Annotated in this window: 97 protein-coding genes, 1 tRNA gene, 4 pseudogenes and 1 riboswitch (1 of these 103 running past the window's edge); of the genes and pseudogenes, 57 read left to right on the forward strand and 45 right to left on the reverse strand. The window is 39.5% G+C overall.

Annotated elements, in window-relative coordinates; translation table 11 throughout:
- The first annotated feature begins 277 nt into the window (after nt 1-277).
- The 4 genes from AC1M9B_RS08020 (at nt 278) to AC1M9B_RS08035 (ending at nt 4,353) form a co-directional block, all read left to right on the forward strand.
- Entirely contained in the window at nt 278-1,528 is a 1,251-nt protein-coding gene (locus AC1M9B_RS08020; protein WP_481608922.1) for an esterase-like activity of phytase family protein, read from the forward strand.
- A 372-nt stretch (nt 1,529-1,900) separates the two neighbouring features.
- Entirely contained in the window at nt 1,901-3,250 is a 1,350-nt protein-coding gene (locus AC1M9B_RS08025; protein WP_092767403.1) for an aromatic acid/H+ symport family MFS transporter, read from the forward strand.
- Nucleotides 3,251-3,347: 97 nt separating this feature from the next.
- On the forward strand, nt 3,348-4,004 hold the full coding sequence (locus tag AC1M9B_RS08030; protein WP_481608923.1) for a hypothetical protein: 657 nt from the start codon (nt 3,348-3,350) through the stop codon (nt 4,002-4,004).
- A 37-nt stretch (nt 4,005-4,041) separates the two neighbouring features.
- Complete coding sequence (locus AC1M9B_RS08035; RefSeq protein WP_481608924.1) at nt 4,042-4,353, forward strand: ankyrin repeat domain-containing protein; 312 nt, start codon at nt 4,042-4,044, stop codon at nt 4,351-4,353.
- Between the two features lie 40 nt (nt 4,354-4,393).
- Here AC1M9B_RS08035 and AC1M9B_RS08040 read toward each other — a convergent pair whose 3' ends face one another.
- A complete protein-coding gene (locus AC1M9B_RS08040) occupies nt 4,394-4,936 on the reverse strand; it encodes a type 1 glutamine amidotransferase domain-containing protein (protein WP_481597428.1) in 543 nt (180 codons plus the stop codon).
- Between the two features lie 489 nt (nt 4,937-5,425).
- Nucleotides 5,426-6,451, reverse strand: a complete 1,026-nt coding sequence (locus AC1M9B_RS08045) for an alpha/beta hydrolase (RefSeq protein WP_481608925.1) — start codon at nt 6,449-6,451, stop codon at nt 5,426-5,428.
- Nucleotides 6,452-6,777: 326 nt separating this feature from the next.
- Here AC1M9B_RS08045 and AC1M9B_RS08050 point away from each other — a divergent pair, with 326 nt between their 5' ends.
- Nucleotides 6,778-9,174 (forward strand): YgiQ family radical SAM protein, encoded by a 2,397-nt coding sequence (locus AC1M9B_RS08050; protein WP_035268131.1) that lies wholly within the window; start codon nt 6,778-6,780, stop codon nt 9,172-9,174.
- Between the two features lie 427 nt (nt 9,175-9,601).
- The gene (locus AC1M9B_RS08055) at nt 9,602-10,147 is read left to right on the forward strand and encodes a DUF2726 domain-containing protein (RefSeq protein WP_092767397.1); all 546 of its coding nucleotides are present in this window, start codon (nt 9,602-9,604) and stop codon (nt 10,145-10,147) included.
- A gap of 43 nt (nt 10,148-10,190) precedes the next feature.
- Here the strand turns inward: AC1M9B_RS08055 and AC1M9B_RS08060 are convergent, their stop codons facing one another.
- From AC1M9B_RS08060 to mdtD, 5 genes are all read right to left on the reverse strand, one after another.
- A complete protein-coding gene (locus tag AC1M9B_RS08060) occupies nt 10,191-10,544 on the reverse strand; it encodes a RidA family protein (protein ID WP_481591509.1) in 354 nt (117 codons plus the stop codon).
- Between the two features lie 364 nt (nt 10,545-10,908).
- Complete coding sequence (dinB, locus tag AC1M9B_RS08065; RefSeq protein WP_035268128.1) at nt 10,909-11,970, reverse strand: DNA polymerase IV; 1,062 nt, start codon at nt 11,968-11,970, stop codon at nt 10,909-10,911.
- 42 nt (nt 11,971-12,012) lie between these two features.
- Nucleotides 12,013-13,023, reverse strand: coding sequence for an MBL fold metallo-hydrolase (locus tag AC1M9B_RS08070; protein WP_481608926.1), 1,011 nt, complete (start codon nt 13,021-13,023; stop codon nt 12,013-12,015).
- A gap of 99 nt (nt 13,024-13,122) precedes the next feature.
- Nucleotides 13,123-13,887, reverse strand: coding sequence for a glycoside hydrolase family 25 protein (locus tag AC1M9B_RS08075; protein ID WP_481608927.1), 765 nt, complete (start codon nt 13,885-13,887; stop codon nt 13,123-13,125).
- A gap of 88 nt (nt 13,888-13,975) precedes the next feature.
- On the reverse strand, nt 13,976-15,367 hold the full coding sequence (gene mdtD / locus AC1M9B_RS08080) for a multidrug transporter subunit MdtD (protein WP_481607888.1): 1,392 nt from the start codon (nt 15,365-15,367) through the stop codon (nt 13,976-13,978).
- Nucleotides 15,368-15,531: 164 nt separating this feature from the next.
- Between mdtD and AC1M9B_RS08085 the strand changes: the two genes are divergently transcribed.
- Nucleotides 15,532-17,373, forward strand: coding sequence for a choice-of-anchor I family protein (locus AC1M9B_RS08085; RefSeq protein ID WP_481608928.1), 1,842 nt, complete (start codon nt 15,532-15,534; stop codon nt 17,371-17,373).
- Nucleotides 17,374-17,462: 89 nt separating this feature from the next.
- Here the strand turns inward: AC1M9B_RS08085 and AC1M9B_RS08090 are convergent, their stop codons facing one another.
- Entirely contained in the window at nt 17,463-18,089 is a 627-nt protein-coding gene (locus tag AC1M9B_RS08090; RefSeq protein ID WP_481591504.1) for an LOG family protein, read from the reverse strand.
- Between the two features lie 349 nt (nt 18,090-18,438).
- Between AC1M9B_RS08090 and AC1M9B_RS08095 the strand changes: the two genes are divergently transcribed.
- The 4 genes from AC1M9B_RS08095 (at nt 18,439) to niaP (ending at nt 22,717) form a co-directional block, all read left to right on the forward strand.
- Nucleotides 18,439-20,025, forward strand: coding sequence for a TerC family protein (locus AC1M9B_RS08095; RefSeq protein WP_481608929.1), 1,587 nt, complete (start codon nt 18,439-18,441; stop codon nt 20,023-20,025).
- A 55-nt stretch (nt 20,026-20,080) separates the two neighbouring features.
- Nucleotides 20,081-20,548: a YchJ family protein gene (locus AC1M9B_RS08100; protein WP_481589185.1), complete on the forward strand. Its 468-nt coding sequence runs from the start codon at nt 20,081-20,083 to the stop codon at nt 20,546-20,548.
- A 61-nt stretch (nt 20,549-20,609) separates the two neighbouring features.
- Nucleotides 20,610-21,254, forward strand: coding sequence for a trimeric intracellular cation channel family protein (locus AC1M9B_RS08105; RefSeq protein ID WP_035268119.1), 645 nt, complete (start codon nt 20,610-20,612; stop codon nt 21,252-21,254).
- Nucleotides 21,255-21,397: 143 nt separating this feature from the next.
- Nucleotides 21,398-22,717 carry a niacin transporter NiaP gene (niaP, locus tag AC1M9B_RS08110; RefSeq protein WP_481608930.1) on the forward strand — a complete coding sequence of 440 codons (1,320 nt, stop codon included), beginning with the start codon at nt 21,398-21,400 and terminating at the stop codon, nt 22,715-22,717.
- Nucleotides 22,718-22,751: 34 nt separating this feature from the next.
- Here niaP and AC1M9B_RS08115 read toward each other — a convergent pair whose 3' ends face one another.
- Nucleotides 22,752-24,482, reverse strand: coding sequence for a hypothetical protein (locus AC1M9B_RS08115; RefSeq protein ID WP_481608931.1), 1,731 nt, complete (start codon nt 24,480-24,482; stop codon nt 22,752-22,754).
- A 244-nt stretch (nt 24,483-24,726) separates the two neighbouring features.
- On the opposite strand from AC1M9B_RS08115, the gene parC reads away from it, so the two are divergent.
- Complete coding sequence (parC, locus tag AC1M9B_RS08120) at nt 24,727-26,943, forward strand: DNA topoisomerase IV subunit A (protein ID WP_180028852.1); 2,217 nt, start codon at nt 24,727-24,729, stop codon at nt 26,941-26,943.
- A gap of 150 nt (nt 26,944-27,093) precedes the next feature.
- Nucleotides 27,094-28,767 (forward strand): long-chain-fatty-acid--CoA ligase, encoded by a 1,674-nt coding sequence (locus tag AC1M9B_RS08125; protein WP_481591500.1) that lies wholly within the window; start codon nt 27,094-27,096, stop codon nt 28,765-28,767.
- 39 nt (nt 28,768-28,806) lie between these two features.
- Here AC1M9B_RS08125 and AC1M9B_RS08130 read toward each other — a convergent pair whose 3' ends face one another.
- Complete coding sequence (locus AC1M9B_RS08130) at nt 28,807-29,190, reverse strand: hypothetical protein (RefSeq protein ID WP_035268065.1); 384 nt, start codon at nt 29,188-29,190, stop codon at nt 28,807-28,809.
- A gap of 100 nt (nt 29,191-29,290) precedes the next feature.
- On the opposite strand from AC1M9B_RS08130, the gene AC1M9B_RS08135 reads away from it, so the two are divergent.
- Both AC1M9B_RS08135 and ppa read left to right on the forward strand, forming a co-directional pair.
- Nucleotides 29,291-29,689 carry an MAPEG family protein gene (locus tag AC1M9B_RS08135; RefSeq protein WP_035268067.1) on the forward strand — a complete coding sequence of 133 codons (399 nt, stop codon included), beginning with the start codon at nt 29,291-29,293 and terminating at the stop codon, nt 29,687-29,689.
- 121 nt (nt 29,690-29,810) lie between these two features.
- On the forward strand, nt 29,811-30,347 hold the full coding sequence (gene ppa, locus AC1M9B_RS08140; RefSeq protein WP_005233448.1) for an inorganic diphosphatase: 537 nt from the start codon (nt 29,811-29,813) through the stop codon (nt 30,345-30,347).
- A 101-nt stretch (nt 30,348-30,448) separates the two neighbouring features.
- Here the strand turns inward: ppa and AC1M9B_RS08145 are convergent, their stop codons facing one another.
- The gene (locus tag AC1M9B_RS08145) at nt 30,449-31,762 is read right to left on the reverse strand and encodes an OprD family outer membrane porin (protein WP_481591499.1); all 1,314 of its coding nucleotides are present in this window, start codon (nt 31,760-31,762) and stop codon (nt 30,449-30,451) included.
- 689 nt (nt 31,763-32,451) lie between these two features.
- Here AC1M9B_RS08145 and AC1M9B_RS08150 point away from each other — a divergent pair.
- Nucleotides 32,452-33,192, forward strand: coding sequence for a TorF family putative porin (locus tag AC1M9B_RS08150; RefSeq protein WP_180028850.1), 741 nt, complete (start codon nt 32,452-32,454; stop codon nt 33,190-33,192).
- Nucleotides 33,193-33,235: 43 nt separating this feature from the next.
- On the opposite strand, the gene AC1M9B_RS08155 is transcribed toward AC1M9B_RS08150, so the two are convergent.
- Nucleotides 33,236-34,720: a YifB family Mg chelatase-like AAA ATPase gene (locus tag AC1M9B_RS08155; RefSeq protein ID WP_092767363.1), complete on the reverse strand. Its 1,485-nt coding sequence runs from the start codon at nt 34,718-34,720 to the stop codon at nt 33,236-33,238.
- A gap of 89 nt (nt 34,721-34,809) precedes the next feature.
- Entirely contained in the window at nt 34,810-35,037 is a 228-nt protein-coding gene (locus tag AC1M9B_RS08160; protein ID WP_092767430.1) for an accessory factor UbiK family protein, read from the reverse strand.
- A gap of 272 nt (nt 35,038-35,309) precedes the next feature.
- On the opposite strand from AC1M9B_RS08160, the gene glnK reads away from it, so the two are divergent.
- The 7 genes from glnK to AC1M9B_RS08195 all read left to right on the forward strand — a co-directional run bounded on the left by glnK (nt 35,310) and on the right by AC1M9B_RS08195 (nt 41,470).
- Nucleotides 35,310-35,648 carry a P-II family nitrogen regulator gene (gene glnK, locus AC1M9B_RS08165; RefSeq protein WP_004650081.1) on the forward strand — a complete coding sequence of 113 codons (339 nt, stop codon included), beginning with the start codon at nt 35,310-35,312 and terminating at the stop codon, nt 35,646-35,648.
- A gap of 58 nt (nt 35,649-35,706) precedes the next feature.
- A complete protein-coding gene (locus AC1M9B_RS08170; protein WP_481591498.1) occupies nt 35,707-37,101 on the forward strand; it encodes an ammonium transporter in 1,395 nt (464 codons plus the stop codon).
- Nucleotides 37,102-37,239: 138 nt separating this feature from the next.
- Nucleotides 37,240-37,704, forward strand: coding sequence for a transcriptional regulator NrdR (gene nrdR, locus AC1M9B_RS08175; protein ID WP_092767359.1), 465 nt, complete (start codon nt 37,240-37,242; stop codon nt 37,702-37,704).
- Between the two features lie 31 nt (nt 37,705-37,735).
- Nucleotides 37,736-38,833 (forward strand): bifunctional diaminohydroxyphosphoribosylaminopyrimidine deaminase/5-amino-6-(5-phosphoribosylamino)uracil reductase RibD, encoded by a 1,098-nt coding sequence (ribD, locus tag AC1M9B_RS08180; RefSeq protein ID WP_481591497.1) that lies wholly within the window; start codon nt 37,736-37,738, stop codon nt 38,831-38,833.
- The gene (locus AC1M9B_RS08185; RefSeq protein ID WP_180028158.1) at nt 38,830-40,122 is read left to right on the forward strand and encodes a DNA adenine methylase; all 1,293 of its coding nucleotides are present in this window, start codon (nt 38,830-38,832) and stop codon (nt 40,120-40,122) included. Before ribD ends, AC1M9B_RS08185 begins: the two co-directional genes overlap by 4 nt.
- Before the next feature lie 28 nt (nt 40,123-40,150).
- Complete coding sequence (locus tag AC1M9B_RS08190) at nt 40,151-40,810, forward strand: riboflavin synthase (protein ID WP_092767353.1); 660 nt, start codon at nt 40,151-40,153, stop codon at nt 40,808-40,810.
- Nucleotides 40,811-40,921: 111 nt separating this feature from the next.
- On the forward strand, nt 40,922-41,470 hold the full coding sequence (locus AC1M9B_RS08195) for a VTT domain-containing protein (protein WP_180028159.1): 549 nt from the start codon (nt 40,922-40,924) through the stop codon (nt 41,468-41,470).
- A 44-nt stretch (nt 41,471-41,514) separates the two neighbouring features.
- Here the strand turns inward: AC1M9B_RS08195 and AC1M9B_RS08200 are convergent, their stop codons facing one another.
- The 4 genes from AC1M9B_RS08200 to AC1M9B_RS08215 form a co-directional block, all read right to left on the reverse strand.
- Nucleotides 41,515-41,733, reverse strand: coding sequence for a hypothetical protein (locus AC1M9B_RS08200; protein ID WP_481591496.1), 219 nt, complete (start codon nt 41,731-41,733; stop codon nt 41,515-41,517).
- 109 nt (nt 41,734-41,842) lie between these two features.
- Nucleotides 41,843-42,451 (reverse strand): cell division protein BlhA, encoded by a 609-nt coding sequence (blhA, locus tag AC1M9B_RS08205; RefSeq protein WP_481591495.1) that lies wholly within the window; start codon nt 42,449-42,451, stop codon nt 41,843-41,845.
- A 30-nt stretch (nt 42,452-42,481) separates the two neighbouring features.
- Nucleotides 42,482-42,889: a DNA polymerase III subunit chi gene (locus AC1M9B_RS08210; RefSeq protein ID WP_481586716.1), complete on the reverse strand. Its 408-nt coding sequence runs from the start codon at nt 42,887-42,889 to the stop codon at nt 42,482-42,484.
- The gene (locus tag AC1M9B_RS08215) at nt 42,889-44,328 is read right to left on the reverse strand and encodes a leucyl aminopeptidase (RefSeq protein ID WP_481591494.1); all 1,440 of its coding nucleotides are present in this window, start codon (nt 44,326-44,328) and stop codon (nt 42,889-42,891) included. Before AC1M9B_RS08215 ends, AC1M9B_RS08210 begins: the two co-directional genes overlap by 1 nt.
- A 143-nt stretch (nt 44,329-44,471) precedes the next feature.
- Here AC1M9B_RS08215 and lptF point away from each other — a divergent pair, with 143 nt between their 5' ends.
- From lptF to AC1M9B_RS08235, 4 genes are all read left to right on the forward strand, one after another.
- Nucleotides 44,472-45,572 (forward strand): LPS export ABC transporter permease LptF, encoded by a 1,101-nt coding sequence (gene lptF, locus AC1M9B_RS08220; RefSeq protein WP_481591493.1) that lies wholly within the window; start codon nt 44,472-44,474, stop codon nt 45,570-45,572.
- Nucleotides 45,572-46,642 carry an LPS export ABC transporter permease LptG gene (gene lptG / locus AC1M9B_RS08225; protein WP_481591492.1) on the forward strand — a complete coding sequence of 357 codons (1,071 nt, stop codon included), beginning with the start codon at nt 45,572-45,574 and terminating at the stop codon, nt 46,640-46,642. Before lptF ends, lptG begins: the two co-directional genes overlap by 1 nt.
- Nucleotides 46,643-46,765: 123 nt before the next feature.
- Nucleotides 46,766-48,310, forward strand: coding sequence for a 2,3-bisphosphoglycerate-independent phosphoglycerate mutase (gpmI, locus tag AC1M9B_RS08230; protein WP_481586719.1), 1,545 nt, complete (start codon nt 46,766-46,768; stop codon nt 48,308-48,310).
- A gap of 20 nt (nt 48,311-48,330) precedes the next feature.
- Nucleotides 48,331-49,506 (forward strand): S41 family peptidase, encoded by a 1,176-nt coding sequence (locus AC1M9B_RS08235; RefSeq protein ID WP_228143113.1) that lies wholly within the window; start codon nt 48,331-48,333, stop codon nt 49,504-49,506.
- A gap of 28 nt (nt 49,507-49,534) precedes the next feature.
- Here the strand turns inward: AC1M9B_RS08235 and AC1M9B_RS08240 are convergent.
- The 4 genes and pseudogenes from AC1M9B_RS08240 to gacA all read right to left on the reverse strand — a co-directional run.
- Nucleotides 49,535-49,714 (reverse strand): annotated as a pseudogene (locus AC1M9B_RS08240) (helix-turn-helix domain-containing protein); the annotation flags it as partial.
- 107 nt (nt 49,715-49,821) lie between these two features.
- Nucleotides 49,822-50,950 (reverse strand): annotated as a pseudogene (locus tag AC1M9B_RS08245) (sigma-54-dependent transcriptional regulator); the annotation flags it as partial.
- 17 nt (nt 50,951-50,967) lie between these two features.
- Entirely contained in the window at nt 50,968-52,539 is a 1,572-nt protein-coding gene (locus AC1M9B_RS08250) for a sensor histidine kinase (protein ID WP_481591491.1), read from the reverse strand.
- An 18-nt stretch (nt 52,540-52,557) separates the two neighbouring features.
- Complete coding sequence (gacA, locus tag AC1M9B_RS08255) at nt 52,558-53,193, reverse strand: response regulator transcription factor GacA (RefSeq protein WP_092767334.1); 636 nt, start codon at nt 53,191-53,193, stop codon at nt 52,558-52,560.
- 217 nt (nt 53,194-53,410) lie between these two features.
- Here gacA and AC1M9B_RS08260 point away from each other — a divergent pair, with 217 nt between their 5' ends.
- Nucleotides 53,411-54,472: a serine hydrolase gene (locus tag AC1M9B_RS08260; protein WP_143047408.1), complete on the forward strand. Its 1,062-nt coding sequence runs from the start codon at nt 53,411-53,413 to the stop codon at nt 54,470-54,472.
- Nucleotides 54,473-54,520: 48 nt separating this feature from the next.
- On the opposite strand, the gene thrC is transcribed toward AC1M9B_RS08260, so the two are convergent.
- The 4 genes from thrC to xerD form a co-directional block, all read right to left on the reverse strand.
- Nucleotides 54,521-55,660 carry a threonine synthase gene (gene thrC / locus AC1M9B_RS08265; protein WP_481608932.1) on the reverse strand — a complete coding sequence of 380 codons (1,140 nt, stop codon included), beginning with the start codon at nt 55,658-55,660 and terminating at the stop codon, nt 54,521-54,523.
- 60 nt (nt 55,661-55,720) lie between these two features.
- The gene (locus AC1M9B_RS08270) at nt 55,721-57,025 is read right to left on the reverse strand and encodes a homoserine dehydrogenase (RefSeq protein ID WP_035263907.1); all 1,305 of its coding nucleotides are present in this window, start codon (nt 57,023-57,025) and stop codon (nt 55,721-55,723) included.
- 124 nt (nt 57,026-57,149) lie between these two features.
- Nucleotides 57,150-57,965 (reverse strand): DsbC family protein, encoded by an 816-nt coding sequence (locus AC1M9B_RS08275; RefSeq protein ID WP_481591490.1) that lies wholly within the window; start codon nt 57,963-57,965, stop codon nt 57,150-57,152.
- Between the two features lie 109 nt (nt 57,966-58,074).
- A complete protein-coding gene (xerD, locus tag AC1M9B_RS08280) occupies nt 58,075-58,992 on the reverse strand; it encodes a site-specific tyrosine recombinase XerD (protein WP_481591489.1) in 918 nt (305 codons plus the stop codon).
- A gap of 170 nt (nt 58,993-59,162) precedes the next feature.
- Between xerD and AC1M9B_RS08285 the strand changes: the two genes are divergently transcribed.
- From AC1M9B_RS08285 to ftsW, 5 genes are all read left to right on the forward strand, one after another.
- A complete protein-coding gene (locus AC1M9B_RS08285) occupies nt 59,163-59,414 on the forward strand; it encodes a FeoA family protein (protein WP_481591514.1) in 252 nt (83 codons plus the stop codon).
- Complete coding sequence (feoB, locus tag AC1M9B_RS08290) at nt 59,411-61,267, forward strand: ferrous iron transporter B (RefSeq protein ID WP_481591488.1); 1,857 nt, start codon at nt 59,411-59,413, stop codon at nt 61,265-61,267. Before AC1M9B_RS08285 ends, feoB begins: the two co-directional genes overlap by 4 nt.
- A 24-nt stretch (nt 61,268-61,291) precedes the next feature.
- Entirely contained in the window at nt 61,292-61,540 is a 249-nt protein-coding gene (locus AC1M9B_RS08295) for a DUF6587 family protein (protein WP_035263913.1), read from the forward strand.
- Nucleotides 61,541-61,690: 150 nt separating this feature from the next.
- The gene (gene murD, locus AC1M9B_RS08300) at nt 61,691-63,046 is read left to right on the forward strand and encodes a UDP-N-acetylmuramoyl-L-alanine--D-glutamate ligase (protein WP_481591487.1); all 1,356 of its coding nucleotides are present in this window, start codon (nt 61,691-61,693) and stop codon (nt 63,044-63,046) included.
- 10 nt (nt 63,047-63,056) lie between these two features.
- A complete protein-coding gene (gene ftsW / locus AC1M9B_RS08305; protein WP_035263915.1) occupies nt 63,057-64,253 on the forward strand; it encodes a putative lipid II flippase FtsW in 1,197 nt (398 codons plus the stop codon).
- 16 nt (nt 64,254-64,269) lie between these two features.
- On the opposite strand, the gene AC1M9B_RS08310 is transcribed toward ftsW, so the two are convergent.
- The 7 genes from AC1M9B_RS08310 to AC1M9B_RS08340 all read right to left on the reverse strand — a co-directional run bounded on the left by AC1M9B_RS08310 (nt 64,270) and on the right by AC1M9B_RS08340 (nt 70,960).
- Nucleotides 64,270-64,524, reverse strand: a complete 255-nt coding sequence (locus tag AC1M9B_RS08310) for a zinc-ribbon domain-containing protein (protein ID WP_481608933.1) — start codon at nt 64,522-64,524, stop codon at nt 64,270-64,272.
- Between the two features lie 79 nt (nt 64,525-64,603).
- Nucleotides 64,604-65,467: a tRNA glutamyl-Q(34) synthetase GluQRS gene (gluQRS, locus tag AC1M9B_RS08315; RefSeq protein ID WP_481594777.1), complete on the reverse strand. Its 864-nt coding sequence runs from the start codon at nt 65,465-65,467 to the stop codon at nt 64,604-64,606.
- Between the two features lie 59 nt (nt 65,468-65,526).
- Nucleotides 65,527-66,048, reverse strand: a complete 522-nt coding sequence (dksA, locus tag AC1M9B_RS08320; protein WP_035263919.1) for an RNA polymerase-binding protein DksA — start codon at nt 66,046-66,048, stop codon at nt 65,527-65,529.
- 206 nt (nt 66,049-66,254) lie between these two features.
- Nucleotides 66,255-67,061 carry a 3',5'-cyclic-AMP phosphodiesterase gene (cpdA, locus tag AC1M9B_RS08325; protein WP_481590437.1) on the reverse strand — a complete coding sequence of 269 codons (807 nt, stop codon included), beginning with the start codon at nt 67,059-67,061 and terminating at the stop codon, nt 66,255-66,257.
- A 3-nt stretch (nt 67,062-67,064) separates the two neighbouring features.
- Nucleotides 67,065-67,691: an NUDIX domain-containing protein gene (locus AC1M9B_RS08330; RefSeq protein ID WP_481608934.1), complete on the reverse strand. Its 627-nt coding sequence runs from the start codon at nt 67,689-67,691 to the stop codon at nt 67,065-67,067.
- A gap of 73 nt (nt 67,692-67,764) precedes the next feature.
- The gene (gene thiC / locus AC1M9B_RS08335; protein WP_481591483.1) at nt 67,765-69,660 is read right to left on the reverse strand and encodes a phosphomethylpyrimidine synthase ThiC; all 1,896 of its coding nucleotides are present in this window, start codon (nt 69,658-69,660) and stop codon (nt 67,765-67,767) included.
- A gap of 87 nt (nt 69,661-69,747) precedes the next feature.
- Nucleotides 69,748-69,867: riboswitch (TPP riboswitch) on the reverse strand.
- 40 nt (nt 69,868-69,907) lie between these two features.
- Complete coding sequence (locus AC1M9B_RS08340) at nt 69,908-70,960, reverse strand: hypothetical protein (protein WP_481608935.1); 1,053 nt, start codon at nt 70,958-70,960, stop codon at nt 69,908-69,910.
- Nucleotides 70,961-71,239: 279 nt separating this feature from the next.
- Between AC1M9B_RS08340 and abuO the strand changes: the two genes are divergently transcribed.
- Nucleotides 71,240-72,580, forward strand: coding sequence for a multidrug efflux outer membrane protein AbuO (abuO, locus tag AC1M9B_RS08345; protein WP_481590435.1), 1,341 nt, complete (start codon nt 71,240-71,242; stop codon nt 72,578-72,580).
- 96 nt (nt 72,581-72,676) lie between these two features.
- The gene (phoU, locus tag AC1M9B_RS08350) at nt 72,677-73,402 is read left to right on the forward strand and encodes a phosphate signaling complex protein PhoU (protein WP_035263928.1); all 726 of its coding nucleotides are present in this window, start codon (nt 72,677-72,679) and stop codon (nt 73,400-73,402) included.
- Between the two features lie 398 nt (nt 73,403-73,800).
- Here phoU and AC1M9B_RS08355 read toward each other — a convergent pair whose 3' ends face one another.
- The 3 genes from AC1M9B_RS08355 to ompR form a co-directional block, all read right to left on the reverse strand.
- Nucleotides 73,801-75,318, reverse strand: a complete 1,518-nt coding sequence (locus AC1M9B_RS08355; protein WP_092767310.1) for an acetyl-CoA hydrolase/transferase family protein — start codon at nt 75,316-75,318, stop codon at nt 73,801-73,803.
- A gap of 208 nt (nt 75,319-75,526) precedes the next feature.
- Entirely contained in the window at nt 75,527-76,987 is a 1,461-nt protein-coding gene (locus AC1M9B_RS08360; protein ID WP_092767308.1) for an ATP-binding protein, read from the reverse strand.
- Nucleotides 76,988-77,094: 107 nt separating this feature from the next.
- Nucleotides 77,095-77,859, reverse strand: coding sequence for an osmolarity response regulator transcription factor OmpR (ompR, locus tag AC1M9B_RS08365; RefSeq protein ID WP_035263934.1), 765 nt, complete (start codon nt 77,857-77,859; stop codon nt 77,095-77,097).
- 482 nt (nt 77,860-78,341) lie between these two features.
- Between ompR and AC1M9B_RS08370 the strand changes: the two genes are divergently transcribed.
- A complete protein-coding gene (locus AC1M9B_RS08370) occupies nt 78,342-80,708 on the forward strand; it encodes a Tex family protein (RefSeq protein ID WP_481597459.1) in 2,367 nt (788 codons plus the stop codon).
- 195 nt (nt 80,709-80,903) lie between these two features.
- Entirely contained in the window at nt 80,904-83,099 is a 2,196-nt protein-coding gene (locus AC1M9B_RS08375; RefSeq protein WP_481608936.1) for a bifunctional SulP family inorganic anion transporter/carbonic anhydrase, read from the forward strand.
- A gap of 58 nt (nt 83,100-83,157) precedes the next feature.
- On the opposite strand, the gene AC1M9B_RS08380 is transcribed toward AC1M9B_RS08375, so the two are convergent.
- From AC1M9B_RS08380 to AC1M9B_RS08395, 4 genes are all read right to left on the reverse strand, one after another.
- On the reverse strand, nt 83,158-83,475 hold the full coding sequence (locus AC1M9B_RS08380) for a hypothetical protein (protein WP_481608937.1): 318 nt from the start codon (nt 83,473-83,475) through the stop codon (nt 83,158-83,160).
- Nucleotides 83,476-83,687: 212 nt separating this feature from the next.
- Nucleotides 83,688-83,888 (reverse strand): hypothetical protein, encoded by a 201-nt coding sequence (locus AC1M9B_RS08385; RefSeq protein ID WP_481608938.1) that lies wholly within the window; start codon nt 83,886-83,888, stop codon nt 83,688-83,690.
- Between the two features lie 116 nt (nt 83,889-84,004).
- On the reverse strand, nt 84,005-84,892 hold the full coding sequence (locus AC1M9B_RS08390) for an SDR family NAD(P)-dependent oxidoreductase (protein ID WP_179998874.1): 888 nt from the start codon (nt 84,890-84,892) through the stop codon (nt 84,005-84,007).
- Nucleotides 84,893-85,133: 241 nt separating this feature from the next.
- Nucleotides 85,134-86,411 (reverse strand): O-acetylhomoserine aminocarboxypropyltransferase/cysteine synthase family protein, encoded by a 1,278-nt coding sequence (locus AC1M9B_RS08395; RefSeq protein WP_481591475.1) that lies wholly within the window; start codon nt 86,409-86,411, stop codon nt 85,134-85,136.
- 298 nt (nt 86,412-86,709) lie between these two features.
- On the opposite strand from AC1M9B_RS08395, the gene ettA reads away from it, so the two are divergent.
- A complete protein-coding gene (ettA, locus tag AC1M9B_RS08400; protein WP_035263944.1) occupies nt 86,710-88,371 on the forward strand; it encodes an energy-dependent translational throttle protein EttA in 1,662 nt (553 codons plus the stop codon).
- Nucleotides 88,372-88,423: 52 nt separating this feature from the next.
- Here the strand turns inward: ettA and AC1M9B_RS08405 are convergent, their stop codons facing one another.
- From AC1M9B_RS08405 to AC1M9B_RS08425, 5 genes are all read right to left on the reverse strand, one after another.
- Nucleotides 88,424-88,729 carry a hypothetical protein gene (locus AC1M9B_RS08405; RefSeq protein WP_481608939.1) on the reverse strand — a complete coding sequence of 102 codons (306 nt, stop codon included), beginning with the start codon at nt 88,727-88,729 and terminating at the stop codon, nt 88,424-88,426.
- A 158-nt stretch (nt 88,730-88,887) separates the two neighbouring features.
- The gene (locus AC1M9B_RS08410) at nt 88,888-89,229 is read right to left on the reverse strand and encodes a zinc-ribbon domain-containing protein (protein WP_481597463.1); all 342 of its coding nucleotides are present in this window, start codon (nt 89,227-89,229) and stop codon (nt 88,888-88,890) included.
- Between the two features lie 105 nt (nt 89,230-89,334).
- Nucleotides 89,335-89,410 (reverse strand) — tRNA-Glu (locus tag AC1M9B_RS08415).
- 114 nt (nt 89,411-89,524) lie between these two features.
- On the reverse strand, nt 89,525-91,033 hold the full coding sequence (gltX, locus tag AC1M9B_RS08420; protein WP_481589160.1) for a glutamate--tRNA ligase: 1,509 nt from the start codon (nt 91,031-91,033) through the stop codon (nt 89,525-89,527).
- Between the two features lie 127 nt (nt 91,034-91,160).
- Entirely contained in the window at nt 91,161-91,475 is a 315-nt protein-coding gene (locus AC1M9B_RS08425) for a hypothetical protein (RefSeq protein WP_092767291.1), read from the reverse strand.
- Between the two features lie 405 nt (nt 91,476-91,880).
- Between AC1M9B_RS08425 and AC1M9B_RS08430 the strand changes: the two genes are divergently transcribed.
- The 9 genes from AC1M9B_RS08430 (at nt 91,881) to AC1M9B_RS08470 (ending at nt 102,316) form a co-directional block, all read left to right on the forward strand.
- Nucleotides 91,881-92,855 (forward strand): sulfate ABC transporter substrate-binding protein, encoded by a 975-nt coding sequence (locus tag AC1M9B_RS08430; RefSeq protein ID WP_481608954.1) that lies wholly within the window; start codon nt 91,881-91,883, stop codon nt 92,853-92,855.
- Nucleotides 92,856-93,094: 239 nt separating this feature from the next.
- A complete protein-coding gene (locus tag AC1M9B_RS08435) occupies nt 93,095-94,111 on the forward strand; it encodes a sulfate ABC transporter substrate-binding protein (protein WP_481589159.1) in 1,017 nt (338 codons plus the stop codon).
- A 184-nt stretch (nt 94,112-94,295) separates the two neighbouring features.
- Nucleotides 94,296-95,219, forward strand: coding sequence for a 16S rRNA (cytosine(1402)-N(4))-methyltransferase RsmH (gene rsmH / locus AC1M9B_RS08440; protein WP_092767287.1), 924 nt, complete (start codon nt 94,296-94,298; stop codon nt 95,217-95,219).
- Nucleotides 95,219-95,563, forward strand: a complete 345-nt coding sequence (gene ftsL, locus AC1M9B_RS08445; RefSeq protein ID WP_481608940.1) for a cell division protein FtsL — start codon at nt 95,219-95,221, stop codon at nt 95,561-95,563. Before rsmH ends, ftsL begins: the two co-directional genes overlap by 1 nt.
- Nucleotides 95,564-95,572: 9 nt before the next feature.
- Nucleotides 95,573-97,402, forward strand: a complete 1,830-nt coding sequence (ftsI, locus tag AC1M9B_RS08450) for a penicillin-binding protein PBP3 (protein WP_035263956.1) — start codon at nt 95,573-95,575, stop codon at nt 97,400-97,402.
- A 7-nt stretch (nt 97,403-97,409) separates the two neighbouring features.
- On the forward strand, nt 97,410-98,906 hold the full coding sequence (locus AC1M9B_RS08455) for a UDP-N-acetylmuramoyl-L-alanyl-D-glutamate--2,6-diaminopimelate ligase (protein ID WP_481608941.1): 1,497 nt from the start codon (nt 97,410-97,412) through the stop codon (nt 98,904-98,906).
- Nucleotides 98,907-98,915: 9 nt separating this feature from the next.
- Complete coding sequence (locus AC1M9B_RS08460) at nt 98,916-100,319, forward strand: UDP-N-acetylmuramoyl-tripeptide--D-alanyl-D-alanine ligase (RefSeq protein ID WP_481608942.1); 1,404 nt, start codon at nt 98,916-98,918, stop codon at nt 100,317-100,319.
- A complete protein-coding gene (mraY, locus tag AC1M9B_RS08465; RefSeq protein WP_092767279.1) occupies nt 100,320-101,438 on the forward strand; it encodes a phospho-N-acetylmuramoyl-pentapeptide-transferase in 1,119 nt (372 codons plus the stop codon).
- A gap of 71 nt (nt 101,439-101,509) precedes the next feature.
- On the forward strand, nt 101,510-102,316 hold the full coding sequence (locus AC1M9B_RS08470; RefSeq protein WP_481608943.1) for a putative RNA methyltransferase: 807 nt from the start codon (nt 101,510-101,512) through the stop codon (nt 102,314-102,316).
- Nucleotides 102,317-102,348: 32 nt separating this feature from the next.
- Here the strand turns inward: AC1M9B_RS08470 and ponA are convergent, their stop codons facing one another.
- Entirely contained in the window at nt 102,349-104,874 is a 2,526-nt protein-coding gene (gene ponA, locus AC1M9B_RS08475) for a penicillin-binding protein PBP1a (RefSeq protein WP_481608944.1), read from the reverse strand.
- A 168-nt stretch (nt 104,875-105,042) separates the two neighbouring features.
- On the opposite strand from ponA, the gene AC1M9B_RS08480 reads away from it, so the two are divergent.
- The 10 genes and pseudogenes from AC1M9B_RS08480 to gltB form a co-directional block, all read left to right on the forward strand.
- Nucleotides 105,043-106,101: a pilus assembly protein PilM gene (locus AC1M9B_RS08480; protein ID WP_035263966.1), complete on the forward strand. Its 1,059-nt coding sequence runs from the start codon at nt 105,043-105,045 to the stop codon at nt 106,099-106,101.
- A complete protein-coding gene (locus AC1M9B_RS08485) occupies nt 106,101-106,727 on the forward strand; it encodes a PilN domain-containing protein (protein ID WP_035263969.1) in 627 nt (208 codons plus the stop codon). The genes AC1M9B_RS08480 and AC1M9B_RS08485 overlap by 1 nt, the downstream gene beginning before the upstream one ends.
- Entirely contained in the window at nt 106,724-107,452 is a 729-nt protein-coding gene (locus AC1M9B_RS08490) for a type IV pilus inner membrane component PilO (RefSeq protein ID WP_481608945.1), read from the forward strand. Before AC1M9B_RS08485 ends, AC1M9B_RS08490 begins: the two co-directional genes overlap by 4 nt.
- A complete protein-coding gene (locus AC1M9B_RS08495) occupies nt 107,452-107,979 on the forward strand; it encodes a pilus assembly protein PilP (RefSeq protein ID WP_481589152.1) in 528 nt (175 codons plus the stop codon). The genes AC1M9B_RS08490 and AC1M9B_RS08495 overlap by 1 nt, the downstream gene beginning before the upstream one ends.
- A 196-nt stretch (nt 107,980-108,175) precedes the next feature.
- A pseudogene (locus tag AC1M9B_RS08500) lies at nt 108,176-108,349 on the forward strand (hypothetical protein); the annotation flags it as partial.
- Nucleotides 108,332-110,488 (forward strand): annotated as a pseudogene (locus tag AC1M9B_RS08505) (type IV pilus secretin PilQ); the annotation flags it as partial. The pseudogenes AC1M9B_RS08500 and AC1M9B_RS08505, both read left to right, overlap by 18 nt.
- A 36-nt stretch (nt 110,489-110,524) precedes the next feature.
- Nucleotides 110,525-111,067 (forward strand): shikimate kinase AroK, encoded by a 543-nt coding sequence (gene aroK, locus AC1M9B_RS08510; protein WP_035263975.1) that lies wholly within the window; start codon nt 110,525-110,527, stop codon nt 111,065-111,067.
- Nucleotides 111,068-111,092: 25 nt separating this feature from the next.
- Nucleotides 111,093-112,172: a 3-dehydroquinate synthase gene (aroB, locus tag AC1M9B_RS08515; protein ID WP_481596118.1), complete on the forward strand. Its 1,080-nt coding sequence runs from the start codon at nt 111,093-111,095 to the stop codon at nt 112,170-112,172.
- Between the two features lie 14 nt (nt 112,173-112,186).
- Nucleotides 112,187-113,032, forward strand: a complete 846-nt coding sequence (locus tag AC1M9B_RS08520) for a hypothetical protein (protein ID WP_481608946.1) — start codon at nt 112,187-112,189, stop codon at nt 113,030-113,032.
- A gap of 413 nt (nt 113,033-113,445) precedes the next feature.
- A protein-coding gene (gene gltB / locus AC1M9B_RS08525; RefSeq protein ID WP_481608955.1) for a glutamate synthase large subunit crosses the window boundary here: on the forward strand, nt 113,446-115,343 show its 5' end (the start). Its footprint extends 2,578 nt past the window's final position; 1,898 of the gene's 4,476 nt are visible here — the first part of the coding sequence; it begins with the start codon at nt 113,446-113,448; the stop codon falls past the right edge of the window.

The raw sequence follows: 115,343 nt of genomic DNA on the forward strand, positions 1-115,343 counted from the left end.
GATGGTAGTGTGGGGTTACCCATGTGAGAGTAAGTCATCGCCAGCTCATTATTCTAAACACCCCCTTCAATACAAGGGGGTGTTTTTTTATATATATAAATTGAAAAAAAGATATAAAAATAAAGGGAAATGGATCATATAACTTACTGATAAAGATTTTTATATAGTGAGGAACTAATAATATAAGCCTTCATCAAATCTTCATTGATCTGTCAGAGGAATGACACCATCATGCCGTTTAATCATGAGTCCTTAATTAAGTGATACATATGGATTTATGAACAAGACACTTTTAAGCACAGTGCTATTGTCATTTTTAGCCCTTAGCGGTTGTAATGATTCTGATGATAAGATCACCTCAGATCAACAAAATCAGATAAAGGAACCCACACTTGCTTCATTTGCAAAGCTTGATGTGGCTACCTATGCCGATGGACCAGATTCAGGACTTTATGTGAAAGGTGCAAACGGTATTTATCCGCCATTTAAAGGTCAGCCAGTTCAAGGATTTTCTGGGGCATTAAAAAATGCTGATGAAACGTATCTTGTAATGTCTGATAATGGATTTGGGGCACAAGATAACTCAGCAGACTATCTATTGCGCCTTTATAATATTTCAGTAGATTTTAGAACTGCTAAGACCAACTCAAATAACGTTAAAGTACTGTCTCATATACAGCTTCGTGATCCGAATAAGTTAGTACCGTTCAAAATTGTCAATGAGAGTACGCCAGAACGCCTTTTAACAGGTGCTGATTTTGATCCGGAATCTATACAGCGTGATAAAAATGGTGATATTTGGATCGGAGATGAATTCGGTCCATTTTTACTGCATTTTAGTGCTGATGGTGTCTTAAAGAGTGCTCCGATTGCATTGCCTCATCCTGAAAAAGAAGGAGAAGAGCTTCGATCTCCACAAAATCAACTTCATCAAAGTGCGGCTGAAATAGAAAATGCGCTCGTGCAAAGAAGTGGTGGATTTGAAGGCATGGCTATTTCTCCAGATGGTCAATATTTATATCCAATGCTGGAAAAACCATTAAGCAAGAATGCGCAAAGACATTTATTAATTTCAAAATTTGATATTTCTAAAAAAGCATATACAAATGACCATTACTATTTTGAGCTCGACCCTAAAGCAACAGCAATTGGTGATTTCCAGTTATTTACTCAAAATGAAGGTATTGTAATTGAGCGTGATGATACTGAAAATAATATTGGTGGTTTTAAGAAATTAGTTCGAATACAACTGAATGAACCGAAGCAGTTGGTTAATAAGATGGACTTGGTCAATTTAATGGATATTGCGAATCCAAATTTATTGTATGGTACGCCACGTGAGGGCGATATTATGACGGGTGAGCGTTTCGGTTTTCCATTCTTTACCATTGAAGATATTGTGATTGAAGGACCTGATTTAATCACAGTGTTGAATGACAATAATTTTCCAGGTTCAAGTGGACGTAATGCAAAACTTGCAGATGATAATGAAATTATTCAGATTAAATTAGACAAAAAGTTATATTAATTGTTCAAGGCCTCATAGATTTTGATCTATGAGGTTTTTTATTAAATTAAGTGAAAAATATAATAATGAAATAAGTACTTTAATAAATTCGTATTTGAGCGAGATATCATCATTACTCACCAATAAAATGATGGAAACACTGATTTTCATAAGTCAAACTAACTTTGGTCTAATGTGATATTTAGATAAAAAGCCTAATTTTGATTGGATTTTAGACTAACGTTCAATTTTTATTAACACAGAATTATGTGAAATTTACCTCACAGACTTTAAGCACACGATTTTGATGCGTCGCTCACAACAATTAAATTCAAAGTTGGTTGGATCGTGCTTAAAGATTATTGAAATACGATCTCTCACAGGAGGTGAGGAATGTCACAGCAAGCAATGAACGTCAATAAAATTATTGACCATGCTAAATTCACACCATTTCACTTCAATGTTGTCGCTTGGTGTTTACTCATTATCCTGTTTGATGGTTATGACTTAGCAATTAATGGCGTAGTTTTACCATTATTGATGGATGAATGGGGTTTAAGTGCTGTTCAAGCAGGCATGCTCGCAAGTACTGCACTTGCAGGGATGATGTTTGGCGCAATGATTTTTGGTTCTTTAGCAGATAAGATTGGCCGTAAAAAAGTCATTATGATCTGTATTATTTTATTCAGTGGATTAACCTTTGCGGGTGGTTTTGCATCCAATCCAACTGAGTTCGGTATTTTGCGTTTCTTGGCAGGTTTAGGGATTGGTGGTGTTATGCCAAACCTTGTGGCTTTGACCTCAGAATATGCACCTCAAAAAATGCGTAGCACCTTGGTAACCACTATGTTTAGTGGTTATGCGGTAGGTGGTGTGATGGCTGCATTATTAGGTTCATGGTTTACACCAAGTTTTGGTTGGGAAATCATGTTCTTTATCGCAGGTATTCCATTACTTTTACTTCCAATTATTTGGAAATTCTTACCTGAATCTTTAACTTTCATCGTAAAAGAAAATCGTCAGGAAGAAGCTCGTCAAATCGTGGCGAAGATTGAACCTAAAGTAAAAGTTGAGAAAGATACAACTTTCGAGCTGGATCAAGTAGATGAGCCTGAATCGGCAACTGTTGTCAGCTTGTTCCGTCGTGGTCGCGCTGTAAATACATTGTTGTTCTGGGTTGCATTCTTTACATGCTTATTAACCATGTACGCTCTCAGCAGCTGGTTACCGAAATTGATGATGGCTGCGGGCTACTCAATGGATAATAGCTTAATGTTCATGATGGTCATGAATGTTGGTGCGGTAGTGGGGATCGTTGGCGGTGGTATCTTGGCAGACCGTTACCATTTAAAACCAGTATTGATGTTCTTAGGTTTAATGGGTGCGATTGTGATGAGCTTAATGGGCTTCCAGTCGAATATGCTGTTACTTTACATCTTGGTGTTCTTGGCAGGTGCTGCATCGATTGGTTCACAGATGTTGTTATATAGCTACGTAGCTCAGTACTATCCATTGGCAGTTCGTTCAACAGGGATTGGCTGGTCATCTGCGATTGGTCGTATGGGAGCAATTGTAGGTCCAATCTTGATTGGTGGCTTACTAGGGATGAACTTACCAGCGCATTTTAACTTTATGGCAGTAGGATTACCTGTATTGATTACCGCAATTGCAGTGGCTCTGATTATGAATGAAAGTGAATCTGAAAAGATTGGTTCAAGTCAGCCAAGTATTGCAAAAGCTTAAATAATTGAATGATTTAAAAGCCTCCGTAAGGGGGCTTTTTCATTGAATAAATAGTAAACATATTGTATTAATAGTGTAGTTTAATACGAGTTGGTTGATGATGAATCAAACTAAATATGATGATAAAAATTATAGAGTTCTGTTAGATAAACGTTGGTCTCTGGAAGATTTCAATAAATTTTCAAGATTGTATCTACAAAATTATTCTTTTATATATTGTCTTGAAAAAAATCACGATAACTATCGAGCTTCTACACTAATTTCTGAATTGAACGATTATAAGCTCCGAGATGGTCTAACATACGTAAATGTTTACAATTTGTTTTATCGGCATATTCCAAAACATTCACATCCTAAAGTAAGGGCAATTTCATATGCTTCTCCAGGTTATATAGAATTAATTTTAAATTATGAGGTTGCAATTCAAGTAGCTGTAGGTATTGGTATTTTCTTGAAAGGATTAGTTACAACAGCTGAGACCTATAATAAATTACATGACATTTATTTAGATTTAGCTCGAAAGAGAAAGGAAAAAGAAAATCATCTTTTAAAATTGGATGGTGAAAAAGTTAAAATAGTAATGGAACTTAATGAAAAATTAGCAGAAGGTCTTGGTTATACAAGTCTACAAGATATGTATGATAAAGTAGGTAATGAAGAAGAGGTAGCTAAACTATTGATGGCACATTATCGAAGAATGAAGGGATTAGCAACTTTTGTAGAAAAAGGCAAATTAATCTTTCCTGAAAAGTAGATATAATTCTAAATCATCATCAGACAATTTTAATATTATGAAACTTAACTCATTCTCCCCAATCCCTGACGATGATAGCGAACTTCATCTTCCTGAACTCATCTATTGGGCTTCATTAGGCGAAATCACAGAAGTTGAAACAGTTTTAAACAAAGGAGCTGATGTAAACCAAATTGATGATGAAGGTTATAGCGCACTTCAAGCAGCCGCAGAGAATGGGTACTTTGATGTAGTACAACTGCTAGTCGCAAAAGGTGCAAATGTTGCTTACAAAGGTCAATTTACGGCCTTAGAACTTGCTGAAATGGCAGGCGAGCAAGAAATCGTAGATTACTTAAAAAGTCTGTAAAACATGCAAAATAAAACCCCAAAAAAGGGGTTTTAATCGTTTAAGACTGCGTCAATTCTTTATAAATGGCTTCATTAAATGCAGGAATATCATCAGGACAACGTGAAGTAATGAGCGGCCAACCGCCAGTATTACAACGATGCACCTCTTCATCGACCCATTTACCGCCTGCATTTTCTAAATCAATTTTTACTGACTTATAAGACGTCAGATTTTTATCTTTGATACGTTGCGCATCAATTAATGTCCAAGGCGCATGACAAATAGCTGCGATTGGTTTTTGATGGTCAGCAAAAATTTGAATCAATTTTTGAACCTGTGGATGAATTCGCAAGTTATCCGCATTCACCGTTCCCCCAGGAATAATCAGGATGTCATAGTCATTTGCGATGACTTCATCGAAGCTTAAATCAGGTTGAACTTGATCAGAAGGCTCTTGATCCCCAACCACAGTCTGAACAGATTTCTTTTCTTCAGCAGCATGATAGGTTTCAATCCCTTTTGATTTTAAAAATGCTAAGGGTTTGATTAATTCATCTTTTTCAACACCAAAATTTGCAGTAATAAATAAAGCTTTTGCCATGTTCACATCCTCAATCTTTAAAATTTTGTATGCAAGCCGTTTGCACTAGGCTATTCCGTATTGTAGGAACAGCATAAGTTGCTTGCACTTTGGAAATTACAGTCAGAGTTGTTGCGTGACACACTTTAAAACTAACAAATGGAATGCATGAAAGTGTTGTGAAAGCGAAAAAGCATGATGAATAATTGTTTTACAAGCGTGACAACGTGTAGTGTGCTTAAAAAATTCTACGTCTAAGAAAAAGAAAAGCCCATCTTCCTGATGGGCTTTTCTTCGTATCGGCTGCTTTTAGGTATAACTCCTGTCGTACCTCACGTCCTGATGCTCAAACTTATTATTGTTGTTTTTTGTTTGGGAAACTTCCTGTTTCCTGATGGTTTAAGAATAGTGCAGTGTCGTTGATATGCATAGCCGACAATGGAAGAGATGATTGTAGGAAAATGCTTACAAAACAATCTAAGTGATTCATTTATCGTTCAATAGATCAATTTAGCGTTGTAAATTTTCACGAATGAATTGATCACTGTATTTTACCAGCTGATCTAATGCAGGTTGCTCAACAGGGTAGTGCCCGCCATTTTGTAAACTCATCACACGATAAGGTACTTTCAACTGTTTCAAAACAGGTTGGCTCAATTTTAAAGGAGTCCATTGATCCTGTTCAGGTTGAGTCAGTAACACAGGTGCTTGATTAAACTGAGTCAAAGGATATGGTTTTTGGTAATGCATATAGCTGTTTAAAAATTCCACGCTCATGCTATTACCTGCAGATGTTTTGTCTGCCAACATGATGCGTAAGGCTTCAGGGTCATTGGTGAGTTTTGACATCTTTGAAACCAAGGACATAGGTAAGGTGATTTGCTTCAAAGGAGTATGCGCTACTGCTTTCATACTTGGCAAAAGAATAGGGCTTAGAGCACTAAAACGCATAGTTCCTTTTTGAACGTCTTTAAATTCTTGATCGAGAAACGTCATTCCGATGATGCCATCGACATGTTGATTCTGCATGGCCACATGTAGCGTGAGCATTCCACCTGCTGAGAGTCCATAAAGGAAAATAGGACGATCATCTTTTTGCGCTTGTTCGTTCACAAAATCATTGACCAATTTCACCCAATGATCATAACGAATTTCTTTTTTTGAAGGATATTGTGTCAGACCATAACCGGGTAAATCCAATGCGAAGGTTTCATACCCTTTTTGGGCAAGTGGACGCCCAAGAATTAAACTCATCTGACGACCATTTGTACCTACGCCATGTAATAAAATGACTTTGGCTGGCGCTTTAGTATTGGGATAAGCATCGACATGTACACGGTAATTATTCCAACTCCAGTAGTACTCATGTGGTTTGTTTTGGTCGTTGATACGAAATTTCGAAGGGAGCCTTTGTTGTAATTGTTGCCAAGCTGCTTGTTGCTGGTAAGACTGTGGAATTTTAGATTGAGTCCAAGCCAAATTAGAAAGTAATAAAGCCATCATAGTGGCAACGGTTGTGAGTATTATTTTGAGCACGATTAAACGCCTTTCATTTTTTTCAAACACTATAAAAATGAAAAGCAACTTTGTTTATTACCCAAATCATCAGTCGTAAAGGAATTGAGTCAATTGCTAAGCTCAAGTTGCTGAAATTAAATGCATATTATTTTTTGTTTAGATTTGGTTGTATGTTAAATGTACAGAAACAGGTCTTAGGTCATCAGTGATGAATAGAAAATTTAAGCAGTTGTATTTGATTGTTTTTTAATCAAGCAAGTTGAGTTGAATTCATGGTAAAATGATCGGCTTTCATCTTTGATCTAATTTTTGATCTTCCATCTGCCAGCCGAGAATTGCTAGCCATGTCTACTGCTTATACCGCTCAGACTGCGCCAAAAGCGTTGTTTGATTACGACAAATATTGGGCGTCTTGTTTTGAACCCGCGCCTTTTTTGCCGATGTCACGCGAGGAAATGGACCAACTCGGTTGGGATAGTTGTGACTTTATTTTTGTTTGTGGTGATGCTTATATCGATCATCCATCATTTGTAACCGGTATCATTGGCCGTGTGCTTGAAGCGCAAGGTTTCCGTGTTGGTATTATTGCCCAACCAGACTGGACGAATGTTGAAGCATTCCGTGTACTTGGTAAACCAAATATTGCTTGGGGCGTATCGGCAGGTAACATGGACTCTATGATCAACCGTTATACGGCTGACCGTAAGATCCGTTCAGATGATGCTTATTCTCCAGATAACCAACCGAATAAACGTCCTGACCGTGCAGCAACAGTCTATTGTCAACGTTGTCGTGAAGCGTTCCCTGATGTTCCTGTTCTGCTAGGCGGTATCGAAGGTTCATTACGTCGTATCGCGCATTATGACTATTGGTCTGACAAAGTTCGTCGTTCTATTTTAATGGATTCAAAAGCCGATCTATTGATGTATGGTAATGGTGAACGCTCAATCATTGAAGTGATGCACCGTCTAGCCAAAGGCGAAAAAATTACAGACATTACTGATGTTCGTGGTACTGCATTTATTATTAATAAGCATAACCGTGCAGCGAAAGCTAAATTTGTTGAGATCGCATCAAATGATGTCGATACCATAGGCCGTGTTGATCCAATCATCAATCCATATGTGATGACCGAAGATATTGATGGCTGTGAAATTGAGAAAGACAAAGGCAACAGCTTAACGCAGTATCAGAATTTCCAAAAAGAAGTGGTCAGCAATCCGATTGTTCGTGAAGGCGACAATTTGGATGCAGATACGCAAATCGTGCAGTTACAGCCATCATCTAAGGCGATTAAACATAAATTGCCACCACGTGAATTGGCTGTGATTCGTCTGCCTTCTTTTGAAGAAGTTGCCAATGATCCAGTGCTTTATGCCCATGCAAACCGTATTTTGCATCTAGAAACCAATCCAGGGAATGCGCGCGCACTCGTGCAGAAGCATGGTGAGCGTGATGTCTGGATTAATCCACCGCCAATCCCACTAACCACAGAAGAAATGGATTATGTGTTCGACTTGCCTTATGCACGTCTACCACATCCATCTTATGGCGATGCGCGTTTCCCAGCGTTTGACATGATCAAGTTCTCTGTGAACATCATGCGTGGTTGTTTTGGTGGTTGTACCTTCTGTTCGATTACGGAGCATGAAGGTCGAATTATTCAAAACCGTTCTGAAGAGTCGATCTTACGTGAAGTTGAAAAGATTCGTGATACGGCGCCGGGCTTTACAGGTATTATTTCGGACTTAGGTGGTCCGACAGCCAATATGTATCGTTTGGCATGTAAAGATCCAGAAATTGAAAAGAACTGTCGTAAGCCATCGTGCGTGTTCCCAGGTGTTTGTCAAAACTTGCATACTGATCACGCACCTCTTACGCAGTTATATCGTAAAGCTCGTGCTTTACCAGGTATTAAAAAGATTTTGATCGGTTCGGGTCTACGTTATGACCTTGCAGTATTGAACCCTGAATATGTCAAAGAATTAGTCACGCATCATGTCGGTGGCTACTTAAAGATTGCACCTGAACATACCGAAAAAGGCCCTCTCAATAAAATGATGAAGCCGGGTATTGGGACGTATGACCGCTTTAAGCAAATGTTTGATCGTTTTAGTAAAGAAGCAGGTAAGGAACAATATCTTATTCCTTACTTTATTGCGGCGCATCCGGGTACAACCGATTACGACATGATGAACCTTGCAATTTGGTTGAAAAAGAATGGTTTCCGTGCTGACCAAGTACAAACCTTCTATCCATCACCAATGGCAACTGCGACCACCATGTACTACACCGGTAAAAATCCGCTTGCGAAAGTGGCACGTTATACTGAAGATGTCGACATTGTAAAAGGTGAAAAACGCCGCCGTTTACATAAAGCTTTCTTACGTTACCATGATCCAAATAACTGGCCTTTACTGCGTGAAGCTTTGAAAGAAATGGGTCGTCAGGACTTAATTGGTAATTCTAAGCAACATTTGATTCCGACGTATCAGCCTCAGGGCACGGATGGTCAATATCAATCTGCACGTAAGAAAAATTCAACTGTTGCAGGTGATTCACAAAAACGTACGGGTCAAACCGCTAATCGTGGTCAATCACAAGGACAAAATAATCGTCCGAAGAAAGGCCAAATCTTGACACAGCACACTGGTTTGCCACCACGTGAGACTGGAGATCGCAAAAAACCTTTTGGCGAGGGGAAACCTAAGGGTAAATCCAAACCCAAGTCTCGTGCATAAATGATAATTTCTTTCAAAAGGACGCTGCGGCGTCCTTTTTTGAACATTTTCTATACAATATTTTCGATGATGCTCATTTATCGGAATATTGGGCTTGATTTGGGTAAGTCTCTTTTTTATTTTAAAATAATCATTTAAATTAGTAGTTTAGTGAGGTTTTGAGTTTTTCATTTCAGGTGATATTGTGTTATCTTCAAATGAAATTTTCATCATTGTCCAACAATTATGCAATAGTGTGATGTGGTTCATGTTTTAAACTATAGCCAATAAGTGCAGAACATGTTTAATATAAGCTTGGTCTGAAGCGCTTTTCACTTGGACTATGCGATGTATAACATCAGCATAATGAAACAATAATAAAAGTTGTGTTTTTTGAAGTAGTTTAAAAAAGAAATTAACGATAAGAATTCAAATAAGGATACTAGTCATGGATATCATGATCATCGCGAGTGTGATCATACTCGCTGTGGTGTTGTTCATTGCTTATAAAGGATTAAAGCATCAACAACCCTCTGATAGCATGCTCCGTCAAAGAGCAGTGTTTAGCCCCTATCAGCAAGTAACTTTCAATCGTCTTAAAGAAATCATGCCAAATGCGCATATTTTGGCACATGTCTCTTTTGACGCCTTACTGACCACAAAGTTACCGCGTACACGCCGTAAATATGAGTCAATGTTTGCCGATTTTGTGGTGATGAATAAGGATTGTAAAGTTCTTGCCATTGTCAGTTTAGAAGATAAATTTTCATTCAAACGTGGACATACTTTACAGTTTCAAAATGCATTACTTGAAACCGCGGGATACAAAGTGATCTCTTACCATGCTGTCCCAGAATATGTGCAGTTAAGACGTGATTTTTTGGATGAATACACTGAGGATATGCCAATTGAATGGGGAGATGAATCCGTGATTGAGCATAAATTAGAAAAGTATAGTGCTGGGCGATTGGCAGATATTCGCGCATTTAGCTAATCATCTTTGAAATAAAAAAGCATGCTCAGGCATGCTTTTTTTATCAAGGTTTCGCGGCAATTACCGTTAGCTCAACAAGAACATCGGGATGATACAGTTTAGCCTCTACGCATGTACGCGGTAGAGCTTGAATATCAGAAACCCATGCATCCCAAACTTCATTGAATGCTGCATAATCTTTGTCAATATCTTTTAGATAAATTGTCACAGACATGATATGGCTTTTATCTGTACCTGCTTCAGCCAATAAACGGTCAATAATGTCAAAGGTTTGTTGTGACTGTCCACGAATGTCGAGAGACGTATCTTCTGCTAACTGACCTGCCAGATGAACGAAGTGACCAAAAATAGCAACCTCAGAAAAACGTTTTTGAACGTGTAAACGTTGAACAGACATAAAGCTCATCCCTTATAGATATAAATATAGATTATGAAATGCCGTATAGGATTTAGAAAGTATAGGGTAAGTGGAACTATGAATTCGGTTTAATTGCTGTATCTCTGAAAGTTTATTTTTATGGGAGGAGATCAGAAATATTTGGAGGAAAAAGACATTGTACCCATTCAAATTAGAGTGCCCTGTAATATTCGGATGGATTGTCACGCCAATCACAGGACAAATGTGTTAGATATAGGTCTTCTAACAACATCTCAGCAGACACATGGGTAAATGTATTGCGCGATTAGATTACTCTAAAAAGGAAAAAAAGGCGAAAAAAATTGACTTAATTTTGTTCTTTTGCATGAAAACTAGACGAAATTTACAATCCGAATAAATTGAGTTGCGTATCTTGTTGTTTTTCTGAAAGTTGATACACCCCAACACCAATGAGTCTAAACTGATATTCATCAGGAATATTCATTTCCATTAACAATAATTTGAGTGCCAGTTGCAAATCCTCTATGTGATTGAAAGGTTGTTTAAAGCTTTTAGAGTGTTGTAAAACTTGAAAATTTTTAAGTTTGAGTTTGACGCTGATACCTCTAGCGATCATTTCCTTGTTTTGAAGATTTTGCCAAACACGAGAAAGCAGTGAAGTCCAAAATTGATCACATTGGTTTAAAAAAAGATCTTCATCAAACGTGGTTTCTTTAGAAATTTGCTGTCTTTGGCGTTCGCTTTGAACAGGTCGCTCATCGATCCCTTGAGCATAGAGAAATAATTGTTTGCCATATTTTCCGAAATGATGAGTGAGAAAGTTTTCTTCGACTTGCTGTAAATCCCCAAGTTTTTCGAGTTGCAAAGCTTTTAATTTTTCCTGTGTGACCTTTCCTACACCAGGGATTTTTTTGAGTGGAAGATCATAGATAAACTGTTGCACCTGATTGGGTTTGATCACACAAATGCCATTCGGTTTATTCCAATCAGATGCAATTTTGGCTAAAAACTTATTTGGTGCAACGCCTGCTGAGGCGGTCAATCCAGTAAGCTGAAATATTTCATCACGAATATGCATCGCAACTTCAGTAGCGCTTGGGATCTGCTGTAAATTTTCAGTGACATCCAGATATGCTTCATCCAGCGATAAGGGTTCGATGATGCTGGTATGTTTTTGAAATATCTCATGAATTTGGGCTGATACATGTTGGTATTTAGAAAAATTTGGCTCAATGACGATCACTTGTGGGCAAAGTTTTTTGGCTTGTGTCATCGACATGGCCGAACGTAAGCCATACTCACGAGCTGGGTATGATGCTGCTGCAACGACGGCCCGTGGGTGATGAGATGCAATGACCACAGGTAAGTGTTGTAATTCTGGACGCTCTCTAAGCTCCACAGAAGCGTAAAAAGCATCCATATCGATATGAATTATCTTTCGCAAAATGTTCAATCAATCATGAGATGCCTTAATTTTAACCCATAATTAAGGCATCGTTGAGCTGATTATTGGGTATGCGTAAGGCTCCGTCAGTAAAGTCACCTTTCGACCTTGATGCTGTGCATGATCAATCACGAGTTGTAGGCTTTTCGGAGAATGATCTGCTATTCGTGGTAGAAACTCTAAAGGCTGTGAAAGTGGTTTAAAGAAATTGTCCCAATGAATTGGAATGACTTCTTTCGGTTGTAACTGATCAATGGTTTCAGCGAGATACTGTTGTTGAAACTCGGGTGATTGTTTTGAAAGCTGAGCAATTCCTAAAAACAAGACATCTACATTTAACTTTTGAAATTGATTAGGAAGCGCACCTGTGCTGGCTTTAACTAAAATTTTGTGATTATTGTGCTCAATCAAGTAGTCAAAGCTACCGCCTTCTTTAAACTCATAAAAACGTGCTGGCTGAGGCAGTGGATGCAGAATCTCTTCACCTAAATCATTGTTCACTGCTGTAGGTGGCGTATGTTGTGAGGGAATAGGCGTAATACGAAATGCACCCAATTGTAGTGCTTGAAAAGGCACTGCCAGTTTCAATTGATGCTCAGGCACTTTGCCGCCTCGTGCTATATTTATTGTACTCAACGAACCAATGATGTGAGTTTTTGGGAGTGAACTTCCGAGCACTGAGATATCCAAAGCATGATCATAGTGACTGTGGGTCACCAATATGGCTTTGAGGCGTTTAAGCTCATGGTCCTGAATCATATTGTGAAGCAGTGCTTGATCACTGGAGAGGCGTTGTAAAGCAATGTTCATGAGAGATGGTCGACTAAAAAAACCATCAATTAGAATTTGTGAATTACCATCATCAAATAGCAATGTGGAAACGCCAAAAAAGCGAACATTTAATTTTTGTTCACTGACGGGTTGGTCTATTTTAGCCTTCCATTGATTAAATTCGGAGAGCTTTCCTGATGGTTGCCATAAATAAAAAAACGCAGCCATGAGCGTGACAGCCAAAAGACCAACCACTGTTAAAATCCCTTTTTTAAGCGACATCATGTCATCCTTATAAAGCGTAACTCGCTTGCTTGAGCCCAGTTGCACTCTATTTTTTTGTTAGATCTCTTTAGTTGTAACGTACTGACTCCTTAAGATTTATGGCTCAATTTGATTTAATTTTAGAAATTTTATCCAGTCGTTTTGATCGCCATTAAATACATTCAAATCCACTGGTGTAGAAATACCCTTAATTTTACCTTTATTAGTGTATTGCCAAAAGATCCAATCTGGATTGTCTTTTAATTCAGGTTGAAAGTTGTATTCACGTACCCAGAGTGGGGTATTCGTAAAAGCACCCGCAAGTACGATGTTATAGAAGGCTTTAGAAACATAAAAGATAGGTTGTTTGCCATAATGTTGATGCAGCAAATCATGCATAACATCGATTTCATATAACAGTTGTTCTTTGCTATAGGTATTGATGCAATTGCTGTCGTATTCCAAATCAATGACTGGAGGAAGGGCATCTTCTTTACGTGGCACAGAATCAATGAAATTTAATGCCTGAACTTTACCATCACGGCAAAGTCGATAGAAATGATACGCTCCGACTTTAAAACCATGCTCGCGTGCTTTGAGCCAATGATCCTGAAATTTTCGATCTTTAAAGTCGCCACCTTCTGTCGCTTTGAGGTAGACAAATTGATATTCCTTTTTGGGAATTTGTGACCAGCGAATTTCTTTTTGATGATGTGAGACATCAAATCCTTTGATTGGATATTCTTGAGCTGTTGCTGGTTGAAACGGCAAAAAGAAAAAGCTCAATAATCCGACCATGAGTGCGATCAGGGCTGCACCTAAAAGGGAAGTCCACAAGATAATCTTTTGCGAATAGATATGCTGCTTATTTTTTGAATTCATGAGCACTTAAAGTTTGGTGCAAAATATAATTAATATCATAACGCGAATAAACGTAAATGGTAGTGACAGTATCTAGAATCCATATCCATTAGTCATCATCCATTTCTTTCGGAATTTTCCAAAAAATAAAGATGGTAATAATGTTAATTGAGCCCATTAAAATTAAGGTCCATTGGAAGGCCTGTTGCATTTGTGCAGTACCAAGATAAGCGGTGAATACATTGACCAGTGTACCTGCAAGCGCTACACCAATACTCATAGATACCATCATAATCATCGAGAGAAAACTGTTACCACTACTAGCATCTTGTTGAGGCAAATCCTTTAAGGTTAGCGTATTCATAGAAACAAATTGCAGTGAGTTCAACATACCAAAAATGAAGAAATGCAATGTTCTTAACCATAAAGGTGTTTCGGCTGAGGTGAGGGCAAAACTTGCAATACATAAGCCAATAAGGCAGGTATTGACTAATAACACCCGACGATACCCAAATCGTTGAATAATTTGGCGAATGATCGGTTTGGATGCCAGTGAACCCAATACCGTTGGAATCATAAGTAAACCGGTAATAAATGGTTCAAAACCAAAAGCAACTTGTAGCATTAAGGGGATAAGAAAAGGCATCGCATTGCCGCCTAAGCGGGCAAAAAAGTTGCCTACAATACCAATCGCGAAAATTTGATTTTTGAATAGTTTCCCACGAAATAGAGCATTTTGGTGGGTATGGGCATGCACCATGTACCAAGCACTTGCAGATAAACCAAACACAATAAGAACAATACTCCACCATAGTGGAAGATAGGGGCTAGCAAAATTTTCAATCCCTAAACTTAAGCCAACCATCGCGATGACTAATAACAAGAAGCCAAAAAAATCAAATTTAGCAACATGGGTCTCGGTCACATTTGGCATGGCTTTAAATGTGAGAAAAACTCCAATGAGTCCAATAGGAATATTAATTAAGAAAATCCACTCCCAAGTCACGTACTCCACCAGCCATCCGCCAAGAGTAGGACCGATTAAGGGGCCAATCAGACCTGCAAGACTCATCAGAGACATGGCTGCAAGGAATTGCGTTCTAGGAATGATTTTCAACATTGCAAGACGCCCAACTGGAAGCAGTAAAGCACCTCCAATCCCTTGAATCACTCGGAAAAATAAAAGCTCATTTAAATTAGAAGAAAATGCACATCCGAGCGATGCCAAAGTGAAAATGATAATTGCAGAAAAATAAACATTTCGGACACCAAATCGGTCAGCCAGCCAACCACTGAGTGGAATACAAGCTGCGACTGACAATACATAAGCCACCACGACACTATGCATGTGTAGAGGATCTTCATTGAGGTGATGAGCGATTGCAGGAATCGCAGTATTGATGATAGTTGTGTCTAGACCTTGCATAAAAAAGCCGATCGAGACCAAAAACACCAATAATCTAAACTCAGGCTGTAAGGGTTGGTGTGCTGTGCTGCTCATCTTGTAGGATCATATTAGTAAGTTAATATTTTAAAACAGTTTCTCAGTATCACTTGTGGTTTATATACGAAGGATTTGCAACAAAATTGCAATCTGATGGTCACAGCATTGTCATCGCATGGTCATAGAGTTGTTGCCAACAACATCATAAGAAGATTAAAAAAATGAAGCTAAAGTCTAACGCACTTGTGATCGCAATGTGTGCATTGGGGCTAGGGGCATGTAATGATGACACTAACAATATCACATCAGTACCAAATATTACGCCTGAATCGATTGAACTCAACTATCTCAGTCGTACAGAAAGTCGTGGTTTTGCGGTCAGCGCAGCAGAGATACCTGCCTATGATGCACAAAGCCAAAGATTGTTTGTTGTAAACGCAAAAGAAGGCGTGGTTGATATTTTTGATTATCGCCAACCTCAGCAACCTAAATGGATTGGCTCTTTAGATGCTAAATCATATTTAACAGACTCAGAAGTAAATAGTGTTGCTGTAAAAAATGGAATTGTTGCCTTAGCTGTACAAGCCAAAGATAAAACAGATCCAGGAATCGTGGCACTTTTTAATGCCAATGATTCGAGCTTTATTGCCCAAGTTCCAGTGGGTTCTCTACCCGATATGCTGACCTTTAGTGCAGATGGTAAAACCTTATTGGTGGCGAATGAAGGAGAGCCATCTCATGATTATGCGATTGATCCCGAAGGTTCGATTTCAATCATTGATCTCTCAAATTTGAACAAACCAGTTGCAAAAACGGCTGACTTCAAAGCCTTTAACAGTCTAGCACAGCTATTACGTGATCAAGGTGTGCGAATTTATGGTCCAAATGCAACAGTAGCGCAAGATTTTGAACCTGAATACATCACACTCAGCGCAGATGGCAAAATTGCATGGATCGCATTACAGGAAAATAATGCCTTAGCTAAGGTGGATGTTTTAAATGCCAAAGTCATGGCTGTTTATCCGCTCGGTTTTAAAGATCATGGCTTACAAGGTCATGGTTTAGATGTCAGTGATGCCGATGGTGAAAATGGTCTTGCGAAGATCAATATTCAAACTTGGCAGCATGTTCGTGGCTTATATATGCCAGATGCGATCTCAAGTTACGAAGTCAATGGTAAAACGTATATTGTCACTGCCAATGAAGGGGATGCTCGTGCTTGGGGTGAAGATGATCCTGAATATTGGGGAGAGAGATTGAAGGATAATCCGAATGCTCAAGGTAATATTAAAAAGGGTTTTGTTGAAGAATGGCGTGCGAAGCATCTATTCCATAAAGATGGTTTCGACAGACGGCAAGGTGAAGATCTGCCACCACAATTAAGAGCACTGGCGAAAGGTGCTGAATTGAATCCTCTGCATTTTGCATATTGTGGAGCGATCGATGGCGATGCTAAAGGATGCCGTGAAGACAAGATGCTTGGTCGTTTGAATATCACTTGGACTGAAGGTTATCAAAAGAATACTGATGGCACACCTAAACTCAATGCTCGAGGCAATTTAGTTTACGATCATTTATATAGCTTCGGGGCACGATCTGTCAGTATTTGGACAGAAAATGATGCTCAAACAGGATTAGAGCTGGTTTGGGATTCGGGTGATGATTTTGAACAATATATTGCTCAGCACCATCCTGAGATCTTTAATGCAAACCATGAAGAAGCAGGGTTCGATAATCGTAGTGACAATAAGGGACCAGAGCCAGAAGGCGTGGTGATCGGTCAAATCGGCCAGAAAACTTATGCATTTATTGGTTTAGAACGAGTTGGAGGCGTGATGGTATATGACATCTCCAATCCTGCCCAACCCCAATTTGTGCAATATATTCATTCGCGAAAACTTGATGCAACCACTGCCGATATCGAGGAAGGTCAGGCAGGAGACTTAGGTCCTGAAGGATTAACCTTTGTTTCCGCAAAAGAATCTCCAACGGGTACGCCTTTACTGATTGTAGGGAATGAAGTCAGTGGTACTACAGCAACGTATCAAATCACGTTGAAATAGAGCCTGATCGTGTAGATGTATGATAAAAGAGCCATATGGCTCTTTTATTTTTTACCCGTCATGCGTAATGCTTTAAAGTCTTGTCGAATTTAGACCACGAATTGTTCAGGGCATTTCATGTTTGCGATGGCATTGATGATTTGATGTGAATGCTCGCATACGATGATTTTTGCCCGATGTTGAGCAGGTAGAAAACCTTCTTCTACTGCATGATCGAGTTGTGCAATCAAGGCATTATAGAATCCATTGACGTTATAAATAATCATTGGTTTTTGGTGTTGATTTAACTGTCCCCAAGTTGCGATTTCTAAGATTTCTTCAAATGTACCTAAACCTCCCGGGAGCGCAACAAAAGCACTAGCACGTTCAGCCATCATGGCTTTGCGTTCATGCATTGTTCTTACCACGTGAAGTTCTGTTAACTGATTATGGGCAACCTCGTAATCAAGCATAAATTCAGGAATAACACCAACAACTTCACCATTGTTTTCAATGACTGTATCTGCGACTTGTCCCATTAATCCGATACTTGCACCACCATATACAATGCCAAATCCTTGCCTTGCAATTTTTTCAGCCAAAGCAATGGCTTTTTGTTGGTAAATAGGATTATTGCCAAAACGAGAACCACAATAAAGTGCAATAAGGCATTGAGTTGCTTTTGATTTAACTGATGTATCGGTCTCTAAGGTGTTATTAAGAACGCTTGTATTCATATTTATTTACTCACCTTTTTTAAATGAACTTCATCATGCAGTTTAATCTAAGCAAGAAAGGTGACAACTGTATAGATAAATAAGAATTTTTTGAAATATTTTGTAGTTTCATTCCAAAATGATTGATAAAGCCAATCTTGATTCACCGAAAAAATAGTGAATTGCAATAAAATCTTTTCTATACTGAAAATCTGTTCGGCAACCAATACATCAATATGAGTAGTGATCGACATCGCTCAATAGAACAAAATATTATTTATTTTCTAAATTTAAATACTGCATTTATAACTTTGCCTCATCACTTTGGTTTAAATGAATCCCATCTTCCTGAAACGTGGGAGTGTAACTCATGATTTTTGAATGGATGTCTGATCCTTCCGCATGGGTGGGACTCTTAACTTTAATTATTTTAGAAATTGTTCTCGGGATTGATAATCTCGTCTTTATCGCGATTTTGGCGGAAAAACTGCCGCCTGAGCAACGCAATAAAGCCAGAATTTTAGGCTTAACGCTCGCGCTTGGCATGCGCCTAATCCTTTTGGCGTCAATCGCTTGGATTATCACGTTAACGAATCCATTATTCCATATCTTTGATCATCCGTTTTCAGCCCGAGATCTTATTTTGATTTTTGGCGGTATTTTCTTGTTAATGAAGGGAACTTTAGAACTACATGAACGTCTAGAAAGTAAAGTTCATGTTAAAGAAGAAAATCCTGTTCATGCTGCATTTTGGATGGTCATTGTACAGATCGTGGTATTGGATGCAGTGTTCTCACTCGACAGTGTGATTACAGCAGTCGGTATGGTCAAAGATCTTTCGGTCATGATGATCGCCGTAATTATTGCGATAGGAATCATGCTATGGGCCTCTAAAGCCCTCATGGACTTTGTGAATAAGCATCCAACTGTGGTGATTCTGTGTCTATGTTTCTTGATGATGATCGGTTTCTCATTGGTTGTCGAAGGCCTAGGCTTCCACATTCCGAAGGGTTATCTATACGCTGCAATTGGTTTCTCTGTCCTGATTGAGTTTTTAAATCAATTGATGCGCCGTAACCAAGAAAAAACGGTAACAACGACTGATTTACGTTTCAAAACAGCATCTGCCGTCATTCGTATGCTTGGTGGTAAGTCAAAAACGGCAGATGCTCAATCGACAAATACGGATGATGTTTTGGCTACCCAAGCGTTGGTAGAGGAAATGTTCTCGGATGAGAATGCTGTATACCAAAGCGTGATGTTGCAAGGAGTATTAGGTTTATCTGAGCGACCAGTCAAATCATTAATGACCCCACGTCCAGAACTCGAATGGATCGATTTAGATGACGATCCTGAAAGTATTAAACATCAAGTGCTTTCTATGAAACATTCACGTTTGATCGTTGCACATGGCGAGCTAGACAATATTGCTGGGGTGGTGCTCACGCATAACGTTTTGAATGACTATATTGAATCAGGCGATTTTAATTTCGAAAAACACATTCGAGAGCCTGTCATTGTCCATGAAAGCGCTCAAGTCTTAATGGTGATGGATCAATTGCGTCAGGCACCCTTACAAATGGCGATTGTGCTCAATGAATATGGTTCCATTGAGGGTATTGCAACACCGATTGATATTTTAGAAGCGATTGCGGGTGAATTCCCGAACGAAAATGAAATAGAAACTGCAGTTGAAAGCTTAGAGGATGGTTCACTCATGCTCGAGGGTTCAACTGATATTCGTCATATTTCATTATTGCTTGATCGTGATTTAGTTGATGAGTCAGAACAGTATTCTACGCTGTCTGGTTATATCTTATTCCATTTAGGACATTTACCTGAAAATGGAGAAACCTTTGAAGCAGAAGGGTATCTATTTGAGGTGGTTACAATGGATGGTCATAAAATCGAAAAAGTACATATTGTACCCATCGTAAAACAAGACCCATCAGAATGATTTAAACTCAGTTAAAATAGCATCTCATTAGGTGCTATTTTTTATTGGAATATTGATGTCCGAACTCAATTGTCCTTGCGGGCATGGAATTTATACACACTGTTGTGAACCTTTACATCGTGGTCAGCGTGTTGCAGAAAGTGCTGAACAGCTCATGCGTTCTCGCTATAGTGCATTCGCTAAACATGAAATCGACTATATTGTGAGTACCACAGCATCAGGTCAGCAAAGTCATTTAGACATTGCTGCCATTCGGGATTGGGCGATGAGCAATCAGTGGTTAAAATTAGAGGTTATTCAGCATTTACCTCGTCTGGATAAAACCCATGCTCAAGTTGAATTCAAAGCACATTACCAACATGTCGATCAGGTACATGTCCATCATGAAACCTCAAATTTCGTACTCATCAATAGACAGTGGTATTTTTTAGACCCAACGACAGATCAAACTGTGACGATGAAGCAGACTTGTATTTGTGGATCAGGAAAAAAATTTAAGCAATGTTGTGCGCGATTTCTCTAGAATTAATTTTTAATTAACTTAGAATATTGCGCATTAAAAACCCTCATTTGGAAGTAGGGCAATGTTACTCACCGTTATTTATATTATTGCGATTACTGCGGAAGCGATGACAGGCGCCTTGTCTGCAGGTCGACGAAGTATGGATTGGTTTGGTGTCATTATTATTGCCTGTGTGACTGCTTTGGGCGGAGGATCAGTTCGTGATGTTTTGCTAGGGCACTATCCTTTAACTTGGGTGAAACATCCTGAATATCTAGTACTTACATGTTGTGCAGCATTATTTACGATTTTTATCGCAAAATGGATGCGACATCTACGTTCGGTATTCTTACTTCTAGATGCCTTAGGTCTGATAGGTTTTACCATTATTGGTTGTCAAATTGCGATTCAAATGGAACAGGGTTTCGTGGTTTGTGCAGTGGCAGGTGTATTGACAGGCGTTTCAGGGGGTATTTTACGAGATATCTTATGTAACGATGTGCCTTTAGTCTTCCGTCGCGAACTTTATGCCAGTATTTCTTTTGTTGCGGTCATTTTCTATTGGGGCTGTATCGAAGTCGGTTTTTCACAAGATATCACCATTATTTCTACTCTTGTTTTTGGTTTCACATTGCGTTGTATCGCAATTTACTTTGGCCTTGAAATGCCAAAATTTATTTATAAAGATGATGATGAACAGTCGGCGTCATCTAAAGATGTAAATTAAACTTTTTACACTCATCTTTCAAAATGGCCGATAATGTGATCGGTCATTTTTATATGGTTCTTTAGAAAATAAAAATAAGCAGTGTTGAGAAAACAGCGATTGTCATTGGTTGTATTTAAATCACTCCTCACAGAGAGCATGCTATGGATTTAATCTCACGAATACAGCGTTTACCTATTGGTAAATTTCACTACACCTTGTTGTGGGTGATTGGATTAGGCTGGATGTTTGATGCAATGGATACTGGACTAATTTCCTTTATCTTGGCGAAGATGGCTGAAGACTGGCAAATGACGCCTGCTGAAAAAGGTTGGGTTGTATCCATCGGCTTTGTGGGAATGGCGATAGGTGCAGTATTCTCTGGTGGACTGGCGGATCGAATCGGACGTAAAGCAGTATTTGCTACAACATTGGTCATTTATAGCATCGCAACAGCCCTTTGTGCTTTCGCACCAAATTTAACATGGTTATTAATCTTTAGATTTATTGTGGGTTTAGGCTTAGGCGGACAGTTACCAGTTGCCGTAACTTTAGTGAGTGAATACATTCCAGCCCATGTTCGTGGTCGCTTTATTGTGTTACTTGAAAGCTTCTGGGGGCTAGGCTGGTTATGTGCTGCACTGGTTTCTTATTTCGTCATCCCTAAATTTGATTGGCATGTTGCATTTTTATTGGGTGGTTTGCCTGCACTTTATGTCTTCGTTATTCTAAAAAAAGTTCCGGAATCTATTCCTTACTTGATCAATCGAGGTCGTATTGATGAAGCGCACGCGATTGTGCAAAAAATCGAGCGACAGTGTGGTGTCGAAGTCATCGAAAAAATTGAAGTGAAACCAGTTTCAACACATTCAAATGTCAGTTTTGGTCAGTTATGGTCAACCGGTTTCGCAAAGCGCAGTTTAATGTTGTGGTTAATTTGGTTTGGGATTGTTTATTCGTATTACGGTATTTTCACGTGGTTACCAAGTCTTTTAGTCAAAGAGGGATATACCATTGTGCAGTCTTTTGAATATGTTCTCGGGATGATTTTAGCACAATTGCCAGGTTATATTGTCGCGGCATGGCTCGTCGAAAAGTTAGGGCGTAAAGCGACGCTTTCAGGCTTTATTGCAATGTGTGCAGTATCAGCATATTTCTTTGGGCAGGCTGATACCGTAGCGATGATCATGTTCTGGGGATGCTTGATGTCATTCTTTAATCTTGGTGCATGGGGCGTTTTATATACCTACACGCCTGAACAATATCCTGCAAATATTCGTGCTTTCGGATCAGGATGGGCAGCAGCAATTGGGCGTATTGGTGGGATTGTTGCACCTTTAGTGGTTACCCATATGATGGTGGCTTCAAATGGATTTAGCCAAGTATTTATGATGTTTACCGCTGTATTATTGGCAGTTGCAGCCGTGATCTTGGTGCTCGGTGAGGAAACCAAAGGTAAGACACTTGAGTCTATGGGGATGTAAATCTGTGAAAAAAGAGGAGCTAAGCTCCTCTTTTTTAGACCCATTTTTGACGTGCTTTAGTTAAGTCAAAATGTAATGTGTTCGACACTTGCTGAAGATTGAATTTTTCTTTATCTTCAGGGAGTTGAATTAAAATAGGCAAAGCTGATACCCCATTGTCGCCATTGACAAAAGCATAGTGACGCTCAGTCTGATTAATTGAAATCAAACTTTCAAACTCAAGGTACACCGTCGTTTCATCATGTTTTTTGGGCACTTTCACGAGATCTAAATATGCAATTCGTCGATTATTAATTCCAGCCAATTTAAGCGCTTCAAGATCCGATTTTAACTTTTCAGTTTTATCAAACATTTTTTGAAAGAATCCTTTGTTTGATTGGCTTTCGAGTTCTCTTTTTTTCTGATTGAAAGCAATTTGATTGACTTTATGTTGGTCTAGAGCATCGGCAATAATTGTTTTAACTTGCTCAATCGCTGCTTGAGATTTGCTATGACTTGCCGCATAAGACTCTGCGTCTAAACTCACAAAAATAGTATGTCGTCTTTTTTCCATCAATTTTAAATAGGATAAAATTTTATATTCGAAAATTTGAGCTTGAGTATTGAAGGCAATAATGGGTTCACTTGAAAAGTCTTTATAAAAACTCGCAATATCAGAGAACAGACGATGCATACTGATAAAACAATAATCAAACTCATCAGGGTGACGAATTGAATGACGCAGTGCATATTGAAAAGGTTGCAAGATCTCAAGAGTTAAAGCTTTTTCGAAATCTAAAAGGCGCTCGTTAATGACTTGTTCGACTGAAAATCCAGAGGCATCGAGCGGTTTTTTGAGTAACGGTAATAACAGATCAAAATTGACGTTATGAAATTTTTCCATCAGATCCAAAATAGGAGTCGTGATCTGTCGTTGAATCGTAATAATTCGACTGACTTGCCATTTAAATTGTTCTAAATAACTTGGATCATTTAAACATTTCTTATCCAACACCACGCCATTTAGGTAAACTCGATCTTCAAGACCTAGCTTTTCTTCCATTAAAAAGCGGCGGATAGAATATGGGTTCTGTCTAAAGTCATGAATGGTCGCGACCAGATATAAATACTGACTGCTTTCAATCACATCAAAATCACGAATTTTTTGTTCTTGAATAATAAAGTCTTGGAATAATGGATGGCTAATTTGCTTCAGTTGTCTCGGGAGGATGGTTTTGAACCAATAGCCTAAAATTTGATGTTTAATATGAACTTCAAGAATAAAAGTACGAATTTCTTCAGCTGTTAAATGTCGGCAATTATCAGGAACATTTAAGTCGAGTGTTTTGATGATATTTGCAGCATCATATAAAAAAGTTTTTCGTAGGAGTTGTTTATCTCTAAGAAAACTTTGATCTTCTTCTGTTTCAATACGATCAATTTGATTTTGTACAGTTTCTAAGTAATCGGCGATTTTAATTACGTCTTGATATGATTTCAGCGTTTCTAAAGTGGCTGCGATCTTTTCAGCCAAAGTGCGCATTTTCGGTGAGATTAAATGACTGCTTAAATCCTGAAGACCAACAATGCCCTTAAAAGAGAATGATTGTCGATGTTGATCCCAGTAAATATTCTTCGCAGTCAGGAATTGTTCCTGTATCAGACCTTGTATTGGTGCGGGAACACTATTAAAAATATTTTTTAAACGCGTTTGCCAATGAACATCTAGATTAGGGTCAATTTGAAATAATTTTGAGCGAAGATCATAAGGAATGTAATTATGCATGTTTGTTCCGTTCATACGATGAGCGTATGTAAAATCATTTGTTATAAAGTTGTGTTTTGATTATTGTATATTCAATAAAATTAATTGGATACAAGAAAAAAGTCCAATTTAAAATGAAATAAAACCAACTGGCCTTTTTTTTGTTATTTTATCTTTACAAAGTATCCAACCTTGCTTGTTCTTCGCAGTTTGGGAGACTAGCATACACCCTTAAACTATTCATTCATTAGGATTTCACGATTCAATGACAAGCCTTGCGCACCAAGCGACAGAGAATCGTTCTGTAGCAGAATTTACAGAACAAGCTTACCTAAACTATGCCATGTACGTGATTATGGATCGTGCATTGCCTCATATTAGTGACGGATTAAAACCTGTACAACGGCGTATCGTATATGCGATGAGCGAGCTTGGTCTAAAGCATAGTGGTAAGCCCAAAAAATCAGCACGTACAGTTGGTGATGTTTTAGGTAAATATCATCCGCATGGTGATTCTGCTTGTTATGAAGCAATGGTCTTAATGGCACAGCCATTTAGTTATCGTTATCCATTTATTGAAGGGCAGGGCAACTGGGGATCACCAGATGATCCAAAGTCGTTTGCTGCAATGCGATACACCGAGGCCAAACTATCACAATATAGTGAAGTCCTGCTCTCTGAATTAGGTCAAGGAACTGTCGACTGGCAAGATAACTTTGATGGTTCATTAAAAGAGCCTGTAAATTTACCAGCACGCGTACCGAATATTCTTTTAAATGGTACGACGGGAATTGCGGTGGGAATGGCAACAGATATTCCACCACACAATTTACGGGAAGTTGTTAAGGGTACAATTGCACTGATTCGTAACCCGAATTTGTCTGATGAAAAAGTTGCTGAATATATTCCTGGTCCAGATTTACCGACTCAAGCAGAAATTATTACACCTGCTGATGAATTACTGAAATTACAAAGCACTGGGCGCGGCAGTTATCGCATGCGTGCGGTATATTCGGTTGAAAAAAATGAAATTGTCATCAGTGAATTACCATATCAGGTTTCTGGCTCTAAAATTATCAGCCAAATTGCTGATCAAATGCAGGCAAAAAAATTACCGTTGGTAAGTGATGTACGAGATGAATCAGATCATCAATGTCCAACACGTTTGGTAATTGTCTTGCGTTCAAATCGTATCGATGCAGATGCGGTCATGAGCCATTTATTTGCCACGACCGATCTTGAGTCGAGCTACCGCGTCAATATGAACATGATTGGTGCTGATGGTCGTCCACAAGTAAAATCAATCCGTCGTATTTTATTGGAATGGATTGAAATTCGTAAAACGACTGTGACGAGACGTTTGCAATACCATTTGAATAAAATTGAAAAACGTCTACATATTCTGGCGGGACTTTTAATTGCGTATTTAGATATTGATACGGTAATTCGCATTATTCGTGAGGAAGATCATCCGAAAGAAGTCTTAATGTCACATTTCGGTATTGATGAAATTCAAGCCGAAGCCATTCTAGAGCTTAAATTACGTCATTTGGCGCGTCTCGAAGAAATGGAAATTCGCCGTGAACAAGAAGAGCTTGAAGCTCGAGCAGCCGTGATTCGAGAGCAATTGGCGAATCCTGAATCTTTAAAAAATCTGATCATTTCAGAATTAAAAGAAGATGCGAAAAAGTTTGGTGATGATCGCCGATCTCCAATTGTTCAGCGTGAAGAAGCGACCGCGATTAGTGAACAAGATTTGATGCCAGCTGATCCTGTCACTGTCATTTTATCGGAAGCGGGTTGGATTCGTTGTGCGAAAGGACATGAGATCGATCTAGATAAAGTCAATTTCCGTGCAGGAGATCAATATTTAAGTCATGCACAAGGTAAATCTAATCAAAAAGTGTATGTATTAGATCAATCTGGTCGAAGTTACGCATTACCAATTACAGGATTACCTTCAGCGCGCGGCTTAGGTGAACCATTAAGCTCGAAATTATCGCCAGCAAATGGAGTAAATTTCCAACAAATTCTGATTGCTGAAGATGAGGTGGAAATATTAGCGATCAGCTCCAAAGGATATGGTTTTAAAACACAAGCGAAACAATTGGACACCAATGCTAAAGCGGGTAAAGCGTTTTTAACGCTTGCAGATGATGCAAGCGCAATGCCATTGCAACAAATTGATGGTACACATATCGCTGTACTCAGCAGTTCTGGACGATTATTACTGACAGAGCTGACAGAGTTACCAATGCTCAATAAAGGAAAAGGTAATAAATTGATGCAGTTGGATGCAAAGGAACGCATTGTGTCTATGACAACACTTAACTTGGATGATGTGCTTCAGGTCGTTGCTGGACAACAACAATTGAAATTAAAAGGTGATGATCTGCTGAAATACATCGGTAAACGTGCTTCAAAAGGGCAGGTATTACCACGAGGTTATCAAAAAGCAAATAAACTCTTCATTCAAAGATAAAGCTAGCATCTAGTCGACAAAATACGTTATATATGAAATGTATTTATGGTTATGGATGCTTTATTGAGCAATAAATTAAATAAGATGCTCAATACATTATCGAAAAGAAGAGTTTAAAACCAAGTATTACTAATTGGAGAATATGGCATTATGGAAAAGATTTGGTTCGCTGAATACCAAAAAACTGGAATTCCACAAACAGTAGAGTTACCACCAGAAAATACCTCTCTTGTTGATATTTTTGAGAGAAACTTCCAGAAATTTGGTTCGCGTGATGCTTTTATCTTTATGGATAAAACATTAACGTTCAATGAACTTGATACGGCGAGCCGTCAATTTGCAGCCTATCTTCAAAGCCTTGGTTTAGCAAAAGGTTCTCGCGTAGCGGTCATGATGCCAAACGTACTGCAATATCCAGTAGTGGCACTTGGTGTATTCCGTGCGGGCTTAGTTCTTGTCAACGTGAACCCACTTTACACAGCTCGTGAACTTGAGCATCAACTGAATGACTCAGGCACTGAAGCGCTTGTGATTATTGAAAACTTCGCTTCTGTTTATCAATCAATTCTTGGTAAAACGCCAGTTAAGCATGTGATCGTGGCGACAGTAGGTGATATGTTAGGTACCTTAAAAGGTACACTCGTGAATTTTGTTTTACGTAAAGTGCGTAAGCAAATTCCAGCTTGGAGTATCCCAGGACATGTGAAATTCACGACTGCGATGTCTAAAGGCAGTACTGCACATTATAAGCGTCCAGCAACAACGTTGAGCGACACTGCTGTATTGCAATATACAGGTGGTACAACAGGCGTATCAAAAGGTGCGGAATTAACACATCGCAACCTTGTTGCAAACTTAATGCAAGCAGATGGTATTTTCCAATCTAAATTTGGTGCTCAAGATGGTGCGAGCGACGATCGCATTTTCTGTGCATTACCGCTATATCATATCTTTGCATTCATGGTTTGTGCACTTTATGGTATGTACAAGGGTCAAGCAAACGTACTGATTCCTAACCCTCGTGATCTCCCTGCAGTCATTAAAGAGCTACGCAAATATCAGCCTGGTTTCTTCCCAGCAGTGAATACTTTATTCAACGCACTCGTTCATAATGAAGAATTCAAACAACTTGACCATAGCAAATTAAAAATGGCGATGGGTGGTGGTATGGCTGTATTGCCTTCAACTGCTGCAGCTTGGAAAAAAATCACAGGTACAAATATTATTGAAGGCTATGGTCTTTCTGAAACTTCACCTATTGCAACGGCAAACCCACCGGCATCTGAAGAGTTTAGCGGTACGATTGGTATCCCATTACCTTTAACGGATGTCGCTGTCTTGGATGACGATGGCAATGAAGTTCCACAAGGTGAGCAAGGTGAAATTTCAATCCGTGGTCCTCAAGTCATGAAAGGCTATTGGAACCGTCCAGATGAAACAGCTAAGGTGATGACCGCAGATGGTTTCTTCCGTACTGGTGATATCGGTATCATGGATGCTCGTGGTTACTTCAAGATTGTTGATCGTAAGAAAGATATGATCTTGGTATCAGGCTTTAACGTATACCCATCTGAAATCGAGGAAGTGATTGCAACACATCCTAAAGTACTCGAGGTTGCAGCGATTGGTGTAGCTGATGAAAAATCAGGTGAAGTGCCTAAGCTGTTTGTTGTGAAGAAAGATCCATCATTAACAACAGAAGAAGTATTAGCTTTTGCGAAAGAAAACTTAACAGGATATAAGCGTCCTCGTTATGTTGAATTCATGGATGAATTGCCAAAATCGAATGTCGGTAAAATCCTTCGTAAAGATTTACGCAAATAATTCAAATTCAGAAAAGCGCCGTAAGGCGCTTTTTTTAATTTATTCTTTCATTAGCCAACGGTCGATATAAGGTCGCGCTGTTGCAATAATAAATGTGAATGTCAGCATTGTACCTAAATGACGTCCTACAGCAGAACTCGGTAACTGTCCTGAATAACTGAAGTAAATATCAACTAAGCTATATACTGAAATAATGCTCAGCCAGATCCATTTATTCGCTCGTTTAATCCCCACCGCGATAAAGGCGATGATGAGAACCAGCAATGTGCCGAGAGTCGATTGCCAATTCATATTGGCACAAATTACGCTGATCAAGAAAGCCATAATCGGAAGAACGATATAAAGCACACGATCGACACGTTTTTGATGTTGCTTTTGTAACTCGAGAACATCAAATAACTTTTTTTGGTCAGAATTGGTCATGCCATTACTCAGAATTTTAATAAACAAAATAATTTAACTAAAATTATCGCACAAACATCATGCTAAGATAAAACCAGCTTAAATCATTGGACTGAAATCCATGCACGGTATTGAAGGTGTTATTTACCTTATTTTAATTGCTTGTTTACTCCCTTATTTATTTACAGTCATTGCTAAAATTGCAGGTGGTTTTAAAGGGCAGGATAATCAAAATCCGCGTGAATTCATGTCTAAAACCACAGGCTTAGCGGCTCGAGCAAATGCAGCTCAGCAAAATAGCTTTGAAAGTTTGCCATTATTTATTGCGGCAGTTTTGATGGCTGAGTATATGGTTGTTCAACAACAATTGGTGATTCTATTAGGTTCGGCGTATATCGTCTTACGAATCATCTATGGGATTTGTTATTTATGTAATTGGGCGACCCTTAGATCAATTGTTTGGTTCTTATCAATGCTTTGTCCGATCTTATTGCTTTTATTAATTATTCGATTGCTCTAAGAAAAACAGACTAACACCATACCTAAAATACATCTTCAGCTTGTATAATCGAATGATGATTGCTGAATAAAGCGTTATAATCAACCCCATTTTAATGAACACTGACAGTAAAGAGTTTGCTATGAGCTACAGTAATATCCCTGCAGGTAAAGATGCACCAAACGATATCTATGTAATTATCGAGATCCCTGCAAATGCAGCACCAATTAAATATGAAATTGATAAAGATTCAGATGCACTTTTCGTAGATCGTTTCATGGGTACTGCAATGTTCTACCCAGCAAACTACGGTTATGTACCAAATACATTATCTCTTGATGGCGATCCATTAGACGTATTAGTTGTTACTCCACATCCTGTAGAACCAGGTTCGGTTATCCGTTGCCGTCCAGTGGGTAAATTAAATATGGAAGATGATGGTGGTGTTGATGCGAAACTTGTCGCTGTACCACACGATAAATTAACGCCAATCTATAAAGATGTTCAAGAATATACTGACCTTCCTCCTTTATTGATTAGTCAAATTGAACATTTCTTCCAACACTACAAAGACTTAGAGCCTGGTAAGTGGGTCAAGTTAAGTGGTTGGGAAGGTGCAGATGTTGCTAAACAAGAAGTGTTAAGCTCAATTGCTGCTTATGCAGAAGCAAACAAATAATTTGCCTGATGTATAAATAAAGCTACAAACTTTGATCTTGTAGCTTTTATAAAAAACCTGCACAAAGTGCAGGTTTTTTTATTGATCTTTTTAGTTGAAAATTAGAATAATTTCACGGGAATGTCTAACCAAATACGCCATTCGTTGGTGTCGCCGATATAAGCACTTTGATATTCATCACTTGCACGGTAGTAAGAGTGACGAACACGTAAGCTTGCATCTTTAGCAAAACCAGATTGGACTGTATATTTCACTTGATTAAAGAATTCACGTTCCTGTGCATCATTGGTTAGCAATACTGAGCGGTCAGTACCCCCTGCAGATACATCAATATCCCATCCATAAACAAATGCCGAAGTCCATGACAGACCTGGAACATTTAATGCGCCAAAATCATAGGTATATTGTAGCTGTAAAGATTTTTCATCATTACCAATAAAATCAGATAAATACGAGTTAGGCATATAAATCGTTTGATGGCCATCACCAACACCTTTGCCCAAACCATAGTCATAACCTGTATTACCTGTATTTTGTTGGTAAGCAAGCATTACATTGTGTGGACCAGTATTGTAAGTTGTTGAAATTGCCCAAATATTATTGCTTAAGTTGTTGAAATCATTTGAAGTATGAGAATAAGTATATGCTGTATTATTTGGTGCAGCATCCCATTCAGTACGATATGCACTGAAATCGTGAGTCAACTTACCTTTAGCCACGGCATAACTATAGTTGGCATTCACATAGTGACGTTCTAAACGATCTTTAATGTCTGTACCATAATAAGACGCATTGAGAGCATCACCAAAGTTATATTTAGCGCCCCAAACAACCGCGCGATCTAATTCATTTCCATCGGTATTGATTTGACTAGAACGTTGGTTTTCAGTAAATTTACCAGCAACCAAAGTCAAATTATCGATTTCATTACTTTGGATTAACAAGCCAGTGTAATATTCAGGTACCAAACGAGCTGTATTACTTGCAAGAACAGGTAAATCTAAAATCTGAGTCCCATAAGTAGCTGTGGTGTTCGACATACGAGCTTTGATGAAAGCACCACCTCTTGCCCAATGATCATAAGCATGACCATTATTATCGACTGGAATCATGTCATTACCGGTATGGGCATTATCACCTAATTTGAAAGACCCATCACCAATAACACCAACACCGAAACCAACGATACCTTTCGTGAAACCAGACTCAATTTTAACCATGGCTGTTTGAGCTGCTGAGCTGGTATCTTCGACACCGTTCTTTTTATCACGATGCAAGAAACCTGTACGGAATAATACTGATCCTTCAGCATCTTCTACGAATCCCTTTGATTCACTTTGCTCACTCGCAAATGCAGTAGAAATTAAAGCAGTTTGAATAAGAACTGCTAAGCTTAGTTTTTGGAATTTTTGCATTGGGAGAGAGCCTCATACAAAATGATTATGGTTAATGTTTAGTATTTGTATACGTAATGTATAACAAAATTGGCTCTATTATTCACAATTTCGCACCTAAAGTCATAAGCAAAAAGTATATAAATTGAACTAAGTTGTGAATTATTAAAGATTAAAAGTACTATAGAATTAAATTTAACTATTAATAACATATATTTATTTTTAACCTGATATTCTTTTTTTTATTTAATTTAGTCAATCTGGCACGTTTTTTTTTGTAACATCAGAAGTAAATAAGGATGAATAAAGGATTTTAAATAAGAATGATATTTATTCAGTTCATTTTCATTTAATTTTAATGTGGTTCAGACATCATTGGCTTTTCATGCCGCACTAAATTGATACTCCAATTTTAAATTTGTTTAAAAAATAGCCTTAAAATGATGCATCTTGTAAATGAATGTATAATCTAAAAAGATATACCTTTAACTCAAGTGGATCGTCAAAAAAAATTGCTTTGAATATTTTTGAAAATAAGAAATTTAAATAAATATAATAATAAAATCATTAATTTAAATTATTTTATCTCCTTGTTTAAATTCCTTTTTTATCTAAACACCTTTAACTTTGGCATAGCTATTGCTAATTCACATATGAGTTCAACAAATAAACCGAAAAAGCATCTCATCATGATGTGGGGGAACATAAATATGAAATTAGCAATTCAAGCATTGGGTCTAGCAGTTGTAGCATCTGCATCAACATTTAGTTTTGCTGAGGTACCAACTTCACCGCATTCTGTATCGGGTAATATCAGTGTTTTATCAAGTTATATATTGCGTGGTAATACGGCAGCTCCTGAAAATACTGAAGCTACATTACAAGGTGGATTAGACTATAGCCATAGTTCTGGATTGTACGCAGGGTGGTGGACATCTACGTTAGGTACAGATGCTTACGGTACTACCAATCCAATGGAAAATAATTTTTATGTGGGTTACAACGGTTCAATCAATGAAAACACTGGTTTTACTGTAGGTACAACTTATTACTATTATTATGACGTTGAAACGTCAGTTTATGATGGCTTTGAATTATTACTTGGTCTGAATTACAAAGATGTTGGAGTAACTGCTCAAACTTTGTTGGAAGATACAGGTTGGGGGAACGCTGGAGACACATATTTAAAAGCTACATATAGTTATCCTCTACCAAACGATTTTAGCTTGGACACAGCTTTGGGTTTATATGTTTATGAAAAAGACGGTAAGTATGTTGCAGAAACACCAGAGTCAGAAAGTTTTAATTTCCGTCACTTTGATATTGGTCTAAGTAAAGCTTTAGGGGAAACAGGTGTCACAGCAAGCATGAATTATATTATTGGTGGTGATGATCGTTATGGAAACAATTTAAAGAATAAAATGGTATTAGCATTGGGTTATAGCTTCTAAACTCAACTCAAATAAAAAAAGCGACTCAACTGAGTCGCTTTTTTTATTCCTGTTTACGATAAGAGAGTGCTTCGGTTAAGTGAGCTGTTTGTATATGTTCAGAACTCGCTAAGTCAGCAATTGTACGAGCGACACGTAAGATTCGGTGGTAAGAACGTGCTGATAAATTCAAACGTTGCTGAGCCATAGCGATAATCTTTTTTGCAGAATCATCTAGTTGAGCCACTTGATCAAGCTGTTGAGAACTTAGATTTTGATTTGTCACACCTTGTCGTTGAATTTGCAACTCATAGGCCTGAATCACACGTTTTCTGACGGTTTCAGAATTCTCCATCGGTGTAGTGCTTTGCATGTCTTGGGGAGGTAAAGGTGGCACATCAATATGTAAGTCAATCCGATCTAGTAGAGGGCCAGAAATTCGATTTTGATAGCGCTTAATTGATTCAGGTGAACATTGACAACGGCTATCTTGATTGAAGGCGTATCCACATGGACATGGATTCATTGCAGCGACAAATTGAAAATTAGCTGGAAAAGTAATTTGTCTTGATGCTCTTGAAATTACGATTTCTTTCGACTCAAGAGGCTGCCTCAATACTTCTAAGACTTTTCGGTCAAACTCAGGTAATTCATCGAGAAAAAGTACACCTAAATGGGCTAAGGTGATCTCACCTGGTCGAGGGTGTGATCCACCACCAACCAAGGCCACAGCGGATGCCGTATGATGTGGCGCTCTAAAGGGGCGATGACCAAATTGATAAGGTGTATTTGCAATGGAGTAAATACTTGCGACCTCTAAGTGTTCTTGATTGGTTAATGGGGGCAAGATGCCAGACAATCTTGAGGCAAGCAGTGTTTTACCAGTGCCTGGCGGGCCTTTAAATAAAATAGAATGTCCACCAGCTGCTGCAATTTCTAAGGCGCGTCTTGGACGTAATTGACCTTTGACATCAGCGAGATCAAATCGATTTATTTGAGGTTGGATCGTTTTATTCGCTAATATGGGTTGAATTGGACTCGATTGATCAAAGTGTTGGCAAACATCTTTTAATGATTTGGCTGTATACACCTCAAAATTGGGAAGAAGGGCTGCATCATCCAAATTACTCACAGGAATCATTAACTCATGACCTGCGGTTTGACATGCCATTGCGATAGTCAAAGTTCCAGTTACAGGCCTTAACAGACCATCGAGTGCCAATTCACCTATAAATTCAAAACGGTCAATATTTTGATCATGTAGTTGCCCAGAAGCGATTAAAATCCCCAAAGCAATAGGTAAATCAAGCCTTGAACTATCTTTGGGTAAATCAGCTGGGGCTAGATTGATCGTCAGCCGTTTGGTTGGAAATTGAAAACCGCTATTAATGATTGCAGAACGGACACGATCCTTACTTTCTCGAACAGCAGCTTCTGGAAGACCTACAATGGTGAGTGAAGGTAATCCTTGGCTGACATGAACCTCGACTTCAATCAGTGGTGCATGTAAACCAAGAAGACCTCGGGTATAAATTTTGGCAAATGACATAAAACTGAACCATTATTATATTATTTTTAGAATTGCTTTATTTTTAATCACTAACTTTGTGTTTAAGCACTGTATTGGTGCAATGTTGCTTATTTTTGATCGGAAATTAAGCTTTCTAATGATTTTAATTGCGTTTGAAGTTCTGTTAAACGCAAATTGGCATTGTTTAGTGCAGTTTTCTGACGCTCGATTTCTTCTTTAGAAACCAAATCCATTTTACTAATCGCTTCGTTTAACAACGCTCTCACATTTTTTTCTAAATCTTTTTTGGGTTGGTCAACCTGTTCTAAGATTGCCTGTAATAAAGTTTCAATCATAGTTCTTCCGGATAATAAGTCGTCAACATTGAAGTTTAACATTCGTTTTGGTTTGACCCTAGTGTTAACTACATTTCATAGGTTAAACCAATAACAACATAAAAAAAATCCATCAAAATTCCCAATATTTTTAGAACATAAGACCGTGTAGGCGTATAAAATAGGTTATAAATAAGTTCATGCTAGCTGATTAATATCCCCAACCATTATGAAGTTTGGCATGAAATTTGAACATAAAACCTTACTGGTGAAAAAAGCCGAAGGAAAACAACATGAAACTCGTAACAGCAATTGTAAAACCATTCAAATTAGATGACGTGCGTGAAGCACTCTCTGAAATTGGCGTTCAAGGGATCACCGTAACTGAAGTAAAAGGTTTTGGTCGTCAAAAAGGTCATACTGAACTTTATCGTGGTGCTGAATATGTGGTTGATTTTTTACCTAAAGTAAAAATTGAAATCGCAATCAGTGACGAAATGGTTGATTCAGTGATTGAATCAATTACACGTGTAGCTAGTACTGGCAAAATTGGTGACGGAAAAATTTTCGTGACGAATCTAGAACAAGTTATCCGTATCCGTACTGGTGAGACTGGTGCTGACGCAGTTTAATTTGGCATGAAGTTTGCTGAGTAGCGAATAACTCAAAAAACTAGGTTGGGGGATACGAATGAAAAAAATGCTAATGGCGCTGAGCTTGTCTGGCGCACTCTTAGGTGGTTCTGTCGCATGGGCTGAAGAAGCAGTGTCAGAACCGACCTCTCCTGAAGTAGCAGTTGTTGAAACTGAGGCTTCATCTACAGATTCTAATTTGGTTGAAACATTACCAGCAGCTCCAGAAGAAGCTCCTGCTGAAGAAGCGGCAGTTCTTGATACGGGTGACACTGCCTGGATTTTAGTTTCAACTGCACTCGTTTTACTCATGACCATTCCTGGTTTAGCGCTGTTCTACGGCGGTATGGTACGTAAAAAAAATGTCTTAAGTACCATGGCACACAGCTTTGTCGCTGCTGCGGTGGTCAGTATCGCTTGGGTAGTGGTTGGCTACACACTTGCTTTTGGTGAAGGTAATGCCTTTATTGGAAGTCTAGATAAATTTATGTTGTCTGGTATCACTACAGAAGCATTGAGTGGAACAATTCCAGAAATTTTATTTGTCATCTTCCAGATGACATTTGCAATCATTACCGTTGCCATTATCAGTGGTTCTATTGCTGAGCGTATGAAATTCAGTGCTTTTGTTGCGTTTATCGCAATTTGGGTGGTGGTTGTCTATGCTCCTATTACACATTGGGTATGGGGTGGTGGTTGGTTAGGTAACGATGGTGCACTTGATTTTGCAGGTGGTACTGTTGTTCATATTAACTCAGGTGTTGCTGGTTTAGTTGCGGCGTATATGCTTGGTAAGCGTATGGGGCTAGGCAAAGAATCAATGGCACCACATAACCTTACATTGACTGTCATTGGTGCGAGTTTAATTTGGGTCGGCTGGTTTGGCTTCAATGGTGGTTCTGCATTAGGTGCAAATGGTTCAGCAGGTTATGCATTGGTAGTAACTCAAGTTGCTGCTGCCGCTGCTGCCATTTCATGGTTAATCACTGAAAAAGTGGTTCGTGGCAAAGCTTCTGTGTTGGGTGCCGCATCAGGTGCGGTAGCTGGCCTGGTTGTGATTACGCCAGCTGCTGGATTCGTGACAGTAGGTGGTGCTTTAGCGATGGGCTTAATTGGTGGTGTCGTATGCTTCTGGGGTATTACAGCATTAAAACGTGCATTGAAAGCGGATGACTCATTAGATGCCTTTGGACTTCACGGTGTTGGTGGTATCGTTGGCGCAATTCTAACCGCATTCTTTGCAAGTGAGTTCATCATGGGCGATGCAGCACCTACAAACGTATTAAGCCAATTATGGGTACAAGTTGAAGGTGTTCTTGCAACAATCGCTTATTCAGCAATCCTGACATTCATCATCTTAAAAGTCATTGATTTAATCATCGGTATTCGTGTTGAATCAGACGATGAGCGTATGGGTCTGGATTTAAGTCAACATGGTGAGCGTGTTGAATAACGATTAAACTCAACAATCAATATATAGTGTGAAACAGCCCTTTGGGGCTGTTTTTTTTCTATATATTGATGAAAGCTCAACATGAGCAGAATTTTTTGATACACTTGGTGCAAATAGAATTTGTTCAATTAAACTGCTATGCATTGTCCATTTTGCAACGCCGCTGATAGTAAGGTGATTGATTCACGTTTAGCTGCTGAAGGCTGCCAAATTCGTCGTCGTCGTGAATGTATTAGTTGTAATGAGCGTTTTACTACTTTTGAAAGTTTTGAAGTGGTGATGCCTCGTGTCACCAAGTCCGATGGTAAAAACGAACCTTATGATGAAGCGAAACTTCGTCGTTCACTCATGCATGCTTTACAAAAACGTCCTGTGACACAAGAACAAATTGAAGCGGTGGTCAGTGATATTCAACTTCAAATTCGTCGACTAGGTGAACGTGATGTGCGTTCGCGTACTATAGGCGAAATTGTAATGAAGGCTTTATTTGCACTCGATCATGTCGCATACGTACGTTTTGCATCTGTATATCAAGATTTCCAAGATGTAGAAGCGTTCCGCCGTCAAATCGAACAAATGCAACACCGAGATCAAGAACATTAATCTCGCCCCAAATTCAACTTCAAGGTTATGAATGTCTGAGTTCTCGCAACAAAAGATCGATCAAGATCAAATGTGGATGCGTCGTGCAATAGCATTGGCGAAGAAAGGTCAATATTCGACAAAACCAAATCCTAATGTAGGTTGTGTCATTGTCAAAGACGGACAGATTATTGGTGAAGGCTTTCACCCCCAAGCTGGGCAACCACATGCCGAAGTGTTTGCACTTCGTCAAGCAGGGGAGCAAGCACAGGGTGCAACCGCGTATGTCACATTAGAACCTTGTGCGCATTATGGTCGTACTCCTCCTTGTGCTAAAGGTTTGGTCGAAGCGGGCATTGCAAAAGTGATAGTGGCTTGTTCAGACCCTAATCCATTGGTTGCTGGTAAAGGTGTGGCTATCCTACAACAAGCAGGTATAGACGTTGAAGTCGGGATCTGTGAGTTGGAAGCGCGTCCTTTGAACTTAGGCTTCTTTAAAGCTATGTCTAAGGGATTACCTTATGTACGTTTAAAGGTCGCGTCGAGTCTCGATGGTCGTACAGCAATGGCTTCAGGGGAGTCGAAGTGGATTACAGGTGAATTGGCACGTCAGGATGTTCAACATTGGCGTGCAATTTCTGGTGCAGTGATCACGGGTATTGAAACAGTGTTGGCTGATGATTGTCAGTTGAATGTTAGAGCTCTACCGAATATTCAATTAGAACGAGTTGTGCAGCCTAAACGTGTGATTTTAGATCGTCAAGGTCGCTTACCTTTAGATGCTAAAGTGTTAGAGAATCCTGATACTGTCATGGTCATGGGGCCATTTCGAGCAGAGCTTGCACAACTTGGCGTGATTCAATTCGAAGTTCAGCCCTTAGTTGAGTTGCTAAAAGTCTTAAAAGATTTTCAAATCTATGATGTGATGGTGGAAGCTGGTGCAACCCTATCTACTGCATTTTTGCAGGAAAATTTGGTAGACGAATTGATTAGTTATATTGCGCCTACACTATTAGGTCAATCAGCTCGTCCAATGTTTAATGCTGAATTTAAACAAATGACAGAACAACTCCGTTTTAAACTTCAAGATGTAACTCAGTTAGGTGATGACATCCGTTTAAAATTAATCCCTGATCAAGAGTCGCTATGAGTACAGAGTCAACGGTTTATCATAAACGTCGCCATGCAGCACGTACGACAGATGAGTATTTGTTTAATCAACTTGTGCCTTATTTAGGCAACAAGCGTCGTTTATTACATTTGATTCTTGAGGCATTAGAAAGCACTGGAACTTTGAATACGAGTTCAGGTCGAGCGCCTATCTTTGCGGACTTTTTTGCTGGGAGTGGTGTGGTTTCTCGTTTGGCTCGTCAAAATGGCTACCGAGTAATAGCTAATGATTGGGAGCCTTACAGCCACGCACTCAATCATGCCATATTATCATGTACTGAAGCTCCTGCTTTTAAAGAATTAGGCGGATATCAGAAAGCAATTGATTATCTTAATCGCTTGCCTGAGGTCAAAGGATGGGTAACACACAATCTTTGTCCTCGTAATGATGAGATCTATGATCCTTCACGAGACCGTTTATTTTTCAAACGTCGAAATGGCATGCGCATTGATGCAATTCGTCAACAAATTGCAACCTGGCAAGCTCAAGGTGCAATTGATGATGTGGAAATGAGCGCTTTACTTGCACCTTTATTGTATTCAGCAAGTTTTGTGAGTAATACGTCAGGCGTATTTAAGAGTTTCCATCACGGCTGGGGCGGTAAAACTCAGACGGCTTTAGAGCGAATTGAATCATTACTATGGCTGACCCCAAGTCGTTTTTGTGAAAATTCAAATCTGACAGGCCCAGCAGCTGAAATGTGGTGTGTGGATGCTCAACACTTAGCAAACCAAATGAGTGGTTTCGAAGTCGATGTGGCATATTTGGATCCACCCTATAATCAGCATGCGTATAGTAGCAACTATCATGTATTGAATGCTTTGACTTTATGGGATCAGGTAGATTTACCAAGTCCAGATACTAAGGGTTTCAAGAGTGGAATCGACCGTGCTTGGCGTAAAGAACGACCAAGCCCATACAATTCTTCTAAACATGCCAAAGAAGCGTATGAAAAGCTTTTGCAAACCATTAATGCACGCTATATTTTGACCAGCTATTCAACGGATGGAAATATTGAGGCTGGCGATTTACTTAAAGCGAATTTAGAGCGTGGACGAGTCACAATTTTGACTCAAGATGTTCCAAGATATCGTGTGAGTAAGCAGCGTCAGTCTGAGCGTGCGCGCGTTCTTGAGTTTATCGTCATTACCGACACGCACGCAAAATCAGGACCGCCAATTCGACAGTTACTTGGTCAGTTACACCACTATGCTGAATTGGGTGGAGTTGATACTACAGGCGTCGCTGAACAATTGGATTTATGGTAAAAATAGAACAAATTTAAGAGTACCCATTATGTTTACAGGCATTGTAGAAAGTTTAGGAAAAGTCGAAAGTTTACAAAATGTAGGTGGTGATATCCGCTTGCGTATACAGACTGATCTTGATATGTCTGATGTTCACTTGGGTGATTCTATTGCGACTAATGGCATCTGCTTAACTGTTATTGCATGGGGCAATCAATGGTACGAAGCAGATGTGTCACTTGAAAGTATTCATCGTACAACTTTATCGAGTTGGAAGGTTGGGCAAACCGTCAATGTAGAAAAAGCGATGTTACCAACAACTCGCTTTGGTGGTCATATTGTTAGTGGACATGTAGATGTAGTTGGTGAAATTACGGTGCAACGTCAAGATGCACGTTCACTCTATTTTGAGGTAACGGCCCCGCCTGAAATTGCAAAATATTTAGCGGAGAAAGGTTCCATTACAGTTGATGGAATTAGTCTTACAATCAATCATCTACGTGGCAATGTGTTGAGTTTAAATCTTATTCCTCATACTGCAGAGCGGACCAATATTAGTACGTGGAAAGTCGGGACTAAAGTAAACTTAGAAGTCGATGTACTTGCACGATATATTGAACGTTTATTGCTTGGGGATAAGGCTGCTGAACATAAACCTGAGTCTAAATTAAGCATGGAATTTTTAGCACAGAATGGCTTTTTACGTTAAAAAATGATTAAAATAGAAAACAGCCTAAATTTTTAGGCTGTTTTTTTGTTTAAATAAATTAGGTATACAATCTATCTAAAGGAGAAAGCAACATGCTCAGAGAACTTCAGAATGATTGATTTTTTACTGCATTTAGAGCAGCTTTTACCTAGTTTATTAGAGCAATATGGCGTATGGATTTACGCAATTTTATTTTTAGTGATATTTGCGGAAAATGGTTCCGTTTTCATGTTTTTTTTACCTGGGGACAGTTTGCTCATCGCCATCGGGGCTTTATGTTCGACCACTGAGTTGATTCATTTGCACTATATGGGATTGTTATTATTTATCGCCTCAGTCCTTGGTTATATTCTCAATTTCTATACAGGGCGATGGCTTGGTATTAAATATTTTAGCGACCACTCACGTTGGTTAAAACCTGAGTATATTGCCAAAACGAATGCTTATTTCGAAAAACATGGTGGTAAGACCATTTTAATTGCGCGCTTCATCCCTTTTGTACGTTCTTTTGCTCCATTCGCTGCTGGCTCTGGATATATGAGCTATAGCAGTTTCATGTTTTACAATATTATTGGTGCTTGGATTTGGATCGCACTTTTACTAGGTATGGGGTATGGCATGGGAAATATATTCTCAGCCGTTTTAGATTTTTTTGCTTAAATTGATACTTCAAACCTGATAAAAAAAGCCCTCAGTGGGCTCTTTTAAATTTTATTAATGGTGAGTGATGTGCGATCAAACCAATTCTCTACCAAATCTTCATCTTGAATTAAAAAGTCGCCTCTTTTCGACTCATGTTTTAAATACACTAAAACCGATTGAAAATCTGCTCGACTAATCAATAGTTCTTGAGCACTGATCGTGACATGTTCGCCAGATTTCAAATGAGTGATTCGTTCAGAGATGTTGTTTAAAAGATCCATGGTGATACTTTCCTCATGTCCGTCAAATCGCAGAGAGCATTTAAATTACATTCATGGTGTGACAAATATGTTTCATTTTGATGACACTAAGCATCCACCGTTCGAGCCTCTAAGAAGGTAGAGATGTATTTTTTAAAATAAGTTCGATCTCTTCTTTTGCTGCTGCTTGAAGTTTTGATTTAAAGATTTGTACGGCATCTTCAATCATGGTTTCAGCTTCAAGCTCGAGACGTAAACGAATCGTATCTAAATCTTGATGAATTGATAAATGCGCAGGAGAGTTTCCTGAAAAGTCCCGATGGGGTGTAGTCACTTTTTGGTATTTTTCAGTATATTCATCGATTTCTGCATCAATCACTTGTCGTAACTGTACGAGCGAATCGGTTTGTTGTTGAAATTTAAGATATTCATCTTGTAGAAGCTTTTGATTATAAGCCTCTTGCAGTGCACGTTTTTCTGCTAATGATTTTTCTAAAGCCAATTGCTTACGAATACGAGCTTCTTCAATTAATCGTGCTTTTTCATCCGCATAAGCCTGTTCAACCTTTAATTGAGCCACTTGCTGGGCACGATTATCATGGTCTAGCCATTGCTCTGGTTGAGTTTGAGGTTCGAGTAAATCACTGATGCGATTAAGGTCGTCGATAAAAGCTTGGCGAACCGCTTCTGGCGCTTTCAACCAACGTTTTTTAAAATCTTGACCGACATTAATGGCCACCGTGATTCTCCTTTTTCCAATGACAACGCGCTAAAGTTTATGTGTTTGAGGTGAGATACCTAATTTTCGATAGGTTTTATATTTCTCTCGTCCAATTTCTTTGGCAGCTTCGTTGTTTTCAATAATTTCGATAATGTGACTGAAACGTGAAGGATCTTCAAGTGCATGAATGTGAAAATTAAACACGATCCATTCCTGAGTTTCAGGGAGCTTAGACGAAATACAAATAGCTGCTGATTGATCATCAATGCCATGTGTCAAAAAACTCTGCGGATCGAAACTCCAAAGTAAATCATCGAGTTCATTTTGAATGCTCAATTCTGGACAATGAATCCATATTTTTGCAGGGTGACGCAGAATTTTTCGACATAAACGACAGGCACTTTGGACCTGTCGTTCTGGACTCTTTTCAAATAAGTAGAAGCTGATTCTAGACATTAATTTACGCGATTTGCGAGAAATTGAACCAATAATGGAACTGGGCGACCAGTTGCACCTTTTGCTGCGCCAGATGTCCAAGCTGTACCTGCAACATCTAAATGTGCCCAACGATATTCACGTGTGAAGCGTTGCAAGAAACAAGCAGCTGTAACAGCACCAGCTTTTGGACCACCAATATTGGCAATATCAGCAAATGGAGAGTCAAGCTGTTCTTGGTAGTCATCATAGACAGGCATACGCCATACACGGTCAAAGGATTGTTCACCAGCTTGAGAAAGTTCATGTGCCAGTTCATCATCTGGTGTGAACATACCTGTTAAAACAGAGCCTAAAGCAACAACACAAGCGCCTGTTAATGTTGCGATATCAATCACAAGTTCTGGGTTAAAGCGTTTGACATAGGTCAGCGTGTCACAGAGGACTAAGCGACCTTCGGCATCTGTATTTAGAATTTCAACAGTTTGACCACTCATCGTGGTGACGATATCACCTGGTCGAGTTGCATGACCTGATGGCATGTTCTCAGCCGCCGCAATTGCACCTACAACATGAATCGGAAGGCGAGCTTCACAGAGTGAGCGCATGGTTCCTAAAACTGAAGCTGCACCACCCATATCGTATTTCATTTCATCCATGCCTAAACCTGGTTTTAATGAAATACCACCCGTATCGAAAGTGATTCCTTTACCCACGAGGACGATAGGAGCTTGTTCAAGTTGACCTTGATATTCAAGAGTAATGATACGTCCAGGGCGATCTGAACCTTTGCTGACTGCAAGAAATGCATTCATGCCAAGATCAGCAATTTGCTGTTCATCTAGCACGGTTACTTTCAATAAATCTGGGAATTCTGCTGCCAATGCAATTGCATGATCCGCTAAATATTCAGGAAAACAAATATTTCCTGGACGATTTGCTAAATCACGTGCAACGTTTTGACCGCTTTCAATTGCTTGAATTAAGTTGAGTTGATTTGACGTTAGCGTAGAGTTTGATGCAATTAGATGAACTTGTTCGAGTATAAAGTCATTTTTTTTCGACTTAAACTCGTCAAAAGCATAAGCAGATTGAGTGAGTTTAAGTGCAAATAAGTAGTGTAATTCATTCGGCAAAGCTGAAATATCAACACTGATTTGTTTGAATTTTTTTTGTGAAGCTTTGATAATAGTTTGTGCAATTTTTGCTAATTTTGCAGCTTTAACTTCTTGTGCATTACCTAAGCCAAGTAGAATGCTATTCGGTTGATTATCAATTTGACCCAATAACGATAAAGACTCATTGAAACCTGCTTTGAATTGAGCTGCTTCAGTTAGGCTGTCTAAATTGTTGATTTGATAGTTGCTTTTAACTGCATGGGTGTTTTCAGAGTCGACTAAAATAACTAAATGTTGGCTTTCTGAAATTTGTGCCAATGATGTATTAATTGAAAGTTTCATATGCTTGTTGTGTGCCTATTGAGACCGTTTAAATCATTAAACCATTGAAACACTACCAATGATAGAATTTCAATGAGGTTTTATATTTTTAACATTCGGGTAAACTAGCGCTAGCCGATTTAACCTAATTTTGGAAGATTACTTTGATTATAAGACGTTACCTCGTCAAACAAGTGGTATCTACCTCTGTGGTTGTGATTTCATTGCTTACACTCATCATGTTGGGTGGGCGTTTGATCAAGTATTTTGGCGTGGCAGCTCAGGGTCGAATGGATGCGAGTATTTTATTTAGCATCATTGGCTACCGTCTTCCAGAATTTCTGACATTGATCTTACCTTTAGGTTTTTTCATTGGTCTCATGTTGGTGTTTGGCCGACTGTATATAGATCATGAAATGGCGGTTCTCAATGGCAGTGGTGTTAGTCGTAATCAATTGGCTCGTTTATTGTTACCTCTCACAGCCATTTATTTGGCCATTCAAACAGTATTAATGGTATGGATGTCTCCATGGGGTATACGTGAATTTGAAAAGCTTACGACGACCCAAGCGGTTCGATCAGGCTTTGATTTGGTACGTCCAAAAGAGTTTATTTCCTCAGGTCCTTATACCATTTATGCTGGTGCACTTTCAGAAGATCGTAAAAACTTAAAAGAAATTTTCTTCTATCAGCGAGCAGATAAGCCTGAAAAACCTGACATCATGATTTTAGCGAAAGAAGCGACACGTGTTGAAATGGTCGGTGAAACAGCGAGTGTTGTTGATTTAACCCAAGGTCGCCGTTACGAAATTTATCAAGATAGTCCGAAATATAGTCATACTGAATTTGCTTCATATCGTTTGCGTCTTGAAAGTGATAAAGAGGCGAAATTTGAAAGTGGTGATGTAGAAGCGTTACCAATTTCGAAGTTAATTGAAACTCGTGAAGATCCTGTAGTAGCCAGTGAATTGGGCTGGAGAATATTTGTGCCATTTACATTGATTGTGGCATTGATGTTAGCAACGGCATTGTCTGAGGTTACTCCACGCCAAGGACGATATTTAAAATTATTTCCTGCACTCTTAATTTTTGCCAGTTTGATTGTGGCATTAATGGCGATTAAAACCAGAATTAGTAAAGATGAGATTGGTATTTGGGCTTATCCCGCTATCTTGATTGTTTATGCAGTGGGTGCAGCGATTTTCTCGCGTAAACAAAAACTAGCACCTAAGTTAAAAAAACGAATTGAGCAGGTGAAATCATAATGTTGGCACGTCGAATTGTCGCAAAACATGTGACGAAAACCACAGCGCTGGCGATGTTGGGTGCTACAGCGATTTTATCAGCCCTTCAAATTCTTTTTACCTATATGGGTGAATTAGGCAGCCTGAAAGAAGGATATGGAGCTTGGCAAGCGCTTATTCATGTTCTATGGGCTTCACCGCAATATTTATATGAAATTTTACCTATTTCAGCATTGATTGGTGCAGTGCTCGGTTTGGGTTCAATGGCTTCAAATAGTGAGCTGACTGTCATGCGCGCTTCAGGGATTAGCCTGTGGCGTATTGTGGGTTGGGTCATGCGCTCAGCAATGCTCTTGGTATTGCTTTCATTTTTACTCAGTGAATATGTTATTCCTTACACCAATGAGCGGGCGGAAAGTATTAAAGACCGTCGTTCTGTTGCTGAGCTTGGCGAAGTCAAAGGGTATTGGACTAGAGAAGGTCAACGATTTATTTATATTGACTATGCAAATGCGCAAGGGCAGTTACGTCAAGTTGAGATGATGGACTTTGATCAAGATTATCGTCTGAAGTCAGTCTTGACTGCGAATCAAGGTCAATTTGTACAAAATGGACAATGGTCTTTAATTGAAGCCAGTCAGATGGATATTTTTCCTGAAGGCTATTCGAGACTGATTCAAACTCCTCAGCAGGATGTTGCTTTAGCGCTTCAACCTAAATATGTTCATATGGTGACGATTGATCCTGAAGATTTAGCTCCAAGCCAATTGATCAGTTTTATGCGCTATATGGATGAATATAGTCAAGTTCCTAAAACGTATTTACTTGCATTCTGGCAAAAAGTGGCTTCGCCATTTGCATTGTTGGCACTCGTACTGATTGCTTGCTCTTTTATTTTTGGCCCTTTACGGCAACAGTCTATGGGTTTTCGTTTAGTGATTGCGTTATTTGTAGGGCTTGGTTTTTACTACCTACAAGACTTCTTAGGGTACGCGAGTTTGGTGTATTCACCATCTCCAGCTTGGTTTGTTTTTCTGCCAATTGTGCTTATCTTTGCGGTAGGTAGCTATTTGCTATATCGAGCGCGCTAGAGAATTTTTAAATTAAAAAATAGATGGTCTAGATCAATCAAAGCCATCGTGTTCAGATAGAGTCTTAATGAAAAATTCGTTAAGATACGTTGATTAATTTGTAAACAGAAAAGAGTGTATATCATGACGGATGCAACTGCTGGCAAAATCCCTCACGTTTTAGTCATTATGGATGGTGTGGGTCATCGTGAAGCGGTCGAAGATAATGCTTTTCTTGCAGCGAAAACACCTAATTTAACTGCAATGAAACAGAATCATCCACATGGTCTGATTTCAGGTTCAGGTGAAGATGTTGGTCTTCCAGATGGCCAAATGGGGAATTCAGAAGTTGGTCATATGAATCTTGGTGCTGGACGCGTGTTGTATCAAGATTTCACTCGTATTACCAAAGATATCCGTACTGGTGATTTCTATAAACATGAAGTATTGGTTGATGCTGTAGAAAAAGCAAAAGAAAATCAAAAAGCAGTACATATTTTTGGATTGTTGTCTGAAGGTGGTGTTCACTCTCATGAAGACCATATTGTTGCTATGGCAGAGTTGGCACTAAAAAGAGGTGCTCAAGTCTATTTACATGCTTTCTTAGATGGTCGTGATACTCCCCCAAAAAGTGCACAACCATCTTTAGAGAAATTAGATGCATTATTTGCCCAATATCCAGGTCAGGGTCGAATTGCAACGATGATCGGTCGTTATTTCGCAATGGATCGTGACAATCGTTGGGATCGTGTCGAACAAGCATATCGTTTATTAACAGAAGGTGAGGCTGTTCGCGTTGTTGAGTCTGCTGTGGAAGGTCTCGAACAAGCGTATGCTGCTGAAGAGTCAGATGAGTTTGTGAAAGCAACACGTATTGGGGATGTAGCCGCAGTACAAGATGGTGATGCTGTTGTTTTTATGAATTTCCGTGCAGATCGTGCTCGCGAATTGACAAAAGCATTTGTTGAACAAGGCTTCGATGGTTTCGAGCGTAAAGTTGTGCCTCAGCTTGCGAAATTTGTCATGTTAACGCGCTATCAAGCGACAATTGATGCGCCGGTGGCATATATGCCAGAACCGTTGGTCAATTCAATTGGTGAATACCTGTCTAATTTAGGTAAAACTCAATTACGTATCGCGGAAACTGAGAAATATGCCCATGTGACTTTCTTCTTCAGTGGTGGTCGTGAAGATGAGTATCCAGGTGAAAAACGTATTTTGATTCCATCACCAAATGTTGCAACCTATGATTTAAAACCAGAAATGAGTGCTTATGAAGTCACTGATGAGTTAGTGAATGCAATTAATTCAGGTGAATTTGACTTACTCGTTGTGAACTATGCAAATGGCGATATGGTTGGACATACAGGGGTATTCGATGCTGCCGTTAAAGCAGTAGAAGCAGTGGATGTCAGCTTAGGTCGCGTCTATGATGCAGTGATGGCGAAGAAAGGCCATATGTTGATCACTGCGGATCACGGTAATGTTGAACAAATGCAGGACTATGAAAGTGGTCAAGTCCATACTCAACATACAACTGAGCATGTGCCATTTATTTATGTAGGTCCAACTCAAGCAAAAATTGCAGAGGGTGGTGTGCTTGCAGACGTTGCACCGACATTATTACATTTAATGCAGTTGCCTGTTCCTGCTGAAATGAAAGGTCGCAATTTAGTGACTTTAGTTTAAAAAATAAGAAGGAATTCAGTATGAATCCATTGTTATTCAAACTCATGTTAGGTCTAGCTTTAAGTTTGAATGGGGTTCATGCTTTCGCTGCTGGATCTAAGGGTCCAGCAGTTGATCCTTTAGAAGAAGACTGGTCATCAAACAGTTCAGAAGTTCCGATTGAATCTATACAGCAGTTTGTTCAGATTTACGGTACAGTAAAAGAAAACTATGTCACTGAAGTCACTGACGATCAGTTATTTTTACAAGCGATCCAAGGTTTGGTGAGTGGGCTAGATCGTTACTCTCGCTATTTATCTCCAGAAGATTATCGCCAACTCCTCAAATATACCGAGGAGGATTTAGCGAGTATCGATTTTGATCTTAGCTTTGATACCTCACGAGGTTTATGGCAGATCGAAAATTTAGATCCCGATAGTGACTCGGCAAAATTAGGATTGGCCAACGGCGTTACACTTTACAAAATTGATGGACAAGAGCTTAGATTGTTAAACCAAGATCAAGTCAAAGACTTGCTCAGCGGCTCGATTGGATCAACCATCAGTTTACAAAGATCACCGAACTCATCTCCAATTATTTTAGTGAGAAATCAAAAACTAGATGTTGCCGATATACAAGCACATATGCTGAGTAATCAAGTTTTACTATTAAAGGTGAAAGTTTTTCAGCAAGATACTGCGAATGAAATAAAGCGTTATATCGATGAGCATCATAGCCAACAACTCAAAGCTGTTTTAATAGATCTAAGAAATAATCCGGGTGGATTATTATCTTCTGCTGTGGAAACGGCAGATTTATTTTTAAATCAGGGTTTGATTGTATCTACGCGTAGCCGTTCAGAAGGTGATCAACAATTCCAAGCTTTACCAGGACATGAATTTACAGGGCTTAAAGTCGGAGTATTGATTAATCAACGTTCGGCTTCTGCAGCAGAAGTATTTACGGCAGCAATGAAAGATCATCAACGCGCCGTAATCATTGGTGAAAAGAGTTATGGTAAAGGTGTTGTGCAAAAACTCTTTCCACTTGAAAATGGTGCGGCACTACAAATGACAGTATCTCATTACTTAACACCGAATGGTGTCGAGATTGATGGGCAAGGCATAGCCCCTAATATCGAATATCCTTGGCCGCAGGATATGAAGGAGGAGGTTTACCTCCAACATGCAGCTGATTTGTTGTTAAGAAGCCGTTAAATATCATCAATATCGTGGTGATGCTAAGTTATTCATCTTCAGTATCTAAACCAAATTTTTTTAAACGATATCGTAATGAGCGGAATGTCATTCCTAATTTTTTGGCGGCTAGGGTTCTGTTCCAATGCGTTGAGTTTAACGCATTAATTAAAACTTCTTTTTCTACTTTCTCAAGGTATTGTTCTAATCCCTCCTCGGGCAAACCTTTGGGTGTCTGAGAAGGTAAATCAGTAATAGCTTCAATTTGACTATTTGGTTGTTGTGCTAAAGGTGGGGATGTTAAGCCTAATGAAGGGCTTTTAACATGCTCGACGGCTATGAGCTTATCATCGCAAAGTGTAAGTGCACGCTCGATGATATTTTTAAGTTCGCGTACATTACCTGTAAATGGTTGTTGTTTAAGGAATTGTATCGCCTCTTGAGATAGTTGAGGGGCTTCAATACGCCATTCACTACTGATTTTATCAATAAAATGTTGAGCTAGAACGGGAATATCTTTGGGTCTATCGCGGAGTGGGGTAAGACGTAAATCCATCACATGAATTCTAAAAAATAGATCTTGTCTAAATTTGCCTTGTTGAACCAATTGCTCAAGATTTTGATGGCTTGCACTGACAATCCTAAAATCAACATCAAGCTCTTTATCACTGCCAATCGGACGGATTTTCTTTTCTTGAACTGCTCTCAGCAATTTAGCTTGCATGGCGAGTGAAAGCTCAGCAATTTCGTCTAAAAATAATGTCCCACCGTCAGCTGTTTGAATTAACCCTTGTTTGTCTTGGTCAGCACCCACAAAACTGCCTTTGATATGACCAAATAATTCACTTTCCATCAGGTCTTCATTCATCGCACCACAATTGATCGCGACAAAGGCATGATCATGACGATTACTGAGTTGATGAATAAGATTCGCAACGATTTCTTTACCAGTCCCTGATTCACCTGTAATAAAGACAGGTGCTTGTGATCGAGCTATTTTTTTGATTGCTGTACGAAGCTGTTGAGTTTGTTCTGAGACACCGATCAGCAGTTGTTCCTCAAGTGGAAGCTGATTGAGATCATTATCCACTGCAGGGGTATGTAATGCTTTCTTAAGCAATTGATGCAAATGCTGTTGATTAATGGGCTTACTGACGAAATCGAAAGCGCCTGCTTTTAAAGCAGAGATTGCCAGCTCCATATTGGCATAGGCGGTCAGTACCGCGATGGGCGTCTTCGGATAGTGCTGGGTGACGTATTTAACTAAATCGATGCCATTGCCATCCGGTAAATTGAAATCGGTGATACACGCATCGTATTTATATTCGCTTAGAAAATGTAGCGCTTGTTTCAAATGATGTGCCATATGCGTTTTAATGCCCATCCGAGAAAGGGTCATTTGCATCAACATACATAAATCAGGTTCATCATCGACTAAAAGTACTAAAGGTTGTTGCTTTACCATAACCTGATCTTATCCATCTAAACGTCTGTCTTATGGCATGTAATACGAAAACATGCACCTTGCTGTTCTTGCTCGATATAACTCAATTTTGCTTGGTTAGCTTCACAAATACTTTGTGATAAATATAATCCTAAACCAGTTCCATTGGTTTCAGTACTAAAAAATGGTTGAAATAATTGAGATAAATCATGTTGTTGGATGCCTTTGCCAAAATCGATAACATCAATAAAAATTTGATTTTCTGAACAACTGCTTCTGACAAAAATGTACTCTGCGGTCGGATCATTATGACGAATAGCATTACGAATTAAATTAATCAGAACTTGTCGCAGTTGGATTTCATCAAAATAAACTTCAAGATTTGCTTCAAGCTGTAATTGAATATGAGAACTGATATCTGCTAAATCTTGGTGAATAAGATCATGCATAAACTGTTCAAAATGAATTAGTACACCAGCAGTTTTTTTATTCTTTGCCATATCCAATGTGTCTTTGACGATTTTATCAATACGCTTTGCTTGCTTGGCAATCATTTGATTGAGCATACGTTTTTGTTCTTCATCTGAATCATCATTAAGTTCATTAGCTTGTACGATTGCCGCTAAAGGATTACGTATTTCATGTGCAATGCTGGCTGATAATTGACCAAGAGAAGCTAATTTCATTTGTTGAACTTTCTGATTAAGCTTTTGCGCATCTTCCAAAATTAATAGCGTGAGTGCTTGTTGAGGTGTAACCAGTTTTTGAATACGAATATCAACCGTATAGGATGATTGATGTGATTCAAATTGAAAGCGCTCTCCATGAGCAACTAATGTGTTTTTGAGAATTTCATAGAGATCTGGTTGAAAATTTGCAAGATTATATTGTTCATGAGCATAGAGTGGCGAAATACCGAGTAGTGAACATGCAGCAGGATTGCAGACGATAATTTTACAGTGATCATCTAAGACCAGATAACCAACTTCGATTTGCTCAAGAATATAACGATTAATATTTTGTAATTTAAAGAGTTCATTGGCTTGATGTGTATTGACCGATTCGAGTACTTGAAACCGTTGTATTGATACTTGACCAATACCATGAACCACAAAAAATAAAAAGGCAAGAAAGGCACTGTCACCAATATTATTTAGACTTTCAATGGAGAACAAACTACCAAAAAACTGTTGATATACGACCCCAATCACCGCGACCAATGTGATGAATAAGGCTTGGTTTTTACTGAGTAAAAAATTTGCTGCAAAGACGGAAATGACAAACAATAACCCAATTGCGATATTGGGACCACCGAGTGCAAAAGTAAGCGTATTTAGAAAGAGCAGATCAACTGCAAATAAGGTGATAATTTGTTTAGAAATAGCTTGTGGTAAGTATTTTAAAACGATCGTTTGTACGATGCTGCTTGCAACATAAAGGAGTAAAGCGTAAAAATAGATTGATTCGTATTGATAAAAATAACGTTCAGAATCAATCGTCAGTAGGAATATGAGCGTTAAGCTTAGGGCGATAATGATACGATAACTTGAATATAGTGTTCCAAGACGGTAGATCGTTTGGTAAATAGAAATTGAAGCAGCAGACGTCATTGGAATACTCAGATCAAATTAAGGCTTAATCAAACCATAACGAATTGCCAAATGCGTCAGTTTGACATCACTATCGATTCCTAATTTTTCAAATATACGATAGCGGTAGGTATTCACTGTTTTTACGCTAACAAAGAGTTTGTCTGAAATTTCTTGGGCACTAATACAATTCACAACCATCATCGCGACTTGCATTTCACGTTCAGAAAGTGCGTCAAAAGGAGAGGTTTGTGTATCAGATAAATAAGAACTCGCAAGCTGTTCAGCAATATCTGCACTGAAGTATTTACCACCTTGCATGACTTTATTAATTGCACGCACCATTTCTGTGATCGGAGCTCCCTTCGTGATATAACCACGAGCCCCGGCTTTTAACAGTAGTGATGGATAGGGTTCTTCCGCTAGACCACTGACGGCGAGAACTTTGGTGTCAGGCGCTGTTTGTAATAAACGGCGAGTGGTTTCTACGCCACCGATACCAGGCATGTTCACATCGAGCAAGACGACATTAGGGTGGTGTTGACGAACAAGACTAATGGCTTCTTCACCGGACTCTGCTTGACCAATGACTTGAATATCTGCTTGATCTTCAAGCATACGACAAATACCTGTACGAACTAACTCATGGTCATCTACCACTAATACCGTGATCACAAACACCTCCTCTGAAATCTATTCTTACTTTTTTGTTACATGATGCAAAAATTGCTTGCATTGGACTAACAAAAATAGCAATGCTATTCCTAATCTTTACTAAAATACTGTGCATAATCACGTGGTTTAATATTAATCACGTTTGTACCTAAATGTAAGTCATATTTGAGGTGATTAGCAATGATGCAAAATGCCTCCGTAAGATGAGTAAGTTATCGTGAAAAAACAGAAATTAACGCTAATGCATGTGCTGACTACATCAGTACTACTCTCTATGAGCTCATTGAGCTTTGCAGAATTAATTAATCATGCTAATTCTGCACCGGGGCAGGCGAGCATCAGTTGGTCATCTGAAGATGCAAGCCAATTCTTAAATAATGATAGTCTCAAAGCTTCTACTTCCTCATCAGAAGAGTATACACCTCAAGCAACAACCACGATTACAACAACAATTCGTAAATCTACAGGCCCTGCGACCTCAACATCACCAACCTCTCAGATTCTTGATAACAGTCGCTATAGTAATCAACCTTCTGTGAACGCGCGTGCAGCATTGGTCATGGATGCAAATACGGGTGAGGTCTTATTTAGTAAGAACACGAATACTGCTCTACCGATTGCGTCTGTTACAAAATTAATGACAGCTGTTGTGATCGCAGATGCACAATTAAATATGTCTGAAAATATTACGCTGCAAAGCATTGATTTTGCAGGTGCGGGTGGTAAAAACTCAAGCTCGACATTGCGTGTAGGTGACACAATGAATCGTGCTGAAGCCTTATTATTCGCTTTAATGAAATCTGAAAACCCTGCAGCTGCGGCTTTGGCTCGAACATATCCAGGAGGTCGTGCGGCTTTCGTCTCTGCTATGAATAATAAAGCACGTGCCTTAGGGATGCATTCATCTAAATTTACTGAGTCTACAGGTCTAGATCCTCGCAATGTTGCTTCTGCGCGGGACTTGGGCATCTTGGTGAGTACCGCATCACAGTACGGTCTTATTCGTCAATTTTCTACGACGCCAACCTATGATTTTAACCTCGGTTATCGTGTGTTGAAATCGAACAATACGAACTCTCTCGTTCGTAACGGTGGCTGGAATATTAACATTTCAAAGACGGGATTTATTAATGAGGCTGGGCGTTGTGTGGTGATGCATACGACTTTGAATAATCGTCCAGCTGTAGTTGTGCTTTTAGGGGCAAGCAATACTCAAGCTCGTAATGATGATGCTGTTCGCTTAATGCGTTGGACCAGTCAGTTACCACGTGCGATCTAGACCATAAATAAAAAACCCTGCATCTGCAGGGTTTTTTATCATGCAATCTTACATATTAGACAAAATTGAATCGCGTACTTGATCCATTGTTGCATCAATAGAAAGCATAACAGCATCAGAACATTGTTTGATTGCAGTATCAGGATCTTTAAGACCATTACCTGTTACAGTACAAACGATGACTGAACCTTCAGCAATTTTACCCGCTTTAATATCGCGGATTGCACCACCAATCGAAGCTGCAGACGCAGGCTCAACAAATACACCTTCATACATGGAAAGCAAACGTTGAGCTTCTAAGATTTCAGCATCTGTTAATTCATCAAACCAACCTTGAGAGTCACGTACTACCGCTTTCGCATGGTTCCAGCTTTGTGGGTTACCAATACGGATTGCTGTTGCAACAGTTTCAGGGTTTTGAACAGGTGCACCACGTAAGAATGGTGCTGCGCCAGAAGCTTGATAGCCAACCATCGTCGGTAAACCTTCAGGTTTAGGACCAGTGAATTGATCAGTTTCAGCATCATAAATTACTTGCTCAAATTGATCCGCAGGTTGGTTTGCAACAACTTCTGTATAACCCATCCAGTGTGCAGTGATGTTACCTGCGTTGCCTACTGGTAAGCAGTGATAGTCAGGTGCACGACCTAATTCATCAACGATTTCGTATGCAATCGTTTTTTGGCCTTGCAAACGGTAAGGGTTGATTGAGTTTACGATAGTTACAGGGGCTTGGTCAGCAACTTCTTTAACAAGGCGCATACCGTCATCGAAGTTACCACGAATTTGCATTGTGATCGCACCATACATCATTGCTTGAGCCATTTTACCCATTGCAATTTTGCCTTCTGGAATTAAAACGAATGCTTTAATACCAGCGCGAGCAGCATAAGCGGCAGCGGCAGCAGAGGTATTACCTGTAGATGCACAGATAATCGCTTTAGAGCCTTCTTCAACCGCTTTAGTGACTGCCATGGTCATACCACGGTCTTTAAATGAACCAGTCGGGTTTAAGCCTTCGTACTTCACATAAATTTCAACATTTTTGCCAATTAAACGTGGAATATTCGCAAGCTTAATCAGTGGTGTATTACCTTCGCCTAGGGAGATTGCACGAGTAGTTGCAGACACTGGTAAACGGTCGCGATAACGGTCAACTAAACCAGTGTAACGATTGGCATTAGACATGATGATGTTCCAATTGTGTGTAGAGCTGGAGAGGGCAGCAGTACCCTCTACCCGAGATGATTAATTATCAAGCGATTCTAAACGAATTCGTACAATTTCGCCATGGATGACGGGTAATGCTTGAATTTGTGAAAGCGCTTCATCCATTTTTGATTCAACAATAGGATCTGTCAGAATCACGATAGGAATAAGGTCTTTTAAGCGAGGTTGCTGCATAATGGCATCAATACTGATTCCTGCACGACTCAAGATCGTAGTAACTTCAGCAAGTACACCCGTTTGATCTTCAGCATTAATGCGGATGTAGTAACCCGTTGTCATTTCTTCACGACTTAGAATTGGTAAGTCTGTGAGTGCTTCAAATGCTAATTGTGGAATAGTTCCAGCACCGTCTTCAGTATAAGAAATGTCACGAACGATATCGACAACGTCAGCGACTACGGCAGAAGCAGTTGGACCAGCACCAGCACCAGCACCATAATATAAAGTTGGGCCGACTGCGTTCGCTTGTACGAGAACAGCATTTTTAACGCCGTTTACATTTGCGATCAACTGATCATCTGGAATGAGCGTTGGGTGAACACGTAGTTCAATGCCTTTTTCTGCACGACGTGCAATACCTAAATGCTTAATACGGAAGCCAAGATCTTCAGCATACTTCACATCTTGTGCAGTAACTTTACCAATTCCTTCAGTAAAAACTTTATCAAATTGAAGTGGAATACCAAATGCACAAGAAGCAAGAATGGTTAACTTGTGAGCAGCATCAATCCCTTCTACATCAAAGGTTGGATCTGCTTCAGCGTAGCCAAGTTCTTGCGCTTCTTTCAAAACGTCCGCAAAAGCACGTCCTTTTTCACGCATTTCACTTAGGATAAAGTTGCCTGTACCATTAATGATGCCTGCAAGCCACTCGATTTTATTGGCAGCTAAGCCTTCACGAATTACTTTGATAATTGGAATACCGCCAGCAACAGCTGCTTCATAGGCGATCTGCACAGCATTGTCTTCAGCAAGTTTAAATAATTCGTTACCATGTTCAGCTAAAAGCGCCTTATTGGCAGTGACAACTTGTTTGCCATGAACAATTGCTTCTTTGATGACTTCATAAGCAGGGTGAATACCACCCATGACTTCAACAACAACATCAACATCAGGTTGACGAACGATATCAAGAAGGTCGGCACTTTGTTTAACTGAGTCTGGAAGATTTAAATCTGGGCGAGGGCGACGAGTACCCACATAAGTAATTTGAATTTCACGACCGGTGCGACGTCTAATTTCAGCAGCGTTTTCTTGTAATAGTTTAAGGGCACCACCACCTACGGTTCCTAGACCGAGTATTGCCAGACGAACTGGTTTCACGTCACACTCCAAAAAATATGTAAAATTTTATTGAACCTAGATCATAGCTAAAAAAAGAGGCAGACTCTAGGGTCAATCGAGTTAAATATTGATGTATAAAAAGCAGTAATTTATCTCATAAATATTAGTTATTTAAGCTACGTAGTATTTCATCTGCTGTCATGTATCCACCAAGATAAACACCTTCTGAGCTGTAAATTGCAGGCGTTCCATTTACACCCATTTTTAAACCCATTTGGTACTGATCTTTAACAGGATTTTCACAGTTGGCATTGTCCAATTGTTGACCTGCAATAGCTTGATCAAATGCGGTTCTACGATCCTTACTACACCAGACACTTTCCATTGCTGGGAAATATTGTTCTCCACGTGGCCACGCGATATAACGAACTTCAATTCCTTTAGAATTGATTTCATCCATATGTTCATGCAATTTATGGCAGTAAGGGCAGCTGATATCTGTAAAAACGTAAACGATATGTTTGGTTTTAGATTTAGCTGGATAAATAATGAGATCTTCAGCTTTTAACTGGCTTAGTAACCCTTTACTCAATGCCGACTGGAAGGATTGTCCAATATCTTCAACTTTTTTATTACCTAAACGTAGTAAATCACCTTGGAAAATATATTGACCATCTGCAGTAGTGTATACCGCAGTCATACCCTCTAAATTGACCCAGTAAAGATTTGGTACTTCGGTTGGTTTAATGTCTATAATTTTGGCATTGATATTTGCGGTTTTAAAATTTTTCTCTAACTTTTGAATCAAGCGTTGTTGCGCATTTCGCTCAGTTAAATTTGATGCTTGGCCGGTTGCTGGAGCAGTTGCCGTTAAAGTACCATCTGATTTTTGTGTGTCTTCAGACTTGGAGCATGCATACATAAAAAGCGTCGTTGCAAGGGTAGAAACGAATAAAATTTTCGAACGGGTAAATAACATAAACAACCCTTTTAAAGTTTTCAGCATTATTTTTACTGCGCTAAGCATAACAAAAAATATTCTCAAATCCTAAATTATAGCTCAGTGCTACAAAATTCAGATCGATGACTTAGCCACGGGGATGATGCTGAGCATGAAGTTGTTGCATGCGAATTTGTGCAACATGCGTATAAATTTGGGTTGTCGATAAATCACTATGCCCTAAGAGCATTTGTACCACTCGGAGATCTGCACCATGATTGAGCAGGTGAGTTGCAAAAGCATGTCTTAATGTATGGGGGGATAGCTCTGTAGGTATACCTGCTTGGAGGGCATAACGTTTGATGGCATACCAAAAGTTTTGACGGCTCATAATCCCGCCATGTTGGGTCAGGAATAAGTAATCTGTAGCACTTTTATGGAGTTGGGGGCGAGCTTCTGCTAAGTATTTTTCAATCCATTCCACAGCAATTTGCCCCAAAGGAACTAAACGCTCTTTATTTCCTTTGCCCAAAATTCGCAAAAAACCCTGATTGAGATTGATGTGATCTATTCTTAAATTAATCAGTTCGCTCACGCGTAAACCACAAGCATAAAGGACTTCAAACATCGTGCGATCACGCAAGCCTAACGCTGTGTTTGTATCTGGTGCTTGAATGAGTGATTCAACATCTTGCTCAGATAAATCTTTAGGTAACGCTCGTCCTAACTTGGGTGTTTTGTGCGCTGCTATAGGATTATCTGTTCTTAAATTTTGCTCTCTTAAAAATTTATAAAAAGACCGAAGTGCCGATAAAGTGCGAGCAATTGATCGAGGACTTTTCCCTTGTTTGGTGAGCTCAATCAGTACATCTGAAATATCATCATGTGACCATAAGGTCATGGGGCTGGTTAACAGAGTACTGCATTGGACTAAATCTGTGAGATAAGCATTTCGGGTGTGCGGACTAACAGACTGAGCGATTAAATAATCCCGAAATCCGTATAAGAACGAAAGTTGTTCTGGAATTTGAATGGGGGTAGGAATTCGAGGTTTCTTATTAATCATATGGATATTCGATTGAGAAATTCGATTGATTTAATTGAGATTATCTAATGTAGTGTAATTTTCTATGCATGTCGATGTGTTATAAGAAGATGCGAATCATTCTTGATGAGAGTGCGGTAATAATTCTCATTTGTATGTATACTGTTCAAAATTTTTTAGGGTTAGGTACGGTGCGTTTATCTGATTTGAAAGTCAAACAATCTGCCATCATTACGCAAGTGCATCGCACTGTAGATGGTACTTCTACAGATATGGTGGCAAGTCGTTTAGAAACGCTAGGATTTGTTGCCGGAACTAAAGTACAAGTCATTACGAAAGGACTGTTTGGTGGCGAACCAATTCTCATTCAAGTGGGTTTTACTCGCTTTGCCTTAAGAAAAAATGAAGCAGAAAAAATTGAAATAGAAGGAGTGTCGGCATGAGCGATGCGTTGCGTGTTGCCCTTGTTGGTAATCCTAACTGTGGTAAAACTTCATTATTCAATCATTTGACTGGAACACGCCAAAAAGTAGGTAACTATGCAGGTGTAACCGTTGAGCGAAAAATTGGTCATTTCACGCTAAACTCAGGTAAAGCGGTTCGTGTTTTAGACTTGCCAGGAACGTATAGTTTAGACGCAACTAGTCCAGATGAAGAAATCACCCGTGATGTTGTTTATGGGAAAATTGCGGAAGAAGGTCGTCAAGATGCATTTTTATGCGTTGTAGATGCAACCAATCTGAAGTTGCACCTTGGTTTAGTTTTGGAGTTGATCCAATTGGGTCGTCCAATGCTACTCGTGCTTAACATGATGGATGAAGCTCGCCGTCGTGGAATGCAAATCAATACTCAGAAGCTTTCTGAGCGCTTAGGCATTCCAGTTGTAGAAACGGTTGCTGTACGTCGCTCAGGTATTGAAAACCTGATGAATGCGCTAGATCATGGCAAATATGCTGTTCCTCAAACTGAGCTGACAGGTTTGAAAGGATCTGATCACGACAAAGTTGAAGCGATTGTCAAAGATGCCGTTCAATTTGTTGAATTTGATGATAAACGTTCAGTTTTTCTCGATAAAATCTTTCTGCACCCTGTATTTGGTCTATTCAGTTTAGCGGTGATGATGTTCGTCATTTTCCAAGCAGTTTTTGCTTGGGCGGCACCCTTCATGGATGGTATTGAGACGTTCTTTGGCTGGTTGGGTGAAGTTGTTGGCGAGAATATTGCCCATCCATTACTCAATAGTTTAGTGGTTGATGGAATTATCGCGGGTGCTGGTGGTGTAGTTGTCTTTTTGCCTCAGATTCTCATCTTATTCTTCTTTATCTTGGTGCTTGAAGAATCAGGTTATTTACCCCGAGCGGCATTCTTACTTGATAATTTGATGTATAAAGCAGGTCTTTCGGGACGTGCGTTTATTCCATTACTGTCGAGTTTTGCGTGTGCAATTCCTGGAATCATGGCATCAAGGACTATTAGTGATCCAAGAGACCGTTTGACCACGATCTTTGTTGCACCATTGATGACTTGTTCAGCTCGTTTACCCGTTTATGCGTTGTTGATTGCAGCTTTTGTGCCTTCTCAAACGGTTTGGGGACTATTTAACCTTCAAGGTTTAGTGCTGTTCGGTCTATATATGGCAGGGATTGTGAGTGCACTGATCGTATCGTTTGTGTTGAAGTTTTTCCAAAAAGATAAATCTCAACATATGCTATTGATGGAACTTCCAAGCTATCGTTTTCCAGATTTGAAAAATGTGTGGATTGGTTTGCTTGATCGAGCAAAAATCTTTTTAAAGCGAGTCGGTGGAATCATCTTTGCGCTTTCTATTTTATTATGGTTCTTGTGCACATTCCCACAACCACCTGAGGGTGCAACATTACCTGCGATTGATTATTCATTTGCGGGGATGTTAGGTCATTTGATGCAACCAATCTTTGCGCCATTAGGCTTTAATTGGCAGATTTGTATTGCCTTAATTCCAGCCATGGCTGCGCGTGAAGTTGTCGTTGCTGCTTTAGGCACGGTGTATGCTTTGTCTGCTGTTGATGAGGATGCGATGTCGGAAGGCTTGGCATCACTGATTAGTAGTGGTGGGGATTTGGGCTGGTCTTTAGCAACAGGATTATCACTTTTGGTCTGGTTCATTTATGCACCACATTGTTTGGCGACATTAGCGACAGTGAGACGCGAAACAGGTTCTTGGAAGACAGTTGGCTTTATGACCGTCTATTTATTTGGTTTAGCGTACTTTATGTCGTTCTTGACCTATCAAGTCGCGACCAGCGTGTTAGCTTAAATCTGAAGAGTTGAGGAGACTGAGATGATTGAAATTCTAATTATTACGGCATTGGTCCTTTGGAGTGCATTGGTCGTATTCAAAAAGGTTTTTCCACAGACGTCAAATTCAGTCTTTATGAAACTATCAGATGCCACGGAAAGAAAAGGGTGGAAGGCACTATCAAAGTGGCTTAAACCCAAAATGACTGCTGGATGTGGCGGAAATTGCGCTTGTCCTGTTTCAGACAAGGAAACACCCAAGTTAAACCCTCAAGCTGTGAAATGGAAGTAGTTTACTTCAATAAAAAAACCGCCTAAATTGGCGGTTTTTTTACGCATGGACACAAAATAATGTCAAGATTATGAAATCAAAAAAAGCATTCAAAGCAGCAAAGTGCTAACATTTCGGCAGTTTCTAATTAGACTAAAATATGGGGCAGAAATGTTAATACAGCGTGGTGGATTAAAAGTTGTCGCAGGACTCGGAATTTCGGGTGTTGCTGCGGTAAATTTTCTACATGAAAAAGGCTATCACGTTGCAGTAACAGATTCGAGGACCTCTCCACCTGGACATGATCAAATTCCACCTGAAGTCCAAACTAGCTTTGGGAAATTTGACGAAGAAATGTTGTTGTCTGCTGAGGAAATTATTATCAGTCCAGGGCTTGATCCTAAACTGCCAGTGATTCAAACAGCACTTGCACAAGGCATTCCTGTTGTCAGTGAAATTCAAATTTTACGACGTGCGACTGAAAAGCCTATTGTTGCAATAACAGGTTCTAATGCAAAAAGCACAGTGACCACCTTGATCGGCTTAATGGCGAAATATGCAGGCAAGAAAGTCGCTGTAGGGGGGAATTTAGGACGTCCAGCCTTAGATTTAACCAAAGATGATCCAGAGCTATATATCTTAGAACTATCCAGTTTCCAATTAGAAACTACATCGAACTTAAATGCTGAAGTTGCTGTCGTCTTAAATATGAGCGAAGACCATCTCGATCGTCATGGCGATATGATGGGATATCACACTGCCAAACATCGTATTTTTCAAGGTGTCAAGAAAGTGGTCTTCAATCGGGATGACTCTTTGACACGTCCTTTAGTACCTGATGCAACGCCAATGCAGAGTTTTGGGCTCAATGCACCAGATATGAATCAGTATGGTGTACTCAGAGATACTGATGGCACGATGTGGTTAGCAAGGGGGCGTGAACGTTTATTGAAAAGTTCTGAGATGTATATTCAAGGGACACACAATGTCGCAAATGCACTTGCGTGTTTAGCCTTAGGTGAAGCGATAGGTCTACCATTAGAGGTCATGCTGGAAACTTTGAAAACCTTCAAGGGGTTGGAACATCGCTGCGAATTTGTCAAAGAAGTGCAAGGTGTTCGTTATTATAACGACTCAAAAGGTACAAATATTGGGGCAACCTTAGCAGCATTAGACGGCTTAGGTGCGGCGATCGCAGTACAGAAAGCTAAAGTTGCCATCATTTTAGGTGGTCAAGGTAAAGGGCAAGATTTTACTGCTTTAAGAAAATCATTAACGGAATTTGCAAAACTCGCGGTACTCATTGGTGAAGATGCGCCAGTGATTGAACAAGCAATTCAAGGCACAACCACAATTCTTCACGCTACATCATTAGAAGAAGCAGTAAAATTATGCCAAGCAAATACACAGCAACATGATGTGGTATTGCTTTCGCCGGCATGTGCAAGTTTTGATATGTTTACTGGCTATCCACAACGCGGACATCAATTTGTTGCTTGTGTGAATGCGCTGCACGAAGAACAATAAGGACGAAGATATGGCTGAGTCAGCTCAGACAACGATTGATAAAGTGAATAAAATTTACCAACGTTGGTTACCACGTATTCCAAGTGAAATTACATCAAGGAATGTTCTAATTTTTTGTGTGATTGCACTGCTCTGTATTGGAACGGTGATGGTTGGTTCAGCTTCTATGCCTTACGCAGAAAGATTGCATGAAAATCCATTCCACTATGTCATCCGCCATGCCATATCCATCGTGGTTGCGTTTGTCGCAGCAATTTTGGTTTATCGTGTTTCGTTAAATACCTGGTTTAATAACACATTTCCGTTATGGATGATGACTATGGCATTGCTTGTCGCGGTGCTATTAGTCGGTTCGGAAGTGAACGGTTCGACGCGTTGGATTCGAATCGCAGGATTTACCTTCCAGCCTACTGAAGCTGCGAAAGTGATGATGGCTATTTTTACTGCAGATTATGTTGTCCGTCGGGCAGAAGAAGTGCGAAATAATGTGAAAGGGCTGGCACGATTAGCAACAGTAATGCTATGTACAGTTGGTTTGATTATTGCTGAACCTGACTTAGGTGCAACGGTAGTGGTTGCCTTAACGATGTTAGGGGTGTTCTTTCTTGCAGGTGCGCCACTAATCCAGTTTGGTATTGCATTGGGTGCCATTATCATGGCATTTGTAGTGCTGGTTGTGTTCGAGCCTTATCGTTTCGAGCGTTTAATGTCTTTTACCAATCCATGGGCAGATCCTTTAGGTTCTGGTTATCAGCTTTCAAATGCGCTTATGGCCTTTGGGCGTGGTGAATGGTTAGGGGTAGGCTTAGGCCATAGTATTCAAAAAATGTCTTATCTCCCTGAGGCGCATACGGACTTTATGTTGGCTATTTTGGCAGAAGAGTTCGGTTTCATGGGCATTACGGTTGTTCTCGCACTGTCATTTCTTATGGTGGGTGCGTGTATTCGAATTGGGCATCGTGCCATTCAACATCAATTCTTGAGAGCGGGTTATTTGGCTTACGGGATTAGCATTATTTTTGTTCTGCAAATTATGGTAAATGCTGGCATGAATATGGGGCTGCTCCCAACAAAAGGTTTAACTTTACCATTTATTAGTTATGGTGGTTCATCTCTGATTATGTGTGCTGTCATGGTCAGTTTAATGCTGAAAATTGAAGCAACAACCCAAGAAAAGAATCAGGCTAAGGAAGTATCTAGCTTTTAAAATACACGATTGTATCTTAAGCATTCAAATCTGATGATGGTGGAGTACTATTTTGCTGCAACACCATTGTTGGCATATGTGTGCCACAGTTTAAACAGGTGGCTTGACCAGATTTGGGTTTTGATAGTGGAATCAATGGAATAAAAAATAAAGAAAAATAATTGCGTTGTTGTTTAATTTCATAATTGCTATGTGTACGACAGACTGGGCATAGAAATTGCCCCTTTTCCGTTTTGATGGTTTTAGGTCCTACCCCAAAAATAAAAAACATAATGAACTCCTGATTAATCTATTTAAATGGAATTCAAAAACATTTTCAGCTGAATAACAAGCATGATTCTGTATGGACACTATTCAAAAACACCTTGTATGGTGGTGCCAACTGGAATTTTCTTACGATCCCATTGTTGAATTGCCTGTAGAAGCATGCGATTTGGTTGATCTAGATCAACTGGATCTTGTCCTAATGCATGAATAGCTTTGTTCAAGAGTTGGGGGGCTTGGGTGAGATCAAGTGCTACAGCTAAATTTTGCTTAGAAAGCTTTGTACCATCTTTATTCATTGCTAGGGGCAAATGCATATACTGAAGTTCAGGGTAGCCCAATAATCGCCCTAACCAAATTTGTCGTTCAGTGTTATCCAGCAAATCAGCACCACGCACAACATGAGTCATTCCTTGTAGATAATCATCCACAACCACGGCGAGCTGATAATTAATAATACCGTCGCGACGTTTAAGAACAAAATCTCCTAATTCATTGGTCAAATTAGAGCAATGCTGACCTTGTAAAAGATCCTCAAAACAAATCAACTCGTCTGATGTTTTAACCCGAATGGCTTGTTGATCGTGTGGTAGTTTTAAATCGCGGCAAGTACCGCTATAGATATGATTAGAGCCTAAGATTTTGCGTGTACATTGGCAGGCATAGGTGAGGTCACGTTGCTGAAGATCATTTAAGACAGATTCATAGATGTTTAAACGGTCTTTTTGAAAGATAATTTCGTCATCAAACTCGAAACCGAAAGCTTCAATACATGACAAGATATGTTCTTCACTACCAGGATATATGCGAGGGATGTCTGTATCTTCAATTCGTACAACCCATTTGCCTGCATGAGATCTTGCTTCACAATAGCTTGCAACAGCTGTAATGAGTGATCCAAAATGAAGAGGGCCGGTTGGCGATGGCGCAAACCGACCCACATAAGCCATCCTGTTGTCCCCCTCCTTTATCAAAGGAGGGGTTAGGGAAGGATTATTAAATAACATGATTAACCGTTATTTTGTTTCTCTTTAATTTCAGCTAAAGTTTTGCAATCAATGCAAAGCGTCGCTGTTGGACGAGCCTCTAAACGACGTAAGCCAATTTCGATCCCACAGGTTTCACAGAAACCATAGTCATCATTTTTGATTGCTTCGATAGATTGTTCAATTTTGCGAATTAACTTGCGTTCACGGTCACGAGTACGAAGCTCAATCGCAAACTCTTCTTCTTGCGTTGCACGGTCATTTACATCAGGCAATGCAGTATTTTCATCTTGCATTGTATTTAATGTTCGATCCACTTCTGACATTAACTCGTCTTTCCATGCCAATAAAATTTGACGGAAATGCTCAAGTTGACCTTCAGACATGTATTCTTCATTTTTTTTCGGCTGATAAGGCTCGATGCCAAATAGACTCGCTGTAGTACCGCCTTCGGAAGTCTTTGGCTTGGTCTTACGCACGCGTTTTACTTTTTCAGCAACTACGTTGTTTTCTTCCAAGACTTGATTTTGGTTGTCATTCGCCATAAAGGGCATTCCTCATCATATGCGTGTTTGCGTACGCAAAAAATATGGTGATATGCAAGTGTTTTTATCGCTTCCGATAGATTGTTGCTATCGGGGGCGTCATCATATAGATTTTTTATCAAAGATGAAAGCTATGAATATCTGTTTTGGACTGTTCAGATTCCATTCGGACAGATAACTTAATCCAAAACACTTTAAAAGAAAAGCTAATAACCTGAAATTTCTTTATTAATATTTTGCGCGAAATTTTGTAGGCGATGAACACGTGTTTCAAAGCTACCGTCAGTTTTCAGTAGTAGGCTGCGATAGCCTGGTGCAAGGTCATCAAAGGCAAAATCTTCAGTCTTTGGTTTAAACTGAACGGAGGTGGAGGGCGTTGATAAAAATTGAATATTTTTCCAAACATTCAACGAATCTTGGTGCACATGTCCAAAGATCACTGCTTGAATGTGTTGATACTCTGCCATGATCTGGGTCAATTGATCTGAATTTTTTAAGATGTGTCGATCAATCCACTTGGACTTCATTTCAAGTGGGTGATGATGACACGCCAAAATGACAGGGTGCTGCTGTGTTTCCTGAAGAATCATTGATAAATGATTCAATTGTTCTGCTTTAATCCAACCATCTACTTTGTGGGGCACAGCACTATTTAATAGGACGATTTTCCACGTTTCGAAAGTTAACACGGCCGGTATAGGATCAGGCGCTGCAAAAGGAAAATATTCGGCATCATCATGATTCCCTGGAATTTGATAAAACGGAATATTCAAATTTTTCATGAAACTCAAATATCGCTGATAAGTTGCCTCATGTGGTACCTGTGCCAAGTCACCTGTATGAATAATCGCATCAATGTCTTGATAGCGATTTAAAATATCATTGATCACTGCATGAAAACTTTGTTCAGGATTTATCTGAACAAACGGCGTGTCAGGATGATCCATGAGATGAGTATCGGTAATTTGGATAATGAGCTGATCATTTTTATTCTGTTTGATTAAAGGCGTCATAAATTACCTCAGCGCTATAGAGGTAGTGGCAATGTGCTGTTTGAGCCATTGCAGAGCCATGATGACAGGTGCATTACACAATCGTTTGGATGCCAATAATGGTTCAAGATCTGAATAAGCTAAGATATGCAGTTGGATATTCTCACCTTCATCTGGCATACCATGAATACCGCCTTGCTCAGGAAGATCTGCTTCTGCGACATACAAATGAAAAACTTCATCGCACGCACCAGCAGAAGGGTAGAAGGTAAATAAATGTTCCAGATTACGAATTTCACAACCAGATTCTTCTAAACTCTCACGCTGAATGCATGTTTCAGGTGATTCATCGCCATCTAATACGCCTGCAATGATTTCTAGTTGCCATGGGGAGATACGATCATCGATTGCACCAATTCGGAATTGTTCAATCAGTGCAAAGCGCTTGAGTGCATCATTGTAGATGAGTACACCAGCAGCTTCTTTTCGATGCACTAATTCACGATGAATTGTTGGGGTATAAGTATTCTCACCAAATAAACGATGTGTGATGCTCACTTTCTCTATACGAATGAATCCTTGATAAAGGGATTCGCGAGAATGGACCTTAAAATCTTTATTATTGTAAGTAGCTTTTTCAAGAATTTTCATTCGTATACGTTAGGACAAAAATTTATTTCATCCTAACTGAGATTGCATTAAAGAAAAACAGGTTTTTTAATTTTTACAGCTTCTGATACAACTTTTGTCCTTGCTTATGATACTCATTTTTCATGGCGTTGAGACCTGATTCAATCTCTTGATTTAACTTGAGATCTAGGTTGTCAGACTGCTGATTTTGAGCGTATTCACGCACATTTTGGGTAATCTTCATTGAGCAAAATTTAGGTCCACACATCGAACAGAAATGCGCTGATTTATGTGCCTCTTTCGGCATGGTTTCATCATGCATACTACGTGCCGTATCAGGATCTAAACTTAAATTAAATTGATCTTCCCAACGAAACTCAAAACGTGCTTTTGAAAGCGCATTATCACGGACTTGAGCACCTGGGTGTCCTTTGGCGAGGTCTGCAGCATGTGCTGCAATTTTATAGGTGATAATGCCATCTTTGACGTCCTTTTTATTGGGTAGACCTAAATGCTCTTTAGGTGTTACGTAACAAAGCATCGCTGTTCCATACCAACCGATCATGGCTGCACCAATTGCTGAAGTAATATGATCATAACCAGGTGCAATATCTGTGGTTAATGGTCCTAATGTATAAAAAGGTGCTTCTTTGCAAACCTCAAGTTGTAAATCCATATTTTCTTTAATCATATGCATAGGAACATGACCAGGACCTTCAATCATGACTTGCACATCGTGTTCCCAAGCTCGATGGGTTAATTCTCCTAATGTACGCAGTTCGGAAAATTGGGCTTCGTCATTGGCATCTTGAATGCACCCAGGGCGTAAACCATCACCTAAGCTGAATGAGACATCATAGGCTTTCATGATCTCGCAGATTTCATCAAAATGGGTGTATAAGAAATTTTCTTTATGATGTGCAAGACACCACTGTGCCATGATTGAACCACCGCGTGAAACGATGCCCGTTAAGCGATTGGCTGTGAGAGGAACATAGCGCAATAAAACACCAGCATGAATCGTGAAGTAATCAACCCCTTGCTCAGCTTGTTCGATTAAAGTGTCTTTAAAAATTTCCCATGTAAGATCTTCTGCGATTCCATCCACCTTTTCTAATGCTTGATAAATCGGAACAGTTCCAATAGGTACAGGGGAGTTTCGAATAATCCACTCGCGTGTTTCGTGAATATTTTTACCCGTAGATAAATCCATGATGGTGTCAGCACCCCAACGTGTTGCCCATGTCATTTTTGCCACTTCTTCATCAATGGATGAACCCAGTGCTGAGTTGCCAATATTGGCATTGATTTTCACTAGGAAATTTCGTCCGATAATCATCGGTTCGAGTTCAGGATGATTGATATTGGCAGGAATAATGGCACGACCTGCAGCGACTTCTTGGCGTACAAATTCGGGTGTAATTTCTAATAAATTTTTTGCACCAAAGTTTTGACCAACATGTTGGCGAGTATCCACACCTTCGCGCTGTTTTTGGTTTTCTCGAATCGCAATGTATTCCATTTCAGGCGTGATAATACCCTGCTTAGCATAATGCATTTGCGTAACGTTATGTCCTGGTTTAGCTCGACGAGGTTTCTGGATATGTGCGAAACGAATACCAGCTGTACGAATATCTTGAAGACGTTCTCGCCCAAATTTTGAGCTTAATGTCGCGAGTTGTTCTGTATCTGCGCGCTCTTCAAGCCATGTATCTCTGAGGTTTGGTAGGCCTCGATTTAAATCAATTTGAATCTCAGGGTCGGTATAAACACCTGAAGTGTCATACACCAAAATGGCAGGATTATACTCACCGCCTAAGCCCGTTGGTGTATCGGAGAGTGCAATTTCACGCATGGGTACGCGAATATCTGGACGAGAACCTTGAACATAGACTTTTTTTGACGCTGGTAAAATGCGGGTGAGATCTTGAGCATCTTGCTCATGTTGAGCAGAGAGATCTGTATTTGAAAGATTCGTTAATTGGTTCATTGCAATGATCCTTATGAATGACATCAACGAATCAAGCACGACCAAAAACGGTGGCGGAATTATCCTGAATGAATAACCTAGAACAAAGTTTTTAGATGGCTTGATTCCTACGCAGGTATTAACCTGATCAGGTTCAACGGTACTCACCATCAAAACAATGTTTTAGGTGATCTCAGCGAGTTATTACTCGCGCTCCGTCAAGCGATGCCAAAATATTAACATATAAAGTCCGATTAAAGTCATCAGACTATGATGCATAACAAATTGCGTCTTTAAAGCAATTACGACGATTTTCAAGATCAACAGTTTTTAAGTTTAAATAGTGACTTAGCTGTATAAGAACTTGCGGATTTTGATCAGTCTGATTTGAAGTTAATTTACTTTTTTGTTGTGAATCCAGTTCGATAAATTTTAAGAAAAGTCTCGCTTGATCTGCTAAACGACTATTTTTCATATTTGCGAGTTGTTCGATTTCAGCTAAAGCATCGGGTGCAATTTCAACACGTCCTTCAAAATCATGAGAAACAGGATCATGTTTGAGACCTTTAAATAATAAATTTGAATAAAAATGATAAAGGTACTCTGCATCTAAACGGAAACTGCTTTGAGGGTATTTTTTTAGATAATTTTCCCAATACTGGGCACGTCTAGAAATCTCTTGTGCTTCAAGATGAAAATGAGGATCTTCAAATTGTGCTTGCTGATTTTGTTCAGCAAGTTCTTGCATAAATGCTTGTTCTGCCTCAGGGAAATAGGGGGCAAATACTCGTGCTAAATAATATGGGTTTCTTTGATAGGTTGCTTGGTGGTTAATATCGACGAGATCAATATACGCTTGACCCTTATGCCGAAGTAAATATTGATCTCGTGGATGTAGTTTTTCAATTTGTGATTGTTGAATCGTCGGAAATTGCGACTGGTCATGAGCATATAAATCAAAAGCTTTTTGCTGATCAGCTGATCGATCTATACTTAAGAAATTTCTATACATGATGTCTGCCAAACCGATCAATTCTTTCTGTTCCTGAAAGGGCATTAAGGGAAGACAAAGTCGAATATCTTGATTGATTTGCTCAATGGCGAATGTAGTCCGTTGAGCAGTTATCCCGAGCATTTCTTTTTTGAGTTTTTGACAAATAAGGTTGAGATCAGGTGTGGTGTTCTGGTTTTGGGTTGGGTTTGGAGATTCAGTAGGTATTTCTTCGGAAATCGGTTTTTGACACGCAGTTAAGCCAAGACTTACGACCATAAGAGTCAATAATTGACGAATAGGCTTAAACGTGTGCAAAAATGACTTCATTGAGATATCAAAATACAGTTAAAGTGTGAAATGAGGCGCAAATAGATTTTCACTTATTTTAAAACCGTACAGTGAAATTTATTGTAGTTGCTTCGCAATCAAGCGTTAAAATAATGTATGAAAAACATACATCAATGTGCATAATTCAAAATAATTCTCCGGATTAAATGAAAAAATAATAAAATTGATACGTAAAAAGCTCGATTAAAGATTATATTTGCAACATCCTATTCTAATTACTTGTTATTCAAATGCTTAAGGTGCTGTGAAGTCATTATCATGAAAAAAACTCTACTTGCAGTCAGTTTAATTGCACTTAGCCCGATGAGCTTTGCATTGAACCTCGTTGAAGCCTATGAGCGAGCAAAGCAAACCGATCCAAATTGGCAAGCCAACGTGTTGCAGTATGAGGCTGATCAGTTAAATATAGGTTTAGCAAAAGGTAATTTGCTGCCGACAGTAACCGTTTCAGGAAATGTGACGCGTAAAAACCAAGATGTAAATCGTTCAAGTACAGAATCGAATCCTTTTTTTAATAGTTCTGACCTGTTGGCATCGACATCGACCACTCGTCAAATTGCGATTACTGCACGACAACCCATTTTCAGAATGGATGCTTGGCAGGGATATAAACAGGTAAAAACCTCAGTTCAACTGAGTGAAGTCACTTTAAAACAGCAACAGCAACAACATATATTAAATGTCTCTGAAGCTTATTTTAATGTACTACGTCAACAGGCTTTAACGCTCACTAACGCTCAAGAAGAAAAAGCATTATTCGAGCAGCTCAATATGATGAATGCCAAACTCAAAGAAGGTTTAGTTGCTGAAAGCGATGTGAGCGAAGCGAATGCACAATATCAAAATGCGCGAGCAAATCGAATTGCGACAGGTGTTCAATTAATCTTGGCACAAGAGCAACTTGCTCAGTTGATTGGACCTTACCAAGAAAAGCTCGCTGTTTTAAGTGATGATTTCGAGTATCAAAAGCCTGTACCGAATATCATGAGTGAATGGACTAAATTAGCTCAAGAACAGAATCTTGAAATTCTACAAGCGCGTTTGCAACGTCAATATGCCAATGATCAGCGACGTGTAGAGCAAGCGGCGCTTTATCCTCAAGTCGAAGCCGTAGCCACTTATGGATATAGTGAACAGTCACCACAAACAGCTATATCGAGTGATGGACAGTTCGATCAGGTGGGTGTAGAAATGAACTGGAATGCCTATACCGGTGGGCGAACTAAAATTAATATTGATAAAGCGACAAAAAATGTTGAAAAGTCGGAACGCCAATTAGAAGCTGCGATACGTAAAGCAACCACAGATGCTAAAAAATCTTACCTACAAATTGATATGGATAGTGCTACATTGCAAGCGCGCAAAGCTGCCATGGATTCTTCAGCATTAGTCGCGAAAGCATCCCAAGCTCAGTATGATGAAGGGCTTAAAAGTATGGTTGATGTGTTGCTTGCGCAAAGAAATGCTTTTGCAACGCGATTAGATTTTGTGAATGCTCAATATGATTATGTGTTGAATGTGTTGAGGTTGAAGGCTTCTGTGGGTCAATTGAATGAAAATGAGCTTCGTCAAATGAATGCATGGTTAGTTGAAAAATAGAATAAATTGATTGTTTTGTCATCAAATATTCACAATTGATATGCTTTAATATGGCAAAAATTTCAATCCATTCACGCTGTGTGGAGTAATAAGACTTTGAGCTCTAATAATCCTGTACTTAGCCACCATATTTCTTCTCAATTTAACGAAGATTTGCAAGATGTCCATACCAAATTTATGGCGATGGGTGGTTTGGTTGAGCAACAAGTTGCTAATGCCATTCATGCTCTTTTAGACACCAATGTGAATTTAGCTGTAGATGTCCAATTTCAGGATAATACGGTAAATCGCTATGAGCGTGAAATTGATGAAGGTTTGACTTTGATTTTAGTGCGTCGCCATCCTGCTGCAAGTGATCTGCGTATGGTGATTGCAATGAGCAAGGCCAATACCGATTTAGAACGTATTGGTGATGAAGCAGCTAAAATTGCACGTATAGCCCAAAATCTATGTGAAGAAGGTGAATCACCTCGTGGTTATATGGAAACACGTCATATCGGTAATCAAGTGCGAGTAATGATTCATGATGCATTGGATGCATTTGCACGTGTTGATGCAGAGCAAGCACTTAAAGTATTGTTGGCTGACGCAGATATCGATCGTGAATATCAATCTGCTACACGTACATTAATGACCTACATGATTGAGGATCCTCGTCATATTTCTCGTGTTCTGAATGTCATGTGGGTGCTGCGTTCTTTGGAGCGTATTGGTGACCATGCGCGAAATATTTCTGAACAAGTGATTTATATGGCTAAAGGCTATGACGTACGACACACCAGTGTGGAAGAGATTGAAGAAAAAGTTCAAGGTAATCATTAAAATAGAATTCATATAATACACAAAAACCTCGAATATCGAGGTTTTTTTTATGCGGACACTAAACTTGAGTTCTGTAAAACATATAGACAAAAAAATTCCTAGATTTTGGGGGAAATCTAGGAAGGAAAACTGATGAAACAGTACGCTGTTATTATTATTTGTTCACTCATAATCTTGCTATGAAATAATAATATTCAAATTATGTGTAAAGTTCAGCTGCAAAAGTGTGATTTTGTGTAATTTAATATTTGTAAAATGTAAACCTTATCACACTTTAGTGTCCTACCCAATCCTGCCTATTTCATTAGTTTATGTCAACTATTATGATGATCTAAAAGTATTTTAGAATCTTTCGAAATAAAAAAAGCCCTGATATTCAGGGCTTTTTTAAGTCATACTTATGCAGATTTTGCTTCAGCAGGTGCAGATAACATATGACCTGTTTCTTCGAAATTAGAATGCCAAGAGAGCGCTTCTGTAAGTAGGTGAGGAGTTTGTCCACCTTTAGCACATGCACGATCGAAATAGTCGTTTAATGCATCTTTATACAATGGGTGAACACAGTTATCGATGATTGCACGTGCACGTTCACGCGGTGCAAGACCACGTAAATCAGCAAGACCTTGTTCAGTCACAAGAACGTCTACGTCATGACCTGTGTGATCTACGTGAGATGCCATCGGTACTACAGATGAAATGTCACCGCCTTTAGCGATTGATTTAGTCACGAAGATTGCGATATGCGCATTACGTGCGAAGTCACCTGAACCACCAATACCATTCATCATTTTTGAACCACATACGTGCGTAGAGTTCACATTGCCGTAGATGTCAAATTCAAGCGCAGTATTGATCCCGATAATCCCTAAACGGCGTACCAATTCTGGGTGGTTTGAAATTTCTTGAGGGCGTAATACAAGTTTGTCTTTGTATTGCTCAAGATTATTGAATACTTTTTCACCATAACGTGCAGAAAGTGTAATTGATGAGCCAGAAGCGAATTTCATTTTACCAGCATCAATTAATTCAAAAGTACAGTCTTGAAGTACTTCTGAGTACATGATGAGATCTTCAAAATTCGATTCTTTAAGACCCGTTAATACCGCATTCGCAATTGAACCAATACCTGCTTGTAATGGACCTAAATTTTTAGGAAGACGTTCTTCAGCCACTTCTTTTTCAAAGAATTCGATTAAGTGGTTTGCAATTGCTTGAGTCTCATCATCTGGTGCAGTGACTGTTGATGGAGAATCATGGAATTCGCTGTTAAATACGATGCCAACAATTTTAGCAGGATCGATATTAATTGCATGTGTACCAATACGCTCATCGACTTGAGTGAGTGGAATCGGCTGACGTGTCGGACGATAAGATGGGATATAAATATCGTGCAAGCCTTCGAATGCTGGGCTTAAATTTGTGTTAATTTCAACAATTACTTTTTCTGCAAAGATTGCAAAGCTTGCTGAGTTACCTACTGAAGTCGTTGGAATGATGCCACCATCTTCAGTAATTGCTACAGCTTCGATTACAGCAATATCAGGCTTTTTCAATTGTTTATTACGCATTTGTTCAACAGTTTCTGACAAATGCTGATCAATAAACATTACTTCGCCTTTATTGATCGCCTTACGCAAAGTATTATCGACTTGGAAAGGTAGACGACGAGCCAATACGCCAGCTTCAGTTAACTGTTTATCTAAGTCATTACCCAAAGACGCACCAGTGATTAAAGTGATCTTTAAAGGGTTTGTATGAGCGCGTTTTACCAATGCCAATGGAACTGCTTTAGCTTCACCAGCACGCGTGAAACCACTCATACCTACGGTCATGCCATCTTCAATAAACGTTGAAGCTTGTTCAGCTGAAATGACTTTTTCATGAAGTGACTCTAAACGAATGCGATCTAAAGACATGGTTTACTCTTCTCTTGATATTCTGGATCTGGCACCGATTGTACCGATCAAGCGAGCCATTTTGCATACCTGTTAGGCTAAGGTCTAATTTTTTCAAAAAATGCGGATATAAAGATATATTATGGTTTGTAAGATATTGTTTTTTATTTTTAATTTTCATTGTGGTGAATAATTAAACCAATTCAACCGTTCAACTATTCACCATTCATCAAAATCGTTCGGTGATGGTTTGCCTGATTTTATCTAAGGTGCTATTGGTTGAAATATCAGCAACTTGAGGTGTTGAAAGGGGCAGTAGAATGATAGCTTCAAGACCTCCTTCAGGACGATTATGAATTTTTAATTCACCTTCATGAATATCGACAATTCGTTTTACAATGGCTAAACCAAGACCACTCCCTTGGATGGTACGTGCTTCATTGCCACGTACAAAAGGTTGCATAAGGTCTGCAATTTGATCTTCTGGGATTCCATCACCGTGATCAGCAACACAAATTTTTAGATGATCTCCCTCGACTTTCGCACTTAGCTCAATGGGTTCAGCACCATAACGCTTAGAATTATTAATTAAGTTACCAATTAAGCGCTTGAGGGAAAGCGAACGAGCAGTAATCAGTGGGAGTTCTTCTGGTTCAAAGCGAATATCCAGGGGTTTAAACTGAATAACCAATTCTTGCAAAAGGGTATTGATATTGGTTTCTTTTAGGTCTTCATCTGAACCATCACGCATGTAAGAAATAAACTGATTAAGAATGGCATCCATATCATCCACATCAAAGATTAAGCCTTCTTTCAAGAAGTCATCATCTGACATCATTTCAGCACTCAGTCGAATTCGAGTGAGCGGGGTTCTTAAATCATGTGAAATACCAGCCAACATAATTTGACGATCACGTTCAGTGAGCTCCAATGTATAAATCATATGATTAAAGGCTTGGTTGACTTGGCGGATTTCCAAAGGTCCGTGGTTCGTCTCAAGATAGGGGGCTTTTCCAGTTTTACTATAGCTATTTGCTGCATTTTGAAGTCGGCGTAGTGGGCGATTGAGCTGTCTCACTAAAGTTAAGATAATCATGGCTGAAATCAGCGGTACGCCAAGAAACCATGCCAAAATCAATTCGGGGCTATAATTTGCATAAGTTTTTAACGGTTCTTGAACCCAATTCCCGTTCATTTCTGGGGTTTGAATCCAAATACGTGGGCTAGGTTTAAATTGGAAATAGACGGTGACCTCAGGCACGTCGAGCTCTTTGGCCAAACGTTTTTCAACTTGGTTCGTAAAGAATTCAGCAATGACTTTATCGCGCTGGTTGGGGAACGCAGCAGGGTCTGTAACGTATTCAATTCCAACACGCTGTTTTAACCATGTGTCAACATCAAGTTCAGTGTCACCATGAAAAATTCGAAGGTCGGGGTTGTTGATAATTTCGAGTTCAACCGCAAGGTAGCGTGCATGCTGTTGAATCTCTGGTAAATAGAGGGTTTTCCAAAAAAACCAAAGTGACATAAACAGACTAAAGAACACCACAAAAACAACCAAAACTGTTGTTCGCATTGCAGCGGAGCGCGGCTTGATTTTGTCAAGAAAGCGTTCCCATTTCGTTCGTTTTCGCTCTGAATACGCAACAAATTCATTAAATTTTTGTGGGTCAATAGGATCAAGTTTCACGGTCTAACCTGAGAGTTTGGGCTTAAAAAGAATAAGTGCATGTAATTGTTTAATACATAAAATAAAGACCCCGACATCATTGATGGCGGAGTCCATTGTTTAAAAAATTATTCTGCACCATCTGGTACGAATACGTATCCCACACCCCACACCGTTTGAATATAGCGTGCACGAGCCGGATTTTCCTCGATTAAACGACGTAAACGAGAGACTTGAACATCAATAGAGCGTTCCATTGCTCCCCATTCACGACCACGTGCCAAATTCATTAATTTATCACGTGTCAACGGTTCACGAGGATGTTGCACCAATGCTTTGAGTACTGCGAATTCACCAGTAGTTAAGGTCACCACTTGACCCTCACGAGTCAATGTTCGAGTCGATAGATCGAGTGACCAAGGACCAAATGAAACCACTTCAACATTTTGGCTTGGTGCCCCAGGAACCTCACGCACTTGTCGACGTAGTACAGCTCGGATACGAGCTAACAATTCATTTGGGTTGAATGGTTTTGGTAGATAGTCATCAGCACCTGCTTCAAGCCCTGCAATACGATCAGAGTCGCTACCACGTGCAGTGAGCATAATAATAGGCGTGTCGATGTTAGACTGCCTTAAACGACGACAAATGCTTAAACCATCTTCTACAGGAAGCATAAAATCTAAAACGATGAGCGAGAAAAGTTCACGTTGTAATAACCGATCCATTTGCGTGGCATCATGTGCGGTTTTAACCACAAAACCTTTATCTTCTAAAAACCGTTGTAAAAGGGTACGAAGACGCACATCATCGTCGACGACCAGAATGCGTTCAACTCTGTCAGTGTCATTGTGTACTACATCAGTATTTTCAGCAGGTACAACTAAACTCATGATGCACTCCCTTAAAAGTTGTATTTATAAATATTCATTTGTCTCAGTATAATGCCTAAGTTCTTGTTAAGACTATGTATCAAATTGCTCAAAATTACAATTTTAAGTGTGTTCTGAAACCAAATCACAACATGTATTGACCTGTTTTTAGGCAAATAATTTAAAATAAAATCGCTATTCAATATGAAGCTAATTTGAAGTGCTATTGAAAGCAAGAAATTTACATCAAAATCAGAAAAATAAAGTGATTTTAAAGAGTTAAATGTTTTAGTTCATTGTCAAAGTGATGACACAATGACGCATTACACTCAAATAATTGATCAGAGACTTCACCTGAAGATTTTTCTCTGGGAGATAAAACTAGAAAAATTGAGACTTTTATTTAAAATTTCATTGCAAATATTCAAAACAATTGTGGATTTTATAGTCTCGGTCTTTATAATCACTAACTTTTAGTCCTTATCCTTGTGGAATTTAACACGATGACTGACTTAGTTCAGCAGTTGGCAAGTGAACTTGCCGTACGTCCAAACCAAGTAGAAGCTGCCATTAAGCTGATTGATGAAGGTTCTAGTGTTCCATTTATTGCACGTTACCGTAAAGAAGTAACTCAAGGCTTAGACGATACGCAGTTACGTCAACTGGATACCCGATTAACTTACCTTCGTGATTTATTTGAACGCCGTGAAAAGGTCATTGAATCACTGAAAGAACAAAATAAACTCACGGATGATTTGTTAGCTCGCGTCAATGCCGTTGAAACAAAAAATGCATTAGAAGAAATTTACGCACCGTATCGTCCAAAACGTACGAGTAAATCATTTAAAGCAAAAGAGGCTGGTTTAGGCCCAATCGCTGAAAAAATCTATAATGAAAATGTTGAACCTGCAGAAGCTTTAGAAGGATTTAATCATGAAGATTATCCTGATTTAGAGAGTCAATTAGACGCTGTTCAGCATATTCTCATTGATGACTGGGCACAAAATATTGCACTCACGACAGAGCTTAAAGCGATGTTTGCAAAAACAGCAGTGTTAAAAAGCTTAGTTGCTAGTGAAGAGAAAAAAGAAGTTGGTAAAAAATTCCGTGACTACTTCGATTTTTCTGAAAACTTAAACAAAGTTCCATCACATCGCTTATTGGCAATGTTACGTGGACGTCAAGAGAATGTACTCGGTCTAAAAGTTGATGGTGAAAATGATGCTCCTTTGGCGCGCATTGAAACTGAATACAATCTTGATCAAGTTCAACCTCAAGCCCGTCAAGATTTTCTGAAGCAAACTGCAAAATTATTCTGGCTCGGCAAAGTCCGCCCTACAATTGAGCATTCACTTCTGACTGAAAAGCGTTTGGCTGCTGAAGCAGAAGCAATGCAAGTGTTTGCAGAAAATTTACGTCATTTGCTTTTATCAGCACCAGCAGGTTCACGTACTACTTTAGGTGTGGATCCTGGTATCCGTACGGGTGTGAAATTGGCTGTCGTGAATGCATCTGGAGATGTATTGGCACACAGCACGATTTATCCTTTCGCACCTAAAGAAGATAAAGAAGGTTCGATCAATGAATTGGCACGTTTATGTCGTGAATTCAATGTTGAGCTAATTGCTATTGGTAACGGTACCGCGAGTCGTGAAACAGAAGCTGTTGTTGCGGAAATGATGGCTGCTCATGCTGATCTTAAATTAACGCGCGTGTCTGTATCTGAAGCAGGTGCTTCAGTATATTCAGCATCTGAATTGGCTTCACAAGAATTACCAGATTTAGACGTATCGATTCGTGGTGCAGTATCTATTGCGCGTCGTTTACAAGATCCATTGGCTGAACTTGTGAAGATTGATCCTAAATCAATTGGTGTAGGTCAATATCAACACGATGTGAATCAAACAGGCTTGGCAAAAACGCTTGAAGCTGTAGTGGAAGACTGTGTGAACTCAGTTGGTGTAGATGTGAATACAGCATCTTCAGCGATTTTGGGTTACATCGCAGGATTAAACAAATCTATAGCACAGCAAATTGTAGACTACCGTAAAGAGAATGGTCGTTTTGATAATCGTCAAGATTTGAAAAAAGTACCACGCTTAGGTGAGCGTACTTTTGAGCAAGCTGCAGGTTTCTTACGTATTCAAGACGGTTCAGAGCCATTGGATGCTTCAGCAGTTCATCCTGAGTCTTATGGTTTAGTCAACAAGATTGTTGAAGCGAAAGCGACCACTGTAAAAGATATTATTGGCAATACTGAAATCATTCGTCAGGTTAAACCTGAAGAGTTTGTTGATGACAAATTTGGTTTACCAACGATCCAAGATGTTTTGGCGGAGCTTGAAAAACCAGGTCGTGATCCACGTCCAGAGTTCCGTACAGCGAAGTTCCGTGATGACATTACTGAGGTTTCACAACTGACTGAAGGCTTAGAGCTTGAAGGTGTAGTGACCAATGTAACGAACTTTGGTGCATTTGTTGATGTTGGTGTTCATCAAGATGGTTTAGTTCATATTTCAGAACTAGCGAATGAATTTATTTCTGATCCACATAAGTTTGTGAAACCAGGGCAAATTGTTCAAGTGCGTGTGTTACAAGTTGATGTGGAACGTAATCGTGTTAATTTATCGATGCGTCCTGCAGGATCTGAAGCACCTGCGAAGGCACCGCGCCAGCCACGTCGTGAAACTCATGGCCAGCAAGAGCAACGTGGTGAGCGTAAACCACACGCGAAGCGTCCTCAGCAAGCACGTCCACAGGGTGATCGCCCACAACATGCGAAAAAACCTCAGCAGCAGAAACCACAAGAACAGAAGATTGGTGGTTTAGGTGCATTATTATTACAAGCAGGGGTTAAAGGTTCGAAGTAATCTTTAATCAGGTAAAAAACCTCCCATATGGGAGGTTTTTTTATGCTTATGTTTTTAAATAAATGAAGAACATCAAGGTGATTTATTTTAAATGTAAACTTTAAGATGGTATAAAACAACAAGAAAAACTTAATAATTAATTCACTTCAAAATTATTTTTAACTTTATAAGTCATATAATTAAGAGAAATTAAACATGAGTATATCTCAAAATAACGAGCTGAAACCTCGATTGTATAATCGTGATTTGCTCTCAGGTCTGGTTGTTTTCCTTGTTGCACTTCCGCTTTGTTTGGGCATAGCTCATGCATCAGGTGCACCACTCATTTCAGGCATTATTGCTGGCGTGATTGGTGGAATCGTTGTTGGTTTTTTTAGTGGCTCACATATCAGTGTATCTGGTCCCGCTGCAGGCTTAGTGGCGATTGTATTGACCCAAATTGAATTACTACAAGGTAATTATCAAGCCTTTTTGTTCACATTGTTTTTAGCTGGAATTTTACAAATATTATTTGGTATTTTTAGGTTAGGTGTTTTCTCAAATTTCGTACCCACCAATGTGATTTTGGGATTGCTTGCCGCGATTGGTCTGTTACTGATTATCAGTCAATTACCTAAATTGATTGGTTTGGACGTCAAAGGATTTGCTTTGATTGATCAATGGTCAATTCAATCTGTACTGAGTCATATTGATATTGGCTCAGGATTAATTGGTCTAAGTTGTATTGCGTTAATCCTACTGTGGGATAGTAGTAAATTAAAAAAGCTGCCGCTGCCTTCAGCCTTGATTGCGGTGATATTTGCTGGACTTCTTAACTTTATCATGTTGAAAATCGGCTCTCCATATGCAGTAAACCCTCAACAATTGATTAATCTTCCGAATATCTTTTCTGGTTCAGAAACGATTTTCCAGTTTCCAGATTTTTCGTATTGGAATAATAGTTTAATTTATACGGGTGCAATTACATTAGCGGTGGTAGCTTCTCTTGAAACACTATTGAATTTAGAAGCTGCCGATAAGATGGATCCACAAAAGCGCTCATCACCACCGAATCGTGAATTATTTGCACAGGGTGTTGGAAACTCTATGTCAGGATTGATCGGTGGTATGCCGATTACCTCAGTCATTGTTCGTAGTTCAGTGAATGCAACCAGTGGAGCTAAAACCAAATTTTCTGCAATCTTTCATGGTTTTTTACTGATTGTTGCAGTGGTGGCGCTCACCCCATTAATCAATGCGATACCGCTATCTTCATTGGCAGCAATCTTAATCTTGACTGGATTTAAATTGGCAACACCAAGCTTATTTAAACGGATTTATGCGCAAGGTTGGAAACAATTTTTACCTTTTATTATCACGGTAGTTGCAATCATTGCAACTGATTTACTGAAAGGCATCATGATTGGTCTAGTGATCAGTTTATTGATTATCTTACAGAGTCATTTACACCGTGGTGTACGTGTGATCCATGAAAAACACTTGCATGGTTCACTTACCCGTATTGAATTAGCACCGAATTTAAGTTTTTTAAATCGTGCCGCACTCGTCACCGCTTTAGAAAAAGTTAAACCGCATGAAAATGTGCTAATCGATGCATCCAATACCTATTATATTGATCCAGATATCTATCAAATTATTAAGGACTTTCAAAGTGAAGTGGCGATAAAGCAGGGGATAAAAGTTAATTTACAAGGTTTTAAAGCACATTATCCTGAAATAAAAGAGGACGAGCTCGATCTTGATGTGAGTACGCAAGAACTCCAAAAACAGCTCAGTCCTGATCAAGTTTTACAGATGCTAAAAGACGGGAACTTGCGTTTTATTAATCATCAGCGTTTACACCATAATATTGCTCGCCAAATTCAAGTGACGTCAAATGCAGGGCAACATCCTATTGCTGCAGTGTTGGGTTGTATGGATTCTAGAGCACCGACAGAGCGCATTTTTGATGTAGGAATCGGTGATTTATTCAGTTTGCGTATTGCTGGAAATATTGCTGGTCAAAAAGTCGTGGGCTCTTTAGAGTTTGCATGTAAAACCAAAGGTTCAAAACTGATCGTGGTATTGGGGCATACGGACTGTGGTGCGGTAGGATCTGCTTGTCATTTATTTGAGCAAAAAGTGGATTTGAGTCAACTAAAAGATACACCGAACGTTCAGCATTTTTTGAAGCCGATTATGCAGGCGGCGGAAACAGTCAAAAATGATATGAGTAATTATCAACTTACAACCAATTTTATTGATGCTGTAACTGTGCTAAATGTGCGAAATAATATTAATTATATTATTAAAAATAGTGACACGCTAAGAGACATGATTGAGCGTAAAGAGATTGGGATTGTTGGCGCAATCTATGATGTGAAATCTGGTCAAGTCAACTTTTTATCTTAAATGATCTCATTTCATCAGTAAGTGATATTAAAAACCTCCCAAATGGGAGGTTATTAATTTATCCATTAATCATGGGGACAATCCAGCTGGTTAAGATCAGTAAAATCCCGAGGTGACCTAATTTTCGTGAAATTTTTACGAATTTTGGAACTGATTGTTCGATCTTTTGTGCATAGTCTTGTAGGTTGGTAGCTTTAGTTTGGCGGCTATGCCACAAGAATACGGCAAGATCGATACAGATAAGAATAGTGCCCACATCAGCGACAACGTTTAAAACTTTAAATTCTTGAGTATAAAAACCGAGAGTAACTTGATAAATGAGGAATATCGCAAATGCGATGGCTGCACATTGCAGCACTAAAGCTAAACCACGCATAAGTACAAAGCATAAAATCAATAAGATGCAAGGTTTATAACATAACTCTGTCGCCTAACGAATGATCTCAAAATTTTTTTTAGACCTAGATTTGAACTCAATCATGATTAGCACTAAATAAGATTCGGCAAGATCAAGCTGAATGCGATCGTGCCTAACCCTATTTTTGACAAATGATATGCATAAGACTTTGGTGCTTTGGCATGATTCATCTACTGTTGATCCAATTCAGTTTTATTTTGAGCATTGGCTGGTTTTATGTTGAATCCCAGCTCAAGCAAAATTAAAAATAAACCTAATTGTAATAAGGTGTCGAATGAGTAATGTTGCTGAATAATCATGCTCATGATTTGAGTAAAAATCAAAACAGCAACTGCTAGAAAAAATAATCTAAAAAAATAAATTTGAGCCATGACAAACTCCTATTTTATGTTCTGATCATGGCGTTTAATTCTTAAAGAATAATTAAAATCACACAGTGAAAATGTAACAAGATCATTTCACAAAGTACTTAAATTAACTTGTTCGATCACCAATGTTCGCCAGGAAATAGTCGGGCATATGCACGCTGTACAATGTTTAATTTCTCTTGGCGACCAACAGAAGCAGTAGAGCTTGGAAATAAATTAAATCCAATCGACATCAATTTATTATTAATATCAGGTGCAATTGCATAAGTAATTGATGCAAGTTTTCCAAGACCAGTCGCTACCTTTTTTGGACGGTTCACAATAGCACCAGCGATTAAATCTGCAGCTTGATTCGGTGAAAGTGCTGGCACGTATTTATATATTTTAGTTGGAGCGATCATCGGCGTTCTGACCAAAGGCATGTAGACCGAGGTGATAGCGATATTATGCGCATGGACTTCAGCTGATAGGCAACGGCTAAATGCATCCAATGCAGCTTTTGAAGCGACATATGCAGAGAAGCGTGTAGCATTGGCTAATACACCAATTGAACTAATATTAATAATATGTCCACGTTCACGGTCTATCATATGTGGAAGGACATTTAAAATGAGGCGAACAGCACCAAAATAGTTGAGTTGCATCGTACGTTCAAAATCATGAAAACGGTCGATGGACTCATGGACTGCACGGCGAATCGAACGACCTGCGTTATTAATTAGAATATCAATATGTGTGACGCTATTGAAGATTTGTTGCGTTACAGCATCGATTGAACTCATATCATTCAAATCACAAGGAAAAATGTCAGCTTTTCCCCCTTTTTGCTCAATCTCATATTTTACTTGTTGTAAAGTTTCCTCAGTTCGTGCCACCAATAATACATGCGCACCTGCCGCAGCCAATTGATGTGCAACAGTTAAACCGATACCACTGGACGCGCCTGTAATCAGAATATTTTTTCCATGGACACGTTTTTTAAAACGCTGTTCTAATTTTTTATTCACTTCATTCTCCCTGTAAATGCAATGAATTGTGGAACACGTATTTTTAAACGTGTCATACAAATTAGCATAGTGGAAAAATGAAAATAAACCATGGCATAAGTTTATGAATTTATTGTAAAAATTAGAGTAAATGCTCTAATTTTTTATTGTGGTAATACGAATAAAATAATTGAAAAAGACGATAGGGTAAATGAGGATAAAGCCCCAGTCATGAGGCTTTATTTCTAATGTATTACCAAGATTAAACTTGAGCGAGCGCTTGTTCTAGGTCGGCGATTAAATCGTCAGGATGTTCGATTCCAATAGATAAGCGAACCATATCCGTAGAAACGCCAGCAGCTTTTAACTCTTCTTCATTCAGTTGGCGATGCGTTGTAGTTGCTGGGTGACATGCTAAGCTTTTTGCATCACCGATATTCACCAATCGTGTGAATAATTGTAGGGCATCTATAAAGCGAGTTCCGCCTGCTAAGCCATCCTGTACACCAAATGAAAGAATTGCTGAAGGTTTGCCCTTAACGTATTTCTGAGCTAAAGCATGTTGCGGGTGATCAGGTAGTCCTGCGTAATTTACCCATTTTACTTTTGGATGAGCTTGTAAATATTGAGCAACTTTTAAAGCATTTTCAGTATGACGTTCCATACGTAAACTTAATGTTTCTAAACCTTGCAGGATTAAGAAAACATTTTGTGGGCTAATCGCTGCACCTGTGTTGCGTAATGGCACGACACGAGCACGTGCAATATAAGCTGCTTCACCAAGCGCTTCGACATAGTTCACGCCGTGATAGCTTGGATCGGGCGTATTTAACGCTTTAAAACGATCTGGATATTTACCCCAAGGGAATTTACCGCTGTCAACAATGATACCGCCGATCGAATTACCATGTCCGCCGATGTACTTGGTTAGAGAGTGAACAACAATATCTGCACCAAATTCAAAAGATTTTTGAAGCACTGGTGTAGCAACTGTATTGTCCACAATTACAGGAATGCCAAGTTCATGTGCAAGCTTAGAAATCGCTTCTAAATCAATAATATTGCCGAGTGGATTACCAATAGACTCAACGAAGACTAATTTAGTTTTTTCATCAACAAGTGCTCGCAAACTTTCTGGATTTTGATAATCGAAGAAGCGCACTTCGATCCCTTGTTTTGGTAGCGTATGTGCAAATAAATTATATGTACCACCATAAAGTGTAGATACAGAAGCGATATTGTCCCCAGCTTCAGCAATGGTTTGAATGGCATAGGTAATGGCTGCCATACCTGATGCAAGTGCTAATGCGCCGATCCCACCTTCGAGTGCTGCAATACGTTGTTCAAGCACAGCAGTCGTTGGGTTCATAATCCGTGTATAAATATTCCCAGAGACCTTTAAATCGAATAGGTCTGCGCCATGTTGCGTATTATCAAATGAGTAAGACGTCGTTTGATAAATGGGTACCGCAACTGCTTTAGTCGTTGGTTCAGGTGAGTATCCAGCATGGATGGCGAGGGTTTCGTCCTTATATGTCATTTTGAGATCTTCTTGTGGTTTAAAAATTGTTCAATGAGAATATAGCACCCTAATCATATTATAAAATTTATAAAATATTGAAAAAGTTATCTAAAATTCTCATATGTTGCTCATTTAAAAGCCATATTCTTGTGCACTTTGAATGGTAAGTTTGATGAAAAAATAAACTTGTAACATTCCTTGCAAGTTCGGGCGTATGGCTTATGTTTTTATCGTATTCATCGTATAATGCTCCCTAATTATTTGTCCGCGATTTGTATTTACAGCGGATTTTGTTTTTTTTATAGAGGAGTCCTACGTGGCCCAATATATTTACACGATGAACCGTGTGTCTAAGATGGTTCCGCCTAAGCGCGAAATCCTTAAAGACATCTCTTTATCATTTTTCCCGGGCGCTAAAATTGGTGTTCTTGGTTTAAACGGTGCAGGTAAATCTACCTTGCTTCGTATTATGGCTGGCGTAGATAAAGATTTCTCTGGTGAAGCTCGTGCACAACCAGGTATCAAGATCGGCTACCTTGAGCAAGAGCCGCCATTAGATGAAACAAAAGACGTTCGTGGCAACGTTGAAGATGGCGTTCGTGAAGCACTTGATGCATTAGCTCGTCTTGATGAAGTTTTCGCTGAATATGCAGCTGAAGATGCCGACTTTGATGCACTTGCAAAAGAGCAAGAAAAGCTTGAAGCAATTATTCAAACTTGGGATGCGCATAACTTAAATAACCAGCTTGAACAAGCAGCGGCAGCGTTAAACTTGCCAGCTTGGGATGCTGATGTCACTAAATTGTCAGGTGGTGAGCGCCGTCGTGTGGCACTTTGCCGTTTGCTCTTGTCTAAACCAGACATGTTGCTTCTTGACGAACCGACGAACCATTTGGATGCATCATCTGTTTCATGGTTGGAACGTTTCTTAAAAGATTTCCCTGGTACAATCGTTGCGATTACGCATGACCGTTATTTCTTGGATAACGTTGCTGAGTGGATTCTTGAGCTTGACCGTGGTATGGGTATCCCTTATCAAGGTAATTATTCTTCTTGGTTAGAGCAGAAAAATGCCCGCTTAGAGCAAGAACAGAAGCAAGAAGAATCTTTTGCTAAAGCATTGAAAAAAGAACTTGAATGGGTTCGTTCTAATGCAAAAGGTCAGCAAAAGAAAAATAAAGCACGTATGGAACGCTTTGAAGAGCTTAACTCTCGTGAATTCCAACAACGTAACGAAACGTCTGAAATCTACATTCCACCTGGTCCACGTCTAGGGAACAAGGTTGTGGAAGTTGAAGGTATCAGCAAATCGTTTGGTGATCGTACGCTTTACAAAGATTTATCTTTTGTTGTTCCACCTTGTGCGATCGTGGGTATCGTGGGTGAGAACGGTGCGGGTAAAACCACACTATTCCGTATGATGACAGGTGAATTACAACCTGATACAGGTACGGTAACGCTAGGTGAGTCAGTTAAAGTGGCTTACGTGGGTCAGATTCGTGACACCTTAGATAACAATAAAACGGTTTGGGAAGAAGTTTCTGGCGGTTTAGATATCTTACGTATTGGTGAATATGAAATCGCATCACGTGCATATATTGGTCGTTTTAACTTTAAAGGCCAAGATCAGCAGAAGCGTGTAGGTCAATTGTCAGGTGGTGAGCGTAACCGTTTACAACTTGCGAAAATTCTACAAATGGGCGCAAACGTTATCCTTCTCGATGAACCATCGAACGACTTGGATATCGAAACTTTACGTGCGCTTGAGGATGCAATTTTAGTATTCCCAGGTACTGTAATGGTCATCTCGCATGACCGTTGGTTCCTAGACCGTATTGCAACGCACATCTTGTCATTCGAAGGTGAAACACCAGAATTCTTCACAGGAAACTATGCTGAGTTCGAAGAATACCGTCGTAAACGCGATGGCGATGATCTAGTGGCTAAGCGCCAAAAATATCGCAAAATTGGTGGTTAATTCCATCTAATAAAAAAACCAGCCTTCAGGCTGGTTTTTTTATGAATTAATTTTATGAAAATGCTAAAAGACTATAAGCTTGAAGTAGAGTTCTTTTTGCATTTTCATTTCCAGCATTCGCTGATTGGTTCAGCCATTTTTCAGCAATTTGATAATTTCGATCCAAACCTAGTTCACCATTTAAGTAACTCAGACCTAATTGATATTGTGCTTCAGCATTCCCACGTAATGTATTACGTAGGTATAACCACATTTGATTTCGAGGGTTTAAGGATGTGGATGGCTCGAGATTGGATAAATTAGCCGTTCGAGTACGTTTTAGATCAAAGAATAGTGATTGAAATAGTTTTATTATCATTATGGTTCTCCTTGCTTATCCATGCAAAAATGAGATCTATTTCATTAAATTATGCTCTTTTGAAGGTTTTGTCTACTACTCATATATAAATTTTAAATTTATTTAATTTTAAGTCCTAAAAGTTCAAATGAGCTTTTAGGACTGATGAAAATAAACAATTAATTTTCCCATTCGTGATTACATTCACGGCATTTCCATTTCTTTTGAGATTGCATGAAGGCTTGCATCGAAATTTTGAAATCTGGTAAATCTTTCCAGAACATCACACCCGCTATCACTGCAATTAAAAATACGATCACAGTTGCAATTTGAAGTGTCTCGCCAGCACCATTACTAAAAATCATCAGTACAACGCTAATAATCACCAATAATAGGAGTAAAAATAGAGTGGGTACGAGGATGATTAAGCTTTTAGGAATATTTGGTCGTACAGCAGGTGCATTGGCACTTGCTAAAGGAAGAATTTTACGACTTTGACATTTAGGGCATTGGTACTGCATGAGCGCTCCGTATTTCTTTTGCTTAATTCTATAACATCGAAACTAAAATCAAAAATGTATAGATAAAAAAAAACCACTGATCGAGGTCAGTGGTTTTTTAGAATTTGGCGTCCCTACGGGGATTCGAACCCCGGTTACCGCCGTGAAAGGGCGATGTCCTAGGCCTCTAGACGATAGGGACTTATGAGGCAACACAGTTAATGCTATAAAAGCAATCTAGGTATCAAGCTAAGTGCTTAATCTGTGTGAGCGCTATATTAGGGATATAACACTCATGCGTCAATAAAAAATTTAATTAAGCTTCATCAACTGCATCATTTTTCGGCAATTTTAAGCTTTCATTCAATTTTTCCCATACTTTAAGCTCTTTTTTACTTGGACCGCCAACGATTTCGAGTGCATGACGCAGGCGAGCAAAAGTCAAATCAGGACCAATGGTCACCATGGTTTGCATCACTGGCGTTGAAGCAGTAGAACCCGCAATGGCAATAAAGAACGCAGGCATAAAGTCACGTAATTTAATTTCCATTTGTGCAGCTAAATCCATTAGCGTTTGGCTAACAGTGTCATTATTCCAAGTAAATAAGCTTTCTAAGCGCCAAATTGCAAATTGTAGGCTTTGACGAACTTGCTCTTCAGATAACTTTTTACTTTCGAATTGTGCTTTAGACAGTGTAGGGAAGTGATTAAAATAATGTGCTGACCAATTCACTGCTTCAGACAATAGGTTAATACGTGGTTGAATTGCCGCTGCAATTTCTTCTAACTTGGCACGATCTGCCTTCCACGCCAATAAAGTATCTAAAAGCTCAGCAGGGCTAAGTGCTTTGATCCATTGCCCGTTTAACCAATTGAGTTTTTCTACATCGAAAATTGGACCCCCAAGCGATACACGTTGGATGTCAAAATTCTCGATCATCTCAGCCAAATTGAACTTTTCGCGTTCATCTGGCATTGACCAACCCATACGACCCAAATAGTTTAATAATGCTTCTGGTAATACACCGATATCTTTGTAGTAATTGATTGAAGTTGGGTTTTTACGTTTAGATAGTTTTGATTTATCAGGGTTACGTAAAAGTGGCATGTGGCAAAGCACAGGCATTTCCCAACCAAAATATTGATAAAGCAATTGGTGTTTAGGAGCAGATGGAATCCATTCTTCACCACGAATCACGTGAGTGATTTCCATTAAATGGTCATCAACAACGTTTGCTAAGTGGTAAGTTGGTAGGCCATCGGTTTTCAGCAGAATTTGCATATCAACTTGTGCCCATGGGATTTCTACTTCACCACGCAGTAAGTCATTAAATTTACAAATCCCTTCTTCAGGTACTTTCATGCGAATAACATGCGGTTCGCCAGCCGCTAAACGTCTTTCAACTTCTTCTGGCGTATGTTTTAGACCACGACCATCATAACGAGGAGATTCACCACGTGCTTGTTGTTCTGCACGCATTTGATCTAATTCTTCAGCAGTGGCAAAACAATAGAATGCATGACCTTTTTCAACCAGTTCTAACGCATATTTTTTATAAATATCCATACGTTCAGATTGACGATATGGCGCATGAGGGCCACCCACATCTGGACCTTCTGACCAATTTAAACCTAACCAGCGCAATGAATCGAGAATCATTTTTTCTGATTCAGGTGTTGAACGGAGTTGGTCTGTATCTTCAATACGTAAGATAAATTCACCGCCATGCTGTTGAGCAAAGCATAGGTTAAATAATGCGATATAAGCAGTACCTACATGGGGGAAACCTGTAGGAGATGGTGCAATACGAGTACGAACTGTCATAGCCAGAAAAAGTTATCAAATAAAAATTGGTTTTATTATAGCAAAAAGCCCAGTGGCTTAATGATTAATTCATTAAATCGGACTGGGCTAAATTTGGCTCAATTGGGGAGATTGAGAAAAATGGTGCTTAAGATGTGTGCTGAGGAAATAAACTTTGTAAAAAACGCGAAAACTGTTGGTGTTGCGATGCTAGGAAGTTTTGCGTTGGAGCATTCTTAATAGAGGTGATCACTTTAATCTGATCCATCTCTGAAGAAGGTTTGTTCTCAGCACGTTCACGTTTTTGTTGAGTCAATGCGCGTTCGATAGGTGTTAAAGACTTTTCAGCAACACTAGAGTTTTGTAGTGATTTAGCAGGGTTTTGTAACGCTGCTGCATGTGTCTGGCTCATACCAAAAACACATAAAGTTAAGCTTAACGCTTGTAAATAGCACAAATTCATTTCAATTTTCCCCTATTTTGAATTTATTGTAAGAGTAATTAGGTTTACATTTTAAACATAAAATTCACAAAAGTACAAATGCATCACACTTTCTTACAATTTGTTATTCAATAATCCTTAAGTTACTCAACCTGTAGCTGAAATAAATTTTGCCTCTTTTTATCAATAAAATATGGAGATTTGGTGAAGATATGATGTTATGCGGTAAATTTTAAAGAGAGTATAAGTGATAAAAATGCAATTCATATGAAGAAAATGTATATAAAATTTAGATATTTACAATGATTTAATTCGTCTATTGAATACATTGTGACTGAAGTAAATAAAAAATATAGTGCAATTCATAAATGTAATAAAAAAGAGATTTTAATGAATAAGCACTTTTTCAATAAATTATTGGGCACAATGAGTATTGGGGCATTGTTGTTCAGTATGACTGCACAGGCGAATACATCATTTTTAAATGTTTCTTATGATCCCACTCGCGAATTTTATCAAGAATATAACCAAAGTTTCGGTGAGTTTTGGAAAAAACGTACTGGTCAAGACGTGCAATTTAAGCAATCTCATGGTGGATCTGGGAAACAAGCACGTGCTGTAGCAACAGGATTACAAGCAGATGTTGTGACCTTGGCACTTGCAAATGATATTGAAGAAATTGTAAAAGCAGGTTATATCAATAAAAATTGGCAAAAAGAATTTCCCAATAATTCAGCACCCTATACATCTACCATTGTTTTTTTAGTAAAAAAGGGCAATCCAAAAAATATCAAAGACTGGAATGATTTAGTCAAACCAGGTGTTGAGATCATTACCCCGAACCCAAAAACAGGTGGTGCGCCACGATGGATTTATTTATCTGCATGGGGCTATGCACTTAAACAGCCTGCCGGAAATGATGCCAAAGCTCGTGAGTTAGTCAAACGATTATACAAAAATGTCAAAGTGTTAGATTCAGGAGCCCGTGGATCACTCACGACTTTTGCTGAACGTGGAATTGGTGATGTTTTACTGTCTTGGGAAAATGAAGCGCTCTTAGCGACGCAAGGTTTGGGGCAAGATAAATTTGAAATTATTTATCCATCCATTTCAATTCTAGCTGAGCCTTCTGTTGCCATCGTAGATAAAACCGTAGATAGAAATGGGAATCGTAATCTCGCAAAAGGATATCTTAACTATCTGTATTCACCTTTGGGGCAGGAATTAGCTGCTAAACATAATTTTCGAGCACGTAATGAAAAAATCGCAGCTAAATACAGTACTAAATTTCCAAAGGTACAATTATTTACCATCGATAAAGTATTTGGTGGTTGGGCGAAAGCGCAGCAAACGCACTTTGTAAATGGCGCTATTTATGACCAAATTTCAGCAGAAAAATAATCTATTTTTAGAACTTATGTGAATGGATAGCGATATGCTATCCATTTTTAATTATAAGAAATCCATAAAATACTATATATTTGAATATAGACTGTATTTAAGATGATTTATGAATTAATTCATAATCTTGAAAGAAAAATGTTAGCAATATAACGTAAATCACATGTCTAAATTAAATTGATGAATATGATTTTATTTCATATATTTAGATTAATTATGTATATCTAGATTTTTTGACTATGAAAACTCAATTTAAAGCCTTGCTTACAGCGGGCTTACTCGCAACAGGTTTATCGTTCAGCGTATCTTCTCAAGCAGCACAACGTGATTTCCTGAATGTATCTTATGATGCGACTCGTGAATTTTATGATGAGTTTAATCAGTCATTTGGTCAATATTGGCAGTCAAGAACTGGAGTGAAAGTCAACTTTAAACAATCTCATGGTGGCTCAGGTAAACAAGCACGCTCTGTGGTTGATGGCTTGAAAGGCGACGTTGTCACTTTGGCTTTGGCAAATGATATTGAAGAGATCGTGAAATCGGGTCAAATCAATAAAGGATGGCAAAAAGAGTTCCCTTATAACTCTGCACCTTATACATCAACCATTGTTTTTATGGTGCGTAAAGGTAACCCTAAAAAAATTCAGGATTGGCAAGATCTTGTTAAGCCGGGTGTAGAAATCATCACACCAAACCCTAAAACAGGTGGACTACCACGCTGGGTATATTTATCAGCTTGGGGTTATGCACTCAAACAACCAGGTGGTAATGAAGCGAAAGCAAAAGACTTTGTTGGCAAGATGTACCATAACGTCAAAGTGATGGACTCTGCGGCGCGCGCTTCTATGACGACATTTGCTGAGCGTAAAATTGGCGATGTGTTGCTCACTTGGGAAAATGAAGCACTGGTCACTCAAAAAGCCTTGGGCAAAGATCAGTTTGATATTGTTTATCCATCTATTTCTATTTTGACAGAGCCTTCTGTTGCCATCGTTGATCGTACTGTAGATAAAAATGGCAATAAATGGTTGGCAACTGGCTATATCAACTATTTATATTCACCATTAGGTCAGGAGATGGCTGCTAAGCATTTCTATCGTCCGCGTAATGCTGAAGTGTTAGCAAAATACTCAAAACAATTTCCTAAGTTAAAAACATTCACCATTGATGAGGTTTTCGGTGGTTGGGCAAAAGCACAACAAGCACATTTTGTGAATGGTGCGATTTTTGATCAGATTTATAACAGTCGTCGTTAATATACTGAAGTAATTGAAAATTAATAAAAAAGCCTCCAAGTGAGGCTTTTTTATTTGAACATTCCAGTGAATGAAACGGTTTTGCCTATAGAAAGTAAAATTTACCTACAAAAAGTCGTTTGGAGCTTTATTAAAACAAGGTAATAATGTGCAGTTAAATTTTTAGATGTTCTGAAACGTTATTATGTCGCATATTTCTGTATTACTTCATGAAACTGTAGATGCCCTATTGGGTGGGCGTAATACAGGGATTTATGTAGATGGCACCTTTGGTCGAGGAGGTCATACTCGACTTCTCTTGTCCAAATTAGATGAACATTCTCGTGTCTATGCCTTTGATAAAGATCCGCAGGCTTTGGCTGTGGCTGCTCAGTTAGAACAAGAAGATCCAAGATTTACCATTATTCATGCAAGTTTTGCAGATATTAAAACAGCCTTAAATCAACGTGGTGTTGAAACTGTGGATGGTGTTATGGCAGATTTGGGTGTTTCATCGCCACAACTTGATCAGGCCGAACGTGGTTTCAGCTTTATGAAAGACGGTCCATTGGATATGCGAATGGACAACTCTCAAGGCCTAACTGCAGCGCAATGGTTGGTTGAAGTTGATGAAGAGCATTTAGCGAATATTATTTTTCAATATGGTGAAGAAAGATATAGCCGCCGCATTGCGAAAGCGATTAAAGCAGCAGGTTATATTGAGAGTACAAGTCAATTGGCTGAAATTGTAAAAGTTGCCCATCCGAAATGGGAAAAGAATAAGCATGCTGCGACACGTACATTCCAAGCAATTCGAATTGAAATCAATAAAGAATTAGAAGATGTGCATGCTTTTTTACCTGAAGCACTGGATATGCTTCATAATGGAGGTCGATTAGCGGTCATCAGTTTCCATTCCTTAGAAGATCGAATTATTAAACAATTTATTCAAAAAGAGTCGACTTTAGCTGAGGATGATGGTTGGGGCTTACCTCAGAAACCTAAAGAAACTCGTCGTTTGAAAAAAATTGATCGCGTACGTGCGAGTGAAGAAGAAGTGAAACAAAATCCGCGTTCTAGAAGTGCTTGGTTGCGAGTTGCAGAGCGAATAAATTTTAAAGGCGAATAATGAAAAAGGAAAAAGACGTAGAACAACAGGAACCTGTAGCAACGCCCTTGGTGCGAAAAAAAATACTGATCTATAGCATTTTAACCGCTATGGTCATGGTGAGCGCATTTATGGTGGTCTATCAGGTCTATTCTTATCGTCAAGATTTTCGTGAATTTAATACGCATATGCGTGAGCTTGAAGACATTAATGCTGAATGGGGTCGTCTACTTATTGAGCAACAGACATTTGGAGCGACTGCACAGATTGGGACACGTGCAGTGACACAATTACGTATGTATTCACCACCAACATCACAGACTGTGGTGGTTTCACTTCCTGCTGAAACCGCGAAAAATCAATAGGCACGCTGAATGGTTGATAAAAGCAAAACAAAACAAACACGTAAAAAACAGCAGCCAATTACACAGAAAAGAACCGTTGCTGTAGATATGTGGCGTTTCTATTTAATGTGGGGCTTAGTCCTGACATTTTTTGTGGTATTGGTTGCACGTGCCTTTTATGTTCAAATTGTGAATAAAGACTTTTTGCAAAATAAAGCTAACGCAAAAATTTTACGTACTGAAAAATTAAGTGCGATGCGAGGGGTTATTAGCGACCGTAATGGCGTTCCCTTGGCAATTAGTACACCAATTATGAAGGTGGTGATTGATCCTCAACATTATTTTGAAACTAAAGCAACTTTTGATGAAATTACTGAAGAGTTAAAAAAGAATCCAACCAGTCGAAAATTAAAAAATCAGTTACCACAGGAAAACCTGAATTTAGATGAGCTAGCAGATGCAGTTGGGCTGGATCGAGCTGACCTCAAAAAGCGTGTTCAAGATCGAGCTCGTTCACGTTATTTAGTATTGAAAAAAGAAGTACCACCTGCTCAAGCGGCTCTGTTAGCACAACGCAATTTTGCTGGTGTATATTCTGAAAAATCATATAAACGTTATTACCCACAACCACAACCCAACTCTCAAATCATTGGTTTAACCAATACCGAGGGAACAGGGATTGAAGGTTTGGAGATGCAGCTGAATAAGCGGCTTGCAGGGGTCAATGGCGAACAGAAAATTGTACGTGATAAGCATGGTAACCGTGTTCAAGTTCCAGAAGTTATTAAAGAAGTTGAAGCTGGGGAAAATATTACACTCAGTATTGATTCTCGATTGCAATACATTATGTATCGAGAGCTTACCGCGGTAGGTGTGGCAAATAATGCACGTTCTGCTACAGCAATTGCGGTCGATGTCAAAACCGGTGAAATTCTAGCGATGACCAGTTGGCCGTCGTATAACCCGAATGATAAAAAAAGTTTATCCAATAAAGATGCAATGCGAAATCGCGGTGCAGTTGACTCGTTTGAACCAGGTTCGACGATGAAACCATTAACGGTGGCGATGGCGCTTGAAAGTGGTAAGTACACTGCAAACTCAGTCGTTAATACCACGCCAGGGTCGATGCGTGTCGGTAATCATACAATTCGTGATACGCATAATTATGGAGCGCTTACTTTAGGTGGCATTATTCAAAAATCCTCCAACGTGGGTGTAGCGAAAATTGCCTTATCTTTGCCTTATCCGACTTTACCAACGTTCTATAAGCGTCTTGGTTTTGGACAGCGTTCGGCTGTCAAATTCCCTGGTGAAAGCCCAGGTCTGATCTTACCGCCAAGTAAATGGAATATTTCAGAAGTTGCAACCATGTCCTATGGATATGGTCTTAATGCCACGGTACTACAATTGGCAGATGCTTATGCCATGCTGGCAAACAAAGGGAAGAAAGTTCCTTTAAGTTTGTACAAGCTGGATGAAGCTCCTCAAGGTGAACAAATGATTGATCCTAAAATTGCGGATCAAGTCTTGTTAATGATGGAGACAGCAACATTACCAGGCGGTACAGCGACTCGTGCTCAAATACCAGGTTATCGCGTTGCTGGTAAAACGGGTACAGCACACAAATTACGTGCTGACCGTAAAGGTTATTCGACCAATGAATATCGAGCTTTATTTGCAGGTGTTGCACCTGTAAGTGATCCACGTTTGGCGATGGTCGTCGTGGTCGAAAATCCGAAAGGCACATATTACGGTGGTACTGTATCAGCACCTGTTTTCGCAAAAGTAATGCAGGAGTCGCTGAGACTGTTAAACGTACCATTGGATAAACCCTTAGATACTCCAAAATCCATTCCATAGGTGATGAATGTCGATTACATTTCAACAAATCTACGCTGTAGATCATCCAGCAGAATGGATGCAACAAGCATTTAATGGCTTCCAATTAGATAGTCGTAAAGTTGAAGCGGGACAAGTGTTTATTGCTTTGACTAGTCTTTCTCAACCTGAAAAAACTGCGGAATATGCACAGAAGGCTTTGGATCTTGGTGCTTTGGCTATTATTTCAGAACAAGATTTAGGTTTAACGCCAAGTTTGATCGTTCCGAATGTGCGTATGCTCATGGGACAATGGCAGAAAGATTATTTGCAACAGACACAGCCAGTAAATCCACTTCGAGTCTTGGCTGTCACGGGAACCAATGGTAAAACGACCATTTCAAGGCTTGTTGCAGAGCTATTGGTGTTAAGCAAACACCCATGCGCGGTGATGGGGACGACAGGGAATGGGATTTTACCTCACCTTGAAGCATCTACACATACCACGTTAGATGCGTTGCATATGCAAAATCAATTGCATACTTATGCTCAGCAGGGAGCTAAGTTTGCTGCTATTGAAGCAAGCTCCCATGGTCTTGAACAGGGGCGTCTCAATGGAACGGCAATTGAAATTGCAGCTTACAGTAATTTAAGTCGCGATCATTTGGATTATCACAAGACTTTAGAGGCCTATGCTGAGGCAAAATCACGCTTATTTCAGTTTGAGAGTCTTAAAGTTGCAATTATCAATATCGATGATGCTTACGCAAATATCATGCTCAAAGCGGCGGAGCAAAATCCAGCAAAACCTAAAATTTTGACTTATTCCACCACTCGACCCGCGGATTACCATGTTGAAGAGATTCAATATAGTTTAAACGGTGTTCATTTTAAATTGGTGACCAAGACCCAAAGCTATTTAGTGAATAGTCCGTTATTAGGTCACTTTAATATTGAAAATGTCGTTGCGAGCTTAATCTCTGTTGAACAGGCGGGTTTAGATTTATCTCAGTTAGTCGCTTTAGTTCCTCAGTTAAAAGGCGCGCCAGGGCGTATGCAAGTGTTGCGTGATCGAGATCGTTTGTTTGTCGTGGATTATGCCCACACTCCTGATGCATTAATTCAGGTTCTTCAAACATTAAAACGTCATGTTTCACAGCAATTGTGGGCTGTGTTTGGGTGCGGTGGTGATCGTGATCGCGGTAAACGACCACTAATGACACAGGCTGCTTTAGATCATGCAGATGTTGTATTGCTTACCTCAGATAATCCACGTACTGAAAACCCAGAACAAATTTTTGCTGACATGAAGGCTGGAATTGAATTTTTGGACAGAGAGGTTCATGAAATTCATGATCGTCGTGAAGCGATTAAGTTTGTAGTGAAAACAGCAAAAGCAGGTGACATTGTTGTGATTGCAGGCAAAGGCCACGAAAATTATCAAGAGATTGATGGTGTTCGTCATTGGTTTGATGATGTGGTAGAAGTCCAAGCAGCCATTAATGGTCAGCATGCGACTGAGCCAGCATCTTATCCAGCAGACTAAGGAATCATTATGCACACATCTACTACAAGTACTGCGACACTTGTCCCATGGGCTTTGTCTGATCTAGTTGCTGCTACTCAAGGGTATTGGTTGAATGATAAAAAACCGACTGGAGAAGTAAAGCGTATTTTGACAGATTCACGTCATGCGGAGTCGGGGGATGCTTTTTTAGCGCTGAAAGGTGAGCGTTTTGATGCGCATAACTTTGTTCAACAAGTGGCTGAAAAAGGCTGTCAGATTGCGATTGTTGAGCGGCCTTTAGATATTGATATTTGTCAGTTGGTGGTAACAGATACGAGATTAGCATTAGGTATGCTTGGTGCATTTCGTCGCGCTCAACATGCGCAATTAAAAGTTATTGCACTGACTGGTAGTAGCGGCAAAACCACCACTAAAGAAATGCTTGGAAGTATTCTTGCTCGCAAAGCACCGACATTGATCACGCGAGGTAATCTCAATAATGATCTGGGTGTGCCTATGATGCTATTGGAGCTTCGACCAGATCATGAATATGCAGTGATGGAGCTCGGAGCAAGTCATCAAGGAGAAATTGACTATACCTCGAAGCTCGTTCAACCTCATGTTGCGGGTATTATTAATATTGGTACGGCTCATCTTGGTGAGTTCGGTGGGCGTGACGGAATTTGTAAAGCTAAATCTGAAATCTATGGTCATGTTTCAGAAACTTCGATCGTACCAGTAGCTGATGATTATATAGACCAGATCCGTCAAAGTGTGAAAACAACAAAAAACTTAAGTTTTGGAGAAGGTGGCGATGTCTATGCTTCAGATATTCAGCTGAATCCAAAAAGTGCTCAATTTAAATTACATACGCCTGTAGGTGTCCAACCCGTGGATTTACCTTTTGCTGGTGAGCATAATGTTCAAAATGCTTTGGCAGCTGCTGCATTTGCATTGGCATTAAATATCAGCTTGGATGATATTGTCACGGGTTTAGAACAAGCTGTGGGTGCAAAGGGGCGTTTGAATTTTATTCAAAAAAATGATTTTTTATTTATCGATGATACATACAATGCCAATCCGACGTCGATGCGTGCAGCGGGTGAAGTGCTTGCACAGCAAGAAGGTATTCGTGTCATGGTGATTGGGGATATTGGTGAGTTAGGTCCGACTGCTGCTCAACAACATTATTTACTCGGGCGAGATTTGGTTTCGATTCGCGGACTCAACTTTGTTGTTGCTGTCGGTGAGTTTGCACCAGCAACACAGGAAGGCGCACGTAGTACTCAGTACGGGAAAAAGTTACAAGCTTTCCTCAATCAAGAGCAAGCTCTACCATTTTTAATTAGTCTAATCGAAACACATCAACCGCAAAAAATGAGTTTCTTATTCAAAGGTTCTCGTTATACCCATATGGAAACGTTGATGGCAGATTTGATGGAGAAACTCTAAATGCTGTTATGGTTATTTGAACAACTTTCCGGCTATCACAGCTCGTTCCAAGTGGTTCGTTATTTAACATTACGTGCGCTGCTCAGTGTCTTGACAGCACTCACGATAGGTCTAGTCCTTGGTCCTGTCATGATCCGTAAGTTACAAGCTTTAAAATATGGCCAAGCGGTAAGTTCTTTCGCTCCGGAAAACCATGCCAAAAAAATGGGAACACCAACCATGGGTGGTCTCCTTATTTTGCTTTCTATTGGGATTTCAACTTTACTTTGGGCAGATCTTTCAAACCCTTATGTTTGGATTGTGCTTGGCGTGATGGTGATATTTGGTGCCGTAGGTTGGGCGGATGATTGGATTAAAATCCGTTATAAAGACAATGCAGGTTTGCCAGCGCGTAAGAAGTTTTTTTGGACATCTGTCGCTTCTTTGGGTGCAGGGATATCACTCTACGTAATTGCGACTCAGCAAACTAATCCTGTACACACTGCGAATATGTTGGATTTGCTGATCCCTTTCTTTAAAGATCTTACAATTCCTTTATCGGTAATCCCTTTAGGGATCGGTTTTATCATATTCACTTATTTAGTGATTAACGGTGCGTCGAATGCTGTTAACCTGACTGACGGTTTAGATGGTCTTGCAATTATGCCAATTGTATTGGTTGCGGCGGGCCTAGGGGTGTTTGCTTATTTGGCGGGTGATGTTCGTTTTGCAAATTATTTACATATTCCCTATGTGAAATACTCATCTGAACTCGTTGTTATTTGTGCTGCAATGATAGGTGCAGGTTTAGCATTCCTTTGGTATAACGCGCATCCTGCACAAGTATTTATGGGTGATGTTGGTGCCTTGTCGCTTGGAGCGATGCTGGGAACTATTGCGGTGATGGTACGTCAGGAAATTGTATTTGCAATTATGGCGGGTGTATTTGTAGTCGAAGCAGTCTCTGTATTCTTACAAATCGGTTCGCTTCGTATGCGGAATAAACGTGTTTTCCTTATGGCGCCGTTACATCATCACTATGAAAAGAAAGGATGGCGTGAAACACAGGTGGTCATCCGTTTCTGGATTATCACAATTATGCTGGTAGTTTTAGGTCTAATGACCTTAAAATTGCGCTAAGCAAGAATCAAATGAGATCAAGTCGGCTTATGCCGGCTTTTTTTCATCGCTAAAATTTTTTGGAGAGAATGATGAATCTGTTGATGTGTCCTGTTTGTCGCGAGGCATTGGCGCTTGAGGGGAAAACATGGCGCTGCAAGAGTAATCATAGTTACGATATTGCAAAGCAAGGTTATGTGAATTTGCATGTCGTACAGCATAAACACAGTAAAAATCCAGGGGATACCTCCGAGTCTGTTCAAGCTAGACGGTCATTTTTAACAGCGGGATTCTATGCGCCATTACAGCAAGCTGTCGTTGCTAAAATACGAGAATTACGTATTGAAAATCTTCTAGATATTGGTTGCGGTGAAGGATATTACACCAATGCAATGGAAGCTGAAGCGATACAAGTTGTAGGGGTAGATATTGCTAAAACTGCAGTTCAGGTAGCAGCAAAATTAAATCAAAATGTCACTTGGGTTGTGGGTACGGGGGCTGTGTTGCCTGTTTTAAGCGAGACCATCGATTTATGTACCAGTTTATTTAGTCCTATTCCCGAGGCGGAAATATTACGTGTATTAAAACCATCGGGGTATTTAATGGTTGTTACCCCAGGTCCACAACATTTATATAAAATGCGAGAAGCACTATTTGAAGAAGTTAAGGCACATGAGCCACATAAATTTGTAGCGCAGTTGAGCGAGCACTTTGAGTTAATTGATGAAAGCTTAATTCAGGCACCATTGGTGTTGAACCAAAATGACCTAAAGTGTCTTATCGCAATGACGCCATATGCTTATAAGGCCAAACCTGAACGGCGTGAGCAATTAGAGCAAGTTGAAAAATTTGAACTGAGTGCAGAGTTTCAGATCTATATTTTAAAAAAGAAAAGTTAAAAGAAGCCCTCTTTTAGAGGGCTTTATTTTGGTTATTGAACTTGATTAATCAAATTTTCGATTGAATCTCGTTTAACTTGTGGTGTTGGATTCATATCCGGTGGTGTCGACGACGTCGGCGTTAACGGTTGATCGTTATCTGGTAGATCATCAAAATCGCGATCATTCGTTGGTGCTACCACTGGAGCAGGGCGATAAATTGGACGAGCTAAAGGTGGAGTTTTATCTTTTTGCTCATGGTTTAATGTATGTACACGACCACGTTGTTCTCGAGTTAAAGGAGCTTTTGCATTTTTATCTAAACTTACCCAAGCATATGGTGTATTGGCAAGCGACTTCTCCATAAAGTCACTCCAAATTGGAAGAGCAGCGATACCCCCATATTCACGACGACCTAGCGTAGTCGGTTGGTCGAAACCTACCCATGAAACTGCGACTAGATTGCCGTTAAAGCCAGCGAACCAAGCATCTTTTGCATCATTGGTTGTTCCTGTTTTACCTCCTAAATCACCACGACCAATTTTTAATGCTGCGCGACCAGTACCATGCTGAATTACGTCTCGTAAAATATTCGCCATATCAAATGCTGAACTGGATTTTAAAATTCGATGTGCTTGACGATATTGGCTACGCTCTTCATCGGTTAAAGTGGGTTGCTTATCCTCTAAAGACTGATTGGTAACTTCAATAATTTCGTCGTCTGGTGTTGTTGCTTCAGCAGAGGTTGTATCTTGCTTCTGAGATTTAATACATGAAATACATGCGTATTCTGGATTGGCTTGATAAATCACTTTGCCGTAAGCATCCTCAATACGGCTAATGAAGTGAGGTTGCACGCGGAAACCGCCATTGGCAATTGCGGCATAGCCTGTTGCCATTTGCACAGGGAGTACTTGAGGTGTTCCTAATGCAATCGTGTAGTTACGTGGAATCTGATCTTCCTGCAAACCAAAATCCATAAACAATTGGCGAGTACGTTCTAGACCGACTGTTTGTAAAAGGCGAACAGAGACAGTATTACGTGACAAATATAAAGCCCGACGTAATGGAATCATCCCCAGATAGCGCCCATCAGAATTGCGTGGTGACCATTTACCAATGGTAATGGGATTATCACTAACCATGGTATGCGGCGTCATACCTCGTTCAAGTGCAAGCGAGTAGACAAATGGTTTGATAATAGAGCCAGGTTGACGCCAACCTTGCAGTGCACGGTTAAATTTCGATTGATAAAAATTATATCCACCAACGATCGCGACAATTGAGCCATCATTTGGGTTAAGTGCAATTAACTGACCTTGTACACGAGGCACCTGTACCAAGGACCACATACTACGATTTTGATTTGGACGTAGACGAACAATATCTTTGACTTTTACAATTTGTGAGGCATTGCTCGGTGCACCACCCACACTATTGGCATTGCGATAGCGTCTCGCCCAAGACATGCCAGACCAAGGAACAGTGACTGATGAACCATCTTGTAAAGTTGCTTCAAAAGAATTACTTAAAACTTTAGTGACTTCAGCAGGATAGGTGTTTGCAAATGGTACAAAGTCTTTTAAGGGTTTGTCATGGGCTTCTGGGCCACGCCATCCATGACGACGGTCATAACTTTCTAAACCAACACGAACTGCTTCTTCGGCAAAGGCTTGACGATTGTAATCAATAGTGGTGTAAACCTTATATCCTGAATCGATCGCGAGATCGCCAAATTTTTTGACGAGTTCAGAACGAACCATTTCACCGACATAAGGGAATTTATTGTTAATACCGCGATCAGGCATGTCCAAAGCGATAGGCTCTGATACTGCATCTTCATATTCAATTTGACTAATATAACCCAACTGTAGCATACGACCTAAAATCCAATTGCGACGTTCTAACGCACGTTCAGGATTGGCCACAGGATTATACTTAGAGGGTGCTTTAGGTAATCCTGCAATCATTGCCATTTGGGCAATTGAAAGATCGTCTAAATTCTTGTTGTAATAAATTTTTGCTGCTGCGGCGATGCCATAAGCATTTTTACCGAGGAAAATTTTATTGACGTAGAGAGTAAGAATTTCTTCTTTTGATAATTTTTGTTCAATTTTACGTGCTAAGAAAATTTCGGTGAGTTTGCGCTTGAGAGTTCGTTCTGGTGTTAAATAATAGTTTTTTGCCACCTGCATGGTAATTGTAGAACCACCAGTTTGAATGTCAGAACCCGTGATCGATTCACTGACTGCACGTCCTAAACTTTTAAAACTAATACCGCTATGCTCAAAAAAAGAAGAGTCTTCTGCAGCTAAAAAAGCATGAATAAAATCTTGTGGGATTTGCTCATATTCAACTGGAACAGAAAGTTTGCCACCATATTCTGCGATTAATTGGTTATCTGCTGTATAAACTTGCAGCGGTTTTAATAATGGAGCCTTCTTAAAAGCAGTCATCTCTGGCAAAGATGGTGCAATATAGAGATACATTCCATAAAAGCCCATTGGAATTGTGACTAAGATAATGATAATCAGCAAAAAAAAAGGGTGAATCTGTCCACAACAAGATAGCTTTTTCATAACAAGTAAGTTTTAATAGGTGCTAAAGGCAAACTAATAGAAGGTCAGTATAGCTTCTCATTTAACAGAATGTTAGTTGAGTTATTATATCCGCAAAAAAATTAGACCAAGTGTAGTTAGTTTGTATTGTGCTGTTGTTGGGGACAAAAAAATAATAGGAATTGCATTGTGCTTAGACTATATCGTAAGCCAAATAAGGGGTTAGTGGGGGTAGATGTTAGTTCGACCTCTGTTAAGCTATTAGAGCTATCAGTTAAAAACGGTCGCTATTGGGTTGAAAGTTACGGGTTAAGTCCATTGGTTGATGGGAGTGTTGTTGAAAAAAACATCCTCAATCAGGATAACGTGGCTGATGCTTTAGAGCGCGCGATTAATATTGCAAATCCGCAATCGACGAATGCTGCTTTTGCGGTACCTACATCTATGGTGATTCACAAGGTCATCGAGATGGATGCCGACATGAGCGATGATGAGCGTGAAGTTCAGATTCGTATGGATGCTGAGCAATATATCCCATTCCCACTTGACGAAGTCAGTTTAGACTTTGAAGTGCTTCCTGAGCGATTAAACAATCCAAACAGAGTGAACGTTCTACTCGTTGCGACACGTACTGAAAACGTGGACTCTCGTATTGAAGTATTGGATTTGGTCGGCCTTACCCCAAAAGTTGCCGATGTTGAAAGCTATGCACTGGAACGTAGTTTTGAAGTCTTTGCAGATACATTGCCGATTGGTGCAAATCTTGTTGGCGTTCTTGATATTGGTCATACCATGACGACTTTATCAGTCATGCAAAATGGCAAAATTATTTACACGCGCGAACAAGTGTTTGGCGGTAAGCAATTGACTCAAGATGTGCAAAATCGTTATGGCTTATCTTATGATGAAGCTGGGCGTGCTAAAAAAGACAACACCTTACCAGATGACTTTGAAACAGAAGTTTTAATGCCATTCCTTGATGCAGTGATTCAACAAGCAGCGCGTTCATTACAGTTCTTTTTCTCTTCTTCTCAATTTAACGAGATTGATCATATTTTATTGGCGGGTGGTAATGCCAATATCCCAGGTCTTGCAAAAATGATGCAACAAAAATTGGGATATCGCGTCACTATTGCTAATCCATTTTTACAAATGGGCTTTTCTCCTCAAATCGACCTGAAAAAAATAGAAAATGATGCACCATCATTATTGGTGGCGTGTGGCTTGGCATTGAGGAGTTTTGATTAATGGCTAAAATTAATTTACTCCCTTGGCGCGAAGAGCTAAGAGAACAGCGAAAAAAGCAATTTGTTTATATCTGTATCGCAGTGGTATTACTTGCGATTTTATCGGTTTTAGCAGCTTGGTTCTTCTTGAATCATAAATTGCAAGACCAAGAACAAGCAAACCAACTTATTGTAAGCACCAATCAAAGTTTAGACGTTCAATTAAAATCCTTGGAAGGATTGCAAGAACGTCGAAATGCAGTGATTGAGCGGATGAAACTGATTCAAGGTCTTGAAGGTCAACGACCTGTTACTGTGCGTTTAGTAGATGAATTGGTACGTGTTGTTCCTGAAACAGTGTATCTGACGAAATTTACCCGTACTGGTAATAAATTTACCATCGAAGGTAAAGCTGAAAGTCCGAATGCGGTAGCAGAGTTATTACGTGGTTTAGAAGCTTCCCAGTGGTACCGAAATGCATTTATGAATTCATTCTTGGCTGCCCCAGAAGTGAAGGAAAAAGCACCAAGTTCGGTAATCCCTCGAGTTGAAGAGTCTTACGGTACATTTATCGTGACTGTCGACTTGGGTGCAATTGCTCAACCGACATCAGAGATGGACGCGAATAATGTGGGAGGTGCACCATGAGTCGTAGTGATTTAAATGATTTTGATTCAGATGTCACTGTACCTAAAAAGAAGTCCATGACTGTTGAAAAGTTCTTTCAGCAATTTAATACTTTGGACTCCAATAACTACGGTAGTTGGCCACTGTCTGTAAAAATTACCTGTTGGATTTTTATTTTCCTATTTGTTTGTGCTATTGGTTACTTTTTGGTGATTAAACCAAAACTTGAATCCATTGATCTTGCTAAAGCACAAGAGGCAAATTTACTGACAGAGTTTAAAGAAAAGGATTCTAAGCTCCGTAATTTGCAGCAATACCAAGCACAGTTGCAACAAATGGAAATGAATTTCAATGAGCAATTACAACAATTGCCAAAAGAAACAGAAATTCCAAGTTTAGTTGAGGACATCAACTTAACAGGTGTGAATTCAGGGCTCAAATTTAAAAATATCCGTCTCGAAAATGAAGTGGCTCAAGAATTCTTCATTGAGCAGCCAATTTCGATAGAAACGACAGGTGATTATCATTCATTTGGGCGTTTTGTGAGTGGAATTGCGTCTTTACCGCGTATCGTGACCTTACATGATTTTGTGATTACAGCGACGCCAAGTACAGATAAAAAATCTGATATTCCACTGATCAATTATTCATTAAAAGCCAAAACATATCGTTATGTTGCATCGACTGAAGATACGGTAGGTTCAGCGGTTGTTCCACCAGCTGATATGCCAGCAGGAGGACAATAATGAAATCATTTAAGCTTTTGTGCGGATTAATTATTGCAACGACTTTGGTGGGATGTGATTCGCGTATTGATGCGGTCAATCAAGAAATGGCGAATATTCGTAGCCAGCCGCCTTTACCCATAGAACCGGCACCTGTATTTAATCCAGTTCCAAATTTTCTTTACTCGGCACATCAACTTCGAAGTCCATTCTTGCCAAACTCATTGGCAACAGAGCTAAGAATCATGTCGGGTAAACGTGTTTATCCTAATTTTAATCGTCAACCACAGCCTTTAGAAAGCTATGCATTGGAAACGTTAAACTTCAAAGGAAGTTTAAAACGTAACAATGGCCAGATTCTCGCTTTGATTCAAACCCCTGATGGTGAGATTGAGCGTGTGCAACGTGGTAATTACATGGGGATGAACCAAGGGCGCATCGTGAAGATAACGCCGACTCAAATCGATCTGATTGAAATTGTTTCAGATGGTCGAGATGGTTATATCGAAAGACCGAGAAGCTTAGTGTTGCTTGGGCCTGTTGGTTAAGACGAGTTAAGGAATAACAATGAAAAAGAGTATGCAAAATTTTTGGGGTGGGGATCGACAGTATATGAACCGTTTTCTTCGTCAATTCGCTATGACCACTGTTTCTATAGCTGTTATGCAGGCAGCGGCGGCTAAAACTACGATGACCAATATTGTGCCTTTGCAGGTGCCAGGTCAAGGAACAGAAATCCGTGTCATGTTTAACGGATTACCTCCACAGCCACAGTCGTATCAATTGGAAAATCCATCTCGACTCGTTTTGGATTTTATGCAGGCAGGTCAAACACTGGCGAATACTAAAATACCTGTGTCGACCACTGAAGCAAACTCAGTTGAAGTCATTTCTAATGATCAGCGTTCACGGTTAACTGTCAATTTAACGCAGAAGGGGAGCTACACGACACGTGTTGAAGGCAATACCTTTATTTTAAAAATAAATAATCCAAACTCTGCGAAAGTGGCAACACCAGCGGCGCCAGAGGTTACACAAGCCAAAGCAGCAGAACCAGCGCCTAAAACAAGTGTTTTAAAGCCAGTCATACGTCCTAATCTGACGAATAACGTTACACCTGTTGCGGCTACAACTGTGGCAACGACACCTGTAACGCCAACACCTGTGATTCCTGTTGCAGCACAGCAGGTATTGAAACCAACTGCACCAACGCCTACGGTTTTAAGACCTGCCGCTCCACCTGCACCAGTGGTTCGTCAGCAAGTTGCAGCACCTGTACCACCTCCAGTAGCTCCTGTTTATCAGCAGCCTGTTGCGTATACACCGCCAGCACCTGTCGCTTATCAAGCAGTACAACAAGGACTGCAAGATATTGGTTTTGAGCGCGGTAGTGCAGGTGAGGGACAAGTTGTACTGAATTTAAAAACAGCAGATACACCAGTAGATGTACAACAGCAAGGTAGCAAAGTTGTGGTGCGTTTCCTCGGTAACAAAATTCCATCGCATTTGGTGCGCCGTTTAAACGTTAATGATTTTGCCACGCCTGTCTCTACAGTAGACGCTTATAATGATAAGTCGAATGGTGTAATTTCCATTCAGTCGAGTGGTAGCTTCGAATATATGGCTTATCAAACAGATGGTAAGTTAACGATCAGTTTAAAACGCCCAGAAGAGAAAAAAGGCTTAAGCAGCCAAAATCGTACACCTAAATATACAGGTAACAAGATTTCTCTCGACTTCCAAGACATTGAAGTGCGCCGCGTATTACAATTGTTGGCTGATTTTACCGGCATTAATATGGTGACTTCGGATTCAGTTCAAGGGAATATTACATTACGCTTAAAAGATGTGCCTTGGGATCAAGCGCTTGATATTGTAATGAAAACCAAGAACTTGGATAAGCGTCGCAACGGAAACGTGATTTGGATTGCACCTGTTCCAGAATTGATTAAAGCCGAAGAAGAAGAGGCGAAAGCCATTGCACAAAGTGTGAAGTTGGCACCATTGCAAACCGAATATATTCAATTGAGCTATGCCAAAGTTGAAGATATTGAAAAGTTGATTACTGAAGGTCGTAACAGCCGTTCATCTAATGGTAATAATACAAATTCAACAACTGACCCATTGGGGGACAGTGTCGGGTCATTATTAAGTCCACGTGGTACAGTTTCAATTGATCCACGTACCAATACATTGATCATTAACGATACAGTTCAAAAAATTGATCAAATTCGCAAGATGATTGATTTATTGGATGTTTCTGTAAAACAAGTCATGATCGAAGCTCGTATTGTACGCGCGACAACAGATTTCACTAAAGAAATGGGTGTGAAATGGGGGGTAGTATCGAAAGGTGTTGCAACCAATAATGATCTTTTGGTTGGTGGTAGTGATCAAACGCTGTGGGATTTAAAATCACCAAGTGAGGATGGTCGTTATAATATTCAACGTCCTGATAACTTAAATGTGGATTTAGGTGTGGCTGGGGCTGCAGGTAAAATTGCATTTGGTTTAATCAATATGTCTGATTTTATGCTGGACCTTGAGTTATCGGCACTACAAGCTGATGGCTACGGTGAAGTTATTTCTACCCCAAAAGTTCTCACTGCTGATAAGCAACAAGCGAAAGTTGCTTCAGGTCAGGAAATCCCTTACCAAACCACTGAAACTGCAGGTGGTGCTGCAACGGCGACGACTTCCTTTAAAGAAGCGTTGTTAAGCTTAGAGGTAACACCAAGTATTACGCCTGATGGTAAAATTCAAATGAAATTGAACATTACCAGTGATTCACCAGCAGGTTATGCACAGAATGGGGAAATCATTTTGAATAAAAATCAAATTGATACCAATGTGCTTGTGAATAACGGTGAAACTGTGGTGCTAGGTGGTATTTTCGAGCAAGAAACGATTTTTAACCAAACCAAGGTGCCTTTCTTTGGTGATATTCCTGCTGTTGGTCGTCTATTCCGTAAAGACAGTAAAACAGAGAATAAGCGTGAGTTATTAATCTTTGTGACACCAAGAATTGTTAATGACAGGCAAACTAGAAACAATTAATATAGTTTCAATGAAAGCAATTCAATAGGTGACTCCTTGCCAAGCAAAGAGTTTGAAACCCTACCGAATATTTATTTGGTAGGGCCCATGGGAGCTGGTAAAACAACCGTTGGTCGACATCTTGCAGATTTACTTCATCGAGAGTTTCTTGATAGTGATCATGAGATAGAAAGAAAAACTGGGGCGACCATCCCATGGATTTTTGAGAAAGAGGGTGAACAGGGATTCAGACATCGTGAATCACTGGTAATTGATGATTTAACATCAAAACAAAATTTAGTTGTTGCGACGGGTGGCGGTGCAGTTACTCAGTCGATTAATCGATCTTATCTAAAAGATCGAGGTATTGTGATTTATCTTTATACTCCCGTAGAAATACAACTTCAAAGAACCTACCGTGATAAAAATCGACCTTTATTACAAGTCGAAAATCCTGAACAGAAATTACGTGAATTATTGAATATTCGTGATCCGCTGTATCGTGAAGTTGCACATCATATTATTGAAACGAATCAAGGTGCTGCGCGTGATTTGGCACAACGTATTCTTAATGTGATTGTCGCAAAAGAATTGAATTAAATTTGTTTTATTGGCTTATAACATCATGCAAACCTTATTCGTTGAACTCGGTGAACGCCGTTATCCTATTTTCATTGGTAGTGATTTAGATCCGCAACAATTACTTGAACCCTATATTCATGGGCAACAGGTCATGATTGTCACCAATGAAACGGTTAAACCGTTGTATTTAAATCACTATGTATCAGCTGTGGAAGGTTTAGGTAAAAAAGTTGAGACATGTGTTCTACCTGATGGTGAATGTTATAAAAATATTGAACATTTGAATTTAATTTTTGATGCCTTGCTTGAGTCAGGATTTAACCGAGATTGTACAGTGCTTGCCTTGGGTGGAGGGGTGATTGGTGACATGGCTGGATTTGCATCAGCTTGTTTCCAACGCGGAGTGTATTTTATTCAAGTCCCGACTACGCTGCTATCGCAAGTCGATTCGAGCGTTGGCGGTAAAACTGGAATCAACCACTCATTAGGCAAAAACATGATTGGCGCATTCCAGCAGCCACAGGTCGTACTTGCGGATATGGCGCAACTTAAAACATTGCCTGAGCGTGAGTTATCAGCAGGTTTGGCTGAAGTCATTAAGTATGCCCTATTAGGAGATGTTGATTTTCTTGCATGGCTTGAGGAAAACATGGATGGTCTCGTTGCACAACATCCAGAATTACTTGCTGAAGCAGTGTACCGCTCTTGTGCACACAAAGCGCGAATTGTGGCCAATGACGAGAAAGAACAGGGTGAGCGTGCATTACTGAATTTAGGTCATACCTTTGGACATGCGATTGAATCTTATCTGGGGTATGGTGAGTGGTTACATGGTGAGGCTGTGGCGACGGGAATGGTGATGGCGGCAGATTTATCTTATTTAATGGGGTGGATCACAGAAGCTGACCTTGAACGTACAAAAATTATCATTCAACGTGCGAAATTACCGATAAAATGTCCTCAAATTCCACTTGATGAATTTTTGGCATATATGTCTCATGACAAAAAAGTCCTGAATGGTCAATTACGTTTAGTGCTCTTGAAGTCGCTAGGGCAAGCAGTAATTACCAAAGAGTTTGATGTGGAATTAATGAAACAAGCGATTTTACGTAATCAAGCATAATCTTAGGTTTTCTCATGACGGTACGCCACTCATCCCCACGCACAGCGCAACAATATATTTGGTTGATCGGTGGCATACTGTTTTTAGTCGCATCTTTTGTATTCTGGATTTTGACTGATAGCAAAGAGTTGGTTACTCAGTCTAAGCAAATTGAAGAAACTCAAGTCCAGATTCAACCTGAAAAGGTGGCAGCAACAAATTATTTGGGCGGGCTGACTGATCAAGTGCGACCTTTGGAATTAACTGCGCGTAAAGTGGCTTCAGGAAAACATTTGCCTGAATTTAGAGGCACAAAGTTTATTCAAGACAATAAAAATTATTATTTTATCGAACTATTTCGCGTTACCAATGAAGATGTAATTAAAAGTTTTCTTAATAAGCAAACTGATCGTAAACCATACATTTATTTTCGTTTGAGTGGTGAGGATCAAGTTGAACAGTACATTTTGGGTTATGGGCTGTTTATGGGGGAAGGTGCTGCCAAGACAACTTTAAATGGATTGGATTTAAAGTTACCACCTTCTGTAGCGCCTAAAGTTGCTGGCTTTAATCAGTTTGTGGGTCAAGTCAATGACATGGGTTCTGAAGAACTAACAACTGCAAAATTATACGAAATTAAATTACGACCTGCAGCGGTACCATTGATTGATGAGTCATTGCTGGTTCGTCCTAAGCCAACCCCTGTGGCTGATCCTGCTAAGGCAACAACCAATGTGACTATTACAAGAAAAGATCAGTCAGGAAATGTGGTTGATGTGAGACGTTCGCAATCGAATGTTGACCCTATTTCGAGCGATAATTCAAAGAATAATACGGATAAACGGAATCAAGAGGCTCAAATTAGTGATCCATTTAATTAAAATGGTATAAAATGGCGCAAAATTAAACGAAAGCATAATAAATTTGCACATCATTGGTGCGATAAAGTGGTTCTAATTTGGTGCCTTTTCGGTTAATAATGACAAAATAATTGAAATAAAACGCTTGCACGGAATAAATAAATATTGGCATAGATTTTGCTTTATTGGTGCACTGATTAAGTAAATTGTCCCTATTTTGGAGCGAAGACCTTAACTTAGTGTGCGATTTAGTCAAATTGATCTGCTTTAAATGAGTGCAAATCGTCTCGTACATTTGTGAAATTAAATCAGAAAAGACGTTCAATAACGAAAGACATACAGAATCATGTCTTTGTTTTATAAAGAAATCGTATTTGAAGAATAGATAAGTTTTGCCCAATGAGGGCCATGTTGAAGAAGGGTACGCTATGCACATGCCATCGCCTAATACTGTAGCTCCCGCTAAAGGTCTATACCAACCGGATGAGTTTAAAGATAACTGTGGTTTCGGATTAATCGCCCATATGCAAGGTGATGCGAGTCATGACTTGGTCAAGACCGCGATTCATAGTTTAAGTTGTATGACGCACCGCGGTGGTATTGCTGCAGATGGTAAGACGGGTGATGGATGTGGTCTACTTTTGGCTATGCCTAAGCAATTCTTCCGTGAAGAAGCAAAACGTTTAAGTGATATTACACTCAGTGAAATTTTTGCAGTAGGTACAGTTTTTCTTAGCCTAGATCCTTCAATTGCTGCACATGCAAAACAAGTGCTGACTAAAGAAATTGAATCAGAAGGTTTGCGTGTAATAGCATGGCGTTTAGTGCCAACCAATAATGAAGCATTAGGCTCAATTGCGATGCAGTCTTTGCCAGCTTTTGAACAAGTAATTGTTAACTGTCCAATGGGTGTTGAAGAAGTTGAGTTTAACCGTAAGTTATTCTTGGCTCGACGTCGTGCTGAACAAAAATTAAGTCAAGATAGTTCATTCTACGTTACAACACTTTGTTCAACTGTGATCTCTTATAAAGGCTTAATGATGCCTGAAGCGATTGCAGATTTTTATACAGATTTAGCTGATCCACGTTTGGAATCACACATTGTAGTGTTCCATCAGCGTTTCTCAACCAATACATTGCCACGTTGGCCATTGGCACAACCTTTCCGTTACTTAGCGCACAATGGTGAAATTAATACCATTACAGCAAACCGTAACTGGGCGATGGCACGTACACCAAAGTTTGAAAACCCGCTCTTACCTGGTTTAACTGAGCTCAACCCAATCGTAAACCGTACTGGTTCTGACTCTTCAAGTTTAGACAACATGCTCGAGATCTTGGTTGGTGGAGGTATGGATTTATTCCGTGCACTACGCATGCTCGTTCCACCAGCATGGCAAAACGTTGAAACTTTAGATGCTGATTTACGTGCATTCTATGAGTTCAACTCTAAACATATGGAAGCATGGGACGGGCCAGCAGGTCTTGTGATTCAAGATGGTCGTCATGCGATTTGTATGCTTGACCGTAATGGCTTACGTCCTGCACGTTGGGTAATTACTAAAAATGGTTACATCACACTTGCATCAGAAATTGGTGTCTGGGGTTATGAACCAGAAGATGTGGTCTCTAAAGGTCGTGTTGGACCAGGTCAGATCTTAGTCATTGACACTTTCACTGGTAAATTGCTGGATACTAAAGACGTCAGTAATCATCTGAAAAAAATGCGTCCTTATCGTCAATGGTTGCGTGAAAATTCAGTGCGTATCCAAGGCAGCCCTGAGTTAGAAGAATATCTATGTGATCAAGGCTTAAAAGGCGATGCTTTAAAAGCAGCGCAAAAAATGTTTATGGTGACATTTGAAGAGCGAGATCAGTTATTACGTCCAATCGCTGAAAGTGGTCAAGAAGCAGTAGGTTCGATGGGCGATGATACGCCGATGGCAGTATTGTCTCGTCAAGTACGCCATGTAACAGATTACTTCCGTCAACAGTTTGCTCAAGTAACTAACCCACCAATCGATCCATTACGTGAATCGATCGTAATGTCTTTAGAAACATGTTTGGGTCGTGAACAAAATGTATTTGAACAAGGTCCAGAGCATGCGGATCGATTAATTATTTCAAGTCCTGTACTGTCAAACTCTAAAATGCATCAAATTCGCACTTTAGGTCGTAAGGGCTATGAGATTGCAGATATTGATCTAAACTATGCAGAGACTGAAGGTCTAGAAGCCGCGATTACACGTATTTGTGAAGAAGCAGCGCAAGCAATTCGTGATGGCAAAACCCTATTGGTGATTTCCGATAAGAAAATCCGTGAAGGGTTCTT

It is taken from the genome of Acinetobacter sp. ANC_7513 (genome assembly GCF_056779915.1).

What these genes read in the sequence shown, in the direction of transcription:
- AC1M9B_RS08020 (WP_481608922.1), top strand. Translation starts at nt 278, where the DNA reads ATGAACAAGACACTTTTAAGCACAGTGCTATTGTCATTTTTAGCCCTT.
- AC1M9B_RS08025 (WP_092767403.1), top strand. Translation starts at nt 1,901, where the DNA reads ATGTCACAGCAAGCAATGAACGTCAATAAAATTATTGACCATGCTAAA.
- AC1M9B_RS08030 (WP_481608923.1), top strand. Translation starts at nt 3,348, where the DNA reads ATGATGAATCAAACTAAATATGATGATAAAAATTATAGAGTTCTGTTA.
- AC1M9B_RS08035 (WP_481608924.1), top strand. Translation starts at nt 4,042, where the DNA reads ATGAAACTTAACTCATTCTCCCCAATCCCTGACGATGATAGCGAACTT.
- AC1M9B_RS08040 (WP_481597428.1), bottom strand. Translation starts at nt 4,936, where the DNA reads ATGGCAAAAGCTTTATTTATTACTGCAAATTTTGGTGTTGAAAAAGAT.
- AC1M9B_RS08050 (WP_035268131.1), top strand. Translation starts at nt 6,778, where the DNA reads ATGTCTACTGCTTATACCGCTCAGACTGCGCCAAAAGCGTTGTTTGAT.
- AC1M9B_RS08055 (WP_092767397.1), top strand. Translation starts at nt 9,602, where the DNA reads ATGGATATCATGATCATCGCGAGTGTGATCATACTCGCTGTGGTGTTG.
- AC1M9B_RS08060 (WP_481591509.1), bottom strand. Translation starts at nt 10,544, where the DNA reads ATGTCTGTTCAACGTTTACACGTTCAAAAACGTTTTTCTGAGGTTGCT.
- AC1M9B_RS08070 (WP_481608926.1), bottom strand. Translation starts at nt 13,023, where the DNA reads ATGTCGCTTAAAAAAGGGATTTTAACAGTGGTTGGTCTTTTGGCTGTC.
- AC1M9B_RS08075 (WP_481608927.1), bottom strand. Translation starts at nt 13,887, where the DNA reads ATGAATTCAAAAAATAAGCAGCATATCTATTCGCAAAAGATTATCTTG.
- mdtD (WP_481607888.1), bottom strand. Translation starts at nt 15,367, where the DNA reads ATGAGCAGCACAGCACACCAACCCTTACAGCCTGAGTTTAGATTATTG.
- AC1M9B_RS08085 (WP_481608928.1), top strand. Translation starts at nt 15,532, where the DNA reads ATGAAGCTAAAGTCTAACGCACTTGTGATCGCAATGTGTGCATTGGGG.
- AC1M9B_RS08090 (WP_481591504.1), bottom strand. Translation starts at nt 18,089, where the DNA reads ATGAATACAAGCGTTCTTAATAACACCTTAGAGACCGATACATCAGTT.
- AC1M9B_RS08095 (WP_481608929.1), top strand. Translation starts at nt 18,439, where the DNA reads ATGATTTTTGAATGGATGTCTGATCCTTCCGCATGGGTGGGACTCTTA.
- AC1M9B_RS08100 (WP_481589185.1), top strand. Translation starts at nt 20,081, where the DNA reads ATGTCCGAACTCAATTGTCCTTGCGGGCATGGAATTTATACACACTGT.
- AC1M9B_RS08105 (WP_035268119.1), top strand. Translation starts at nt 20,610, where the DNA reads ATGTTACTCACCGTTATTTATATTATTGCGATTACTGCGGAAGCGATG.
- niaP (WP_481608930.1), top strand. Translation starts at nt 21,398, where the DNA reads ATGGATTTAATCTCACGAATACAGCGTTTACCTATTGGTAAATTTCAC.
- AC1M9B_RS08115 (WP_481608931.1), bottom strand. Translation starts at nt 24,482, where the DNA reads ATGCATAATTACATTCCTTATGATCTTCGCTCAAAATTATTTCAAATT.
- parC (WP_180028852.1), top strand. Translation starts at nt 24,727, where the DNA reads ATGACAAGCCTTGCGCACCAAGCGACAGAGAATCGTTCTGTAGCAGAA.
- AC1M9B_RS08125 (WP_481591500.1), top strand. Translation starts at nt 27,094, where the DNA reads ATGGAAAAGATTTGGTTCGCTGAATACCAAAAAACTGGAATTCCACAA.
- AC1M9B_RS08130 (WP_035268065.1), bottom strand. Translation starts at nt 29,190, where the DNA reads ATGACCAATTCTGACCAAAAAAAGTTATTTGATGTTCTCGAGTTACAA.
- AC1M9B_RS08135 (WP_035268067.1), top strand. Translation starts at nt 29,291, where the DNA reads ATGCACGGTATTGAAGGTGTTATTTACCTTATTTTAATTGCTTGTTTA.
- ppa (WP_005233448.1), top strand. Translation starts at nt 29,811, where the DNA reads ATGAGCTACAGTAATATCCCTGCAGGTAAAGATGCACCAAACGATATC.
- AC1M9B_RS08145 (WP_481591499.1), bottom strand. Translation starts at nt 31,762, where the DNA reads ATGCAAAAATTCCAAAAACTAAGCTTAGCAGTTCTTATTCAAACTGCT.
- AC1M9B_RS08150 (WP_180028850.1), top strand. Translation starts at nt 32,452, where the DNA reads ATGAAATTAGCAATTCAAGCATTGGGTCTAGCAGTTGTAGCATCTGCA.
- AC1M9B_RS08155 (WP_092767363.1), bottom strand. Translation starts at nt 34,720, where the DNA reads ATGTCATTTGCCAAAATTTATACCCGAGGTCTTCTTGGTTTACATGCA.
- AC1M9B_RS08160 (WP_092767430.1), bottom strand. Translation starts at nt 35,037, where the DNA reads ATGATTGAAACTTTATTACAGGCAATCTTAGAACAGGTTGACCAACCC.
- glnK (WP_004650081.1), top strand. Translation starts at nt 35,310, where the DNA reads ATGAAACTCGTAACAGCAATTGTAAAACCATTCAAATTAGATGACGTG.
- AC1M9B_RS08170 (WP_481591498.1), top strand. Translation starts at nt 35,707, where the DNA reads ATGAAAAAAATGCTAATGGCGCTGAGCTTGTCTGGCGCACTCTTAGGT.
- nrdR (WP_092767359.1), top strand. Translation starts at nt 37,240, where the DNA reads ATGCATTGTCCATTTTGCAACGCCGCTGATAGTAAGGTGATTGATTCA.
- ribD (WP_481591497.1), top strand. Translation starts at nt 37,736, where the DNA reads ATGTCTGAGTTCTCGCAACAAAAGATCGATCAAGATCAAATGTGGATG.
- AC1M9B_RS08185 (WP_180028158.1), top strand. Translation starts at nt 38,830, where the DNA reads ATGAGTACAGAGTCAACGGTTTATCATAAACGTCGCCATGCAGCACGT.
- AC1M9B_RS08190 (WP_092767353.1), top strand. Translation starts at nt 40,151, where the DNA reads ATGTTTACAGGCATTGTAGAAAGTTTAGGAAAAGTCGAAAGTTTACAA.
- AC1M9B_RS08195 (WP_180028159.1), top strand. Translation starts at nt 40,922, where the DNA reads ATGATTGATTTTTTACTGCATTTAGAGCAGCTTTTACCTAGTTTATTA.
- AC1M9B_RS08200 (WP_481591496.1), bottom strand. Translation starts at nt 41,733, where the DNA reads ATGGATCTTTTAAACAACATCTCTGAACGAATCACTCATTTGAAATCT.
- AC1M9B_RS08210 (WP_481586716.1), bottom strand. Translation starts at nt 42,889, where the DNA reads ATGTCTAGAATCAGCTTCTACTTATTTGAAAAGAGTCCAGAACGACAG.
- AC1M9B_RS08215 (WP_481591494.1), bottom strand. Translation starts at nt 44,328, where the DNA reads ATGAAACTTTCAATTAATACATCATTGGCACAAATTTCAGAAAGCCAA.
- lptG (WP_481591492.1), top strand. Translation starts at nt 45,572, where the DNA reads ATGTTGGCACGTCGAATTGTCGCAAAACATGTGACGAAAACCACAGCG.
- gpmI (WP_481586719.1), top strand. Translation starts at nt 46,766, where the DNA reads ATGACGGATGCAACTGCTGGCAAAATCCCTCACGTTTTAGTCATTATG.
- AC1M9B_RS08235 (WP_228143113.1), top strand. Translation starts at nt 48,331, where the DNA reads ATGAATCCATTGTTATTCAAACTCATGTTAGGTCTAGCTTTAAGTTTG.
- AC1M9B_RS08250 (WP_481591491.1), bottom strand. Translation starts at nt 52,539, where the DNA reads ATGACGTCTGCTGCTTCAATTTCTATTTACCAAACGATCTACCGTCTT.
- thrC (WP_481608932.1), bottom strand. Translation starts at nt 55,660, where the DNA reads ATGTCTAATGCCAATCGTTACACTGGTTTAGTTGACCGTTATCGCGAC.
- AC1M9B_RS08275 (WP_481591490.1), bottom strand. Translation starts at nt 57,965, where the DNA reads ATGTTATTTACCCGTTCGAAAATTTTATTCGTTTCTACCCTTGCAACG.
- xerD (WP_481591489.1), bottom strand. Translation starts at nt 58,992, where the DNA reads ATGATTAATAAGAAACCTCGAATTCCTACCCCCATTCAAATTCCAGAA.
- feoB (WP_481591488.1), top strand. Translation starts at nt 59,411, where the DNA reads ATGAGCGATGCGTTGCGTGTTGCCCTTGTTGGTAATCCTAACTGTGGT.
- AC1M9B_RS08295 (WP_035263913.1), top strand. Translation starts at nt 61,292, where the DNA reads ATGATTGAAATTCTAATTATTACGGCATTGGTCCTTTGGAGTGCATTG.
- murD (WP_481591487.1), top strand. Translation starts at nt 61,691, where the DNA reads ATGTTAATACAGCGTGGTGGATTAAAAGTTGTCGCAGGACTCGGAATT.
- ftsW (WP_035263915.1), top strand. Translation starts at nt 63,057, where the DNA reads ATGGCTGAGTCAGCTCAGACAACGATTGATAAAGTGAATAAAATTTAC.
- AC1M9B_RS08310 (WP_481608933.1), bottom strand. Translation starts at nt 64,524, where the DNA reads ATGTTTTTTATTTTTGGGGTAGGACCTAAAACCATCAAAACGGAAAAG.
- gluQRS (WP_481594777.1), bottom strand. Translation starts at nt 65,467, where the DNA reads ATGGCTTATGTGGGTCGGTTTGCGCCATCGCCAACCGGCCCTCTTCAT.
- dksA (WP_035263919.1), bottom strand. Translation starts at nt 66,048, where the DNA reads ATGGCGAATGACAACCAAAATCAAGTCTTGGAAGAAAACAACGTAGTT.
- cpdA (WP_481590437.1), bottom strand. Translation starts at nt 67,061, where the DNA reads ATGACGCCTTTAATCAAACAGAATAAAAATGATCAGCTCATTATCCAA.
- AC1M9B_RS08330 (WP_481608934.1), bottom strand. Translation starts at nt 67,691, where the DNA reads ATGAAAATTCTTGAAAAAGCTACTTACAATAATAAAGATTTTAAGGTC.
- thiC (WP_481591483.1), bottom strand. Translation starts at nt 69,660, where the DNA reads ATGAACCAATTAACGAATCTTTCAAATACAGATCTCTCTGCTCAACAT.
- AC1M9B_RS08340 (WP_481608935.1), bottom strand. Translation starts at nt 70,960, where the DNA reads ATGAAGTCATTTTTGCACACGTTTAAGCCTATTCGTCAATTATTGACT.
- abuO (WP_481590435.1), top strand. Translation starts at nt 71,240, where the DNA reads ATGAAAAAAACTCTACTTGCAGTCAGTTTAATTGCACTTAGCCCGATG.
- AC1M9B_RS08355 (WP_092767310.1), bottom strand. Translation starts at nt 75,318, where the DNA reads ATGTCTTTAGATCGCATTCGTTTAGAGTCACTTCATGAAAAAGTCATT.
- ompR (WP_035263934.1), bottom strand. Translation starts at nt 77,859, where the DNA reads ATGAGTTTAGTTGTACCTGCTGAAAATACTGATGTAGTACACAATGAC.
- AC1M9B_RS08370 (WP_481597459.1), top strand. Translation starts at nt 78,342, where the DNA reads ATGACTGACTTAGTTCAGCAGTTGGCAAGTGAACTTGCCGTACGTCCA.
- AC1M9B_RS08375 (WP_481608936.1), top strand. Translation starts at nt 80,904, where the DNA reads ATGAGTATATCTCAAAATAACGAGCTGAAACCTCGATTGTATAATCGT.
- AC1M9B_RS08380 (WP_481608937.1), bottom strand. Translation starts at nt 83,475, where the DNA reads ATGCGTGGTTTAGCTTTAGTGCTGCAATGTGCAGCCATCGCATTTGCG.
- AC1M9B_RS08385 (WP_481608938.1), bottom strand. Translation starts at nt 83,888, where the DNA reads ATGGCTCAAATTTATTTTTTTAGATTATTTTTTCTAGCAGTTGCTGTT.
- AC1M9B_RS08395 (WP_481591475.1), bottom strand. Translation starts at nt 86,411, where the DNA reads ATGACATATAAGGACGAAACCCTCGCCATCCATGCTGGATACTCACCT.
- AC1M9B_RS08405 (WP_481608939.1), bottom strand. Translation starts at nt 88,729, where the DNA reads ATGATAATAAAACTATTTCAATCACTATTCTTTGATCTAAAACGTACT.
- AC1M9B_RS08410 (WP_481597463.1), bottom strand. Translation starts at nt 89,229, where the DNA reads ATGCAGTACCAATGCCCTAAATGTCAAAGTCGTAAAATTCTTCCTTTA.
- gltX (WP_481589160.1), bottom strand. Translation starts at nt 91,033, where the DNA reads ATGACAGTTCGTACTCGTATTGCACCATCTCCTACAGGTTTCCCCCAT.
- AC1M9B_RS08425 (WP_092767291.1), bottom strand. Translation starts at nt 91,475, where the DNA reads ATGAATTTGTGCTATTTACAAGCGTTAAGCTTAACTTTATGTGTTTTT.
- AC1M9B_RS08430 (WP_481608954.1), top strand. Translation starts at nt 91,881, where the DNA reads ATGAGTATTGGGGCATTGTTGTTCAGTATGACTGCACAGGCGAATACA.
- AC1M9B_RS08435 (WP_481589159.1), top strand. Translation starts at nt 93,095, where the DNA reads ATGAAAACTCAATTTAAAGCCTTGCTTACAGCGGGCTTACTCGCAACA.
- rsmH (WP_092767287.1), top strand. Translation starts at nt 94,296, where the DNA reads ATGTCGCATATTTCTGTATTACTTCATGAAACTGTAGATGCCCTATTG.
- ftsL (WP_481608940.1), top strand. Translation starts at nt 95,219, where the DNA reads ATGAAAAAGGAAAAAGACGTAGAACAACAGGAACCTGTAGCAACGCCC.
- ftsI (WP_035263956.1), top strand. Translation starts at nt 95,573, where the DNA reads ATGGTTGATAAAAGCAAAACAAAACAAACACGTAAAAAACAGCAGCCA.
- AC1M9B_RS08455 (WP_481608941.1), top strand. Translation starts at nt 97,410, where the DNA reads ATGTCGATTACATTTCAACAAATCTACGCTGTAGATCATCCAGCAGAA.
- AC1M9B_RS08460 (WP_481608942.1), top strand. Translation starts at nt 98,916, where the DNA reads ATGCACACATCTACTACAAGTACTGCGACACTTGTCCCATGGGCTTTG.
- mraY (WP_092767279.1), top strand. Translation starts at nt 100,320, where the DNA reads ATGCTGTTATGGTTATTTGAACAACTTTCCGGCTATCACAGCTCGTTC.
- AC1M9B_RS08470 (WP_481608943.1), top strand. Translation starts at nt 101,510, where the DNA reads ATGAATCTGTTGATGTGTCCTGTTTGTCGCGAGGCATTGGCGCTTGAG.
- ponA (WP_481608944.1), bottom strand. Translation starts at nt 104,874, where the DNA reads ATGAAAAAGCTATCTTGTTGTGGACAGATTCACCCTTTTTTTTTGCTG.
- AC1M9B_RS08485 (WP_035263969.1), top strand. Translation starts at nt 106,101, where the DNA reads ATGGCTAAAATTAATTTACTCCCTTGGCGCGAAGAGCTAAGAGAACAG.
- AC1M9B_RS08490 (WP_481608945.1), top strand. Translation starts at nt 106,724, where the DNA reads ATGAGTCGTAGTGATTTAAATGATTTTGATTCAGATGTCACTGTACCT.
- AC1M9B_RS08495 (WP_481589152.1), top strand. Translation starts at nt 107,452, where the DNA reads ATGAAATCATTTAAGCTTTTGTGCGGATTAATTATTGCAACGACTTTG.
- aroB (WP_481596118.1), top strand. Translation starts at nt 111,093, where the DNA reads ATGCAAACCTTATTCGTTGAACTCGGTGAACGCCGTTATCCTATTTTC.
- AC1M9B_RS08520 (WP_481608946.1), top strand. Translation starts at nt 112,187, where the DNA reads ATGACGGTACGCCACTCATCCCCACGCACAGCGCAACAATATATTTGG.